Genomic DNA, 113,043 nt, shown 5'->3' on the forward strand with positions numbered 1-113,043 from the left:
GCGAGGAGTTCGGCGCTTCGCAGCCTCTTGCCGGCGCGCGCATCGCAGGCTCGCTCCACATGACCGTGCAGACCGCCGTGCTGATCGAGACGCTCGTCGCGCTCGGCGCCCAGGTGCGCTGGGCGAGCTGCAACATCTTCTCCACCCAGGACGACGCGGCGGCCGCCATCGCGGTCGGCCCGAACGGCACTGTGGATGCGCCGGCCGGCGTTCCCGTGTTCGCCTGGAAGGGCGAGACCCTCGAAGAGTACTGGTGGTGCACCCAGCAGATCTTCGACTGGACGGCGGAAGCGGAAGCCGCCGGGGCGGACTGGACCGGCCCGAACCTGATCCTCGACGACGGAGGCGACGCCACCCTCCTCGTGCACAAGGGCCGCGAGTTCGAGCTCGCCGGCGCCGTCCCGCACGACGCCCAGGGCGACAGCCACGAGTACCGCGTGATCCTGGCGGCGTTGCGCGCATCCCTCGCGGAGTCCTCCGACCGCTGGACCCGCGTCGCCGCGGACATCCTCGGCGTCACGGAGGAGACCACCACCGGCGTCCACCGCCTCTACGAGCTCGCCCGCGACGGCCAGCTGCTGTTCCCGGCCATCAACGTCAACGACTCGGTCACCAAGAGCAAGTTCGACAACAAGTACGGCATCCGCCACTCGCTGCCGGATGGCCTGAACCGTGCCACCGACGTGCTGATCGGCGGCAAGGTCGCGTTCGTCGCCGGCTACGGAGACGTCGGCAAGGGCGCAGCGGAGGCGCTGCGCGGCCAGGGGGCCCGCGTGATCGTCAGCGAGGTGGATCCGATCAACGCGCTGCAGGCGGCGATGGACGGCTACCAGGTGGCCCGCATCGAGTCGGTCGTCGACCAGGTCGACATCTTCATCTCCGGCACGGGCAACCTCAACGTCATCACCCTCGACCACATCCTGGCCATGAAGCACCAGGCCATCGTGGCGAACGTCGGTCACTTCGACAACGAGATCGACATGGCGGGCCTCGAAGCGCTGGAAGGCGCGGAGAAGATCGAGATCAAGCCGCAGGTGCACGAGTGGCGCCTGCCGAGCGGACGCAGCGTCCTGGTGCTCTCCGAGGGCCGCCTGATGAACCTCGGAAACGCCACGGGCCACCCGAGCTTCGTGATGAGCAACTCGTTCACCAACCAGGTGCTCGCGCAGCTCGAACTGTACGTGTCGACGGAGAACTACCCGATCGGCGTCTACGTGCTGCCCAAGCACCTCGACGAGAAGGTCGCCCGCCTCCACCTGGATGCGCTCGGCGTCGAGCTGACGACGCTCACCCCCGAGCAGGCCGCATACATCGGCGTCAGCGTCGACGGCCCGTACAAGGTCGACCACTACCGATACTGATGACACCCACCTTCACCGACCGCGAGCTGCCGGGCGGCCTCATCCTGCGCGTGCGCAGGCCGGAGGACGCCCCGGCGCTCGCGGCAGCATACGTCGCCAACCGCGGACACCTCGCGCCGTGGGAGCCCACGCGCACCGAGGAGTTCTTCACCGAGGCCGGCCAGCTCAAGCGCACCACCGAGCTGCTCGCCCTCTACGAGGCGGGCACGGCCATCCCGCTGCTCATCATGGACGGGGACGCCGTCGCCGGCGGGTTCGACCTGAGCAGCATCGTCCGTGGCGCCTTCGAGAGCGCGATGATCGGATACTGGCTCGATCGCGCGCACACCAAGCAGGGTCTCGCCTCTACGGCGCTCGCCGCGATCATCGCGGCGGCGCGCGACGAATACGGCCTGCACCGCATCCAGGCCGCGACGCTGCTGCACAACCAGGCGTCGCAGTCCGTGCTCACCCGCTCCGGCTTCGAGCGCATCGGGGTGGCCCCGAACTACCTCAAGATCGCGGGCCGCTGGCAGGACCACGTGCTGTTCCAGCGCATCCTGCACGACTGACGCGCCCGGGTCACTGACGGCCGCGGGCCGCTAAACCTCCGCGTACGCCCGCACGGGGAACGTCCCGAACCCCTCCACGGCGGGCGGCGCGGCGGTGAAGCGTGCGCCGCGGGCCGGGACGGAGCCCAGGTTGGTCAGGTGCTCGACCACGTGGATGCCCGCGGCGAGCAGCAGGGTGTGTGCCGGCCGCTCTCCTCCGCCCTCGGTGTCGTCGATGTTGAGCGAGTCGATGCCGACGAGGGCGACCCCCGCATCCACGAGGTGCTGCGCGCCCGCCTCCGTGAGGTATGGCGCGCCCGTCGCATACTCCGGACGGCCGAAGTGCGCATCCCACCCGGTGTGCAGCAGCACCGCCGAGCCCGCGAGCTCCCTGTCGTGGAAGACCGTGGCCGGGATGCCGCGCGTCCCGAGGTCGGTGAGGTGGAACACCTCTGCGCGCAGCCCGACGAGGGTGGACAGGTCGAGGGAGGCCAGGTCTCCGCCGTCCGCGTAGCGGTGGTACGGGCTGTCGAGATATGTGCCCGTGTTGCCGATCATCGTGATGATGTCCATCGCGAACTGCGTGCCCGGTGCGTACTTCGCCACGGAGTCCTCGCGGGTGAGGTGCGGGGTGATCGTGGGGGCGGGGAGCCCCGGATACGTGACGAGCCCGGCCCGGATGCGGTGGCTGAGGTCGACAACGCGGGGACGCCCGGCCTCCGGCACCCTGGCCTGCTCCGGGCTGATCCCTCTGCTGCCCCTGTGCTGCTCCTCGACGATCGAGAGCCCGTCCAGCCGGACGTCGCCGACCAGCGCGAGCCCGAGGTGCCGCACGAACAGTTCGGCGATCTGCTCCTCCGACAGGGATGCGTCCGGCAGGTCGAGCCGGAAGCCGTTCGTCTGCAGGCTGCCTCCGTTGACGAACGTCACGGTGGCGTCGAAGTGGGCGCGGTACTCGGTCACAGGTCTCCTAGCGATCGGGGAAGGCGTGGGGGAGGCCGTCGAGCACCGGCTCCAGGCGCTGCAGGCGCTCCTGCTCCAGCTCGAGGCCGGCGGCGTCGCGCTGGCGGCGCAGCAGGGCGACGGCCACCAGGAACGTCTCTGCATCGACGGGCGGGATCGGCGACACGTACGCGGACGCCTCAGCGGCGAGCTCACCGCTCAGCCCGGCCCGCGCCGCGGGGGTGAGCTGCGGCGCCTGACGCACGAACTGGGCGATGCGGCGGGAGAGCCTGTCCGGCAGCTTCGCCACGTCGGCCGTCGCCGCCCAGCCGGTCAGGTGCGGCGCGAGATAGAGGGGGAGGGGCGTCGCCTTCGGCGCGCGCTCGTACTGGCTGTACGTGCCGGCCAGGAGGTCGCCGAGGCGCTTCGAGCGGGCATTGAGGAGTCCGGTGAGTGCGGCGACGCCGCCGAAGGTCATGAAGATCTCCAGCACGCCGACGAGGGCCCGGATGAACGCGTGCCGGAAGCCGATCGCACCGCCGTCGTCGCGGACGATGCGCGCGCCGACCGCGAGCTTGCCGAGCGACTTGCCCTTCGTCGCGAGTTCGACCGTGGTCGGCAGCACCACCATCCCGAACACCAGGATGAGGACGACGAGCGCCCTGCCGGCCGCCGCATCCAGCCCGCTCCCGGTGGCGACGAGCAGCATCAGGCAGCCGAACATCACCAGCAGGTAGGTGAGCCAGTCGATCACCGTTCCCGCTGCGCGCAGGATGTAGCTGGCCGGTTTGACGTCGAGCGCGACGGCTTCGCCGGTGACGAGTTCGCGTTCGCCCGACGTCTGCAGTGCCTGGGCAGGTGCCGTCATGGCTATCATTCAAGCAGATGGATCTCGACGCATACACGGCAGCGCGCAGCGCCGACTGGGACAGGCTCGCCCAGCTGGCGAAACGACGCCGCCTCGACGGCAAGGAAGCCGACGAGCTCATCGACCTGTACCAGTCCGGGGCGTCCGATCTGTCGGCCATCAAGACCATCGCGGGGTCGACGGCGACGGGCGACAGGCTCTCCCTCGCGCTCGCTTCCGCACGGCTGAAGTTCACCGGGGCCGGCGCGAACCTGTTCTCGATGCTGCCCAGGTTCTTCGTCTATCAGCTGCCCGCTGCGCTGTACCGCATCCGGTGGGTGGTGCTGGCCGTCGCTCTCGCCACGGTGGTGGTCGCGACGCTGTACGCGGTCTGGATCACCGGCAACCCGGAGGTGCTCCGCAACTTCGGCACGGACGCCCAGTTGCGCCGCTACGTCGAGCACGACTTCATCGACTACTACTCCAACAACCCGGCCGCGTCATTCTCCGGCCAGGTCTGGACGAACAACGCGTGGATCGCGGCGCAGTGCATCGCGTTCGGCATCACCGGCGTCTACGTGCCGTTCGTGCTCCTGCAGAACGCCATCGGTGTCGGGACGGCCGCCGGGGTCATGTTCGCCTACGGGCGGGGAGACGTCATGTTCTCCTACATCCTCCCGCACGGGATGCTCGAGCTCACCAGCGTCTTCGTCGCTGCGGCCGCGGGGCTGCGCATCTTCTGGGCCTGGATCGCGCCTGGCGCCCGCACGCGTGCGCAGGCGCTCGCCGAGGACGGGCGCGCACTGTTCACCGTGGCGGTCGGCTGCGCCATCTCCCTGTTCGTGTCCGGCCTGATCGAGGGCTTCGTCACGCCGTCCGCGCTGCCGGTCTGGGCGAAGATCGCGATCGGGGCGCTCGCGCTCGCCGCGTTCCTCGCGTACATGCTCGTTCTCGGCCGGCGCGCTGTCCGTCTCGGCGAGACGGGCGACCTGACCGAGTACGAGTCCGGTTCCCGCCGCGTCGTCGCGGGCTGACGCTGCCCGCTGACCTCAGAGGCGCCCGGCGGCTTTCAGCGACAGGTAGACGTCGCTGAGCGCGGGCGGCAGCTCCTCGGGCGAGCCCGTCACCACGTCGGCGCCGAGCCGCTGGATGGCGGCGGTCACCCTGCTCACGTCGAGCAGCGAACGCTCCGCCGCGGCAGCGCGGTAGACCTCGTCCCTGTTCCTCCGCATCCCCGTCGCCTCGATGGTCTCGGGATCGGTGACGGAGGCGACGACGACGATGTGCTTGTTCGTGAGCTGCGGAAGCACCGACAGCAGTCCCCGGGATGCGCCGGGCGCCTCCACGGAGGTCAGCAGCACGACGAGCGACCGCTGGCTGGTGACCGCGGACACCTGAGCAGGCACCGCCGACCAGTCCATCTCGATCAGTGCAGGTTCGATGCCGGCCATCGCATCCACCATCCTGGACAGCAGCTCGGGCCCACTGGCGCCCTGCACCCGGCCGCGCACAGCCCTGTCGTATGCGATCAGGTCGACGCGGTCGCCCGCGCGGGTGGCGAGCGCTGCGAGCAGCAGCGACGCCTCGAACGCCGTGTCGATGCGCGGCTCGTCGCCGATCCTGGCGGCGGACGTGCGAGCCGTGTCGATCACGATGACCACGCGCCTGTCCCGTTCCGGACGCCAGGTGCGCACCATCACGCGGGCACCGCGTCCGCTGTTGGGATCGTGGCGGCGTGCCGTCGCCCTCCAGTCGATCGAGCGAACGTCGTCGCCGCGCACGTACTCGCGCAGGGAGTCGAACTCGGTGCCTTGCCCGCGCAGCATCACGCTGGTCACGCCGTCCAGCTCGCGCAAGCGTGCCAGCCGCGACGGCAGGTGCTTGCGCGCGGTGAACGGCGGCAGCACCCGGATGCGTCCAGGCGCGCTCAGCGTCGCCTGCCGCGCCCACAGGTGCAGCGGCCCCCACGACCGGATGCTCACCTGCGTCACGTGGCGCTCTCCCCTCCGCCACGGGGTCAGCGTCGCGGTGATGCGCCTGCGCTCCCCGGCGGGGACGGCCACCCTGGTGCGCGACCTGTCGATGCCGGCGGACGGCTCCCACGCATCCCGGACGGTGCCGCGGATGGCCCGGCGGCCGGTGTTGGTCACGAGCAGTTCGCTCGTCGCCTCGGTGCCCAGCCGCACGCGCGACGGCAGCACCCGTTCGAGCACCACGCGCCGCGGAGAACCGGCGAGCATCAGGTCGAGCACGCCGAGCACGACGCAGAGCAGCAGCCAGCAGCCGAGCGCGAGGTACGACGTCGCCTCCGTCCAGCCGAGCAGCACGACGGGGATCACCCCGAGCGCGAGCAGGGCGACGAAACGTCCGGATACGGTCACGTCACTGCCTAGATCGGAACCTGGACCTGCTGCACGATCGAGCGCAGGATCGCATCCACTCCGACACCCTCCAGCTCCGCCTCCGGGCGCAGCTGGACCCTGTGCCGCCAGACCGGCAGCAGCATCGCCTGCACGTGGTCCGGGGTGATCGAGTCGTAGCCGGAGAGCCACGCCCACGCCTTCGACGCGGCGAGCAGCGCCGTGGTGCCGCGCGGGCTCACTCCGAGCTTCACGGAGGGGCTGGTGCGGGTGGCGCGGGCCAGGTCGACGATGTACGCGAGCACGTCGCCGGTCGCGCCGACGGATGCTGCGGCAGCCCTGGCCGCGTGCAGCTCTGCGGCGCTGAGCGCAGGCGTGACGCCCGCGGCGGCGAGGTCGCGGGGGTTGAACCCGGCCGCGTGACGGCGCAGCACCTCGACCTCGGTGTCGCGCGGGGGCACATCCAGGGTCAGCTTGAGCAGGAAGCGGTCGAGCTGGGCCTCGGGAAGCGCGTACGTGCCCTCGTACTCGATCGGGTTCTGCGTCGCGGCGACGATGAACGGGTCCGGCAGCTGACGGCTGACGCCGTCGACGCTGACCTGGCGCTCCTCCATCGCCTCGAGCAGGGCGGACTGCGTCTTCGGGGGCGTCCTGTTGATCTCGTCGGCGAGCAGGATGTTCGTGAAGACCGGGCCCTCGCGGAACTCGAAGCCGCCGGTGCGACCGTCGTAGACGAGCGAGCCCGTCACGTCGCCCGGCATCAGGTCCGGCGTGAACTGGATGCGCTTGGTGTCGAGGCTGAGCGCCTCGCTGAGCGAGCGCACCAGCAGCGTCTTCGCCACGCCGGGCACACCCTCCAGCAGCACGTGGCCGCGGGCCAGCAGCGCGATGATGAGGCCGGTGACGGCCCCGTCCTGACCGACGACGGCCTTGCCGACCTCCGTGCGCACGCGGGCGAGCGCGTGGCGGAGAGCGGTGGAGTCGTGGTCCTGGCTGTGGATGGGCGCTGCGCTCGATCCGGTCGTGACGTCGGTCATGCATCCATTCTTCCGGTCGGCCCCGTCTCGGCGGGGGTGACTGCTGCCGCGGTCGCTCGTTCGAGCGTCGCGAGGTCGTCTGAGAGGGCGATCAGCTCGGCGTCCGTGCGCGGCACCGTGTCGATCAGGATCGCGTGGATGGCCGCCCTGTCGCGGCCGGTCACCGCGGCGACCGCGTCCGCGATCTCGGCGGCCGTCGCGGCGCGGGGCAGCCCGGTGAGCGTAGCCAGCCGCCCGATGGCGCCGATCCGCAGCGCGTCCGCCGCCCTCAGGCGGGCCGACGATCGCTGATAGAGCCTGGCGCGGCCCTCCCGGGTCTCGCCGGCGCGCACCACCACGGGCAGGTTCTCGACCACCAGTGGGCCGAAGCGGCGTCCCCGCCAGAACGCTGCGGCGATGAACACGAGCACGAGCAGGATCACCACCGGCGTCACCCAGCCGGGTGTGAGCGCCCCGATGTCCGGAGCGCCGGTGACCGGCCGGTCGAGCATCGTCGGCAGATACCAGACGAGCGTGCGGTGGCCGCCGAGCACGCCGAGGGCGAGTGCGGCGTTACCCGCGCGGTCGACCCCGTCGTTTATCAGGACGCCGGCCGAGCCGACCAGGTAGATCGTGCGGCCGTCGGACGTGGTCTTCACGAAGGCGTACTGCCCGCTGTTCGTGCGGAAGCAGCCGACCGCATCCCCGCCGTCCACGCGGAAGGTGCCCGCGACGCCCGCGTCCGCGGTGTTGTCGGTGGAGCGAGGGTCGATGCGCTCCGCCCGGACGGCGGCCGGCACGGCGCAGCCGGCGGCGACGGGGCCTTTCGCGGAGGGTGTGCCCGCTGCCGTCACGTGCGGCGCGAACCTGTTCAGCGCGGCGAAGTCCGGCTCGACCACGACGATGGTGCTGGCGATGGCGGTCAGACGGTCGTAGCCGTCCCCGTCGAGGTTCCCGCCCTGGTCGAAGACGAGCACGGTCGTGTCGTCGGTGGCCACATCCTGCACCTGGCTCAGCGTGCTCGCCGTGCGCACGTCGACACCCTGGCCGCGCAGCACCTGCGCGACCGCCTTCCCGCCGACGGGACCGGCGTTGGCCGCGTCCAGCGGGATACCGGCCGACGACTGACCGCCGGTGAGCAGTGCGCCGAGGAACGCGACGACGATCGCGATCACCGCGAGCACGATCCACGGGATGCTCTTCCTCCCGACCTGCCGGAGCCCGGGCGAGATCGCCGCAGCGTCCTGCGCGCCTGCCGGGGCCGCATCCGGTGCTGCGCCTGGCGCTGTCTCCGGGGTGCGTTCGCGGTCGAGCGTCTGCTCCGTCACCGGACGCCACCGCCCTGCGCGACGGGCTGCTGTCCGAACAGCTGCGGGCGTGCCTCCTGCAGGCGCTGGTCGAGCGCGACGAGCTGCTGGTAGCGCGCCTCGGTGCCGGGACGCCCGAGGTAGCGGACCTCGTCGAACGCGCGTGCGGCGTCGAGCAGTCGTTCGCGTTCGGCAGGGACGGCATTCGCCGCTCTGTGCGCGAACTCGGTCGCCGTCGTGCCGGGGCTCACGGTGACGATCGTGCGTTCGTCCAGGCTCTGCGCGATGGACCGGAACTGCTCCTCGATCGCCACCACCCAGTCGCCTGCGGCTGCGGCCGACGCCGCGGAGTGCCGCAACTGCGCTGCGGTGCGGATGTCGTCGTCGCCGAACAGCGAGCGGCGGCCGTCCGCCGTCCTCCTGTTCACGCGGGGGCGGCCGAAGATGAAGAACGCTGCGACGATCAGCCCGGCGATCACCAGCACGACGGCGAGCAGGAGCACGGGGCCGGCGTCGCCGCCCGGACCCTGGAAGAGCGAGGCGATCCAGTCCTGCACGGCTTTGGAGGCGAGGTCGAACCAGGTCGGCTTCGCGGTCTGATACTCGGGTTTCGCGAGTTCGTCGCCGATCCAGCGCCGAGCATCCGGTGAGCTCGGGTCGACAGGGATGTCGGCGCGCAGCAGAGAGAGGACGGCGCCCGTCATGCGGCGGGCGGGGGAGGCGGAGGCGGCGGGTATGAGCCGCCGGGCGGGTACGAGCCGCCGGGCGGGTACGAGCCCGGCGCAGGCGGGTACTGACCGGGGGCGGGCGGATACGGCGGCTGCTGCGTGAAGACCGGTGCGGACAGGTACGGGTCGGGGGCGTCCTGCCCGGTCTGGCGCGCCTCCACGAACCGCACCAGCTGCAGGTCCAGGCCCTCCTTGCGCATCCGGAGGTCGATGTAGATGAGTGCGACGACGGAGGTCTGCACCACGGCCATGATCGCCCCGACGATCGCTCCGACCACGCTGGCCAGCAGGTTGACGCCGAGCTGCCCGGCCAGCACCTGACTGAAACTGGACGCATCCGGCGAGGACAGCGACGTCGGCGCGAAGACGCCTCCGACGATGCCGCCGAGCAGGCCGAACGGGATCGAGATGATCTGAGCGACGGCGTAGACGATCACGGCGATGAGGGCGACCGTGCCGAAGGTCTTCCAGAAGTAGCCGGTGGTCAGCCCCCACGAACGCGCCATCGCACGGCGGATCGGGAGGCGTTCGAGCACGATGGCGCTCGGCACGAGCACGAGCTTGGTGTTCAGCCAGATGGCGAGGACGATCAGGCCGAGGAACCCGAAGATGAGCACGAGCACGCCGCCGACCACCCCGGCGGGCCCGAGGGCGAACAGCACGGCGGCGATGACGGCGACCAGCGCGGCGGAGAGGAACCAGGCGAGGCCGAACAGGAAGGTCCAGGCGATCAGGGCGCCCACGCGCCCGCGCACCAGCCGCCAGACCCCGCGGAAGGTCAGCTTCTCGCCGACCGTCCCCCTGGCGACCTCGCCGACGATCACGCCCTGGAGCAGCGCGTTGGAGATGCCGTCGATCACGGCGGACAGAAGGCCGAGCACGATCGTGCCCCCGACCGCCCCCGCCATCAGGGCGCTGCGGTCGTCGGCGGTCGCGTTGATCGCCCTGTCCATCAGCAGGTAGATGCCGGAGAAGATGAGCACGCTCGCGATGATCGAGGGGATGCCCCTCAGCAGCAGCGCCGCGCCGACGGTGATCTTCGGGTTGCGCCGCAGCGTCTGGAACGGAGCGCCGATGAGCGTGCCGAAACTCAGTGGCCGAAGCGGGATGAGGCCGGGCTTCGGCGGGGGAGTCCAGCCGGGCTGCTGCGGGAAGCCTGCGCCGGGCTGGCCGTACTGGGTGAAGCCGGGCTGCTGCGGAAAGCCTGCGCCGGGCTGCTGCTGGCCATAACCGGGCTGCTGCTGGCCGTATCCGGGCTGCTGCTGGCCGTATCCCGGGGCGTACTCCCCGTACTGCGGCGCGGGAGGGACGGGGGACTCGTTGCCCGCGCTCGCCCCTGCTCCATCGCCTGCCTGCGACCCCGGTGCCTGCCAGTTCTGCTCGTCGGTCACGCGGTGCCCCTCTTTCCCGTGCGTAGTCCGCTCCCATGCTGGCACATCCGGGGCGGGAGCACTGCCCCACCCACAGGGCACGTTCGGCAGGCTTTCACGGGTGGCGCAGGAGTGTCGACTACGCTGGCACGGAGACTTCAGCAGTCATCGGGACCTCAGTGGTCTCCGGCCGCCCGAGAATGGTTGTGGGAAACTTCGGAAATGAACAGTCGCATCCTGGTGGTCGACGACGACACCGCCCTCGCCGAGATGATCGGCATCGTGCTGCGCACCGAGGGATTCGACCCCGTCTTCTGTGAGGACGGCGCGCTCGCCGTCGACACGTTCCGCTCCTCGAAGCCCGACCTGGTGCTCCTCGACCTCATGCTGCCCGGACTGGACGGCATCGAGGTGTGCAGCCGCATCCGGGCGGAGTCCGGCACGCCCGTGATCATGCTGACCGCCAAGTCGGACACTGCGGATGTGGTCAAAGGCCTCGAGTCCGGCGCGGACGACTACATGGTCAAGCCGTTCAACCCGAAAGAGCTCGTCGCGCGCATCAAGACCCGGCTGCGTCCGGCATCCACGGTGCCCGCCGCCGAGCAGTTGCGGATCGGCGACCTCCTCGTCGACGTGGCAGGCCACGAGGTCAAGCGCGGCGACACCCGCATCAACCTGACTCCGCTCGAGTTCGACCTCCTGCTCGCCCTGGCCTCCAAGCCGCAGCAGGTGTTCACCCGCGAGATGCTCCTCGAACAGGTCTGGGGATACCACTACAAAGCGGACACCCGCCTCGTGAACGTGCACGTCCAGCGCCTGCGCGCCAAGGTGGAGCAGGACCCGGACAACCCCAAGATCGTCATGACCGTGCGCGGGGTCGGCTACCGCGCCGGCGCCGTCACGTAGCACGCCGGAAGCGGCGTCCCGGATGCGGTACAGGTGGATGGACGGGCGATGGTGGAGGCAGCTTCCCTCGCAGCTCGTCGGCGTGTGGCGGCGCTCGCTGCAGGTCCGCACGGTCGCCATCACGCTGCTGCTGACCGGCATCGCCATCCTGATCACGGGCATCTACATGGCGCTCAGCATCAGCAACGACCTCTACCAGTCGCGGCTCGACCAGGCGCTCCGTGACTCCAGCAGGGCGACCACGTCCGCCCAGACGACACTGAACGCCTCGGATGTCTCCGCGTCCGACACGGGGAAGAATCTGCTCAACTCCACGCTGCAGACCGTGCAGGGCGCCACGTCGAGCAGGCTCATCGCCGCCTACCGCGTGCCAGGGCAGGATGTGTCCGTGCCAGCGCCGCCCGACCGGTCCAGCCCCGGACTGAACGGCGTGATCTCCAGCGAGCTGCGCGCCCAGGTGCAGAACGGCGGGACCAAGCAGTTCTACCAGTCCGTCGCGCTGCCGGCGGGGAACGGGACCACCGATCCCGGCATCGTCGTCGGCACCCAGCTCACCCTGCCGAGCTACGGGCACTACGAGCTCTACATCGGATACAACCTGCGCGACTCGGAGAACACCCTGCTGTTCGTGCAGGGCACCCTCCTGCTCGCCGGGTTCGCGCTCATCCTGCTCATCGGTGCGATCACCTGGGTGATCGTCCGGTTCGCCGTCCAGCCGATCCGGGTGGCGGCGGAGACCAGCGAGCGCCTGGCCGCCGGAGACCTGGCCGTGCGCATCCCGGAGCACGGCGAGGACGTGTTCGCGTCGCTGGCGCGCTCGTTCAATGGGATGGCGGACAGCCTGCAGAGCCAGATCAACCAGCTGGCGACGCTCTCGCAGCTGCAGCAGCGGTTCGTCTCGGACGTGTCGCACGAACTGCGCACGCCGCTCACGACCATCCGGTTGGCCGGCGACGTGATCTACGACCAGCGCGAGTCGTTCCCTCCAGCGACGGAGCGCACCGCCGAGCTGCTGCACACCCAGATCGAGCGGTTCGACCGGCTGCTGTCCGACCTGCTCGAGATCAGCAGGTACGACGCGGGCTCCGTCGCCCTCGACCCGGAGCCCACCAACCTGGTGCGCCTCGCCGACGACGTGGTCGACGAGCTGCGCACCCTGGCCGAGCAGAACGGCTCCGAGCTGCGACTGGATGCGCCGGGCGGCTACTTCGACGTCGGCATGGACCCGAGGCGCATCCGCCGCGTCGTGCGCAACCTGATCGGCAACGCCATCGAGCACGGCGACGGCAAGCCGGTGGTCGTGACCGTCGACAGCAACGAGAGCGCCGTCGCGCTGACCGTCCGGGACTACGGGATCGGGATGAGCCAGCAGGAGGTCAACCACGTGTTCGACCGGTTCTGGCGGGCCGACCCGTCGCGCAAGCGCACCATCGGCGGCACCGGGCTGGGACTCGCGATCTCGCTGGAGGACGCGACGCTGCACTCCGGCTGGCTGCAGGTCTGGTCCGCTCCTGGGGCAGGCTCCTGCTTCCGGCTGACCCTGCCGCGCGTGCCAGGCAAGGAGATCGCGTCGTCTCCGCTGCCGCTTCCGCCGGTCGACGCCGGAGCCACCGGGGTGGCCGGTGCGCGGGCGGGGACGCAGGAGCTGACGGACAGAGGGGCGACAGCATGAGACTCCACAGCCCGTTGCGCCGCACCGTCGCCGGTGTGGTCGCCGCCGTCGTGCTCTGCGTGCTCGCCGCGTGCGCGAGCATCCCGAGTTCGGGGCCGGTACGCCAGGGCGGTCCGGTTGCGCAGGTCAACGACCCGCTCGACCTCGACTTCAACCCGTCTCCACCGGAGAAGGGCGCGACCCAGGAGCGGATCGTCCAGGGCTTCATCGACGCAGCGTCCAGCCCGAAGAACAACTTCGACATCGCCAGGAAGTACCTCACCAGATCGATGTCGGCCAAGTGGAACCCGGACGAGTCGGTGACGGTCGACGACGGCCGCAACCGGTCGTTCGACCACGACGGCAACCAGTGGAGCGTCCAGGTGAACCCGGTCGCCAACGTCGACAGCGTCGGTGCGTACCATCCGGTGTCGAGCACGGCGCCGGTCGGCCTCCGCTACGAGCTCGAGAAGCAGGACGGCGAGTGGCGCATCGCCGTGGCCCCGAACGGCGTGATCATCGACGACCCGACGTTCCGGTCCGTCTACTCCCAGCAGCCCGTCTACTTCTTCAGCCCCGACTACGCCTATCTGGTGCCGGATGCGCGCTGGTTCCCCGCCCGCGTCGCCACCGCGGCCACGCGGGTCGCGAGCGCCATCCTGGCCGGGCCGGCCAAGTGGCTGAACGGTGCCGTGACCAGCGCCTTCCCGCAGGGGACACAGCTGGCTCTCCCGTCTGTGACGACCTCGGGAGGGGTCGCCAGGGTCGACCTGAGCTCGGAGGCCGGGCAGGCGGACACGCTCGCCCTGCAACGGATGCAGCTCGAACTCGAGCAGAGCCTCGGCAGCCTCGCGCAGAGCGTCGAGATCTCGATCGAGGGCAACCTGCAGCAGATCCCGCCGATCAGCGACGCCAACGCGCCCACCCAGGACCCGCCCGTCGACTCCCACCCCATCGTCTACCGCCAGAACACCTTCGGCCTGCTGAGCGGGTCGAGCGTCACCGAGCTGAGCGGGATCAGCGACAAGATCGTCGCCCTGCAGCCCACCGCCGTCGCCCTGAACGCGGCACGGGATGAGGCGGCCGTGCTGTCCCACGGCGCGGCCTACGTCGTGCGCAAGAGCGCTGAGCCCGCCAAAGTGGATGCGCGCGCCGGCCTGATCGCACCCGCCATCGACACGAGCGGCTGGGTCTGGTCCGTGCCGCAGGGCAGCCCGGGCGCGCTGCAGGCGTACAGTCAGGACGGGCAGGCGCATCCGGTGAAGACCGCGTGGCCGTCTGCGTCCGCGATCGAGTCGCTCGCGGTGTCCCGCGACGGAACGCGCGTGGTCGCGCTGCTCACGAACGGCGCGCAGACGCTCCTGGTCGCTGCGGGCGTCGTCCGCGGCGAGGCCGGGGTGCCGACAGCCCTCACCGAGCCGATCGAGCTGGCCGTTGGCCAGGGGACCCCGCGTTCCGTGGCCTGGACCGGCGAGCTGACCGTCGCCGTGCTCAGCGACCTGAGCGGCGACGCGACGTCGATCTCCGAGCAGACCATCGGCGGCACCTCCACCACGGCCGCGGGCCCGGGAGCAGGCATGACGATCGTCGGAGCAGGCGGCCTCGCCCGCTACCTGGTGCTCACCTCCGACGGCTCGCTGCAAGCCCCGACGGGCACAGGCTGGCAGGCGCAGACCGACAAGGTCGGCGCCGTCGCGGTACAGCTCGGCCAGCCGTGACCCTGCTGCGCTGAGAGCGGCGCAGCTGTTCTCTCCACAGGCCAGGTAGTTTGGCGCGTTCTCCACCGATTCCCACCGCCCGGTCCGCCGCGACCTCCCGCACGGGATGCTCGAACCATGACACCAACGACCCTGATCCGAGACTCCCTCCTCGACGCGGCCGCCGTGCTGCTCCCCGTGCGCTGCAGCGGCTGCGGCCGCCCAGACCGCGCCGTCTGCGCGAACTGCACGCGCACCATGCGGCCAGGACCGATCGCGCCGGACGCCTTCGACCCTCCGCTGTTCGCAGCGCTCGACTACGACGGCGTGACCAGGCGCGTGCTGCTCGCCTTCAAAGACGGAGGGCGAACCGACGCGGCGCCCGTGCTCGCCGGAGCTTTGCGGGCGGCCATCATGGCAGCCCTTCCTCAGCTGCGACCGGATGCGCCTCCCGTGCGTCTCCGCCCTGATGCGCGGCGCGCCGTCCTCCCCGTCGTCATCCCGTCGACCCGCGCCGCCTTCCGCCGCAGGGGATACCATCCGACGGCGATGCTCCTGCGCCGGTCGCGCATCCTGTCGCCCCCGTTGTGGCGCGCGCTGCGGCTCACCAGGCAGACCCACGATCAGGTCGGCCTCACCGCCCGCCAGCGTGCAGGCAACCGGGAGGGCAGCCTCGCCGCGTCCCCGCGGCTGCGGGGGAGGGACTGCCTGATCGTCGACGACATCGTCACCACGGGTTCCACCGTGCGGGAGGCGGCACGCGCCGTCGCCGCTGCCGGAGGCAGGATCGTCGCCGCCGTAGCAGTCGCGCGGACGCCGCTGCGAGGGGGCACGCCGCGGTTGTCCTGACGCACGGGGACCGCTCGGGAAACCTTCGGCAGATAGAGCACTTCTACCTGTTCACTTCCGAGGCGGACGGCACTACGGTGGTCGAAAAGGTGTGGATGACCCGCCCTTCGTGATCCGGGCGGACGGCACGCCGGAACAGGGAGGTCTCCATGGACATCAACATCATCGGACGCAACCTGGGAATCACCGATCGTTTCCGTGAATACGCGACTGAGAAGGCGGAAAAGGTCTCGCACCTCGCCGAACGCGCGATCTCTTTCGAGATCAAGGTCAGTCGTCACAACGAGAAGGTCGGCACCCAGAACGGCGATGATCGCGTCGAACTGACACTCGTCGGCCCCAAGGCCGTCGTGAGGTCGGAAGCGACCGGGACCGACAAGTACGCGGCGTTCGACATCGCCCTCGGAAAGCTCCTGGAACGGGTGCGCAGGGCGAAGGACCGTCGCAAGGTGCATCGCGGCCAGCACAGGCCGACGTCGCTCCGAGAGGCGAGCACGGACGGCTTCAGCGCCGTCGGACTCGCAGCGGCCCCGGTGGCAGTACTCGATCAGGTGAGGACGGGCAGCGTTCCCGTCGTCTCCGATGATGCGGAAGGAGCGGAGGAGGCGGACGACGACTACAGCCCCGTCGTCATCCGCAAGAAGGTGTTCGCCTCCGTCCCCATGACCGTCGACGACGCTCTGTACTACATGGAGCTCGTCGGCCACGATTTCTACCTCTTCATCGACCAGGAGAACCAGCGCCCGAGCGTCGTCTACCGCCGCAAGGGCTGGGACTACGGCGTGATCGCCCTGGACGACGAGGCGGAGGAACTGCAGGAGGTCGCGACCGCGAGCCGCAAGCTCGGAGGCTGACCGGCATCCGGTCTCAGCGACACCGGCTTTGTGACACCGGAACAGCGCCGATGGTGGCGGCCCAGGCGGCCGTCACCATCGGCGCCCCGCTTTCCGGAGCGCCCTCACAGGAACTACCCGCCGAACCCAACGGCGAAACAAGTACGATATGTCTAGCGTCGGCCACGGCCGGCGGTTCGACGTGCGCCCGACTGGGCGACAGGCGACATCAGCCTGAACAAACAAAGTGGAGTGCATACGTGGCCTCAGTATTGGAAAGGGTCCTCCGAGTCGGCGAGGGCCGTACCCTCCGTCGCCTGGAGGCGTACGCCAAAGCGGTGAACGCGCTCGAGGACGACTTCAGCGAACTCACCGACGAAGAGCTCATGCACGAGACCGTCGAACTGCGGGAGCGATACAGCAACGGCGAGTCTCTCGACGACCTGCTGCCCGAGGCCTTCGCCGCGGTGCGCGAGGCCGCGAAGCGCACCCTCGGGATGCGTCACTTCGACGTGCAGATCATGGGCGGCGCCGCCCTGCACCTCGGCAACATCGCCGAGATGAAGACCGGTGAGGGCAAGACCCTCGTCGCCACGACGGCCGCGTACCTCAACGCGATCGCCAGCCGCGGCGTGCACGTCATCACGGTCAACGACTACCTCGCCAGCTACCAGTCCGAGCTGATGGGCCGCGTGTTCCGCGCGCTCGGCATGAGCACCGGCGTGATCCTAGCCGGCCAGACGCCGGAGGAGCGCCGCGAGCAGTACGCGGCAGACATCACGTACGGCACCAACAACGAGTTCGGCTTCGACTACCTGCGCGACAACATGGCGTGGCAGGCGAGCGACATGGTCCAGCGCGGCCACTTCTTCGCGATCGTCGACGAGGTCGACTCCATCCTCATCGACGAGGCCCGCACCCCGCTGATCATCTCCGGTCCGTCCTCCGGTGAGGCGAACCGCTGGTTCAACGAGTTCGCCAACCTCGCCAAGCGTCTCGAGCCGGAGGTCGACTTCGAGATCGACGAGAAGAAGCGCACCGTCGGCGTGCTCGAACCGGGCATCGAGAAGGTCGAGGACTACCTCGGCATCGACAACCTCTACGAGTCGGCCAACACGCCCCTCATCTCCTTCCTCAACAACGCGATCAAGGCGAACGCCCTGTTCAAGCGCGACAAGGACTACGTCGTGATGAACGGCGAGGTGCTGATCGTCGACGAGCACACCGGCCGCATCCTGATGGGTCGCCGATACAACGAGGGCATCCACCAGGCCATCGAGGCGAAGGAGGGTGTCGAGGTCAAGGCCGAGAACCAGACCCTCGCCACGGTCACCCTGCAGAACTACTTCCGCCTCTACAAGAAGCTGTCCGGCATGACCGGAACGGCCGAGACGGAGGCCGCCGAGTTCATGAGCACGTACAAGCTCGGCGTCGTCCCCATCCCGACGAACAAGCCGATGCAGCGCATCGACCAGTCCGACCTCGTCTACAAGAACGAGCAGGCGAAGTTCGCCCAGGTGGTCGAAGACATCGCGGAGCGTCACGAGAAGGGCCAGCCTGTCCTCGTCGGAACGACCAGCGTCGAGAAGAGCGAATACCTCTCCCGCCTGCTCGCCAAGAAGGGCGTGCGGCACGAGGTGCTCAACGCCAAGAACCACGCCCGTGAGGCCGCGATCGTCGCGCAGGCCGGACGCCTCGGCGCCGTCACCGTCGCCACCAACATGGCCGGTCGTGGAACCGACATCATGCTCGGCGGCAACGCCGAGTTCATCGCCGTCGCCGAGATGAACGCCCGCGGCCTGTCGCCCGTCGACACCCCGGAGGAGTACGAGGCTGCGTGGGATGAGGTCTTCAACTCCGTCAAGGAGAAGGTCCAGACCGAGGCGGACAAGGTCGTCGCGGCGGGCGGGCTCTACGTGCTCGGCACGGAGCGCCACGAGTCGCGCCGCATCGACAACCAGCTGCGCGGTCGTTCCGGCCGCCAGGGCGACCCGGGCGAGAGCCGCTTCTACCTGTCGCTGACCGACGACCTGATGCGCCTGTTCAACGCGGGAGCAGCCGAGTCGCTGATGGGCAGGGGAAACGTCCCCGACGACCTCGCCATCGAGTCGAAGGTGGTCAGCAGGGCCATCCGCAGCGCCCAGTCGCAGGTGGAGGCCCGCAACGCGGAGATCCGCAAGAACGTCCTCAAGTACGACGACGTCCTCAACCGCCAGCGCGAGGCGATCTACGGCGACCGCCGTCACATCCTCGAGGGCGACGACCTGCACGAGCGCACGCAGCAGTTCCTCACCGAGGTGATCGACGACATCCTCGACCAGCACACGGGCGAAGGCAACGGCGACGACTGGGACTTCGACGCCCTGTGGGCCGAGCTGAAGACGCTCTACCCGGTGGGCGTGACGATCGACGAGGTCATCACCGAGGCGGGCAACAAGGGCAAGATCAACCGCGACTTCATGCGCCGCGAGATCCTGTCGGATGCACGGATCGCCTACAAGAAGCGCGAGGAGTCGCTCGGTTCGCCCGCGATGCGCGAACTGGAGCGCCGCGTCGTCCTCTCGGTGATCGACCGCCGCTGGCGCGACCACCTCTACGAGATGGACTACCTGAAGGACGGCATCGGCCTGCGCGCGATGGCCCAGCGCGACCCTCTGGTCGAGTACCAGCGCGAGGGCTACGCGATGTTCCAGCAGATGATGGGCTCGATCCGCGAGGAGACGGTCGGCTTCCTGTTCAACCTGGAGGTGGAGGTCAACGAGGCTCCCGGCGAGGTCGAGGCGCCGAGCGTGGCCGCCAAGGGCCTCGGCCGCGGCGACGACGGCGCCCCGCTCAGCTACTCGGCTCCGAGCGACGCCGGCGGCGTCGAGGTCCGCAACCAGCGCGGCCAGATCGAGCAGAGCGCCACCGCCCGCGCCCAGCGCGCGCAGCAGCAGGCGAACGAGGCATCCGCGCCGCCCGCCCAGGGCGGCACCCAGCGCGGAGCCTTCGGCCAGCGCGTCTCCGACAGCGACGACGCCGCTCCCGCCAACCGCGCAGAGCGCCGCGCCCAGGGCAAGAAGCGCTGACCCGCTCCTGACCGACCACGAATGGCCGCCCCGCCCGGGGCGGCCATTCGCGTCTCCGGCTGGTGATTTCACAGCACGGTCATCGCGCTCGCCCTCCAGCGCGAGCCGACCACGTCGAGGCGCATGGCGACGGCGCGCGTGCGGTTGGGCTGGTGCACGAGCACGACCGCCTCGATCACTCCGTCGCGTGGGGTCGCGATGTACGGCTCGCCGACCCAGAGGCGCGGGCGCTGGACCGGGGTGCCCGCGATCTTCCTGGTGCGCTCCGAGATGGTGGTGCGTCGCAGCAGATGCACGAAGACCGAGTCGCTCACCCAGCGGCTGAGCTGGTCGATGTTCCTCGCTCCGGCCAGGACCTCGATGACGCGTAGAGCGAGGTTGGCCGCGAGGGGCGCCGGATCGGGCAGCCCGTCCGCGCGCGGGACGGCTGGAAGCTCCGCGACGGCCCGGAACGGCGGAGCCCCACCCTCGGGCCCCTGGCCCCGTCCACGCGCCTCCTGAGCCGCTTCAGGCGCATCCACCGCATCCGCCCCCTGCCGCGCCCGGAGGCGCATCCCGGCCCGTTCGCGGAGGGCGGTCGGGCTGGCGCGGTCGTCGTGGTGGTTGAGAACGGTGGTCACAGGAGTTTTCCCCTCGTCGTGGCCGCGGCTGTGCGGCGACTTGCTTCGGTGCTGGCAGCGGGAAGCCTCTCCTCGCTCCGGCCGCCGCGTGAGTGTCACTCAAGCAGGCGCGTCTACGGGGAGTCCAGGGCTCTAACACAGGCTGTGGATAACATCCGTGATCGTGTCGGGGGACTGCCTAGACTAGGTGCGTGTCGACGCTCAGTGATCTTGTGCATGCCCATACCCGTTCCTCGGAGGAGGACGTCGATTGGCTGCACGGCCTCGTCGGGGACTGGCAGCTCCTCGCCGATCTGGCCTTCGCCGACATCGTGCTGTGGGTGCCGACCACCGATGACGATTTCGTCGCCGTCGCGCACGCGCGCCCGTCGAGCGCCGCGACCCTGTTCTACCGTGACTTCGTCGGCCAGCGGATCAAGCCGGAGTGGCGGCAGCAGGTCACGGATGCGTTCCAGACCAAGCAGATCATCGACACCAACGCGCCGGACTGGTTCGAGGAGACGCCCACCAGGGTGCTCGCCGTCCCGGTCATCCGGCGGCTGAGCGTCAACTCTCCCGAGACCGCCGAGCAGCCTGTCGCCGTCATCACGCGGCACTCCAACCTCAGCGAGGCGCGCACCCCGGGCCGTCAGGAACTCACGTTCAACGCGTGCGCCAACGACCTCTTCAACATGATCGCCACCGGCGACTTCCCCGACCTGGGGGCGCCCAGCGGCCCGCGGCGTGGAGCGCCCCGCGCCTCCGACGGCCTCATCAGGCTCGACGTGGATGGGATCACCACCTTCGCCAGCCCGAACGCCCTCAGCGCCTTCAACAGGATGGGCTTCACCGAGGAGCTGGAGGGCGAGTCCCTCGCCACCGTCACCACCCGGCTGTTGTCCGGCCGGATGACCGTCGACGAGTCCCTCCCGCTCGTCGTCACCGGGCGGGCACCGTGGCGCACCGACATCGAGGCGCGCGGCGTCACCGTGTCGCTCAGGGCCATCCCGATCCGCAACAGGGGGGAGCGCGTCGGCGCGATCGTCCTCTGCCGCGACGTGTCCGAGCTGCGGCACCAGGAGCGCGAGCTCATCACCAAGGATGCGACCATCCGGGAGATCCACCACCGGGTGAAGAACAACCTGCAGACCGTCGCGTCGCTGCTGCGCATCCAGGCCCGCCGCACGCACTCGGAGGAGGCCAGGGAGGCCCTCAACCAGGCGATGCGCCGGGTGGCGGCCATCGCCGTCGTGCACGACACACTCTCCACCGGGCTCAACCAGATCGTCGACTTCGACGACGTGTTCGCACGGGTGCTGCTGCTGGTGGCCGAGGTCGCGTCGAGCCACAACACGACCGTGCACCCGAAGTCGTCCGGCAGCTTCGGTTCGCTGCCGAGCGAGTACGCGACGCCGCTCGCGCTCGCACTCACCGAGCTCGTCACCAACGCCGTCGAGCACGGGCTCGCGGGTCGCGAGGGCGAGGTGGAGATCATCGCCGACCGCTCGGAGGACTCGCTCACGGTCAAGGTGGTCGACAACGGCTCCGGCCTGCCGGAGGGCAAGGTGGGCAGCGGGCTCGGCACGCAGATCGTGCGCACGCTCATCCAGGGCGAGCTGGGCGGCACGATCGACTGGCACACGATGATGGGACAGGGCACCGAGGTGACCATCGAGGTGCCGCTGCGCTACCTCACGAAGTCATAACGTCCGGTCGTTCGCACCCGCCGCATCCATCTGTAGCGGCGAAAACGTGGTTCGGGACGAATCGTTCCGCGCAAACGGCGTTTCGCAACACAAATGCCGCGCAACAGGCTCCGGATGCGCGCCCGCTGGACGGATCGCATCCCGGTTTGACAACCCCCAGGGCAGCGGGGGCAGAATGGTCCGCCGTGACCGCCTCCGCCAAGAACACCCGCGCATCCGCTCCCCTCGACGGCAAGTACTTCGACATGATCTCGTCGACGTCGAGTGTGGTGGCCGAGGATGCTCCGACACGTTTCCTCTACCGTGAGGACTCCGGGGTGCTGTGGGGCGAGTACGTCGGCGACACCGTCGCGGTCGGCCGCTTCGTCGGGCGCAGGGAGGACGACGTGCTGCACATCTCGTTCGTGCACCACGGCATCGACGGCAGCACGGCGCAGGGGAGCGCCACATCGACGCTCTCGACCGACGACGACGGCCGGCTGATCCTCACCGAGGAGTTCGCGACCCCGGATGGCGCGCAGCACGTCTCCGTGTGCCGCGAGGTGGCGTAGCCTCAGCTCACCGCCGTCTGCGTGGATCGGCCGTCGCCCGCTCCGCCCGCTGGTCGCTGGTTCGGACGAACCGGGTCATGCCGTAGCGCTCGCCCGAGGTCTGCAGTGCGTCGGAGGCGACCCGGGGCATCCGGAGCGACACCCTCGTCGCCTGCTCGTCCATGAGGAACACCGTGACCGTCGCCTTGATCGACGGCCACTGCGCGAGCCGGGTGGCCACGAGGTTGTGGATGGCGGAGACGCCGCTGGCGCGGACGAGCAGCATCGCGTCGTGCTCGCCGGTCATCACGGTGAAGTATTCGAGTTCCGGCAGGGTCTCCAGCCTGCTGCGGAAGTCGGCCCACTGGCTCTGCCGGAGGGTGACGAAGACCAGCGCTGAGACGCTCAGGCCGACGGCGGCCGGGTCGATGTCGGCGTGCACCCCGCGGATCACGCCGTTCTTCACGAGCGCCTCATAGCGGGCGTACGCGTTGGAGCGCGAGATGCCGAGTTCTTCAGCCAGGGCGGCGATGGAGGTGCGGCCATCCTCTCGCAGAAGTTCCAGCATCCGGATATGCGTCTCGTCGAGTTCCATGCGCCCTCACATTCGTCCTCCGAGCGGGCGAAATGGCCCGCGTGATGGAGATAATATGCCGTCGAGGGCAGAAGCGCAGCACATTCGTCCGAGATTTCCGCGCAAAGTTGACACACATTCATGGATGACAGTAATTTCACACCTAACCTTCCAACCAAGTCAAAGGGGTCATCCGTGTCCCATTCCCTGCGTCGCGCCGGCCTCGTCGGCATCGCAGTCGCCAGCGCGCTCGTCCTGAGCGCCTGCGGCGGCACTTCCAACAACGCGTCATCGTCCGGCGGGAAGTCGATCGTGGTCGACGCCTCGTTCGACCTGAAGACCGCAGACCCGAACCGCGAGTACGAGACCACCGGCGGCATGGTCGCCCACGCTCTCTACCAGACCCTCCTCACCTTCGACGGCAGCGATGTCTCGAAGCCGGTCGACGGGCTCGCCAGCTACACCATGTCGGCCGACAACAAGGTGCTCACCCTCACCATGAAGGGCGACTCCACGTTCTCGGACGGCTCCAAGGTCACCGCCGACGACGCCGTGTTCTCGCTGCAGCGCGTGCTCGGCATCAAGGGCAACCCGTCCTTCCTGCTCGACGGCATCACCGTGGCGAAGACCTCGGACACCACGCTGACGCTCACGTCGGCAGAGCCGAACCCCGCTCTCCCGTACATCCTTCCCAACCCGGCGCTCGGCGTCGTGAACAAGAAGGTCGTCGAGAAGAACGGCGGGTCGGCCACCGCAGACGACAAGGCGGAGTCCTTCCTCAACAAGACCTCGGCAGGCTCCGGCCCGTACATGCTCGAGTCGTTCGACGCCGCATCCCAGGTGGTGCTGAAGAAGAACCCGAAGTACAGCGGAAAGGCTCCGGCATACGACCGCGTCGTGCTCCGCAACGTGCAGGGACCGACCCAGAAGCTGAACGTGGAGGCGGGCGACTCCCAGATCGCACTCGACCTGAACCCCGACCAGGTCGCGGCCATCGACGCCTCCAAGGTCAACGTCATCTCGGCGGCGTCGCGATACACGATCTTCCTCCTGCTCAACCAGGACAAGGCCGTCGACCCGTTCACCAGCAACCCGGACTTCCTGGACGCCGTCAAGAAGGGGATCGACTACGACAAGATCCTCGACCTGGCCGGCAAGGGGTCCGAGCGGCCGGGCGGCGTCATCCCGTCGATCTTCATCGGCGCGCTGAAGGCGTCGGACGGCAACCAGTTCGACCTCAGCGGCGCGAAGGCGGCGCTCGCGAAGTCCGGATACAGCGGCCAGACGGTCAAGCTGAACTTCCCGAACGACATCACCGTGCAGGGCCTGTCGCTGCAGTCGGTCGCCGAGTCCATCCAGGCTCAGCTCAAGACCGTCGGAATCACCGTCCAGCTCGCCCCCGCGCCCGTCGCCACCGAGCTGGATGCGTACCGCAACGGCAAGGAGCCGATGGGACTCTGGTACTGGGGCCCGGACTTCCCGGACCCCTCGAACTACCTGGCGTTCACCCCCGGTGAACTGGTCGGCCTCCGCGCCGGCTGGACGGCGGATGCCGACCCGACCGTGAGCGACCTGGCAGCGAAGGCCAAGGCCGCGACCGGCACGGAGGAGCGCACCGCCGCCTACCAGGCGCTGCAGAAGGCGCAGAACGCCTCAGGGCCGTTCATTCCGCTGCTGCAGCCTGCGCAGAACGTGGTGACCGCGAAGTCCATCACGTCCCTGTCGCTCAACCCGCTCTGGACGATCGACTTTGCGGGCATCAAGTAAGACGCCTCCGGGCGAACGCGAGAGGAACGCGCCGGCGGGGATCCCCCCGCTGGCGCGTTACCTCGCGATCCGGCTCGGCATCACCGTCCTGCTCCTCTTCGGAGTCACGCTCGTCACGTTCACGCTGACCAACCTCGTCCCGGCAGACCCCGTGCAGGCGGCCCTCGGTGAGCAGGCAGCGGCCGACCCGGCGATCGTGCAGCAGTTCCGCGAGGCGCAGGGACTCGACAAGCCGCTGCCGGTGCAGTACCTCACCTACCTCGGTCACGTGCTCCAGGGCAACCTCGGCACGTCCACTCAGACGCACAACGCCGTCGCCTCCGACCTGTCGCGGGCGTTCCCCGCCACGATCGAGCTGGCGGTGACCGCGATCGTCATCTCGATCGTCCTGGGCATCGGCCTCGGCCTGATCGCCGCCCTCAAGCGGCGCACGTTCTGGGATCAGCTCATCCGGGTCATCAGCCTCATCGGCGTCTCGATGCCCGCGTTCTGGCTGGCGCTGGTCGTCTACTTCGTCTTCTTCTACCAGCTGCACCTGTTTCCCGGGTCGGGCCGGCTGGCACCGACGGCCATCGCGCCTCCGCAGGTCACGGGCCTCTATACCGTGGATGCGCTGCTCGCCGGCGACCTGCCGACGTTCTGGGATGCGGTCTACCACCTCATCCTTCCCGCCTCCGTGCTCGCGCTGTACACGATCGGCCTGCTGACCAGGTTCGCGCGCTCCGCCGTGCTCGAAGTCCTGGACCTCGACTACGTGCGTGCCGCCAGGGCCAAGGGCCTCCCGGCGCACACCGTGGTGTTCCGCTACGTGCTGCGCGGCTCGCTCGTGCCGATCATCACCGTGGTCGGCCTGGCGTTCGGCTCCTTGCTCTCCGGCACCGTGCTCGTCGAGAAGATCTACTCCTGGCACGGGCTCGGCGAGTACGCGTTCTCCGCGGCGACCAAGCTCGACCTCCCGGCCATCATGGGCGTCGGCCTCGTGGTCGGCTTCGTCTACATCGGGCTCAACCTGGTGGTCGACATCGCATACGGTCTGATCGACCCGAGAGTGAGGACGGCATGACCCAGGACGTTCTCTCCCGCGGGCTGCGCCGCCCGTTCCGCGCCAGGCTCAACGTGCCGCGCGCGATGCGGACGCCGCTCGCCGTCACCGGCGGCGCGATCGTGGTGGTGTGGTTGCTGGTCGCGATCCTCGCACCGTGGATCGCGCCGTACGACCCTCTCGCCCAGAGCTTCACCAAGCTGCTCGCCCCGAACCCGGTCAACTGGTTCGGCACCGACGAGGTGGGGAGGGATGTGCTCTCCCGCGTCATCGCGGGCGCCCGCGTCTCCATCCTGCTCGCGCTCCTGCTGGTGGCGTCGTCGCTGGTGATCGGCTCGATCCTCGGAGCCGTCGCCGGATACATCGGCAAGGCGGCCGATGAGATCATCATGCGCATCGCCGACCTGGTGTTCGCGTTCCCGACGATCATCCTCGCGATGGTGATCGCCGCATCCCTCGGCCCGAGCCTGACCAACGCGGTGATCGCGATGCTGATCGTGTCGTGGCCCGCATACGCCCGCGTCACCCGTTCGCTGGTGCTGGGGGCGCGCACGAGCGAGTACGTGATCGCGGGACGTCTGCTGGGCAACAGCCCGGTGGTGTCGCTGTCGAAGGACATCCTGCCCAACATCATCGCGCCGGTGTTCGTGCTGGCGACCCTGGATGTGGGCACGGCGATCCTGCTGCTGTCCGGCCTGTCGTTCCTCGGCCTCGGCGCTGTGCCGCCGACACCGGACTGGGGCGCGATGGTCTCGTCCGGCGTCCTCAACTTCTCGTCCTGGTGGATCGCCGTGTTCCCTGGGCTCGCGATCCTCTCCGTGGTGCTCGCGTTCAACTTCCTCGGGGACGCCCTGCGCGACTCCCTGGATCCGCGCACGGCTGAGAGCGTTCAGGGGAGGGCACTGTGAGCGGGTTGAGCATCCGGAACCTGACGATGTCGATCGGGTCAGGCGAGCGTGCGAAGCACATCCTGCGCGGCATCGACCTCGAGGTGCCAGCCGGCCGGATCACCGGGCTGGCCGGCGAGTCGGGGTCGGGCAAGACCATGACGGGGCTCGCGGCCCTCGGGCTGCTGCCCGCAGGATCGCAGACCGGCGGCACGATCGAGTTCGAGGGACGCAACCTGCTCGAACTGCGGGGAAGGGCGCTGAACGAGCTGCGCGGCTCGCGGGTCGCGATGGTGTTCCAGGATCCGACGGCGAGCCTGCACCCGATGCTCACGATCGAAGGGCAGCTCACCGACCACCTCAGAGCGCACCGCAAGATCTCCAAGAAGGAGGCCATTGCGCGCGCCATCGACACGCTCGAACTGGTGAAGGTGCCCGACCCGGCCGGTGCGCTGAAGAAGTACCCGCACCAGTTCTCCGGAGGCCAGCTGCAGCGCATCGCCATCGCGATGGCGATCATCTGCGGCCCGTCCGTGCTGGTCGCCGACGAGCCGACGACGGCGCTCGACGTGACCGTGCAGGCGGGCATCCTGCGGCTGCTGCGCACCCTGTGCGACGAGCTCGACCTCGCCGTGCTGCTCGTCACGCACGACCTCGGCGTGATGTCGGCGCTGGCGGACACGATCGCGGTGATGCGCAACGGAGAGATCGTCGAGCACGGCGACCGGTTCCAGATCATCACGGACCCGCAGAACGAATACACGCGCGCGCTCATCGACGCGCTGCCCAGCACCGACAGGGATGCATCATGAGCCTGCTCGACATCGAGGACCTCGTCGTCACGTACAAGCAGCCGGGGCGCGGGCGGCTGACCGCTGTCGACGGCGTCAGCCTGCGCCTCGACAAACGCCAGGTGCTCGGCCTCGTCGGCGAATCCGGATGCGGGAAGTCGACGATCGCCCGGGCCGTCTGCGGCCTCGAGCCCGTGCAGCACGGGAGCATCCACTTCGAGGGCGAGCCGGTGCGCAGGCTCGGGCTGCGGAAGCGGGACAAGGCTCAGCTGCGCATCCAGATGGTGTTCCAGAATCCGTATGCGTCGCTCAACCCGCGGAGGACCATTGCGAGCCAGCTGACCGACGGCCTGCGCATCAACCCGGACCGGTCGGCCTGGACGGTCGCGTCGCTGCTTGAAGCCGTCGAACTGGATGCGTCGGCCGCGACCAAGCACCCGCACGCGTTCTCGGGCGGCCAGCGTCAGCGGATCGCCATCGCGCGTGCCATCGCCACCGGCCCGGACCTGCTGATCGGCGACGAGCCGATCGCGTCGCTCGACGCCTCGCTGCAGGCGCGCGTGGCCGGGATGATGCGCACCCTGGCGATCGAGACGGGCGCTGCCCTGCTGTTCATCAGCCACGACCTCGCCATCGTGCGCGAGATCGCCGACGACGTCGCGGTGATGAGCGCCGGCCGCATCGTCGAGCGCGGCCCGGTCGCGGAGGTCTGGAACAACCCGCAGGCGAGCTACACGCGCCGTCTGCTCGCCGCCATCCCGAAGGTCGACGGCCTCGGCCAGCTCCCCGGCTGACCCGCGCCTCTCGGTCCCGGCCTCTCCGCTCAAGCGGACATCCGGTCGTGGGTGCGCGGCTTCTCCGCTCAAGCGGACATCTCCACGGCGCGTCGGCCCGATCTTCCGCCGTTGCGCGTCGTCCGGCCGAACTCCGTTCGAGCGGAGTTCGCGCCCGCCACGCCGTCGCGGACTCCGTTCGTGCGGAGTTTCGGGGCAGGGATGTCCGGTTCTCCGTTCGTGCGGAGTCTGGGGAGGTGGCGCCCTGTTCTCCGTTCGTGCGGAGGGTCGGGGGTGCGAGACTGCGACTGCTCGCGCGCGTTAAACACGAAAGCCGAGGCCGCTCCCTCGAGTGCTAGGTGTGCGAGGGAGCGCCTCGGCGGGGCGCCTCGTGCTGTGGCGGGTCTAGGAGGCCCGGCGTGCGCGGGCGGCGCGGCGCTTGAGCGCGCGGCGCTCGTCTTCGGAGAGGCCACCCCAGACGCCGGAGTCCTGTCCGGTCTCGAGGGCGTACTGGAGGCAGATCTCGGTCACGGTGCAGCGGGCGCACACGGACTTCGCCTTGTCGATCTGGTCGACGGCGGGCCCGGTGTTGCCGACGGGGAAGAAAAGCTCGGGGTCCGCTGTGAGGCAGGCAGCTTTGTCGCGCCAGTCCATGAAGATGTGCTCCTTGTTTGCTGATTGTTCCCCGGCCGCTACGGCCTAGGATGCATGGTAAGCAGTCGAGCTACAGGGTGAATGATCCGTGGGGGATAGACCTGCCCACGACCCTGTGAGCGCTAACTCGACCTCGAATATGCTCCCATAGCGCATAATCCGAATCAATAGTTTTGTATGAGATAACGCTGTGAACACAAGCGAGAAATGAATGAGTGCTAGAGTTCCGCCCCCCGATGGGGACCAGTCCGACCGTTCCACCGACCCCCGTCTCGACCGTCAGGGCGACCCTGTGAGCGCGGCGTCCGACGTCCACCGGCGGCCCCCTCTGCTGGTCGCGCTCGCCGTCCTGCTCTTCCTGGAGGCGCTGCTCGTCGCCGGGGCGGCGGTGTGGCTGCTCGTCGAACTGCTCACGGTCACGCCGGAGTCGTTCACGACGGCCGTCGCCATCCTGGTGCTCGTGGTCATCGCGGCCATCTGGGTGGTCGCGACCGCGATCGGAGCGCTCAGGGCGCAGAACTGGACGCGTGCGTCGGCGGTGACCATCCAGATCCTGCAGATCGCGGTCGCCGTCGGTTCCTTCCAGGGCCTCTACGCGCGTCCCGACCTCGGCTGGGCGCTGCTCGTCCCCGCGCTCGTCGGCATCGTCCTCGCCGTCTCGCCGCAGGTGGTCAAGGCCACGACGCGCAACACTGTGCAACACGAATAGGGCCGATGCGGGAACAAGTCGCAGACTCTGATGGTTATGGCAGACATCGTGACTGAAACATCCATCGCCCCGCTCGCCTCCTCATCCACCATCGACGAAGCCCGCGCCGGCCACCAGGCGTGGCGCGAGTGGCGTCTCGCCTCCGTCGTCGCGGCGACAGGCAACCTCAGCCTCATCGAGACCCGCTGGCTTGCCGAAGGCGACACGACGACCACTCAGGATGCGCTGGCCGGGCAGCCGGACACCGTCACGGCCACCGAGCTCACCCGCACCAACCTGGAGACGGGGCAGCCGGAGCGCGGCATCCGCCTCTGGGATGCGAACTCGCCGGCGATCCAGGCGTTCGAGACCATCACGGCGTTCCCGTTCAACCCGGAGTGGGTCATCGAGGCCACCTTCACGCCGGTCGACGGCGCCCGCACGGTTCCGTTCGAGCACATCCGCGACAACGGAGGCACCCGCGACCTCGTCGTCCCGGGCGACATCACCTTCAGCAAAGACGGCGTCGAATACTCGCTGAGCGCGTTCGACGACGACGGAACACTGCTGCTCGTGTTCGGCGACCCGACCAACGGCGCGGAGGGCGACGACGGCACGTACGGTTCCGGCCGCTTCCTGTTCGTGCAACACGACGGCGACAAGGCCGTCCTCGACTTCAACCGTGCGTTCGTGCCCCCGTGCGGTTTCTCGGACCAGTACAACTGTCCGCTCCCGCCGCGCAACAACCGCTTCGCCGTCCCTGTCGACGCGGGCGAGAAGGTCGTCGTGTTCCGCGACGGCTTCGCGCACTAGCGGCGGCGTACGGCGCGCGCGGTTGCGCGCGGCACGCGCAGCGCCCACCACAGCTTCACAGCACAGCAGCACAGCATCCCAACCCCCACCAGGAGAACTCCGTTGAGAAAGAAATCCCTTCTCGTCGTGCTCGCCACGGCCGTCGCCACCACTCTGGCTCTGGCCGGATGCGCGGGCGGCTCGTCGTCGTCGAGCGGCGCAGACGCATCCATCGCCATCGGCTCGCTGTATGAGCCCGTCAATCTCGACAACACGGCCGGTGGCGGCCAGGGTGTCACCGAGGCGCTGAACGGCAACGTCTACGAGGGCCTGTTCAAGCTCACCGACGACGGCAAGGTCGAGCCCCTGCTCGCCACGAAGTACACGATGAGCGACGACGGCCTCACGTACACGTTCACGCTGCGCGACGGCGTGAAATTCCACTCCGGCAAGGCGCTCACCAGCGCAGACGTCAAGAGCAGCATCGAGCGGGTGACCGCCGCCGACTCGCAGTCCGCGCGCAAGTCCCAGCTCGCCGTGATCTCCGGCATCGCGACCCCGGACGACAAGACCGTCGTCATCTCGCTGAAGTCGCGCTCGATCTCGCTGCCGTACAACCTCAGCTACATCTGGATCTACGGTCCTGGCACCAAGAACTACAAGACCGCGGAAGACGGCACCGGGCCGTACACGCTCGGCACCTGGAAGCGCGGGAGCTCGCTGAGCCTCGAGCGCTCGGCCGGCTACTGGGGCGACAAGGCGAAGAACAAGGAGGTCGTCTTCGACTACTTCACCGACGCCACCGCCCTCTCCAACGCCCTGGTGACCAACCAGGTGGACGTGGTCACCAGCATCCAGAGCCCGGATGCGCTCACCCAGTTCGACGGCAACAAGGACTACACGATCTCCAACGGCAAGTCCACGACGAAGGAGCTGCTGGCCTTCAACGACAAGGTCGCCCCCTTCGACAAGGTCGAGGTGCGCAAGGCCGTCTACTCGGCGATCGACACGAAGAAGCTGCTGAGCTCCATCTGGGGCAAGTACGGCACGCTGATCGGCTCGATGGTCCCGCCGAGCGACCCCTGGTACGAGGACCTCACGAAGGTGAACCCGTACGACGTGACGCTGGCCAAGAAGGAGCTGGCTGCCGCCGGTCTCCCGAACGGCTTCACGTTCACGCTGGACACCCCGACGTACGACCCGCACCCCGCCGTCGCCGAGTTCCTGAAGAGCGAGCTCGCCAAGGTCGGCATCACGGTGAACATCAACTCCATCTCGGCCGACGAGTGGTACACGAAGGTGTTCAAGAACCACGACTTCGCCGCCACCCTGCAGGAGCACGTCAACGACCGCGACGTGGTCTGGTACGGCAACCCGGACTTCTACTGGGGCTACGACAACCCGCAGGTGACCAAGTGGGTCGACGAGGCCGAGCAGGCGACCACCACCGCTGACCAGACCGCGAAGCTGAAGCTCGTCAACGAGCAGATCGCGAAGGACGCCGCCAGCGCCTGGCTGTACCTCTACCCGCAGATCGTGGTCGCGTCGAGCGACCTCAGCGGGTACCCGGTCAACGGGCTGAACTCCCAGTTCTACGCATACGACATCGTCAAGAAGTAGACAGGGGCGAGTTATCCACCGGATGCTCGGGGGGCCGTTCGCCGGCTCCCCGAGCATTTACTCTTGAGAACGTCATGGCCGTCTATCTTCTGCGTCGCTTCGCCTTCCTGGTGGTGTCGCTGCTGCTTGCCATGGTGGTCCTCTTCCTGCTGCTGAGGGTGCTGCCGGGCGACCCGTCCAACGCACTGCTGTCCGTGAACGCCACTCCGGAGCAGATCAAGGCCGCGCAGGAGCAGGTGGGCAGCGACCAGCCGCTGCTGCAGCAGTTCTTCTCCTGGTTCGGCCAGATGCTCACGCTCGACCTGGGGGAGTCGTTCGTCTCCTCGCTGCCGGTCGGGCCGGAGATCGCGTCCCGGCTGGCGGTGACCATCCCGCTCACGCTCATCTCGTTCGTGATCGCGCTCGCGCTCGCTCTCGTGATCGGGTTCGTCGCTGCCTGGAAGTCGGACACCTGGTATGGCGTCGCCCTGTCCGCCATCTCGCAACTCGGGATCGCCGTGCCCGTCTTCTGGGTCGGCATCCTGCTGGTGAGCGCCTTCTCGATCAATCTGCGGTGGTTCCCGTCCGGCGGCTTCCCGCGCGACGACTGGGCCGATCCCGGCGCAGCCCTCACGTCGCTCGCCCTCCCGGTGATCACGATCGCGGTGGTGATGAGCGCATCCATCGCCCGGTATGTGCGCAGCGCCACCCTGGATGTGATCGGCAGCGACTACCTCCGCAACTCGCGCGCCCTCGGGTCGAGCTTCGGCCAGGCCATGAGGAGGCACGGGCTGCGCAACGGCGCTGTGCCCGTCATCTCCATCCTGGGCATCGAGCTGGCGACGACCTTCCTCGGCGCCGTGGTGGTGGAGAGCGTGTTCACGCTGCCCGGGCTCGGAAGCATGCTGCTGCGCGCGATCCAGCAGCACGACTACCCGAACATCCAGGGCATCCTGTTCGTGAGCACCCTGGCCGTGCTGCTGATCGGCTTCGCGGCCGACCTGGTGCAGCGTCTCGTCGACCCGCGTCTGCGGCAGAGCATCTCGGGCAACCGATGAGCGCCATCGTCGACCAGGCCGCTGGACACGCGGGAGAGACCGGGCAGCAGCCGCCGGCGCGGGTGCGCAGGCGCCGGTCCGCGTCGCTCAGCATCGGCGCCGTGCTGGTGGGGATCGTCGTGGTGGTCGCCGTGGTCTCGTTCTTCTGGCTGCCGTACGCGCCGAGCGACACGGCGGGCGGCCGGCTCGAGCATCCGGATGCTGCACACTGGCTCGGCACGGACAAGCTCGGCCGCGACCTGCTCTCCCAGCTGATGGTGGGCGCGCGCATCGCGCTCGCGGTGGGTGTCGGCTCCGTCGCCATCGGGGCGCTCATCGGCATCACGCTCGGGCTGCTCGCCGCGTTCGCCACCACCTGGCTCGACGACACGATCTCGGCAGCGCTCGACATCCTGATCGCGTTCCCGACGCTGCTGCTCGCGATGCTGATCGTCGCGGCGCAGGGCGCATCGCTCGGCACGGCCATCCTCGCGATCGGCCTGGCGATGTCCGCCGTGGTCGCCCGGCTCACCCGCGTGCTCGCCAAACGTGTGCTCTCGATGCAGTACGTCACGGCGGCCCGCACGTCCGGCACGAGCTGGCTGGGCATCGTCGGCAAGCACATCCTGCCCAACATCTGGCCGACGCTCAGCGTGAACCTCGCTCTGCAGTTCGGCGTCGCCGTGCTGGCGGAGGCGAGCCTGTCGTACCTCGGGCTCGGCGCCCCGCCGCCGAACGCCTCGTGGGGCCGGCTGCTGCAGGAGGCCCAGGGAACGGTGGCGACGGCACCCGTCGGCGCGATCGCGCCCGGTGTTGCCCTCGTGGTGCTGGTGATCGGCGTCAACCTCGTCGCCGACGGGCTCCGCGACGTCGCAGACCCCACGAGGAGGCGATCCCGATGAGCGATTCCACCGAACGGGATGCGGAGACGCTGCTCGACGTGCGCCGGCTCGGCGTCACCTCGGCGTCCGGCGCACCGCTCGTGCGCGACGTGACGTTCAGCGTCGCGGCGGGGGAGCGGCTGAGCCTGATCGGCGAGTCCGGCTCCGGCAAGTCGCTCACGTCGTTCGCCGTCACCGGGCTGCTGCCGGCCGGGCTCGTCGCATCCGGGAGCGCCCTGCTCGGCGGCGTGGAGGTGGTCGGTGCGAAGGAGCGCGATCTGGTCGCGCTGCGCGGACGCGTCGCGTCCGTGGTCTTCCAGGAGCCGCTCACCGCCCTCGACCCGCTGATGCGCCTCGGCAAGCAGGTCGCGGAACCCCTGCGTCGGCACCTCGGGCTCCGCGGAGACGCGCTGCACCGCGCCGTGCTCGACGCGCTCGCCGAGGTGCGGCTGCCGGAGCCGGAGCGGATCGCCCGCGCGTACCCGCACGAGATCTCCGGCGGTCAGCGGCAGCGCGTCGCCATCGCGGCCGCCCTCGCCTGCCGCCCGCAGCTGCTCATCGCCGACGAGCCGACCACCGCGCTCGACGTGACCGTGCAGGCGGAGATCCTGTCGCTCATCGACGCCATCGTGGCCGAGCGCGGCATGGCGCTGGTGTTCGTGAGCCACGATCTCGCCGTCGTCTCCCGGATGACGGAGCGCGCGCTCGTCCTCAGGGCCGGCCGGGTGGTCGAGGAGGGCAGCATCCAGCGGCTCCTCACGGCCCCCAGCGACCCGTACACGATCGAACTCGTCGCCAGCGCACGCGAACTCGACAGAGCCCTGGAGGTGTCGTGAGCGCCATCCTGGAGCTTCGTGAGGCCGGTTTCCGCTATCGGCGCGCATCCACTGCCGCGCTGGACGCCGTCTCGCTCGCCGTCGAGCCCGGCCGCAACGTCGGCCTGGTCGGAGAGTCCGGTGCAGGCAAGACCACCGCGCTGTCCCTGCTGCTCGGGCTGACCAGCCCGACGAGCGGCGAGCTCCTGTTCGACGGAACGCCCCTCGACCGCCGCGACAGGGCCAGGATGCGCGAGTTCCGCCGCAGCGTGCAGACGGTGTTCCAAGACCCGTACTCGTCGCTCGACCCCCGGCAGAGCGTCGGCCGTATCATCGCGGAGCCGCTGACCAGCCTGAAGGTCGCCTCCGGTCAGGATGCGCGCGACAGGGTGGCCGAGGCGCTCACGGCCGTCGGCCTGCCGGTGGATGCCGCTGCGCGCTTCCCGCACGAGTTCTCCGGCGGCCAGCGGCAGCGCATCGCCATCGCGCGCGCCGTGGTCTCCCGGCCGAGGGTGCTGCTCGCCGACGAGCCGGTGAGCGCGCTCGACGTGACGACGCGCATCCAGATCATCGACCTGCTCGGCGAACTGAGCAGGCGGGAGGGCATGACCGTCGTCATGGTCTCGCACGACCTCGGCGTCGTCGCGTCGCTGTGCGACCAGACGGTCGTGCTGCGCGGAGGCCGCGTGGTCGAGCAGGGCGCCACGACCGAGGTCCTCGGCCGTCCGCAGGACCCGTACACGCAGCGACTGCTCGCCTCGGTGCCGCGACTGCCCGCCTAGCCGAGGCAGCAGCTCAGTCGATGCCGAGCTTCTTGCGCAGCATCGCGACGTGGCCGGTGGCCTTCACATTGTAGAGCGGGAGGCGGACGGTGCCGTCCGGGTTCAGGACGAACGTCGAGCGGATGACGCCGGTGACGGTCTTGCCGTAGAGCTTCTTCTCCCCGTACGCGCCGTATGCCTGGTGCACGGCGAGGTCTTCGTCGCTCAGCAGCGGGAAGTTGAGGCCCTCCTGCTCCTGGAACTGCTTGTTCTTGGCCGGGGCGTCCTTGGAGATGCCGATGACCTGGTAGCCGGCGGACGCCAGCGAGTTGAGGTTGTCGCGGAAGTCGCAGGCCTCCGTGGTGCAGCCGGGGGTCATGGCCGCCGGGTAGAAGTACACGATCACGTTCTTGCCCGCGTAGTCGCCGAGCGAGAAGGGCGCGCCGTCCTGGTCTGTGAGCGTGAACGCCGGGGCGGCGTCTCCCGCTTCGAGTCGCACATCAGTCATGGCTTCATTCTCGCGCACCAGTAGGCCGCGCGGGCGAATCGGGCTCGGGTCGACGACAGCTCGCGCGGCGACCGCTCAGGCGAACGTCGCGAGCAGCCGCTGCAGCGAGTCCAGCCGCGCGCGCCCCGTCTCGCCGAGCGCTCCGGCTTCGACGGCCTCCACGATCGCGCAGTCCGGCGCATCCGGCAGGTGCGTGCATCCCCGCGGGCAGTCCTCGGCGAGTTCGGCGAGGTCGGTGAACGACTTCAGGATGCTGTCGGTGTTGATGTGCCCGAGCCCGAACGACCGCACGCCCGGGGTGTCGATGACCCAGCCGTGACCTTCGGCGTTCTCCACCCGCAGCGACACGGTCGACGACGACGTGTGCCTGCCGCGGCCGGTCACCACGTTCACATGGCCCGTCGCGCGCATCGCGCCCGGCACGATCTCGTTGACCAGCGTCGACTTGCCGACGCCGGAGTGCCCGACCACCACCGTGTCGTGCCCCACCAGGGCGGCCTTGATCGCCTCCACTGGGATGTGGTCCTCCCTGCTCGTGAACACGGGCAGGTCGAGCCCGGCGAAGTTCTCCAGGAACGGCACAGGGTCGGCGAGGTCGATCTTCGTGACGCAGAGCATCGGGGTGATGCCGGCGTCGTACGCGGCGACCAGATAGCGGTCGACCAGTCGGGTTCTCGGCTCAGGATTCGCGGCGGCCACGACGATGAGCATCTGGTCGGCGTTGGCGACGATCACCCGCTCGACCTCGTCCGTGTCGTCCGCGCTCCTCCGCAGCAGGGTGGTGCGCGGCTCGATGCGGACGATCCGGCCGAGCGTGCCGTCCTCGCCGGTCGTGTCCCCGACCACGGCGACGCGGTCGCCGGTCACGATGGCCTGCTTGCGCAGCTCGCTGGCGCGGGCCGCCGTCATCTGCCGTTCGTCCGGGGTGTCCTCGTCGAGGAGCACCGTGTACCTTCCGCGGTCGACGCCGAGCACCCGCGCGATCTGCGCATCCCCGTGCTCCGGCCTCGTCTTGGTGCGCGGCCGGTTGCCCTTCGGGTTGGGGCGGCTCCGGATGCTGGACTCGTCGAACTCGGAGTACGCCTCGTCGTCGTCATCGTCGTCGTCCCACCACGACCCGGTGTTCTCCGTCACGCTGCGTTCTCCGTCACGCTGGGGCGGTGCCTTCCTCGACCAGGCGAGCCCAGAGCTGCGTGAACTGGGGGAGGGTCTTCGCGGTCGTGGCGACGTTCTCGATCTCGACGCCGGGAACCACCAGGCCGATGATCGCGCCTGCCGTGGCCATCCGGTGGTCCTCGTAGCTGCGCCACACGCCGCCGGTCAGCGGACGCGGCTCGATGCGCAGGCCGTCCTCGAGCTCGGTGACCGCACCTCCGAGACCGTTGATCTCGGCGACCAGCGCCGCCAGCCTGTCCGTCTCGTGGTGCCGGATGTGCCCGATGCCGGTGATCTCGCTCGGTCCGTCCGCCAGTGCGGCGATGGCGACCAGTGCGGGAGCGAGCTCTCCGCCCGTCGTCAGGTCGAGGGCGACACCCGGGATGCGGTCTCCGCCGGTCACCGTGAGACGGTCGCCGTCGCGGGTGACCGTCGCGCCGAACAGCGGGAGGAGGTCGGCCAGGTCTGCGCCGACCTGCGTCGTGTGCTCCGGCCATCCGGTGAACGTCACGGAGCCTCCGGTGACGACCGCCGCCGCCAGGAACGGCGCCGCGTTGGAGAGGTCCGGCTCGATGTCGACGTCGCGGGCGCCGATCGTGCCAGGCGCGACGACCCAGCGGCCCACCTCGGGCGACTCGACCGTCACGCCGCGCGCCGCGAGCGTCTGGATGGTCATCTCGATGTGCGGAAGGCTCGGGAGGCGCTCGCCGGAGTGGGTGAGGTCGATGCCGTTCTCGAACCGGCTGGCGGAGAGTAGCAGCGCGCTGACGAACTGGCTGGACGACGATGCGTCGATCGTGATGGCGCCGCCGGCGACCGTGCCCGTGCCGTGCACGGTGAACGGCAGGGAGCCGCGGCCGTCGTCGTTGACGTCGACGCCGAGGTCGCGCAGCGAGGAGATGATCGACGACATCGGCCGGCCGCGGGCCGAGTCGTCCGCGTCGAACATCGTCGGCCCGAGCGCCAGGCCGGCGATCGGGGGAACGAACCGCATCACGGTGCCAGCCTGGCCGCACTCGATGGTCGTGCTGCCGAGCAGCTCGTCGGCGGGCGTCACCAGGAGGTCGTCGCCGAACTCGCTCGCGCCCTTCTTCGCCTCGATGCCGACGCCGAGGGCGCGCAGCGCCTCCACCATGTTCTCGCTGTCGCGCGAGTGCAGAGGGGCGCGCAGCAGCGACGGCCCGTCTGCGAGAGCGGAGAGCACCAGCTCCCTCGCCGTCAGCGATTTGGAGCCTGGCAGCGACACGGATGCGGTGAGCGGACCGGTCGCGACGGGCGCCGGCCACAGCGTGTTCGGCTCGTCGGCACGGTTGTCGCCGTACGGATCGAACTCTGGCGCGGAATATTTCGAGATCAGCATCGTTGTCAAGGGTATCCGCGTTTTCGACCGAAGGAAGGAAAGTCTGTGACCCTCACGAGCGCCGTCCTGGACTCTCCGCGCGTGGATACACGCGCGGAACTAGACTTGCCCGTGATGACCACCGCAACTGACGACCTCGGTCCGCTCTTCGAAGAGCAGGCGCTGCAGTACATGGACCAGCTGTACGCAGCGGCTCTCCGCATGACCAGAAACCCTGCCGACGCGCAAGATCTGGTGCAGGAGACCTTCGTCAAGGCATACGCGGCGTTCAACCAGTTCCAGCAGGGCACCAACCTGAAGGCCTGGCTGTACCGCATCCTCACGAACACCTTCATCAACACCTACCGCAAGAAGCAGCGCGAGCCGTACCAGGGCACGATCGACGAGCTCGAGGACTGGCAGCTCGGCGGCGCGGAGTCGACCACCGCATCCACCAGCCGTTCGGCTGAGGCTGAGGCGATCGACCACCTGCCAGACAGTGCCGTCAAAGACGCGCTGCAGGCCATTCCGGAAGACTTCAGGATGGCCGTGTACTTCGCTGATGTCGAAGGCTTCTCCTATCAGGAGATCGCCGACATCATGAAGACCCCGATCGGCACCGTGATGAGCCGCCTGCACCGCGGCCGCCGGATGCTGAGGGAGCTTCTCACCGACTACGCGCACGAGCGGGGACTTTCCGCCGTGCAAACACCCAGGAGCACGAAATGACCGACTGCGGCTGCGACAAGGCCAAACAGGACCTCGAGGAATACCTGCGCAACGAACTCTGCAGCGAAGATGCTGCCGACATCCGCGAGCACCTCGCCACCTGCAATGGATGCGCTGACGAAGCGCACCTGAGCGTCGTCCTCACCGAGGTGGTGCAGCGGGCGTGCAAGGAGACGGCGCCGGAGACGCTGCGCGAGGAAGTGCTGCTGCGCATCCGGGGCTTCCAGGCCACCCACTGAGCGAGCCGGCACGGACCGGGGCGACGGCAGCTCCCGCTACCGCAGCTCCCGCTACCGCACCTGGTGCAGGAGGAACAGCCCGCCCAGCGGGTCGGTGACCTGCGCGAACCGTCCGAACTCGCTGTCCCACGGGTCGCGGATGACGGTCCCGCCCAGCTCGACCACACGGGCGCACGACTCCTCGGCGTTCTGCACGCCGAAGTACACCACCCAGTGCGACGGCACGCCCTCCGGAAGCATCTTGTCCGCGTCGTAGACGCCACCCGCCGGCATCCCGTCCGGGCCGAACGTGCAGTAGCGGAAGTCGGCGGTGTCGCCGAGCACCTGCGTCTGCCAGTTGAACACCTTCGTGTAGAAGTCGACCTGCGTCGCGTAGCTGCGCGCGTACAGCTCGTGCCAGGCCGGCCCGCCGATCTCCGCGACCAGCTCGAACCCGCGGTGCGCTCCGGGCTCCCAGAGCCCGACCACAGCGCCGCCAGGGTCGGCGATGACGGCCATCCTGCCCTGGTCGCCGACGGTCATCGCGGGGGAGTAGACCTCCGCCCCGGCGTCGACGGCCGCTCGCTCGGACGCATCCACGTCCTCGACGAGCAGGTAGGTGAGCCAGGAGTTCGGCTGCGCGTCGCCCATCACGGCTCCGAGACCGGCGACGGCGTGCCCGTCGCGGCGGAACGTGACGTAGCCGCCGTACTCCCCGCCCGCCTCCTCGGCCGTCCAGCCGAACAGGGCGGTGTAGAACTCCGTGGCCCGGGGAACGTCTGAGCTCGCATAGTCGACCCAGCATGGCTCCCCGAGGCGGTGCTTCGTCACGACAGTCATGCCGTCACCATACGCGCGGCCGCCGCAAACGGCGAGGGGCGCCTCGCGCTGACGCGAGACGCCCCTGACAGGACCGGGATGCGGTTACAGTGTGAGCGCGCGCTGGATCAGCACGCTCTGCTCCTGCGCGTGACGCTTGGCCGAACCGGCGGCGGGCGACGCCGACGCCGCCCGCGAGATGACACCGAGCGGGCGCGGGCCCAGCTTGGAGGTCTCGAGGATCATGTACGGCCAGGCGCCCTGGTTCTCCGGCTCGTCCTGCACCCACACCAGTTCGGCGTTGGGGTACGAGTCGACGACGGCCTTCAGTTCGGCGGCGGGGAGCGGGTAGTACTGCTCGACGCGGACGAGGGCGATCTCCGGGTTCGGGTTCTTCTGCAGCTCGTTGGCGAGGTCGTAGTAGAGCTTGCCCGCCATCAGCAGCACGCGCTTGACGGCGCCCTTGTCGCTGATCCTGGCGTCGTCGATGACCGGCTCGAACTTGCCCTGCGTGAAGTCGCCGACCTCACTGGATGCTCCGCGCAGTCGCAGCATCGCCTTCGGGGTGAAGACGACGAGCGGGCGGCGCGGGCGGGCGTACGCCTGACGGCGCAGCAGGTGGAAGTACGACGCGGGCGTCGACGGACGCGCGACGGTCATGTTGTTCTCCGCACACAGCTGCAGGTAGCGCTCGATGCGCGCACTGGAGTGGTCCGGTCCCTGACCCTCGTAGCCGTGCGGGAGCAGCAGGACGAGCGACGAGCGCTGGCCCCACTTCTGCTCGGCGGACGACACGAACTCGTCGATGATGGTCTGGGCGCCGTTGGCGAAGTCGCCGAACTGCGCCTCCCACAGGACGAGGGCATCCGGTCGCTCGACCGAGTATCCATACTCGAAGCCCATCGCCGCGTACTCGCTCAGCAGCGAGTCGTAGATCCAGAACTTGGCCTGGTTGTCGCTGAGGTTCGCCAGCGGCAGCCACTCCTGGCCGTTCGAGCGGTCGTGGAACACGGCGTGACGCTGCACGAAGGTGCCGCGCCGGGTGTCCTGGCCCGCCATGCGGACCGGGGTGCCCTCGAGCAGGAGCGAACCGAGGGCGAGCAGCTCGCCGAAGCCCCAGTCGATGCCGCCGTTGCGGCTCATCTCTCCGCGCTTGGCGAGGAGCTGCTGCAGCTTCGGGTGCACGGTGAAGCCGGCAGGCGGGTTGTTGAACGCGTCGCCGATGAGGTGGATGACCTGCTCGCTGACGGCCGTGGTCTCCGGCTCCCCGACGTTGTCCTCCTGCTGGGCGGCAGGCAGTTCGAGGTCGGCGACCGCTCCTTCGCCGGTGACCACCGGCGTCGAGTTGGTCTGCGCGGCGTGCGTCTCCATGAAGGCGCGCTCCAGGCGCTCCTGGAAGTCGCGGTGCGCCTGCTCGTACTCTTCCTCTGTGATGTCGCCGCGGCCGACGAGGGCCTCGGTGTACAGGCGGCGCACCGAGCGCTTGGCCTCGATGAGGTTGTACATGAGCGGCTGCGTCATCGAGGGGTCGTCCCCCTCGTTGTGGCCGCGGCGGCGGTAGCAGATGAGGTCGATGACCACGTCGCGCTTGAACTCCTGGCGGTACTCGAACGCCAGCTGGGCGACGCGGACGACGGCCTCCGGGTCGTCGCCGTTCACGTGGAAGATCGGCGCCTGGATGGTCTTGGCCACGTCGGTCGAGTACACCGACGAGCGGGACTCGGTGGGCGGCGTGGTGAAGCCGACCTGGTTGTTGATGTTGACGTGGATGGTGCCGCCGGTGCGGTACGCCCGCAGCTGCGACATCTGCAGCGTCTCGACGACGATGCCCTGGCCGGCCATCGCGGCGTCACCGTGGATGAGCACGGGCAGCGTGAGGAAGGTGTTCGGCGGTCGGCGGTCCTGCTTGGCGCGGACGATGCCTTCCAGCACGCCGTCGACGGCTTCGAGGTGCGACGGGTTCGCGGCCAGGTAGACCGGGATCTCCTCGCCGTCCGCCCCGCGGAAGGTGCCCTCGGTGCCGAGGTGGTACTTGACGTCGCCGGAGCCCTGCACCGTGCGGGGGTCCTGCGTGCCCTCGAACTCGCGGAAGATCTGACCGTACGTCTTGCCGGCGATGTTGGTGAGGACGTTGAGGCGGCCGCGGTGGGCCATCGCGATCGCGACCTCGTCGAGCTTCTCGGTCGCCGCACCCTCGAGGATCGCATCCAGGAGGGCGATGGTGGACTCTCCGCCTTCGAGGCTGAACCGCTTCTGGCCGACGTACTTGGTCTGCAGGAAGGTCTCGAACGCCTCGGCCTCGTTCAGCTTGCCGAGGATGCGGAGCTGCTCGTCGTGCGACGGCTTCTCGTAGCCGCGCTCGACCTTGTCCTGGATCCACTTGCGCTGGGCGGGGTCCTGGATGTGCATGTACTCGATGCCGACCGTGCGGCAGTACGAGTCGCGCAGCACGCCGAGGATGTCGCGGAGCAGCATCTTGCGCTTGTCCCCGCCGAACTGGCCGGTGACGAACTCGCGGTCGAGGTCCCAGAAGGTGAGGCCGTGGCTCGCGATGTCGAGGTCGGGGTGCGAACGCTGGACGTACTCGAGCGGGTCGATGTCGGCCATCAGGTGGCCGCGCACGCGGAACGCGTTGATCAGCTCCTGCACGCGGGCGGTCTTGTCGACGGCGCTCGCGAGGTCGACGCTGATGTCCGGCGCCCAGCGGATCGGCTCGTACGGGATGCGCAGCGCGGCGAAGATGTCCTCGTAGAAGCTGCGCTTGCCGATCAGCATCTCGTGCACGATCTTCAGGAACTCGCCGGAGCCTGCACCCTGGATGACGCGGTGGTCGTAGGTGCTGGTGAGCGTGATGGTCTTGCCGATGGCGAGCCCGGCGAGCGTCTTCTCGCTCGACCCCTGGAACTCGGCAGGGTATTCGAGGGCGCCGGCGCCGATGATGGCGCCCTGGCCCTTCATCAGGCGGGGCACGGAGTGCACGGTGCCGATGCCGCCCGGGTTGGTGAGCGAGATGGTGGTTCCCGCGAAGTCGCCTGCGCCCAGCTTGTTGTTGCGGGCGCGGCTGACCAGGTCTTCGTATGCGGCGAGGTACTCGCCGAAGCCCATCGTGTCCGCACGCTTGATGCTCGGGACGAGGAGGGCGCGGGTGCCGTCCGGCTTGGGGAGGTCGATCGCGATGCCGAGGTTGACGTGGGCAGGCGCGACGAGCGACGGCTTGCCGTCGATCACGTCGTAGTACACGTTCTGGCTCGGGAACTCCTTGAGCGCCTGGATCAGCGCCCAGCCGATCAGGTGCGTGAACGAGACCTTGCCGCCGCGGGCGCGCTTCAGGTGGTTGTTGATGACGATGCGGTTGTCGATCATCAGCTTGGCCGGGATGGTGCGGACGCTGGTGGCGGTCGGCACGGTGAGCGACGCATCCATGTTGGTGGCGAGCGTCTTGGACATGCCGCGGAGCGGGGTGATCTTGTCCTGTGTCTCCGGCGCGCCGTCCTCACCGGAGACGACGGTCTGCGGGGCGGTGACGGGGGCGTCGGCCGGCACGGGCTGCGGCTTCGGCGCGATCGAGGTGGTGCGTGCGACGGGCTGGGCGCCGATGACCGGGATGGGCGCGGTGACGGGATGTGCGTCGCCTGCCGGCGTCGACGGCTCGGCAGGGGTGGGTGCTGTCGGCTCCGCCGGCGTGGGGGCCAGCGGCTCCGTCGGGGACGGTGCTGTCGGCTCCGCCGGGGTGGGGGCCGGGGTCTCGCTGGGGGAGGGGGTGGATGCCTGACCGTCGTCCTTCACGGTCGGCTGGTAGCTCTCGAGGATCGGCCACCAGGACTTGTCGACCGAATTCTTGTCGACGACGAACTGCTCGTACAGTTCGTCGACGAGCCATTCATTGGCTCCGAATTCGCCCGACGATCCGTCGTCGGTTCCCACTCCGGTCAGTTGGCTCGACACAGCCGCTCGCCCACTCTCTCCATTGATTCTTTGTTGCCAGGCAGCACGGTCACCACCCGTTTCCATCCAGTCATCAAGCCTAATCCCTTCCGGCGCCTGGTGCGGGCGCTCGCCCGTGAGGGATACCGTTATTCCCATGCAGTTCTATGGAACGACCCCGCGCCACGATCTCACATACTCCGACGTGTTCCTCGTGCCGTCGAGATCCAACGTGACGAGCCGCCTCGACGTGTCGCTCGCGCCCAACGACGGCACCGGTGCGACCATCCCGATCGTGTCCGCCAACATGAACTCGGTGACCGGCAAACGCCTTGCCGCGACCCTCGCCCGCCGCGGCGGTCTCGGGGTGCTGCCGCAGGACATGCACCTGCAGGACCTCGACGACGCGATCCGCTGGGTCAAGGCGCAGCCCGTCGCGTTCGACACCCCGTACTCCGCGTCTCCGGAGGAGACGGTCGCCGACGCGCTCCGCCGCGTGCCGGCCCTGGAGGGCCACGGCATCGTCATCCACGACACCGACGGGAAGTACCTCGGCTGCCTCGCCGCGACGCAGCTCGGTTCAGCCCTCCCGGATGCGCGCCTCGGCGACCTCCTGCACGGAGCCCTCACCGCCCTCGACGCCGAAGACCTGCCGGACGGCCGCGCCGCCTTCGACGTGATGAGCGCCGCCGGACTCGAGTTCGCCCCCGTGCTCGACCACGGCCGCGTCGTCGGTACCCTCAGCCAGAAGAGCGCGATGCGCTCCACGATCTATCAGCCGGCTCTCGATGTGCACGGCCGCCTCCGCGTCGCGGCCGCCGTCGGCATCAACGGCGACGTCGCGAGCAAGGCGAAGGCGCTCGCGGCCGCCGGAGTGGACGTGCTGGTCATCGACACGGCGCACGGCGACCAGGACGGGATGCGCCGCGCCATCCACACGGTCAAGGGCCTCGGGCTCGGCCTGCCGATCGTGGCGGGCAACGTGGTCACCGAGCAGGCCGTCCGCGACCTCGTCTCCGCCGGCGCCGACATCCTCAAGGTGGGCGTCGGACCCGGCGCGATGTGCACCACCCGCATGATGACCGCCGTCGGCCGCCCGCAGTTCTCCGCGGTGCTGGAGACCTCGGAGGCCGCCCGCGAGCTCGGCGCTCACGTCTGGGCGGACGGCGGAGTGCGCTACCCGCGCGACGTCGCCCTCGCGCTCGCCGCCGGTGGCGCGTCGGTGATGATCGGCTCCTGGTTCGCCGGGACCATCGAGGCGCCCGGCCTCCTCGACCGGGATGCGAACGGCCAGCTCTTCAAGGAGAGCTGGGGTATGGCGAGCACCAAGGCGGTCAAGGGCCGCTTCGAGCGACTCGACGCGTACGAGCTGGCCAGGAAGACCCTCTTCGCGGAGGGCATCTCCAGCTCGCGCATCTACCTCGACCCGCAGCGCCCGTCCGTCGAAGACCTGCTCGACATGATCACGACGGGCGTGCGCAGCTCGTTCACATACGCGGGAGCGCGCTCGGTGCCGGAGTTCCACGAGCGTGCGCTGGTGGGCATCCAGTCGGCCGCGGGCTACGAGGAGGGCAAGGCGCTGCCGGTCTCCTGGTAGGTCATCCGCCGTTCTGCGATGGGCCGCCGTTCTGTGATTGGCCGCCGTTCTGTGACGGTCCGCCGTTCTGGCCGAACCCGTTGCCGAACTGGCGCGGCTGGAACTCCTGCCGGTTCCCGATGCCCGGGCGACCGCCGTCCGTCGCGTGCGCGGTGAAGAACCCCGCGAAGAACACGACGACCAGCACGGCGACCGCTCCCACGATCACCGCGGTGTTCTGAGCCCAGCGCGGCCAGCGGTGCAGCACGTATCCACCGGATGCGGGTGTCGCCGCGACCGACGGATACGGCGGCTGCTGGGGCTGAGCCGGGGCGGCAGGCTGCCACGGCTGCCCGGTGGGTGGTGCGTACTCGGGGCTGGTGGTCATCGTCGCGTCCTTCCGCCATCGTGCTCGGCTGTCTGTGCGAGTGTGCCGCCGGACGTTCGCCGTTCGCTATGAACCGATTACGGATGCGCTGGGAGCGGCCACGAATCCGCTGCGGCACACACCCTTTTCCCGGAAACCGCGCCGGTATACTGAGCGGGAAATGGACGACCCTCCTTCTGATAGCCCATTCGCCCCGGCGAGTTCCACAATCTCGCCGCCCACCCGCGGCCTGAGGCCCGAGCGGGGTGACCGCCGTGCTCTATGAGTGGATCATGCTCGGCGTCGGTCTGCTGCTGACCGTCGGCACCGGTCTCTTCGTCGCGAGCGAGTTCGCGCTGGTCAACCTCGACCGCGGCGACCTCGAAGCGCGGCGTGAGCGCGGGGAGTCCCGGCTCACCATGACCATCGCCGCGTTGAAGATCACGTCGACGCACCTGTCGAGCGCGCAGCTCGGCATCACCCTGACGACGCTGCTCACCGGTTACACGATGGAACCGGCCATCAGCTCGCTGCTGAACGGGCCTCTGACGTCCGTGGGCATCCCGGAGGGGGCGGTCGGCCCGATCGCGACCACCGTCGCGATCGTCGTGGCGACCCTGCTGTCGATGATCCTCGGCGAGCTCGTCCCCAAGAACTTCGCCCTCGCGCTCCCGCTCGCGACGGCCAAGCTCGTCATCCCGTTCCAGACGGTGTTCACCGCGATCTTCCGGCCGTTCATCGTCGTCCTCAACGGCACGGCCAACGGCATACTCCGGATGCTCGGCATCGAGCCGAAGGAGGAGCTGTCCGGCGCGCGCACGGCGGAGGAGCTGTCGTCGCTCGTCCGCAGGTCGGCCAGCGCCGGTGTGCTCGAAGAGGACACCGCCACGCTGCTGAGCCGCACGCTGGCGTTCTCGAACCACACGGCGTCCGACGTGATGACCCCGCGGCCGCGCATCGCGACCGTGCAGCGCAGTGAGCCTGCGCAGGCCGTGCTCGACCTCGCGCGGTCGACCGGGTACTCGCGGTTCCCGGTGGTCGACGACGACATCGACGACGTGGTCGGGTTCGTGCACGTGAAGCAGGCCGTCGCCGTCCCGCGGCCGCGGCGAGCCCGCGTGCCGGTGTCTGCGCTGCAGACGGACGCGCTGCGCGTGCCGGAGACGATGAACCTCGACACGCTGCTCGGCGAGCTGCGCGGACGGGGATACCAGATGGCGGTCGTCGTGGACGAGTACGGGGGAACCTCCGGCATCGCGACGCTCGAAGACCTGGTGGAGGAGATCGTCGGCGAGGTGGCGGACGAGCACGACCGCACCAGGGCGGGCGTCGTCCGCGGCCGCGACTCCCTGACCTTCCCCGGCATCCTTCGGCCGGACGAGCTGCTCGAACGGGCAGGCGTCACCGTGCCGGAGGACGGTCCATACGAGACCGTCGCCGGATTCGTGATGAACGAGCTCGGCCGGCTGCCGAAGGTGGGCGACGAGGTGCAGATCGACGGAGGCACCCTGCGGGTCGAGCGACTCGAAGGGCGGAGGGTGGACCGCATCCGGTACACCCCGGATCCTGTGCTTCCCGGCGAGGAGGTGAACGGCCATGAGTGATTGGGCCGGAATCGCCTGGCTGGTGGTGCTGCTGGTGGTCAACGCCTTCTTCGTCGCCGCCGAGTTCGCCGTCATCTCCGCACGGCGGTCGCAGATCGAGCCGCTGGCCGAACGGGGCAAGCGGAGCGCGAAGACGGCGCTGTACGCGATGGAGCACGCGACGCTCATGCTCGCGACAACGCAGCTCGGTATCACCGTGTGCTCGCTGCTCATCCTGAACGTCTCGGAGCCGGCGATCCACCACCTGCTCGAGGTGCCGCTGCACGCGACAGGATGGTCGGACGACGTCATCGGCACCGTCGCGTTCATCGTGACGCTCGTGCTCGTGTCGTTCCTGCACGTGGTGTTCGGCGAGATGGTGCCGAAGAACATCTCGTTCTCGATGCCGGACAAGGCCGCGCTGCTGCTCGCACCGCCGCTGGTCGCCGTCGGACGCGTGGTGCGGCCGATCATCGTGGCGCTGAACGCCACGGCTAACAGCGTGCTGCGTTTGTTCGGGGTGGAGCCGAAGGACGAGGCGGCGAGCACGTTCACACTCGAAGAGGTGGCGAGCATCGTCAACCGCTCGACCAGGGAGGGCGTGCTCACCGACAGGACGGGGGCGCTCACCGCTGCGTTCGAGTTCACGGAGAAGAAGGTCAACGAGGTCGCGCTCGGCCTCGACAAGCTGGTCTCGCTCCCGGCGCAGCCGACCCCGGCCGACGTGGAGAAGGCCGTGTCGAAGAACGGCTTCTCTCGCTACGTCGTGCTCGACGAGTCCGGAGAGCCGACGGGCTACCTGCACCTCAAGGATGTGCTGGACCTGGAGGAGACCGGGTTCGAGCTCCCCGTGCCGGCCAAGCGCATCCGGAGACTGGTGACGGTGTTCGCGGAGAGCGACCTCGAGGACGCCCTGGCGACCATGCGCCGCTCCGGCAGCCACCTGGCGCGCGTGGTCGACGCGGACGGCAGGACGGTCGGCGTGCTGTTCCTGGAGGACATCATCGAGGAGCTGGTCGGCGAGGTGCAGGATGCGACCCGCCGGTCCTGACGCCTAGAACCGCTGTTCCAGTTCCTTCCCGGTGAGTCGGGCGAGTAGCGTGACGCTCGGGAGCGGAAGAGAGGAACACTCATGTTGGAGTCGTCGGTGACGTACTCCGTCCTTCCAGCTTCGAACCTGCAGCGAGCCGTGGACTGGTACCGCGACAAGCTCGAGCTCGAACCGGAACGGACGGGCGAAGGAAGTGCCGTCTACGGCACGGGGACGGATGCCAAGATCCAGGTCTACGAGACCGAGAACGCCGGAACAGCGCAGAACACCGCGATGGGCTGGATGGTCGATGACATCGACGCGGCGGTCGAGCACCTGCGCGGGCGCGGCGTGGTCTTCGAGGACTACGATTTCCCCGGATTGAAGACGGAGAACGGGATCGCGACGAACGCGGAAGAGCGGGCGGCGTGGTTCACGGACAGCGAAGGGAACATCCTCTGCATCTCGCAGCGCTCCTGAGCTACCCGGGTACGACGGCAGACCGCGCGCGTGCATTCCGCTGAGGTGCACGCGTCGGCGGAGGACGCCGTCCGGCAGCCGCACCGGGTGGATGCGGCACTCCCGCCTGCCCGGGAGGTGCTGCGCGCGTTCGGCGCGTCGGGCGTGCCCGTGCTGCTCCCCGGCGGCCGCGGCCTGACCTGGCGTGCCGGTGACGTCGTGCTGCGCCCTGCGGAGCCGGACGAGGAGACGACGTGGAAGTCGGAGGCGCTGTCGCGCCTCCCGGAGTCGTCGGCGTTCACCGTGCCCACTCCGCTCCGCGACGACGCAGGCGAGTGGATCCGCGACGGCTGGGAGGCGCTGCGGTGGGTGCCCGGCGCGGCGGATCCGACGAGGGTGGGGGACGTCGTGCGCGCCGGCCTGGCGTTCCAGGAGGCGCTGGCGGGGCATCCGGAGCCGGGTTTCATCGCGCGGGCGGAGCATGCTTGGGCGCGCGCAGACCGGCTGGCGTGGGGCGAGCCGGACCGCGACGCGGCGCTGCTGGCCGCCGACCCGCTGCTGGCGGCGCTCGCCGCCGAGTACCGCGGCGTGGATGCGCCGAGCCAGGTCATCCACGCCGACCTGCTTGGCAACGTGCTGTTCGCGCCGGGGCGCCCTCCCGCGGTGATCGACTGGGCGCCGTACTGGCGGCCGGCGGGGTTCTCCGCCGCGGTAGCCGTGGCCGACGCCGTGTGCTGGCACGCGCATCCGGTGGAGCGGCTGGCGGAGGACTTCGGCATCGGCCGGTGGCGGCAGCTGCTGCTGCGCGCGCTGGTGTTCCGGATGGCGACGCTGCACCTGCTCGGCCGATGGGACGACGCAGACGCCCGGCGCCACGCACCCGTCGTGCACGCGGTCATCGCGCTCGACGGCTAGCCACTGCTAGGGTGTGCGAGGACCGGACGACGGAGAGAGGAGGTGGTACCCGTGAACGAATCGACGTGGGTGCTCCTTCCTGGGGTCACGGTCGGGCGGTAGGTCGCCCGGGAGCGCCATCAGCTGAGCACTCCCGAAAGGCACGACCATGAACCTCCCCTTCACAACACATCACCGCACAACACACCACCGTCTTGACGACGGCACCGCGGACGAGATCCTCGAACGCGAATTCACCATCGGCGACATCCCCGGCATCCTCTGGACGCCGCCGTCCGCCGACGCATCCACACCGGCACCGCTGATCCTGCTCGGGCATCCCGGCGGGCTCGGGATGATGTACCAGCGGCTGCTCGGACGGGCCAGGAGCGCCGCCGCGAGCGGCATCGCAACGGCCACCATCGAGCTGCCGGGCAGCGGGGACCGCCCGCGCACGGCGGAGGCCGAGCAGGCCAGGGCCGACCTGCACGCGGCACTGGCGGCGGGGGAGCCTGTCGACGGGATCGTCGACAGGCTGGTCCTCCCGCTGGTGGAGGCTGCCGTCCCCGAATGGCAGATGACACTGGATGCACTGCTGGCGCTCCCGGAGATCGGCGGCCCCGTCGCGATCTCCGGCGGCGTGATCGCCATCGCCATGCGGCTGGCTCTCGTCGAACCGCGCATCGCGGCTGCCGGGCTCTTCGCCGGCAGCTACGTGCCGCTCTCGATGTTCGACGAGGCCCGTCGCATCACGATTCCACTGCACGTGCTGCTGCAGTGGGACGACGAAGGCAACGACCGGCAACTCGCCCTCGACCTGTTCGACGCCTTCGGCTCCACCGAGAAGACGCTGCAGGCCAACCTGGGCGGCCACCGGGGCGTCCCGGCCTACGCCGGCGAGGACGCCGCCCGGTTCTTCGTCCGGCACCTGAAGTGAGCTGACACGGCGGCGGCGCATACCGGGTGGGATGCGCCGCCGCCGTGCTCAGTCGCGCGCCGGAGCTACCGGCGCCAGCGAGCGCGCAGGTACTGCGGCGGCCAGAAGTCCACCTCGTAGCCCAGCTCGTGCGCGGCGCGGAGCGGGAAGTGCGGGTCGCGAAGCAGTTCGCGTGCCAGCATGACGGCGTCCGCCCTGCCGCTCTCCACGATCTCGGCCGCCTGCTCCGGTGTGGTGATGAGGCCGACGGCACTCACCTCCACCTCTGCGGACGACCGCACGTGCTCGGCGAACGGCACCTGGTAGCCGGGCTCCAGCGGGATGCGGATGCCGCTCTGGATGCCGCCGCTGGAGATGTCGAAGAAGTCGGCTCCCGCATCCTGGGCCCAGCCGGCGACCGTCGCGGTCTGCTGCTCGTCCCAGCCGCCTGGGGTCCAGTCGCTGCCGGAGAACCGGACGAACAGGGGAACGCCGTCGCCGACTTCGGCGCGCACGGCCTCGACGATGCGCAGGAGCAACCGCGCGCGGTTCTCCAGGCTTCCGCCGTATTCGTCGGTGCGCTTGTTGGCGATGGGGGAGAGGAACTGGTGCAGCAGGTAGCCGTGGGCGGCGTGCACTTCGAGCACTTCGAATCCGGCGTCGACGGCGCGGCGGGCCGCTGAGCGGAAGTCGTCGACGATCTTGTCGATGCCGGAGGGGAGGAGCTCGGCCGGGGTGTCCATGTCGCCGAACGCGACGGGGGACGGGGCGACCGTGCGCCAGCCGCCCTCGGAAGGCGGGACGCTGCCGGTGCGGTCTTCGTAGCCCCACGCGGGCCAGCTCGACGCCTTGCGGCCGGCGTGAGCGAGCTGCATGCCCGGCACGGCGCCCTGCGAGGCGATGAACGCGGCGATCGGCTTCCACGCGTCGCGCTGCTCGTCGGTCCAGATGCCGGTGTCGCGCGGCGAGATGCGTCCCTCGGCGTTCACCGCGGTGGCCTCGGTGAAGACGAGCCCGCTTCCTCCGGTGGCGAAGGAGCCGAGGTGCACGAGGTGCCAGGTCTGCGGGATGCCCGACTCGTCGAGCACAGAGTACTGACACATCGGCGAGGTCCAGATGCGGTTGCGGACCGTGACGTCGCGCAGGGTCAATGGGTCGAAAAGTGTTGCCATGCTGGTTCTAAGCCGCCAGCGCTTCGAGATATGCCCGCAGGTCGGAACCCGTCGTGAACACATGACCGGCGATGCCGAGGTCTTCCGCACCGCGCACGTTGACCTCTTTGTTGTCGATGAAGACCATCTCGGCCGGGGTGATGCCCAGTTCACGCATGACGTGCTCGAAGATCTCCGCACTCGGCTTGATGGTGCCGAGCTCACCGCTGACGAACACCTGCTCGAACAGGTCGCCGAGGGTGCCGTGCCGGAAGTACGAGCCGAAGTCCCTGCCCGCGTTCGACAGCAGCGCCATCCGCGTGCCGCCCTCGTGCAGATCGACCAGCACATCCAGGGTGTCGTGGTCGATGCTCAGCCAGCTGCGGAAATCGGCCAGCCACAGCCGGTGGATCTTCGCATCCCCCCACTGCTCGCCCAGCTCCCTCTCGATGCCGCGCCAGTATTGCTGGATGCTCAGCGTGCCCTGGTCGAGCGCGTCGCGATGCCGCCAGTACGCCGGCCAGAACACCTCGGAGTCCCCGCCGGCCAGACCGGCCAGCTGCTCCCTGTCCGCCTCGGACGGCGATGTCGAGATGACCTCGCCGTAGTCGAACACGATGACCTTGCCCGGGATGCTGATACCCATAGAACCGACCTCTTTCCTTCCTCTTGAACCTATCGTGGAGTGAGCGAACGGTCGGCGGCGAACGGAGGAACGGTGGACAACTGGCAGAACTGGGGAGCTGTGGAGAGCGAGCCCTGGATCGCGGTGCCCGGCGAGGCCAGCGACAAGTACACGCGCGGGGTGCTCGGCGTCGTCATCGGTTCCGACCTGTACCCCGGAGCAGCCGTCCTCGGCGTCGAGGCCGCAGCGCGCACCGGGCTCGGGATGATCCGCTACCTCGGCGCGAAGGGCGCTGCCGCCGAGGTGCTGCGCAGGCGGCCGGAGGCTGTCACGGCTCCCGGCAGGGTGCAGGCCTGGCTGATCGGGTCGGGGATGGATGCGTCCCAGCGCCCGGCCGACGACGCCCGCCGCCTCGAGGCGGCGCTCGCCGACGGTACTCCCGTCGTGATCGACGCCGGCGCGCTCGACCTCGTCCACCGCGCCACCGGCCCCGTCGTCATCACCCCGCACTACCGCGAACTCGCCGGGGTGCTCGCCGGCGCGGCCGACGACGACTCGGATGCCGTCACCGCGGACGACATCGCAGCCGACCCGGCCGGCTGGGCCGTGCGGGCCAGTGAGAGCCTTGGTGTCACCGTCTTGCTGAAAGGCCACACCACTTACGTCGCCGGACCGGACGGCGCGCGCTACGCGGTCACCGCCGGACCGGCGTGGCTCGCGACGGCCGGCAGCGGCGACGTGCTGGGCGGGGTGCTCGGCGCCCTCGTGGCGACGCACGCCGACGAGATCGCGCAGGCGCCCGCATCCACGGTGGCCGCCCTGGCGGCGACCGCCGCGTACCTGCACGGCAGGGCGGGCGCGTCTGCATCGCGGGGCGGCCCGATCGTCGCGCTCGACATCGCCGAGGCGCTCCCGGATGCGGTCAGGGAGCTGTTGGACGACGGAGGCGTCAGCCCTTCGTCACGGTGAGAAGGAACTCGACGGAACCGGTCTTCTCCACCGTCACGAAGCCGAGGCTCGGCGCATCCACCCCGTAGTCGGAGAACGTGACGGGGATGCTGCCTGTCAGCGTGCCGCCGTTGCCGTTCAGGGCCACCTGGAGGTCGGCCGTCACCGTCTTGGTCACGCCGTGCATGGTGAGGTCGCCCGTCGCCTTCAGCGTCTGGACGGCACCGGCTTTCGGTGCGCCGTCTGCGGTCACCGGCTGGGTGAGCGTGAAGGTGGCCGTCGGATACCTGTCGGTCTGCAGCGCCGTCGAGCGGAAGTAGCTGTCGCGGGCCGGCTCGTCGGTGGCGATGCTCGCCACATCCACGGTCACGGTCGCCGCGGTCAGCGTGAGGCCGTCGACCGTGAGGTCGCCCGTGACCTTCTCCGTGCGCCCGGTGACGGTCACGTCGACGCCGTTGAGCACCTCCTTCACGCGGTACCCGGCGAACGACCCGTCGCCCACCGTCCACGCGCCGCTCAGGTCGGAGGTGTCGATGGTGGTCTTCGCATCCGGGTCCGGCGTGAGCGAGATGGTCGGGACGGCGGCGGGAGGCGCGGAGATCAGGTCGCGGTAGACGTACGGGCCGGCGATGGCCGCTGCCACCCCGAGCACGAGCACTCCGGCTGCGACGCCGATCCAGACTTTCGACGAGGTCCGTAAAGGTGACATGTCATCGAGCGTATGGAACGGGCATGTCGACTTCCTGAGAGTGTTCGATGGAGTGCCTGGATCGTCCGCCGCGCATCCCGTCGAAGCGGCGGGAGGAGGGAGCGGGCCGCTACGATGACCGCATGGGGATCGAGGCGACACGGGTTCCTGCTGCGGCGTCCCCGAGCACGCTGCGGCGCGTCGCCGCCAGCCCGCTCAGCCTGTGGATCGCCTTCCTCTCCGTGCACCTGCTGCTCGGCGGGCTCGCACTGCACGGCAACGGGATGGGCCTCGGCGACGTCTACCTCGTCTACAAGCCGTGGGCGCAGCTGGCGGCGCAGGGCACCTCCATCGTGGGTGTGAGCTCGGACTGGGTCTATCCGTTCGCCGCCCTCGTGCCGATCATGCTGCCGCTGCTGGCTGGGGCGGACAACTACGTCGGCGGCTGGCTCACCCTGGTGCTGCTGGTGGATGCGGCTGCGTTCGCCGTGCTGATCGGCGGCAGGGAGCGCAGGCGCCTGGCCGCAGGCTGGTGGTGGCTCGCCTTCCTCCTGCTGCTCGGACCGATCGCCGTCGGACGGCTCGACGCCGTCTCCGTCGCGCTTGCCATCGTCGGGCTGCTCTGGCTGACGCTGCACGAGCGCGCCGCCGTCGTCACGCTCACCATCGCCACCTGGATCAAGGTCTGGCCCGCCGCGCTCATCGTCGCCGCCGTGATCGCACTGCGCAGCAGGTGGCGTATCGTCGTCACCGCGGCGGTGACCAGCCTGGTGATCGTGATCGTCCCGCTCATCTTCGGGGCCGGGATGCACGTGCTCAGCTTCATCACGGCGCAGACCGGCCGCGGGCTGCAGATCGAGGCGCCGGTCAGCACCATCTGGATGTGGCAGGCCGCCTTCCATGTGCCGGATGCTGTCGTGTACTACGACAGGGACATCCTCACCTTCCAGGTCACCGGCGCAGGCAGCGTCACGGCGGCATCGCTGATGAACCCGCTGCTCGCCGTCTGCTCGGTGGTCGTGGCGCTGATCGGTATCCGGGCGGTGCGGAGGGGCACGCCGGTCACGCGCATCCTGCCCGAGCTGACGCTGGCACTGGTGAGTGCCTTCATCGCGTTCAACAAGGTCGGCTCGCCGCAGTACGTCGCCTGGCTGGCGGTGCCGGTGGTGCTCGGGCTGGTGTACCAGGGGCGCGGGTTCCGCATCCCGGCCATCCTGGTGACCGTCACGGCGGCGCTCACGCAGCTCATCTACCCGTACCTCTACGACTGGCTGCTCAGCGTGCATCCCGCGATGGTCGCGGTGCTCACCGTGCGCAACCTGATGTATTTCGTGGTGCTCGGCTGGGCGATCACGGCGCTCTGGCGCGGGCCGCGCGGCACGGAGGCCGATGCGGACTCGCTGCCGCAGCACGCGTGGCCGTTCCGCGCTCCGAAGCAGGAGCCATCGGCCGACCCGGTGGCTAGGCTGTAGGCGCGGCCGGAGTGCAGCGGCTGCGCGAGGAGGAATCATGCTGGTCGCGTTCTCTGTCGCACCGAGTGGGGGAGAGGGGCCCGACGCCTCCGTGCACGATGCGGTCGCCGCAGCGGTGCGGATCGTGCGCGAGTCCGGGCTGCCGAACCACACCGACGCGATGTTCACCACCGTCGAGGGCGAGTGGGACGAGGTCTTCGACGTCGTGAAACGGGCGACGGAGGCCGTCGCCGCGTTCGGCACGCGGGTGTCGCTCGTGCTGAAGGCGGACATCCGACCGGGCTACACCGGGGAGCTCTCCGGCAAGGTCGAGCGGCTCGAAGCGGCGCTCGACCGCGAGGCGTGACGCCGTGACCGTGTCGGACTGGGTGCTTCCCATCGTCGTGGCGTTCTACCTGTATTGGCCGGTCGTCGCCGTCGTGGCGATCCTGGTGCTCGGCCCGCTGCTCGGGTTCGTGATCGTCGCCGTGGTCGGAGCGATCCGCGCGGGCGTCGCCGGCCGGGAGGAGGACGACCAGGAGGCGACCGACGAACTGTTCAGCGAGCTGGAGGGGTTGGGCGCGCATCCGGAGGAGAGTGTCACCGGTGTCACCGCTCGAAACGATTCGATATAGGATTTTCGGGTGACCCCGACGCTTTCCGGGCCGAGCGCGTGAGCGCCGCCCCGACCACCCAGACCTCCACACCCCGACTCACTCCTGCGCGCACCAGGCTCGCGCTGCTCGCGCTCGCCCTCGGCGGCTTCGGCATCGGCTCGACCGAGTTCGTCGCGATGGGGCTGCTGCCGAACATCGCCCACGACCTGCTTCCCGCCGTCTACGCGGCCTCCCCGTCCGACGCGAACGCGCAGGCGGGCTGGGCGATCTCGGCATACGCGCTCGGCGTCGTGGTCGGCGCCCCGACCATCGCGGCGTTCGCCGCCCGGCTGCCGCGCAAGCAGCTGCTGCTCTGGCTGCTCGTCGCGTTCACCCTCGGCACGGTCGCGTCCGCGCTCGCGCCGACCTTCCAGCTGGTGCTGGTGGCCCGGTTCATCAGCGCGCTGCCGCACGGTGCGTACTTCGGGATCGCCTCCCTCGTGGCCGCGTCGCTGATGGGGCCGGGCAAGCGCGGGCAGGGCGTCGCGTTCGTGCTGTCCGGGCTGACGATCGCGAACGTGATCGGCGTCCCTCTGATCACCTGGCTGGGGCAGACGCACGGCTGGCGTGCCGCATACCTCGTGGTCGCGGGGATCTTCGCTCTCACGTTCGTCGCTGTGGCCACGCTCGTGCCCTGGCAGGCGGGTAACCCGAAGGCGACGATGGCGAACGAGCTGAAGGCGTTCAGCCGTCTGCAGGTCTGGCTGGCGCTCCTCATCGGCGCCATCGGGTTCGGCGGCTTCTTCGCGGTGTACACGTATGTCGCGCCGATGGTGACGACCATCACCGGGCTGAAAGAGTCGGCGGTGCCGCTCGTGCTCATCCTGATCGGCCTCGGGATGACGGTCGGCAACCTGATCGGCGGACGCGTCGCCGACCGCGCCCTCAAACCCGGGATGCTCGCGTTCTTCGTCATCCTGCTGCTCGGCCTCGGCGCGCTCTACTTCACCGCCTCCACGGTGGTGGGGCTGCTCGTCTCGCTGTTCGTGATCTCGGCCGCCTGCTGCGCGATGTCCCCGACCATCCAGACCAGGCTGATGGATGTGGCGCACGAGAGCCAGTCGATCGCGGCAGCCCTCAACCACTCCGCCCTCAACATCGCGAACGCGGCGGGAGCGTACCTCGGCGGCCTGACGATCGCGGCGGGCTTCGGCTATCTGTCGCCGGTGGTGGTCGGCGCGATCCTCTGCGTCGCCGGGATCGCGCTCGCGGTCGTGTCGTTCTCGATCGACCGCTCGCGCGAGCGTCGCGGCGTCGACACCGGCGTGGTGCACGCGCAGCGTCCGGACCCGCTGCCGGTGGACTGAGCCGCGCAGCTCCGTTCGAGCGGAACGATCGACCGTTCCCGCCCGGATCTCCGTTCGAACGGTGATCCGAGCGGCGTGTCTACCGAACGCTCCGCAGTTGTGACCGGCGCGCGCAAGGCCGGAGAACATGCGCGAAACGCCGCGCGCGGCTCCGTTCGAACGGAGAAGCAGCGTCGCGCGGGCCGGATCTCCGTTCGAACGGAGACCCGGCCCGCGCGGACGTCAGTCGTTCTGCAGCAGGATGCCGTCTTGGATGGCGCGCTTGCGGAGGGCCACCTTCGTGCCGACGTCGTAGCCGGCTACGCGGTACTTCTCGCGGATGCGCTTGAGGTAGCTCTTGGCGGTCTCGTCGGAGATGCCGAGCTGGAAGGCGACGGCCTTCACCGGCTCTCCCGCGCCGTACAAGGCCATGACGCGGCGCTCCTGCGCGCTCAGCTTGGGCGCGCCGCCGACCTCGCCCGAGTTCAGCGCGAGGTCGAGCTCGGCCGAGATGAACGACTCGCCCTTGCGGGCGGCGCGGATCGCCTCGACGATCATCTCCGCGTCCTCGCTTTTCACCAGGTAGCCGAGCGCGCCGGCCGCGATGGCCTCGCGCACCACGGCGGGCTCGGAGTACGTGCTCATCAGGACGGTGCGGACGCCGGTGGTCTTCAGGGTCGACAGCTTCAGCGAGACGGGGATGTTGTCTTTGAGGTCGAGGTCGAGCAGGACGACATCGACGGGGAACTCGGGGTGCGTGAGGAGTTCGGGCCAGCTGGCTACGGCTGCGACCATCCGGATGTCGTCCGCGGCGTTGCGGATCCACTCGGTCAGTGCCCCGAGCAGCATCTTGTGATCGTCGACGATCGCGATTCTGATGGGAGGTGCCTCGGTCACGGGCTGCCTTTCTTGACGGTAGAGGGAGCCGACGGTGCTGCTGTCAGGCGAGATCGGCCGAGCTGTCGCTCACACTGGTGATCTCGATGCGCAGCGTCGAACCCGCGAAGGTCTCGACGTACCGGCCCACCTTACGGATAGCTTGCCATGCGGCGGGGTCCACCCCGTTTCGCGGCACACCGGTGGTCGAAATCACGATCGATATTCTGGCACCCGGATTGGGGTCGCCGTGCTCTGGCGCGCTGGGACGGCTGATGTCGAGCGTCAGACTGCGCGGCTGGGACGCTCCCTGCCGCACCGGATCGCTGATCAGCAGCCACACCGCGGTCAGCAGCCCGTCGCGCTGATCGCGGGTGAGCGCAGCGGCGAGGCCCTCACTGTCGGTCAGCGCCACCGCCGGTCCGAGCAGCGCTGACTCCGTCACGGCGTGGTACAGCCAGGTCTCCTTGCGGCCCTGGATGAGGTGCAGGCGCAGCTCGGTGGCGATGCTCGACGCCGCAGACGCCGTCTCCTCGTTCAGCGGCAGGGTGGTGCGTCCGCTCGCGACGCCGTCGAGCAGGCGCTCCGCGGCGAGGTCGAGCCTGGCCAGCTCCTCGGAGGCGAGCATCCCGACCGCGTACCCGGGGGAGGACACCGTGCTCTGCACCTGCACGAGGTCGAGCTCCAACTGGATGAGCGTGCGCAGCGACCGCACGATCTGCACGCCGAGCAGCGGGGGAGCGACGCTCAGCGCGATGGTGACGAACGCCGGCCCGAGCGCGGAGAGGTCGTGCTGGCCGCGGAGGGCGAACTCGCCGGCGAGCACGACGCCCAGGCCGATGGATGCGATGACGATGTCCGACGGAGGACGCGCGGCCACGCAGAGCAGCAGTGCGGACCCGACGGCGACGGCGGCGGTCGGCTGCGCACCCGTGTCGCCGGGGGCCCAGGTCCCCACCACGTCGAGGGCGACGACCGCCGCCCAGATCGCGATGGCCGTGTAGAACATCCCGTTGGGCAGTTCGTCCGGCAGCCGCGGCCGGACGATCACGGCGGCGACGAGGGTGACGAGCAGCCCCGCCCACGCCGCCAGGGAGAGCGGCAGGGCGGTGTAGCTGCCGAGGTTCATCAGCATCACGGCGAGCTGGAACGCGATGAGGGCGAAGGCGGCCACGTTGAAGCCGATGTCGAGCCTGGCGCGCCCGAGCGCATCCCGTTCGCTGTCGCTGCCGACGCGCCTGGACAGGCCCTCCTCCGTCGTGCGGGTCATTTCGGCACCTCGAGGACGACCGTCGTGCCGCTGCCCGGCGAGGAGAACAGGCGGGCGTTGCCGCCCACCTCCCTCAGCCGGGCGACGATCGACTCCGTGAAGCCGAGCCTGCCCTGTTCGATCGTGCTCACGTCGAAGCCTTTGCCGGAGTCGGTGACCATCGCGCGCACCGTCGTCTCGTCGTCGGTGATCGTGACGTGCGCCTCGTTGACGCCGGAGTGCCTGCGCACGTTCTCCAGGCACTCGCCGAGCGCCAGCAGGAACGCATCCAGGATGTCGCTCGGCAGCAGCACCTGACCCGTGCCGTGCCAGTTCACTTCGAGGCCCATCCTGCGGAAGCGCTGCTTGACGGACTCGAGCGTGTTGCCGAGCGTCGACTCCTCGACCGGCTTGAGCTTGTAGTCGCCGGAGCGGGTGGGGTCCGGGGTGAAGCCGAGCCGCAGCTGGCGGAGCAGTGCGGCATCCTCGCCCGCCTGTTCGCGGAGCGCCCCGGCGCTGACGCCGACGCCGGAGTGCGCGAGCAGCGTCAGGGTCGCCAGCACCGTGTCGTGCAGCAGCCGCGCGCCCTGGCGACGACGCGCCTCCGTCTCGCTCGCCTGGCGCTCGACCCGGTATGCGCGGCTCATCGTCGAGATGCGCGTCAGCGTGCGGGGAACGGTGCGCGACAGCCACACGCCCGTGGCGGTGAGGGCGACCCATCCTGCGACCGTGAAGATCAGCGGCTCGCCCCGCTGCGAGTCGGTGAGCACGAGCGTTGCGGACTCGGCCGCGAGGGTGACGACGGAGGCGCCGACGAGCAGCCCGACCCTCCCGCGCGAGGTCACGGTCGGGATGGCGACGCTCGCGACGGCCGCTCCCGCGATCATCCCGACAGCGCTGAGCGCCGCGGGGCCGAGGGGCACATCCGGCAGCAGGTTGAGCAGGACGATCGCCGCGCCAGCGACGACGATGACCACCACCCAGACCTCGGTGTGCGCCAGCGACGCCAGCTGGAACTGCGCGTACGCGAGGCAGGCGAGCAGCACGACGGCCGCCAGATACAGCGGAAGCGGGAGGGTGCCCGGGATGCTCAGACAGAGCAGGGAGGTCGCAGTCGCAGTGAGGCCGATGTTCCTCGCCGTCATCGCGAGGAGACGATCACGCTCCTTCTGGATGCGCGACATGCTCCTCCGTTCCGCTCAGGCGGCGAACAGCCTGCGCAGCTGATCGCTCACGGCATCGTCCTCGATGAGGAATCCGTCATGCCCGAAGTCCGACTCTATTACGACCGGCTCCGTTCCGTCGATGGTGGCGGGGAGGTGCGCGGCGATCTGCTGCTGCCCTTCGACGGGGAACAGCCGGTCGCTGTCGATGCCGACCACCAGGGTGCGCGCGGTGACGCGTGCCAGCGCGGCGGCGAGCCCGCCCCTGTCGCGGCCGATGTCGTGCGAGTTCATCGCCTGCACCAGGGTGATGTAGCTGTTCGCGTCGAACCGCCTGGTGAACTTGTTCCCGTGGAAGTCGAGGTACGACTCCACGGCAAAGCGCCCGTTGTCGCCGAGCGGGCTGATCTCGCTCTGCCATGCGCGCTCGAACCGCCCGTTCAGCTCGGACGAGCTGCGGTAGCTGATCAGCGCCATGCGGCGGGCGAGCGCGAGACCCTGGTGCGGTCCGTTGCCGTCTCCGGCGTCGTAGTAGAGGCCGCCGCGGAACAGCGGGTCGGTGCGCACCGCCTCGATCTGCACGGAGTTGAGTGCGATCTGGTCGGCCGTGGAGAACGGCGGAGCGGCGATCACGGCGAGCCGCTCGACGCGCTCCGGGTAGCTGACCGCCCACTCGAGCGCCTGCATCCCGCCCATCGAACCGCCGACCACGGCCGCCCAGCGGTCGATGCCGATCGCGTCGGCGAACGCGGCCTGCGCGTTCACCTGGTCTCGGATGCTCGTGAACGGGAACCGCGGACCCCACTCCGTGCCGTCCGGGGCGATGGAGGCGGGCCCCGTCGTCCCCTGGCAGCCGCCGAGCATGTTCGGCACGACCACGAAGAACCGGTCGGTGTCGATCGCCTTGCCGGGCCCGATGATGCCCTGCCACCACCCGGCGGTCGGGTGTCCAGGGCCGGCGCTGCCGACCGCGTGGCTGTCGCCGGTGAGGGCGTGCAGCACGAGCACGGCGTTGTCGCGTTCAGCGGACAGCGTGCCCCAGGTCTCGTACGCGACGCGCACATACGGGATGCGCTGCCCGCTCTCGAAGGCGAACTCGCCGATGCCGACGAACGAGCGGGAGCCCTCGGGGTCCGACTCCTTCCAGGCGCCACTCGCCGGAGGCTTGCCGAGGAGCGACCTCGCTTGGGCGTCCGTGATGAAACTCGACGGGGCCGTATCGGCGGATGTCTGCCACTCCATGTCTCCATACTGGCTCAGTGCGGGAGGGAGGGCGTGCGTGTTACGCGGGCTCGTCCGGCTGGTGCTCCGGCTCGTGCTCGTCGTGCTGCTCGTGGTCCTTCGGCGGGCGCAGGCGCTGCGACTGCTCGTTGATGTACGACACGATCGTCGCGCTCGCCGTGCCGACGATGGCGATGCCGCCGATCATCAGCACGACGGCCAGGATGCGCCCGGCGATGGTCACCGGCACGAAGTCGCCGTAGCCGACCGTCGCCATCGTGACGCACGCCCACCACACCGCGTCGCCGAAGCTCACGATCGTGGCGTGCGGCGCATACCGCTCCGCCTGATAGACCGCCAGCGCGATGACGTAGACGAACATCACCACCGTCGTCGCGGCCACGATCAGCACCCGCCTGCGCACGTGCGACGGCGACCGGCCGCGCAGCAACGGGATGCGGTGCAGTTCGCGCAGCAGCCGGAACGGCCGGGCGACGGGGAACAGCACGGAGGCCAGGTCGATGGGGTTCTTCCTGACGAACAGCCACTTCTGCCGGCTCAGCACCAGCCGCACGACGTAGTCGACGAGGAACGCAACCCACACGACGAACAGCACGCCGTTGAGCAGCGCGCCCAGCCACACCGGGCGGGACGGCTGCAGGATCGACCACGAGTACGCGACCAGGAACAGCACGCTGGCGACGAGCAGCGGCCACGCCGTCCGGTCCTCCCAGACGGTCCTCCTGCTCTCGTCGCCCGCCATCTCAGTCGCCGTCGACCCGCAGCTCGCCCTTGTGGAACCGGTACGGCGCGGCCTGTGCGACCGGTTTGATCACGATCAGGTCGAGGTCGACGTGCCGTGGCCGCTCCAGCGCATCCACGATGGTCGCCGCCACGTCGTCGGCCGACAGCGGCTCCGGCACGTCCTCGTAGACCGCATCCCGTTTCTGCTTGTCTCCGCCGAACCGGACCAGAGAGAACTCCTCGGTCGCCACCATGCCCGGCGCGACCTCGATCACCCGGATGGGCTCGCCGTTCAGTTCCAGCCGCAGCACCTCGGTGAGCGCGTGCTCGGCGAACTTCGCCGCGTTGTACCCTCCGCCTCCCACGTACGCCGTGTGCCCGGCGATCGAGGTGAGGTTCAGGATGTCGGCGTGGCCGGTCTGCCGCGCGCCCTCCCTCAGCAGGGGGAGCAGCGCGGTGATGACGCGCTTGGTCGCGATGACGTTGATCTCGTACATCCACACCCAGTCGTCCACGTCCGACTTCTCGACGGAGTCGAGGCCGCGCGCGCCTCCCGCGTTGTTGACGAGCGCGTGGACGGGGCCGGTCGCCTCGAGGTGGGAGCGCAGCGCATCCACGTCCTCCTGCCTGGTGAGGTCGGCGGCGAAGACGTCGGCGCCGGTCTCCTCGGCCAGCGCGGAGAGCCGGTCGGCCCTGCGGGCCACCCCGACCACATCCCACCCGTGCGACCGGAACAGCCGGACGGCCGCCTCCCCGATCCCGGAACTGGCACCCGTCACAACGACCCGTCTCACGCTCATGCGCCTATTCTTCACGGATTACGGCATGTTGCGCGCGCATTGCCCGCACCTGCCCGCGCGTCTAGCCTGCTGTTGAGGCGGTGGCAGACCGCTCGACACGCATCCCACCCGAAGGAGTGAGCCATGACCGACGCCGCCGACTGGCAATTCGAGACCAAGCAGATCCACACCGGTGCAGCACCCGACCCGGTGACGAACGCTCGCGCCACGCCGATCTACCAGACCACCTCGTACGTGTTCAACAACGCGGAGCACGCCAAGAACCTGTTCGCGCTCGCCGAGTTCGGCAACATCTACACGCGCATCCAGAACCCGACGCAGGCCGTCGTCGAGGAGCGCGTCGCCGCGCTCGAAGGGGGCACAGGCGCCCTCCTCGTCGCCTCCGGCCAGGCCGCGGAGACCTTCGCCGTGCTGAACATCGCGCAGGCCGGCGACCACATCGTGTCGTCCAGCTCGATCTACGGCGGGACGTACAACCTCTTCAAGTACACCCTCGCCAAGCTCGGCATCGAGACCACGTTCGTGGAGAACCAGGACGACGCGGACGAGTGGCGCCGCGCCGTCCGCCCGAACACCAAGCTGTTCTTCGCGGAGACCATCGGCAACCCGAAGATCAACATCCTCGACATCGCGCTGGTCGCGGACGTCGCCCACGAGTCCGGCGTCCCGCTGATCGTGGACAACACCATCGCGACCCCGTACCTGATCCGCCCGTTCGAGCACGGCGCGGACATCGTCGTGCACTCCGCCACCAAGTTCCTCGGCGGACACGGGACGGTCATCGGCGGCGTGATCGTCGACGGAGGAAAGTTCGCCTGGACCGAGAACGCGGAGAAGTTCCCCGGCCTCACCCAGCCGGACCCGTCGTACCACGGCGCGGTGTACACGGCAGCGGTCGGCGACGGCCTCGCATACATCATCAAGGCCCGCGTCCAGCTGCTCCGCGACCTCGGTGCGGCCATCGCCCCGGCCAGCGCGTGGCAGCTCATCCAGGGCATCGAGACCCTGTCGCTGCGCGTCGAGCGCCACGTGCAGAACGCCCAGGAGATCGCCGAATTCCTCGAGAACCACCCGGATGTGGCGAGCGTCAACTACTCGGGTCTGCCCACCAGCCCCTGGTATGCGGCGGCCAACAAGTACGCCCCCAAGGGCGTCGGCGCCGTGCTCTCGTTCGAGCTCAAGGGCGGGGTGGATGCGGGCCGCGCGCTCGTCGACAACCTCAGCCTGTTCAGCCACCTCGCCAACATCGGCGACGTGCGCAGCCTGGTCATCCACCCGGCGTCGACCACGCACTCGCAGCTGACTCCCGAGCAGCAGCTCACCGCCGGCGTCACGCCCGGCCTGGTGCGCCTCTCGGTCGGCCTCGAGAACATCGACGACCTGAAGACCGACCTGCAGGCCGGCCTGACGGCCGCCCGCTCCGTCGTGGAGGCAGCGCGAGCCTAGCCGCACCGCATCGACGAGATGCCAGTAACTGTGCCGAATCCCGGGCGATTCGCGACAGTTGCTGGCATCTCGCGTTTGCGGCGCGGTCAGCTGTGGGCGGCGGCGACGCAGGCGCGGAGCAGCGCGACGGCCTGCAGGGCATCGGCGACCACGAAACGCTGACGGTCGCCGGAGCGGTCGAGCACGGCCCTGCGGAGCAGATCGGCGTGCTCCGGCCAGCGTTCGGCCGCGAACTCGGCGGCGGCCGACTTCGAGATGATCTCGCCGGTCTGCACGGTGGCGAGCAGGCGAGCGGGACCGAGCGCCACCCAGCGCACCGTCTCCGAGCGCACGGGGGAGTCCGGCGCCCGGCCGTCCAGTTCGGCGACGAGACTCTCGCCGAGCGGCTCCCAGTACTCGACGAGGTTGGCGCGCGAGAACGCCACGGAGCCGGCCACCGCATCCGGATGTCTGTCGGCGACGGGCGACCAGATCACGTCGCCGCCGTCCGGGACGCCCTGCACGCCGTGTTCGAGCTCGCGCCAGGTCACCCAGCTCAGCTGGGCGCCGCGCTGCGCGGACACCAGCACGCCCTCGATCACCTGCGGCGCCGTCTGGAGGGCGTCCGGACCTCGCGCGATCTCGCTCTCGGTGAGGTAGATGCCGTCGATGTGGGGGCGGGATGCGGCGTGCAGCCCGGCGAGCAGCTCTAGCTCGGCGGCCGGGTCGCGCGTGACGACGAAGACGACGTCGATGTCGCTCACCCCGTCGTGCCAGTCGTCGGCCACCGCCGATCCGGTGACGACGGCGCGGCTCACCAGCCCGGGCGCCAGCCGCGCCTGTTCGAGCAGGAAGCCGGTGAGGGCGTCCGAGACGGCGTCGGGCAGGCGGGCGGCCATGTCAGATCACCGGCGACTCCGCCGCGACGGCGTCCGGCTCGGGCTCCGCGCCCGCATCCGCGTCGGCGAAGGCGAGCTTCGGGACGAAGAAGAGCAGCACGGCGGCGACGATGGCGCCGAGTCCGCAGATGGTCCACACGAGCATGTAGCCGAACAGGCTCGCCGCCGTCGCCGTGACGGTCGCGGCCCCGGTCAGGAGGACGACGCCGAAGACGGCGGAGGCGAACGAGCCGCCGATGGTCTTGGTCGTGTTGGTGAGGGCCGTGGCGATCCCGGTCTGGCCGCGCGGCGCAGCCGCGGCGGCCGCCGCCGGGAGCGCGCCGACCAGCGCCCCGGAGCCGATGCCCGCGATCGCCATGTTGGTGAACACCTGCCACGTCTCCGCGTGGAACGGCAGGAACAGCAGATAGCCGATTCCCACCAGGAACGCGGCGACGATCAGGGTCACCCGGGGACTCAGCCACGACGACACCACGGGGAACAGCACGGCGCCGACGATCATCGAGATCAGGTATGCGCCGATCAGGATGCTGCGCTGACCGGCCGACAGGCCGAGCCCGTAGCCGTTCACCGGATCGGTGCCCGCGAAGGTGCTGAGCGGCGCCTGGGCGCCCAGCAGGCTGATGCCGATGAGACCGGCCGTGAGCTGCACGGGCCACATGTTCGGGCGGCGAAGCACCCGCAGATCGATCGCCGGGTCGTCCTGCTTCAGCTCCCAGCGGCCGAACGGGATGAACGTGAGCACGCCGACCGCGATCAGCACCCACACCCACCAGGTGCCGACGCCGTTGATGCGCAGGAAGGTGAGGCCCGAGGTGATCAGCAGGAGGCCGAGCGTCAGGATGGTGAAGCCCACCGCATCCAGTCGTCTGCCCGGCACAGGCTCGGACTCCGGAACGCCGAACAGGATGGCGAAGAAGACGAGCGTGACGGCGACGGCGGGCACGATGAGCGTGAGGGTCACGTTCTTGCCCAGCGCCTCGAACAGCAGTCCGGCGCCGACGGCGCCGACGATCGCGCCGCCCTCCAGCGCGACCACCAGGAGCCCGGCCGCCTTGCGCGTCTGCGACGCCGCGGTGCCGGTGCGGCGGCCACGGTCGAAGATCAGCGCGACCTCGAGCGGCAGCCACACCACGTAGAAGCCCTGCAGGGCGAACGCGATGAGGAACGTCGTGAAGTTGCTGGAGAACGCCAGCGCCCACGTCGCCAGGGCGGTGAGCACGGTGGCGACCAGCAGGATGCGCTTGTGCCCGAACATGTCGCCGAGCTTGGCGAGCACGGGGACCACCAGGGCGGACAGCAGCAGCTGAGCGGCCTCGAACCAGTTGTAGTCGGCGTCGTGGATGCCCAGATGCTGCACGATGTCGGAGATCAGCGGGACGTAGTATCCCTGCAGAATCCCGCTCGTGACCTCGACGAAGGCGAGCCACCCGATCAGTCCGGCGGTCACGCCGAGCGCGACCCTGGACCCTGTCCTCCCTGACACCATTTCTGGATGCTAACAGCAGCGCGACCGCGACCGGTATCCGTGTCTCGCGGGGAGGTGTGCTGGCCGGTACGGTAGGAGGATGGCAGGCGAACTCGACGACTCAGGATCAGCCGTTCTCCAGGAGACCGAGCGAGAGGTCCTGGGCTGGCTCGAGTTCGGTGAGGCCGCCAGGCACCTGGCAGGCGAGGTCGTCGAATCCGGCTTCGAACCGGATCTGGTCGTCGCCATCGCACGCGGCGGTCTGCTGCTGGCCGGAGCGATGTCGTACGCGCTCGGCATCAAATCGTGCGGCGCCCTCAACGTCGAGTTCTACACGGGCGTCGACGAGCGCCTGCCCGAGCCGGTGGTGCTGCCGCCGATGCTCGACCAGAGCGCCCTCCAGTCCAAGCGCGTCCTCCTCGTCGACGACGTGTCCGACTCGGGCAGGACGCTGGCGATGGTCGTCGACCTGATCGCCGCATCCGGTGCGGACGTGCGCACGGTCTGCCTGTACTCGAAGCCGCGCACGGTGCTCGACCCTGACTTCGTCTGGCGCCGCACCGACCGCTGGATCACGTTCCCCTGGTCCGCGCTCCCTCCGGTCACCGCCGGAGCCTGAGCAGGGCATCCTGGATCGTGGTCCCGAAGTCTCTCGACGACCTGGCCGCCGACGGGTCGATGGACCCCGGCTGGGCGTCCGCGCTCGCTCCCGTCGCCGACCGCATCGCGGGGATGGGCGACTTCCTCCGCGCGGAGGTCGCGGCCGGCCGTCCGTATCTCCCGGCGGGGGAGAACGTGCTGCGCGCCTTCCGCGCTCCGCTGGCCGACGTGCGCGTGCTCATCGTCGGCCAGGACCCGTACCCGACGCCCGGGCATCCGATCGGCCTGTCTTTCGCGGTCGAGCGGCACGTGCGCCCCGTGCCGCGCAGCCTGCAGAACATCTACCGCGAACTGCGCGACGACCTCGGCGTCACCCCTCCGCCGCACGGCGACCTGAGCGCGTGGTCGCGGCACGGCGTCATGCTCCTGAACCGCGTGCTCACCGTGCGCCCCGGCGAGCCGGCCTCGCACCGGGGCAAGGGCTGGGAGCCGGTGACCGAGCACGCGATCCGCTGCCTGGTCGAGCGGGGCACGCCGTTCGTCTCCATCCTGTGGGGCAGGGACGCTGCGACGCTGAAGCCGATGCTCGGCGGCAACCCGTCGATCGAGTCACCGCATCCCAGCCCGCTGTCCGCCTCGCGCGGGTTCTTCGGGTCCCGGCCGTTCTCCCGCGCCAACGAGGCGTTGCGGCTGCGCGGCGTCGAGCCGGTCGACTGGTCGCTCGAACCGTGAGTCGTGGGCCTGCCCGACTCGTAACCTCCCCGAAACCGCCGCGCGCGTAGGCTTGTGCCGTGCTTGAAGAGGAATACCAGCCGCGCAGGGAGCTGCCGCGTCACCTGAGGAAGTCGGAACCGGCCGAGGCGCCGTTCGACTACACGATCCGGGATGCGGTCCCTGCCGACCTGCCGTGGGTCCGCGAGATCTACAACCACTACGTCGCCAACAGCACGGTCACCTTCGACGAGGACGCGATGACGCTGCGCGAGTGGAAGAGCAAGTACGCCTACCTGCACAAACTGAACATGCCGTTCATCGTCGCCGTCTCGCCGAGCGGCCAGATCCTCGGCTACGCGCTCGTCTCGCCGTGGAAGCAGAAGCGCGCATACCGGTTCACGGTGGAGAACTCGATCTACCTAGGCGCGGCATCCACCGGCAAGGGCCTCGGCCCCGTGCTGATGCAGGAACTCATCGACCGCTCCAAGGCGGCGGGCCTCAAAGAGATGATCGCCGTGATCGCCGACAAGGGCGCAGAGGCGTCGATCAAGATGCACGAGAACTTCGGCTTCACCGAGATCGGCCGGATGGGCAGGGTCGGCTACAAGTTCGACCGCTGGCTCGGCACCGTGCTGATGCAGCGCTCCCTCAAATAACGGTTCGGCATCGCGACGACCAGGATGCGGCCGGTCGCAGTACGCTGACGGCGGGCGCTGAAATGCGCACATACTCTGGGGGGAATATATGAAGCGTTCAGCCGTATCCGTTCTCGGCGCCGTCGCCGTCGCGGTGGTCCTCACACTCTCGGGATGCGCGCAGGGAGCGCCGGCCGCACCGGTCGCCACCACCGCGAAACCGACGCCCACGCCCAGCGCGACCCAGGCAGCGGCACCGACCGTCCGTGTCGCGACCACCTGCGACGCCCTCGCGACGCAGGCACTCGTCGACCAGGCGGGCGGCGCGCACCTCGTGACGTCGACACCCGAGCGCACCGCGACCCCGACCGGGTACGCGGACGAGCGGATGGGGGTGCTCACCTGCCAATGGTCGACCACCGACCCGGCCAGCCCGACGGCATCCGCCGTGTGGATCGCCGTCGTCCCCGGCGCATCCAGGGCCGGATTCGAGGCGTACCGGACGGGAGAGGCGGTCGCGTCGCAGGACACGCCGTCGCCCGTCGGACCGGACGCGTACACGTACTGCTTCGGCACCCCGGTGACCCAGTGCGGCTTCCACGCCTTGCTGCCCGGCTACGGGATCGTCGGCACGGTGTTCGGCAGCGATGCGTCGCCGGATGCGGCCACCTCGGCGGTCGCCGCACTGCTCGCGCAGAGCTACGGAGTGGTGTCGGCTCTCGATGCCCCTGCTCCGGTCTGGCAGCCCGCTGCGCCCGCGCTCAGAGGGGCGACCACCTGCGACGGCCTCGCCACGACAGCCCAGCTCACGCAGACCATCGGCTTCGGCCCGTCCCGCGAGGTGAAGTCGGACGACGGCGAGTACTCGAACTCGAAACTCGATGTCGGCCACCAGGTCGGCGCGTACTGGTGCGTCTGGGTGGAAGACGACGGCACGGCCAGCGTCTCCGTCGGCGTGCTTCCGGGAGGGGCCACGTACCTGGAGCACCTGCGCGGCAGCGACGCCGTCGAGCAGCCGGGCGTCGGCCAGGCCGCATACTGGGCGCCGAACGGCTACCTCAACATCGTGATGGACTCCGGCTGGCTGCAGGTGCACGCGGTGCCGGACGGGAAGGACATCTCGCACGAGCAGCTCGTGGCCCTCGCGAAGCAGGTCATCGCCAACCTCGGCACGACGTGACACGCGGGCGGCCGCCCAGCGCACGGGCGGCCGCTCCCGTGACTAAGGTGTCGAAGGTGACCACCGTGACTCCGGACAACGGCCGCGTCGCCTCCGCCGCTCCCGCGACGCCCGCGAACCTGCCGCTGCGCAAACGCCCCGTCGACATCTTCTTCATCGTGATGTTCTCGCTGTTCATCGTGACCTGCATCATCAGCGACGCCATCCCGACGCTCGGCATCCCGCAGACCTCGACCACCACGAACCTGTTCGCGCAGTGGAACTACACGTACTCCTCGCAGTACGACCCGCTCTACCAGAACCCGCCGATCTGGCTGCGCTTCATCACCGGCACCTCGGCGTTCATCTACCTGCCGTTCTACGTGCTGCTCGTCATCTGCCTGTCCAAGGGATACAACTGGATCCAGCTGTACGCGGTGATCTACGCGACCATGATCATCAGCCTCACGGGCATCCCGATCTTCGGCGTCGAGTTCTTCGGCGACGCGGCGCAGCGCACCCCGCAGCCGTTCATCTTCCTGCTCTACAACGGGCCGTACGTTCTCGTGCCGTTGCTGCTGCTGATCCGGATGCGGAAACCGCTGCCGTTCACGCGGAAGTTCTAGCCCCGCCCAGCTCCAGCAGGCCCACCCCGCCGATCACGAGCACGATGCCCGCGAGCTGCACCCAGGTGAGGCTCTCTTTGAAGAAGATCCACGAGATGAGCACGATGGCGACCACGCCGATCGCCGACCAGATCGCATAGGCGATGCCGAGCGGCACGCCGCGGCCGAGCGACAGGGAGAGGGCGAAGAACGACGCCACGTATCCGACCACCACGATGACGTACGCCCACCACCGGGGGTTGTCTCCCGAGGTGAACTTCAGGAAAGTGGTGGCTATGACCTCGGTCGCGATGGCGATGCCGAGGTAGAGGTAACCGAGCACAGCTGGTCGCTCCCGTCAGCCGGCGGGGCGCCGGGCAGTACACACGCTAGCGGGAGGACGACACGATGGACCAGGGCGAGAAGCGCGCGAGGGTGAGGCAGTTGAGGATCGTGGTCGAGGCGGAGGACTACGACGAGGCGCTGGCGTTCTTCCGGGATGCGCTCGGGCTCGAGGAGCAGGAGTCGTACGCGGGCGACGGGGGAGCGCTGGTGTCGATCCTGGATGCCGGGCGAGCGACCTTGGAGATCGCGAACCCGGCGCAGAAGGCCATGATCGACCAGGTGGAGGTCGGCAGGCCCGTCGCCCCGCACATCCGGCTGGCGTTCGAGGTGGAGGACAGCGAGGCCGTCACCTCCGACCTGGTGGATGCGGGGGCCGAGCTGATCGCGCCGCCCACCCGCACCCCGTGGAACTCCCTGAACGCACGGCTCGCGGCCCCCGCCGGGCTGCAGCTCACCGTGTTCCAGGAACTCGGCGAGCAACCCTGACAGGGGCCGCGCATGCGACGGGAGCCGCGAATGGATGCCCGGCTCAGCTCTTCGGCGTCGCCCTGCTGATCACGAAGTAGCCGGCGACCGCCGCCACCGCCGTGGGGAGGAGCAGCCAGGCCGCGACACCGGTCGGGCCCATCGTGGCGAACCAGTCGCCGACCGCCGGCCAGCTCGACGTGAAGGTGATCAGCGCGATCGCGCCCACGATGATCAGGGCGAGGATCGCTCCGGCCACGAGCACGCCGTTCATCCGCCAGCGCATGTAGAGGGTTCCGCTGATCGAGCCGGTGAAGAAGAAGAACGACATCAGCGCGAACACGATGAACAGGCGCGACAAGAACCCGCCGTCGCCGAAGTATATCGACGTGTACAAGTGGCCTCCGAGGCCCCAGCCCCCTGTCGCCTCCTCGATCGCGGACAGCACGGTGAAGCCGATCGAGTATCCGGCGGCGAGCAGGAGGAACGTGAGCGCCGCTCCCAGGTAGAAGTCGCGCCGCGTGACGCTGTATCCGAGCGCGAACGGGAAGGTCATCGAGATCACCTGGATGCCGATAACCAGCATGTAGACGAAGATGTACGACGCCCCGCCGCTCCACTGCGTCCCCTCGAACGCGTGCGCCCGGTCCGCCGGGGCGGTGGCCACCCAGATGATCCACCAGATCAGATAGTTGATCAGCCAGATGAACGCCATGATCATCATGGGCACCCAGATGGTCGACCACTTGTTGACCAGGTTGAGCCTCACCACCCTCCAGATGCGGTGGGCGGACGCGGGCGTTGTGCGGAGGTTCACCGACTCCGGTGTGACGGCGGTCATGCGCTCTGCTCGAATTCTGTCGCTCGGACGTTGGTCTTGCGGACGATGAGTTGCTGGAGGGAGACGGGGCTGAGTTCCAGCCCTGCGGTGGCCGCCTGGGCGCGGTCGGCCGGCGAGAGGTCGGCGACGGTGACGGACGCGAGCCCGCCGATGCCGTCGCGGTGGATCACGTCGCGCCCGGCGACGAACTGATCGACGGCGCTGCGCTGGCCGACCACAGTAGTGGCCGATCCGCGCATCTCCTCCGCATCCTGATCGATCAGGATGCGCCCCTGGTCGATCACGATGACGTGCTCGAGCAGGTTGGCGACCTCGTCGATGAGGTGCGTCGACAGGATGATCGTGCGGGGATGCTCCGCGTAGTCCTCGAGGAGGCGGTCGTAGAAGATCTGCCTGGCCACCGCATCCAGTCCGAGGTACGGCTCGTCGAAGAACGTGAGCGGGGCACGGGATGCGAGCCCGACGATCACGCCGACGGCGGAGAGCTGACCGCGGGACAGCTTCTTGATGCGGCGGTTCACCGGAAGACGGAAGTCGGCGATCAGCTGTTCGGCGAGCTCCGCATCCCAGTTCTCGAAGAACCAGGGGGCGCTGCGGAAGACGTGCTTCGGCTGGAAGTCGTCCGGATACCGCTGGCTCTCCTTGATGAAGCAGAGGTTCTGCAGCACGCGGGCGTTCTCGACAGGGCTCTCGCCGAACACCCTGACCTCGCCCGCCGAGGCGAAGACCTGGCCGGTGAGCAGCTGCATGATGGTGGTCTTGCCCGCGCCGTTGCGGCCGAGGAGCCCGTAGATCTTGTTGGGCTTGACGGTGAAGCTGACGTCGTCGATGGCGGTGAACGATCCGAACCGCTTGGTGAGGCCGTCGACGTGCACGGCCGGCGCGATCGAGGTGGGTGTCGCTGTGGCACTCATGCGCTGATTCCTTCCGTGGTGATCATCTCGGTGAGTTGCTGGGGTCCGATCCCGAGCTTCGCCGCTTCGGCGAGCAGGGGGCGGAGGTATTCGTCGCGGAACGCGTCGCGCCGCTTGGCGATGAGGCGCTCGCGGGCGCCTTCGGCAACGAACATGCCGATTCCTCTCTTCTTGTAGAGAATCCCGTCGTCCACCAGGATGTTGACGCCTTTGCCTGCTGTTGCGGGATTGATGCGGTAGAAGGCCGCGAACTCGTTGGTCGACGGCACCTGGGTCTCCGGGGGGTATACGCCGTCGATGATGTCGTTCTCGATCTGTTCGGCGATCTGAACGAAGATCGGCTTTCCCTCTTCGATCATCGGTACCTCCGGCTCTGCACCCTCATGGGTTAGTTACTGATGTAACTAACCAACCAGGCTCGGCCTGCATTGTCAAGAGATTTCTTCGTGCGGATCGGGGATAGCCTCGGAGCATGGCCGAACTCCACGAGCTCACCGCCCTCGCACTCTGGCAGGAACTGCAGACCGGCCGGGTCTCCCCCCGAGAACTCGCCGCCCACTACCTCGAGCGCATCGAGAGGCTCAACCCGCAGCTCGGCGCGTTCGTCACCGTCACCCGCGACCTCGCCCTGCAGCGCGCAGATCACGTCGCCGACGCGGTGCCGAAGACCGCCCCGCTCTGGGGTCTCCCCTCCGGAGACAAAGACCTGTGGATGCGCGCGGGCGTCCGCACCGGCTTCGGCTCCCGACTGATGGCCGACTTCGTGCCGGACGCCTCCGACGAGATCGTCGAGACCCTGGATGCGGCGGGCGCCGTCAGCCTCGGAAAGACCAACGCCCCGGAGTTCGGGCTCCCCGCATACACCGAGTCGCTCGCGGCGCCTCCCGCCCGCAACCCGTGGGACCCGTCACTCGGCTCCGGCGGGTCGAGCGGGGGAGCGGCGGTGGCCGTGGCCAGCGGGATGCTCCCCTTCGCGCCCGGCTCGGACGGGGGAGGCTCCGTGCGCATCCCCGCTGCGGCGTGCGGCCTGGTCGGGCTGAAGCCGAGCAGGGGCCTCGTGCCGGCAGGAAGCGGGATCGACTCGCTCGCCGGCCTCGTGGTGGACGGACCCCTCGCGCGCACCACGGCGGACGCCGCCCTCCTGCTCGACGGGATGATCGCACGCCGCGACGGCCGCATCGACCACCACTACACGCTCCGCGCACCGTACGACGACGACGGCCCCTTCCTCGGCACCGCCGTCCGCGGAGAGGGCCGCTTCCAGCTCGGCGTGATGACGACCTCCGCCTGGGACGACGCGTACGACATCGTGATCGCCCCGGAGGCGCTGGCGGCGCTGGACGCGGCCGTGCAGGCGTTCAGCGACATGGGGCACGGCATGGAGGAGACGGCGCTGGTCTCCGACCCGACGTACGCGCCGGCGTTCCGCACGATCTGGCAGGCGGGTGCTGCGCGCATCCCGGCGGAGGGCGACGCGGAGAACCTGCTCGAACCGCTCACCGCCTGGCTGCTGCGCCGCGGGAGGGCGCTCAGCGCCAGGGAGCTGAGCGAGGCCCTGTCGGCGCTCACGGCATACGAGCGCTCCCTCATCCGGCAGCTGTCGAGCTTCGACGCCGTGCTCACCCCCGCGATGGCGATGACCCCGCGCCCGGTCGGCTGGTACGACCAGGAGGACGGCGAACGCAACTTCGAGCAGCAGGTGCAGTACACGCCGTTCACCTCGATGCTCAACGTGTCCGGCCTCCCGGCCATCGTGCTGCCGATCGCCCAGACCGACGACGGCCTGCCGATGGGCGTGCAGCTGATCGGGAAGCCGGGAGGAGAGCGCACGCTGCTGTCCCTGGCCGCCCAGCTCGAACGGAAGGTGCGCTGGCAGCTGCGCTACCCGCCGCTCTGGTGACCGGCGTACGATAACCGGCGTGAGCGCGGACCACCCGTTCGATGCAGCGCTCGGCGAAGCGTCGCAGCTCGCCGGGCGATGGCTCGACGGCGTCCGCGAGGGCAGTATCCCGGCGACCGCGAGCATCGAGCAGGTCAAGGATGCGCTCGGCAGGAGCCTCCCCGACCGCGGCGAGCCGGCCACCGCTGTGCTGCGCCGGATGGGCGACGCCATCGAGCCCGGGCTGCTCAGGATGCACTCCCCGCGGTTCCACGGCTGGGTGATCGGGGGAGCGGAGCCGGTGGCGCTCGCCGCGGACTGGCTGGTCTCCGCGTGGGACCAGAACGCCACCCTGCGCACGGTGACGCCCGGCGTCGTCGCTGCGGAGGAGCTGGCCGGCGAGTGGATCGTCGACCTGCTCGGGCTGCCGTCGACCGCGGAGGCCGGGTTCGTCACGGGCGCGACGATGGCGAACTTCGTCGGTCTCGTCACCGGCAGGGACCAGGTGCTGCGCGACGCCGGCTGGGACGTCGCCTCCGACGGTCTGTCCGGCGGTCCCCGCGTGCGCTTCATCGCGGGCGCGGAATGCCACGGCTCCCTCGAGGAGGCCGGCCGGTTCGCCGGGCTGGGGAGGCCGCAGCTCGTCGACGCCGACGACGAGGGGCGGATGCGCGTGGACGCACTGCGCGAGACGCTCGCGAGCAGCACCGACTCCGGCCCCGCCATCGTCTGCCTGCAGGCGGGCAACGTGCACTCCGGAGCGTTCGACCCCATCGCCGACGCCATCGAGGTCGCGCACGCGGCGGGAGCCTGGGTGCACATCGACGGCGCGTTCGGGCTGTGGGCGGCTGCATCGCCGCGCCTGAGGCACTTGACCGCCGGGATGGATGCGGCCGACTCCTGGGCGACGGATGCGCACAAGACCCTCAACGTGCCGTACGACTGCGGCATCGCCATCGTGGCGAGACCGGAGGCGCTGCACGCGTCGTTCGCGCAGCAGGCCGCCTACCTGCCGGCGTCGGTGGACGGCTCCGACCCGAACGACAGGGTGCCGGAGCTCTCCAGGAGGGCGCGCGGCGTTCCCGCGTACGCGGTGCTGGCGCAACTGGGCCGCGACGGCGTCGCCGACCTCGTGGAGCGGCTGGCGGATGCGGCGGCCGAACTGCGGGAGCGGCTGTCCGCGCTGCCGGGGGTGCGCATCTTGAACGACGTGGTGTTCACCCAGGTCTGTGCGACCTTCGGCAGCGACGAGCGCACGCGGGCGGTGACCGCCGCGCTGAACGGTGCGGGGGTCGCCTTCGGCTCTCCGTCGCGCTGGCGCGGGCAGGCCGTGCTGCGCTTCTCGGTGAGCAACTTCCAGACCGACCGCGCCGAGGCGGCGCGGACGGCCGCTGCCGTCGCGGACGCGCTCGCGCGCGTGCCGGCCGACGCGAGCTAGACGCGAGCTAGTTGACGGGGCCGGTGTACTTCTCGCCCGGCCCCTTGCCCAGTTCGTCCGGGATGGGGGAGGCCTCGCGGAACGCGAGCTGCAGGGAGCGCAGGCCGTCGCGGAGGCTGCGGGCGTGCTGGTCGCCGAGGTGCGCCGCGCTCGCGGTGACCAGGCCGGCGAGGGCGTCGATGAGCTTGCGGGCCTCGTCGAGGTCGGTCTGCGCATCCGGGTCGTCTGCCAGTCCGCACTTGACCGCCGCGGCGCTCATCAGGTGCACGGCGGTGGTCGTGATGACCTCGACGGCGGGCACTTCGGAGATGTCGCGGGTGGCCGCGCTGACGTCGTCGGTGTCGTCGAAGACGTGGGGTGTGTCGCTCACTGCTTTCCTCTGTTAGAATCGTTCGGGCTCCGGGACATCTGTCTCGGTACGAAAGTGGAGATTCCTCCCACCCGCGCTTGACCGCTTTATTAGGTTACCGGGTTGTTGCACTCCGCCAACGCGCGCAAGCGCGGGGGTAGTCAGGGTGCTGTACCAGGCCTGCGAGAAATCGCGGGAATGCGTTGGTGCGTGGAAAATCCTCTTTCGCCGGTGTCGTCACCCGACGAGATCGCGGCCGCGAAGTATCGCTTGATCAGAGGAGAAAAGCATCAGCGATCCCCGTACCAATGACCGTATCCGCGTCCCCGAAGTTCGACTTGTCGGCCCCAGCGGTGAGCAGGTCGGCGTCGTCAAAATCGAGGTCGCCCTCCGACTCGCGCAGGAAGCAGACCTGGATCTGGTTGAGGTTGCTCCCAACTCCAAGCCGCCTGTCGCGAAGATCATGGACTACGGCAAGTTCAAGTACGAGGCTGCGCAGAAGGCCAAGGAGGCCCGGCGCAACCAGGCGAACACCATCCTCAAAGAGGTGCGTTTCCGCCTCAAGATCGACAAGCACGACTACGAGACGAAGCGCAAGCGCGCCGAAGGCTTCCTGAAGGCCGGCGACAAGGTGAAGGCGATGATCCTGTTCCGGGGTCGCGAGCAGTCGCGCCCCGACCAGGGTGTGCGTCTTCTCCAGCGTTTCGCAGAAGATGTGGCCGAGTTCGGCTCGGTCGAATCCAACCCGACCATCGACGGTCGAAACATGGTCATGGTCATCGGCCCTCTGAAGAACAAGTCAGAGGCCAAGGCCGAGGCCAACGCACAACGTGCCGCCACGAAAGCGCGGGCCCAGGGCCGCGACACCGAGGCGGTTGCTGACGCAGACGACTCTGCTCAGTCCGAAGAGAGTTCGCCCGCCGAGGCGACGAACGAGGAGAAATAATGCCCAAGCAGAAGACCCACTCCGGGGCCAAGAAGCGTTTCAAGATCACCGGAAGCGGCAAGGTCATGAAGCAGCAGGCCGGGATGCGCCACAACCTGGAGGTCAAGTCCAGCGACCGCAAGCGTCGCCTCAACCAGGAGCAGGTCGTTCCCGAGGTGGATGCCAAGGTCATCCGCCGCATGCTCGGCAAGTAACCCCACCCGACTTTTTAAGGAAGTAAAGAAGACATGGCAAGAGTAAAAAGGGCGGTCAACGCTCACAAGAAGCGTCGGGTCATCCTCGAGCGTGCCGAGGGCTACCGCGGACAGCGTTCGCGCCTCTACCGCAAGGCCAAGGAGCAGGTCACTCACTCGCTGGTCTACAGCTACCGTGACCGCCGTGCGCGCAAGGGCGACTTCCGCCGCCTGTGGATCCAGCGCATCAACGCCGCGAGCCGCGCGAACGGCCTCACGTACAACCGTCTGATCCAGGGCCTGGGTCTCGCGGGTGTCGAGGTCGACCGTCGCATCCTCGCCGAGCTGGCCGTCAACGAGCCCGCCACCTTCGCGGCTCTCGTGCAGACCGCCAAGAAGGCCCTCCCCGCCGACACCTCGGCGCCGAAGGCTGCTGCGTAACTCGCACCCACCACGTCAGAACCCGGTCGACCATCGTGTCGGCCGGGTTCTCTCGTTGTGCGGGCGCATCCCTCTAAGCTGGGGACATGCTTGACAACCCGCGCTCACCGCGCGTTCGGGCCGTCGCCAAACTCGCGAAGCGCGCCGCCAGGGCCGAGACCGGCCTGTTCCTCCTCGAAGGGCCGCAGGCCGTCGCCGAGGCGCTGTCGTTCCGTCCGGAGCTCGTGGTCGAGCTGTACGCGACGCCGACGGCGCTCGAACGGTACAGCGACATCGGCCAGACCGCCGTGGATGCGGGTGTCGACGTCGAGTTCGTCACCGAGCAGGTGCTGGATGCGATGGCCGACACGGTCACCCCGCAGGGCTTCGTGGCCGTGTGCCGCCAGTTCCCCACCTCGGTGAAGGACATCTTCCGGGACGAGCCGCGCCTGGTCGCGGTCCTCGAGGAAGTGCGCGACCCCGGCAACGCCGGCACGATCATCCGAGCCGCGGACTCCGCCGGCGCAGACGCCGTCGTGCTCACCGGCCGCACCGTCGACCTCTACAACCCGAAGGTGGTCCGCTCGACCACCGGCTCGCTCTTCCACGTCCCCGTCGCCGTCGGCGCCACTCTGGACGACGTGGTTCAGCGCGCCCACAGCGCCGGACTGCAGGTGCTCGCCGCCGACATCAAGGGCGAAGACCTTCTCGCCGCGCGCACGGACGGGCAGCTCGCCCGCCCCACCGCGTGGGTGTTCGGCAACGAGGCGCACGGCCTCGCCGACGAGCTGCTTCCCCTGGTCGACCGCGTCGTCACCGTGCCGATCTACGGCAAGGCGGAGTCGATGAACCTGGCGACCGCCGCGAGCGTGTGCCTCTACGAGTCCGCGTTCGCGCAGCGCTCGGCCGCTGCCACGGACTGAGCGTCGTCCCGGCCAGCGACACACGAACGCCCTGCGTGGAGATCCACGCAGGGCGTTCGTCAGTGCGTGAGTGAGTCAGAACCTCAGTGCGCGATGACCGGCTCGGTCGGCTCCGGTGCGTCCGCTGCCGCCCCCGCCGTGCCGCCCGGGTTGCCGAGCGATGCCCCGTCTCCGCGGCGGCGGTAGAGCAGCGCAGACAGGATCGCGCCGAACACGAAGAACGCTGCGCCCCACCAGTACGCGGTCGCGTAGCTGTGCACGGCGGCCTCCGCCGCCACCGAGGGGGTGGGGGGCAGGTGCGAGGCGATGTAGTCGGTCGCCGCGGTCGCCGCGAGCGTGTTGAGCAGTGCAGTGCCGATGGATCCACCGACCTGCTGGCTGGTGTTCACCATCGCGGAGGCGACCCCGGCGAAGTGCCGGTCGACGCCGAGGGTCGCGGTCTGGATCGCCGCGGGCATGATCGAGCCCATGCCGGTTCCGAGGATCATCAGCGCGGGCAGCACGTCGGTCGCGTAGTTGGCCGTGACGCCGAGGTGGGTCAGGTAGACCATGCCGATCGCGGCGATGGTCATGCCGATCGGCACCATCACCTTCGGCCCGAACCTGGGCACGAAGATGTTGGTCGACAGCTGGGCGGCGATCACCAGCATCACGATCATCGGCAGGAAGCCGAGGCCGGTCTGGATGGGGCTGAACTTCAGCGTGGTCTGCAGGTAGTAGGTGACGAAGAGGAAGATGCCGAACATCCCCGCTCCGGCGATCAGGATGGACGAGTACGAGGCTCCGCGGTTGCGGTCGAGCACGATCGACAGCGGCAGCAGCGGATGCGCCGCCCTGCGCTGCCAGAGCACGAACGCGATCAGCAGCACACCGGATGCGGCGAGCAGCCCCCAGCTCTGCGGGGAGTCCCAGCCGTCCGTCTCCGCGTTCGAGAATCCGTAGACGAGGCTGAACAGCGCGCCGGAGACGAGGATCGTGCCCGGCACGTCGAGCTTCGGCCGCGGGCCGGAGCGGGCGACGCTGTTGACGAAGATGGTCGCGCCGATGATCGCCACGATGGCGATGACGACGTTGATGTAGAGGTTCCAGCGCCAGTCGAACTGCTCGGTGAGGAAGCCGCCGAGCAGCAGGCCGACCGCGCCGCCTGCTCCGGCGATGGCTCCGAAGATGCCGAACGCGCGGGCACGCTCCTTGGGGATGGTGAACGTGGTGGTGAGCACGGCGAGGGCGGTGGGGGCGAGCAGTGCGCCGAACGCGCCCTGCAGTGCCCTGGCTCCCACGAGCATCCCGAAGCTGCCGGCGGCCCCGCCGAGGGCGGATGCCCCCGCGAAGCCGATGAGGCCGATGATGAAGGCGCGTTTGCGGCCGATGAGGTCGGAGAGCCTTCCGCCGAACAGCAGCAGGCTGCCGAAGGCGAGGGAGTATGCGGTGACGATCCACTGGCGGTCGGCGTTGCTGAAACCGAGGTCGGCCTGTGCCGACGGGAGGGCGATGTTCACGACCGTGGAGTCGAGGACGACCATGAGCTGCGCGAGGGCGACGGTGACGAGCGTCCACCAGCGGCGGGTCGAAACGGGAGGGGGATTCTGCGACATGGAGGTCACTATATACGAAACTAAGCAGTTCCGGATCTCCCAAGTTCTAAAATTAACCTTACAATGGTCTGGATGGACAGCCACAACACGAAGGAAGCCGCAATGACGCAGCTCGACACCGTTGACGAAACGCGGACGGCGCCCGCGAAGCTGGGCCGCAAACGCGACCACACGCGCGACCCCGAAATCCTCGCCGCCGCCCTCGACGTCCTGGCCGAGACCGGGTACGAACGCATGACGATGGACATGGTCGCTTCCCGCGCCAAGGCGGGGAAGGCCACGGTCTACCGCCGCTGGAGCTCGAAGGCCGAACTGGTGATCGAGGCCGTCGCGTGCATGAAGAAGATCGACGTCGACCAGGATGCCCTGCCGGACACCGGGACGCTCCGCGGCGACATGATCGCGATGATCAAGCCGCACAGCCTCGAAGACGCGGAGAGGAAGCTGCGCGTGATGGCCGGGCTCATCTCGATGCTCGCGCAGGACCCCGACCTGGCGGAGGCCGTCAACGCGGCGATCGTCGAGCCCCGCGCGTCCGTCAACCGGTTCTTCATGCGCAGGGCGATCGAGCGCGGGGAGATCTCCGCGGACTGCGACATCGAGACGCTCGCGCTCGTGACGCCGTCGATGGCCTCGTACCGCACCCTCATCCTGCACAAGCCGGTGGACAGGGAGTTCCTCATCTCGCTGATCGACGGCGTGCTGCTGCCGGCGGTCGGGCTCGGTGCGCACCAGGGGAGTGCCGGCTAGCGCTGCCCACTAAACTTGGGTCTCGTGTCTGAATCCTCCGAAATCTCCGAAGCCGCCGTCGAGGCGGCGGTCGCGTCGGCCATCGCGGCGATCGACGCCGCGGCCGACTCGGCTGCACTCAAGGTCGTGCGCGCAGAGCACACGGCCGAGGGCTCGCCGCTCGCGCGCCTGAACGCCGCCATCCGCTCCGTGCCCAACGACCAGAAGGCCTCCGCCGGCAAACTGGTCGGCCAGGCGAGGGGAACCGTCAACCAGGCGTTCGCGGCCAAGGAGGCCCAGATCGAGCGCGAGGAGAACGAGGCTCGTCTCGCAGCGGAGGCGCTCGACGTCACCGCCCTCCCTTCGCGCTGGACCCCGGGCGCCCGTCACCCGCTCTCGCTGCTGCAGGAGCGCATCGCCGACGTCTTCGTCGGCATGGGCTGGGAGGTCGCGGAAGGCCCGGAGCTGGAGAGCGAGTGGTACAACTTCGACGCCCTCAACTTCGATGAGGACCACCCGGCGCGTGCGATGCAGGACACCTTCTTCGTCGAGCCGACGAACGCGCACCTCGTGATGCGCACCCACACGTCTCCGGTGCAGCTGCGCGCCCTCCTCGGCAACGAGCTGCCGGTGTACCGCATCGCGCCCGGCCGGGTGTTCCGCACGGACGAGTTCGACGCGACCCACCTTCCGGTGTTCCACCAGACGGAGGGCATCGCGGTCGACAAGGGCCTCACGATGGCGCACCTGCGCGGCACCCTCGACCACTTCGTCAAGACGCTGTTCGGCGACGAGGCGAAGGTGCGACTGCGCCCCAACTACTTCCCGTTCACCGAGCCGAGCGCCGAGCTCGACCTCTGGCACCCCACCTTCAAGGGCGGGGCGCGCTGGATCGAGTGGGGTGGCTGCGGCATGGTCAACCCCAACGTGCTCCGCTCGGCGGGGATCGACCCGGAGGTGTACTCGGGCTTCGCGTTCGGGATGGGTGTCGAGCGGGCGCTGATGTTCCGCAACGACGTCAAAGACATGCGTGACATGGCCGAGGGCGATGTCCGGTTCTCTCAGCAGTTCGGAATGGTGGTCTGATGCGCGTCCCCCTGAGTTGGCTCGGCGAGTACGTCGACCTCGAGCCGGGTACGACCCCCGAGGAGGTCCACGCGGCCCTCGTCTCCGTCGGTCTCGAAGAGGAGGAGATCCACTCGTTCGAGATCTCCGGACCCGTCGTGGTCGGCGAGGTGCTCGACTTCGTCGAGGAGCCGCAGAGCAACGGCAAGACCATCCGATGGTGCCAGGTGCGCGTCGCGCCGGAGGGTGAGAAGGCCGCGGACGGCGGAGACGTCGTGCACGGCATCGTCTGCGGCGCCGGCAACTTCTTCCCCGGCGACAAGGTCGTGGTGACCCTGCCGGGCTCCGTCCTGCCCGGGCCGTTCCCGATCGCCGCCCGCAAGACATACGGCCATGTCTCCGACGGCATGATCGCCTCCGCCCGCGAGCTGGGCCTCGGCGACGAGCACGACGGCATCCTGCGCCTCTCCACCCTCGGGCTCGACCCCGAGGTGGGAGCGGACGCGATCGCTCTGCTCGGCCTGGACGACACCGCCGTCGAGGTCAACGTGACCCCCGACCGCGGATACGCGTTCTCGATCCGTGGCATCGCCCGCGAGTACTCGCACGCCACCGGTGCGGCGTTCCGCGACCCCGCCGACGCGGCGGGCATCCTGCCGGCCGGTGCGCACGCGCACGGCTTCAGCGTCGCGATCGACGACAGGGCCCCGATCCGCGGCCGCTCGGGAGCGACCGTGTTCGTCACCCGCGTCGTCCGCGACGTCGACGGCTCCCGCCCGACGCCCGCGTGGATGATCGCCAGGCTCAAGCTCGCCGGCATCCGCTCCATCTCGCTCGTGGTCGACATCACCAACTACGTGATGCTCGAGCTCGGCCAGCCCATCCACGGCTACGACCTGGACAAGCTGCACGGAGGCATCGTCGTGCGCAGGGCGCACCAGGGGGAGACCCTGGTGACCCTGGACGACCAGACCAGGACGCTGGATGCGGAAGACCTCGTCATCACGGACGACTCCGGTCCCATCGGCCTCGCCGGCGTGATGGGCGGCGCATCCACCGAGATCGGCGCAGAGACCTCGAACGTGCTGATCGAGGCCGCGAACTTCGACCCGGTGTCGATCGCGCGCACCGCCCGCAGGCACAAGCTGCCGAGCGAGGCATCCAAGCGCTTCGAGCGCGGCGTCGATCCGCGCGTCGCCGTCGCTGCCGCCGGACGCGTCGTTCAGCTGCTCGAACAGCTCGCCGGCGGCCACGCCAACGCGCTCGGCTCCGTGCTGGATGCCGCGGAGGCTCCGGAGGCGATCCGCCTTCCCCGCACGTACATCGCCTCCCTCATCGGGGTCGAGTTCACCGACGACGAGGTGCGCGGCGCGCTCGCCGAGATCGGCGGAGCCGTCTCCGAGTCCGATGGCGACCTCGTGGTCGTCCCTCCGACCTGGCGTCCGGACCTGCGCGACAAGTCCGACCTCGCGGAGGAGGTGGCGCGCATCGTCGGCTACGACCGCATCCCGTCGGAGCTGCCCGTCGCGCCTCCCGGCCGCGGCCTGACCCGCGAGCAGAAGCTGCGCCGCGCGGTCGCGCAGACCCTCGCGGACAACGGCGCCACCGAGATCCTGGCGTTCCCGTTCGTGAGCGAGAAGGCGAACGACCTCTTCGGTTCGCCGGAGGCGGGCGGCGTCCCTGCCGTCAAGCTGGCGAACGCCCTGGATGCGACGGCGCCGTACCTGCGGACGGCCCTGCTCCCCGGCCTGGTCGATGCGGCCAAGCGCAACCTCGCCCGCGGCCTGGTCGACCTGAGCATCTACGAGCTGGGCACCGTCTTCCGTCCGTCCGGCGACGGGCTCGGAAGTGAGACGCTCCCGCTCGGCGCCGCTCTGCCGTCCGACGATGTGCTCGCCGGGCTGAACGCCGGCATCCCGGCGCAGCCGAGGCACCTCGCCGGGCTGGTGCTCGGACATCCCGTGCAGAAGCAGCCAGGTCAGGAGGCGATCGCCGCCGGTGTCGCCGACGCGCTCACGATGGTGGCGCAGACCGCTGCGGCGCTCGGCATCGAGGTCGACCCCGTACAGAGCACGCACCAGGCGATGCACCCCGGCCGCTCGGCGCAGCTGATCGCCCGGGGAGCAGACGGCGTCGAGGTGCCCGTCGGCTACGCGGGCGAACTGCTGCCGGCGCTGGCGGAGGAGCTCGACCTACCGCGCGTCGTCGCGGTGTTCGAGCTCGACCTGGATGCGCTGATCGCGGTCGCGCCCGCCGACATCGTCGCCGGGACGATCTCCGGTTTCCCCGCCGCCACCCAGGATCTCTCGCTCGTCGTGCGTCAGGAGGTTCCGGCCGGCGACGTCAAGCGTGCGGTGCAGGAGGGCGCAGGGGCGCTGCTGGAGCACATCCGGTTGGTGGACGACTACCGCGGCCACGGCCTGCCCGCCGGGCACAAGAGCCTGACGTTCGCGCTGCGGTTCCGCGCGGACGACCGCACGCTCACCGCGGCCGAGGCCAGCGAGGCCAAGCTCGCGGGAGCGGCGCGCGCCGAGGAGCTGTTCGGAGCGCACATCCGCGACTGATCGACCGTCCACAGTGCGAGAGCGCGGCCCCGTCTGCCGGGGCCGCGCTCTCGCACGTTCGGCGCCCGATTTGGTGCGGGGGTGGGGAGTGACGATAGGGTTGGCGCATGCTTTTCGTTCGGTGCATTGAGGACACGCGCTCGGCTTCCGCCGCCCGCGCCATGCGCCGACGCCTGCGCGACCGCCGAATCTAGGCGGCGCTGGCGCGACCCTTTCCGAGGGACTCGTGGGTGCCGCCTTCGTCGAGGCCCCCTGTCGTCCACTCAATAAGGTAGAAGCATGACTTTCTCGGTAGCCGTCGCCGGAGCATCCGGTTACGCGGGCGGAGAGCTCCTGCGGATCCTCGCCGGTCATCCAGACTTCGAGGTCCGCACCGTCACGGCGCATCAGAACGCCGGGCAGCCGCTCGTCTCGCACCAGCCCCACCTCCGTTCCCTCAGCCACCTGACCCTGGTCGAGTCGACCGTGGAGAACCTCTCCGGTCACGACGTGGTCTTCCTGGCCCTTCCGCACGGCAAGTCCGGCGAGATCGCCGCGCTGCTGCCGGAGGAGACGCTCGTCGTCGACTGCGGCGCCGACCACCGGCTGGAGAGCCCGGAGTCGTGGGCCGCGTTCTACGGCGGCGAGTACTTCGGCTCCTGGGCGTACGGCGTGCCCGAGCTGCCCGTCGGCGACGGCAAGCAGCGGGATGCGCTGGCCGGAGCGAAGCGCATCGCAGCACCTGGATGCAACGCCAGCGCCGTCTCCCTCGCGCTCGCCCCCGGCATCGCCGCCGGGCTGATCGAGGAGGAGGACATCGTCGCCGTCCTCGCCGTCGGCCCGTCCGGCGCAGGCAAGAGCCTCAAGACGATGTACCTGGCCAGCGAGATCCTGGGCTCGGCCAACCCGTACGCGGTCGGCGGGACCCACCGCCACATCCCGGAGATCCAGCAGAACCTCCGCAAGGCGGGGGCCGCCAACCCCACGGTCTCGTTCACCCCGGTGCTCGTTCCGATGTCGCGGGGCATCCTGGCCACCTCCACCGCGAGGCTGAAGCCCGGCGTGACGGCCGATCAGGTGCAGAGCGCGTGGGAGTCCGCGTATGCGGGCGAGACGTTCGTGCAGGTGCTCCCGGCCGGCACGGTGCCGCGCACCGCCGACGTGCTCGGCGCGAACACCGCTCTGATCGCCGTTGCCGTCGACGAGGCCGCGGGCCGCGTCGTCACGGTCCTCGCGCTCGACAATCTCTACAAGGGGACGGCCGGCGCCGCCATCCAGTCCGCCAATATCGCCCTCGGTCTCGACGAGACCGCCGGCCTGACCGTGAACGGAGTGGCACCGTGAGCGTCACAGCAGCATCCGGATTCGCAGCGGCGGGGGTCGCAGCCGGCCTCAAGGCCAGCGGCAAACGCGACCTCGCGATCGTGCAGAACCTCGGCCCGCTCAGCGCAGCGGCCACGGTGTTCACGACCAACAGGTGTCAGGCCAACCCGGTCATCTGGAGCAGGCAGGTCATCGCGGACGGCGTGGCCTCCGCCATCGTCCTCAACTCGGGCGGAGCCAACTGCTACACCGGTGCCCAGGGCTTCCAGACCACCCATGCCACCGCTGAGGCGGTCGGCGAACGGCTCGGCGTCTCCGCCGGAGACGTGCTCGTCTGCTCGACCGGCCTGATCGGCGACCAGCTCGACCTCGGCAAGCTCACCACGGGTGTCACGGACGCCGCGGCGGCGCTCACCGCTGGAGTAGGCCTCGGCGCGGACGCCGGACTCGCCGCCGCCGAGGCGATCATGACGACGGACACCAAGCCCAAACAGGCGGAGCACCGCTCCCCGGCGGGCTGGACGGTTGGCGGCATGGCCAAGGGAGCGGGGATGCTCGCGCCCGGCCTCGCGACCATGCTCGTCGTCATCACCACCGACGCCGTCCTCGACTCCGCGCAGCTGGATGCGGCGCTCCGGGCGGCGACCAGGGTCACCTTCGACAGGCTCGACTCCGACGGCTGCATGTCCACCAACGACACCGTCGCCCTGCTCGGCTCCGGCGCGAGCGGCGTCGCAGCGGACGAGGCGGAGTTCGCCGCGGCGCTCACCGCGGTGTGCCGCGATCTGGCCGAGCAGCTGCAGGCCGACGCGGAGGGCGCATCCCACGACATCGCCATCGAGGTCGTCAACGCGGCGAGCGAGGACGACGCCGTGACCGTCGGCCGCGCCGTCTCCCGCAGCAACCTGTTCAAGGCGGCCATCTTCGGCAACGATCCCAACTGGGGCAGGGTGCTCGCAGCGGTCGGCACGACCGATGCGGTGTTCGACCCGTACGGCATCGACGTCGCGATCAACGGCATCCAGATCTGCACGGCGGGGGAGCCTGACCAGCCGCGCGAGCTGGTCGACCTCACCCCGCGCGCCGTGCACATCCTGATCGACCTGCACGCCGGAAGCGAGACGGCGACCATCCTGACCAACGATCTCACGCACGACTACGTGCACGAGAACAGCGCGTACGCGAGCTGAGATGACAGACGACAGCACGCTCGACACGAGAGCAGAGACCGACGCGGCAGAGGCGGAGGAGCGCAGGAGCGCCTCGGCCAAGGCCGAGACGCTGATCGAGTCGCTACCCTGGCTGAAGCGGTTCCACGACCAGATCATCGTGGTCAAGTTCGGTGGGAACGCGATGGTCAGCGAGGAGCTGCAGCAGGCGTTCGCCGAAGACATGGTCTACCTGCGCTACGCGGGCATCCGGCCGGTCGTGGTGCACGGAGGCGGCCCGCAGATCTCCGCGATGCTCGACAGGCTCGGCATCGAGTCCGAGTTCCGCGGCGGATACCGGGTGACCACGCCGGAGGCGATGGATGTGGTTCGCATGGTCCTCACCGGCCAGATCAACCGCGACCTCGTCAGCAACATCAACAAGCACGGTCCGCTCGCCGCCGGCATCTCCGGTGAGGACGCCGGGCTGTTCCAGGGGCGCAAGCGCGGAACCGTCGTCGACGGCGTCGAGGTGGACCTCGGGCTGGTCGGCGACGTGATCGGCGTGAACCCGGAGGCCGTGCACGCACAGCTGGACGCCGGGCGCATCCCGGTGGTGTCCTCGATCGCGCCGGACATCGACGACCCAGGGCACTCGCTCAACGTCAACGCCGACGCGGCGGCCGCGGCCCTCGCCGTCGCCCTCGGGGCGGCGAAGCTCGTCATCCTGACCGACGTCGCCGGGCTGTACAGCGACTGGCCGAACCGCGACTCGCTGCTGTCCAAGATCGACGCCGGCGAGCTGCGCGAACTGCTGCCGACGCTCGAGTCCGGAATGATCCCGAAGATGTCCGCCTGCCTCGACGCCGTCGACGGCGGCGTCGCGAAGGCCGCGATCATCGACGGGCGCATCCCGCACTCGATCCTGCTCGAAGTCTTCACCCAATCGGGGATCGGAACGGAGGTGGTGCCATCGTGAGCACCAGCACGACGACCGGCTGGACCGACCGTTTCGGCCACACCATGATGCGTACGCTCGCCACGCCCAAGCTGATGCTGGCGCGCGGGGAGGGCTGCCGCGTCTGGGACGTGGACGGCAACGAGTACCTCGACTTCCTCGCGGGGATCGCGGTCAACTCGCTCGGCCACGCGCATCCCGTGCTGGTGGATGCGGTCTCCCGCCAGATCGCGACGCTCGCGCACGTCTCCAACTACTTCGCCACCCCGCCGCAGCTGGAACTGGCCGAGCGGCTCACCAGGATCACCGGGGCCGGCGACGCCGGGCGCGTGTACTTCTGCAACTCGGGAGCTGAGGCGAACGAGGCGGCCTTCAAGCTGGCCAGGCTCAACAGGTCAGGCGGTCACCGCACCCGCGTGCTCGCGCTGAACAACGCGTTCCACGGCCGCACGATGGGGTCGCTGGCGCTCACCGGCAAGCCGCCGATGCGTGAGGCGTTCGAGCCGCTGCCCGCCGGGGTCGAGCACATCGACACCACGATCGAGGCGCTCGAAGCAGCCATCGACGACCGCGTCGCCGCGCTGTTCGTCGAGCCCATCAAGGGCGAGGCCGGCGTGCTCGACCTGCCGGACGGGTTCCTGAAGCGGGCGCGCGAGCTGACAGAGCAGCACGGGGTGCTGCTCATCATCGACGAGATCCAGACCGGCGTCGGACGCACGGGACGCTGGTTCGCCTACGAGCACGCCGGCATCCTTCCGGACGCTGTGACGGTCGCCAAAGGCATCGCGGGCGGCGTCCCGATCGGCGCGCTGGTCACCTTCGGCTGGGCGTCCGAGCTGTTCTCGCAGGGCCAGCACGGCTCGACCTTCGGCGGCAACCCGCTCGCGACCGCGGCGGGCAACGCCGTGCTCGGCGAGATCGAGCGCGCCGACCTGGTCGGCAACGCCGAGCGTCGAGGGGAGGAGCTGCGGGCGATCATCCGCGGCTACGACTCCCCGCTGATCGGCGACGTGCGCGGCCAGGGCCTCCTCGTCGGCATCGGCCTGACAGAGGGGGAGGCGCACCGGCTCTCCGATGCCGCGCTCGCCAACGGGCTCATCATCAACGCCCCCAACGAGTCGAGCATCCGGCTGGCCCCGCCGCTGATCGTCGGCGACGACGAGCTGGCGGAGTTCCGCGAGCGATTCGGCCGAGCCCTCGCCTCCATCCCCACCACCGGAAAGAAATCATGACCAGGCATTTTCTGCGCGACGACGACATCAGCCCCTCCGAGCAGGCCGAGATCCTGGATCTCGCCGTGCAGCTGAAGCAGGACCGCTTCGGCACCAAGCCGCTCGCCGGTCCGCAGACGGTCGCCGTGATCTTCGACAAGTCGTCGACCCGCACGCGCGTCTCGTTCGCCGTCGGCATCGCCGACCTCGGCGGCAGCCCGCTGATCATCTCGACGGCCAACAGCCAGCTCGGCGGCAAGGAGACGCCGTCCGACACGGCTCGCGTGCTGGAGCGCATGGTGTCCGCGATCGTCTGGCGCACATACGCGCAGTCCGGCCTGGAGGAGATGGCGAAGGGAACGACGGTTCCCGTCGTCAACGCCCTCTCCGACGATTTCCACCCGTGCCAGATCCTCGCCGACCTCCTGACGATCAGGGAGAAGCGCGGATCGCTCGCGGGGCTCACCCTCACCTTCTTCGGCGACGGCGCGAGCAACATGGGCCAGTCCTACCTGCTCGGCGGCGTCACGGCCGGGATGCACGTGCGCGTCGCATCCCCGGCCGAATACGCCCCGAGCGCAGCGGTCGTCGCCGACGCGGAGGCCATCGCGGAGCAGACCGGAGGGTCCGTCACCCTGTTCGCCGACCCGCGCGAGGCGGCCGCCGGTTCGGACGTGATGATCACGGACACCTGGGTGTCGATGGGCAAGGAGGACGAGAAAGCGGAGCGCATCGCCGTCTTCGGCGGCTACCGCGTCGACTCCGACCTGATGGCGCTCGCCCAGCCGGATGCGCTGTTCATGCACTGTCTTCCCGCCGACCGTGGCTACGAGGTCACGGCCGACGTCATCGACGGCCCCCAGTCGGTCATCTGGGACGAGGCGGAGAACCGCCTGCACGCCCAGAAGGCCCTGCTGGTCTGGCTGCTCGCGAAGAACGCCGCATAGCGGCACTCCCTAGAATCTTTACGAAACAAAACTGAAGGAGAATCATGGCGGAACGTGTTGTTCTCGCGTACTCGGGCGGTCTCGACACCTCGGTCGGCATCGGCTGGCTGAAGGACGCGACCGGTAAAGAGGTCGTGGCCCTGGCGGTCGACGTCGGACAGGGCGGAGAGGACATGGAGGCCATCCGTCAGCGCGCGCTCGACTGCGGCGCGGTCGAGTCCGTGGTCGTGGATGCGAAGGACGAGTTCGCCGACGACTACATCATGCCGGCGCTCAAGGCCAACGCCCTGTACCAGAAGCGCTACCCGCTGGTCTCCGCGCTCAGCCGCCCGGTGATCGCCAAGCACCTCGCGCAGACCGCGAAGGCACTCGGTGCGGACAGCGTGGCCCACGGATGCACGGGCAAGGGCAACGACCAGGTCCGGTTCGAGGCCGCCGTCGCAGCGCTCGCCCCCGAGCTGACCTCGCTGGCCCCCGTCCGCGACTTCGCGCTCACCCGCGACAAGGCCATCGTCTACGCGGCCGAGCACAACCTCCCGATCGAGCAGTCGAAGAAGTCGCCGTACTCCATCGACCAGAACGTGTGGGGCCGCGCCGTCGAGACCGGCTTCCTCGAAGACCCGTGGAACGCCCCGATCGAAGACCTGTACACCTACACGCAGGACCCGGCCGTGACCCGCGACCCCGTCGAGGTCGTCATCTCGTTCCGCGAGGGCATCCCCGTGGCCATCGACGGCAAGCCGGTCACCCCGCTGGAGGCCGTCCAGCTGATGAACACCGTCGCCGGTGGTCAGGGCGTCGGCCGCATCGACATCGTCGAGGACCGCCTCGTCGGCATCAAGAGCCGCGAGGTCTACGAGTCGCCGGCCGGCATCGCGCTGATCGCCGCCCACGAGGAGCTCGAGAACATGACCGTCGAGCGCGACGTCGCCCGCTACAAGCGGACCGTCGAGGCCAAGTGGTCGGAGCTCGTCTACGACGGCCTCTGGTTCTCCGGTCTGAAGCGCGCCCTGGACGTGTTCATCGACGAGACGCAGAAGTACGTCAACGGCGACATCCGCCTGAAGCTGCACGCGGGCTCCGCGGTCGTCACCGGCCGCCGCAGCGACACCAGCCTGTACGACTTCAACCTCGCCACGTACGACACCGGCGACACGTTCGACCAGTCGCTCGCCAAGGGCTTCATCGAGCTGTGGTCGCTGCCGAGCAAGATCTCGGCTCGTCGCGACCAGGCCCAGTAAGGAGCACGGTGTCTGATCAGAACGATCAGCCGGCCGCAGGCAATCGCGCAGGCGAGGCGGGCGCCCTCTGGGGCGGCCGCTTCGCCGGCGGGCCGTCTCCGGAGCTGGCAGCGCTCAGCAAGTCCACCCAGTTCGACTGGCAGCTCGCCGCGTACGACATCGCGGGATCCCGGGCGCACGCCCGCGCCCTCGCGGCAGCCGGCTACCTCGCGCCCGAGGAACTGGACGGGATGCTCGCAGCACTCGACCGCCTCGACGCCGACGTCGCCTCCGGCGCGTTCGCGGCGCTCGAGACGGACGAGGACGTGCACTCCGCGCTCGAACGCGGCCTGATCGTGCGTGCGGGAACGGAGCTCGGCGGCAAGCTGCGCGCCGGGCGCAGCCGCAACGACCAGATCGCGACGCTAGTGCGGCTCTACCTGCGCGACCACGCCGGTGTCATCGCCGAGCGGCTGATCGCCCTGATCGATGCCATCGCCGCTCAGGCGGACGCGCATCCATCGGCCATCCTGCCCGGGCGCACGCACCTGCAGCACGCGCAGCCGGTGCTGCTCGCGCACCACCTGCTCGCGCACTGCTGGCCGCTCGTCCGCGACCTGGAGCGCCTGGCCGACTGGGACAAGCGCGCCAACGTCTCGCCGTACGGCTCCGGAGCCCTCGCGGGCTCCACGCTCGGGCTCGACCCGCTGCTCGTCGCGCGCGACCTCGGTTTCGCCGCCAGCTCGGAGAACTCGATCGACGGCACCGCCGCCCGGGATGTCGTGGCGGAGTTCGCGTTCGTCTGCGCGCAGATCGGCGTGGATCTTTCGCGGTTCGCCGAGGAGATCATCCTCTGGAACACGCGCGAGTTCGGCTTCGTCACCCTCGACGACTCGTACTCGACCGGGTCGTCGATCATGCCGCAGAAGAAGAACCCGGATATCGCGGAGCTCACCCGCGGCAAGGCCGGGCGCCTGATCGGCAACCTGACGGGCCTGCTCACCACGCTCAAGGGCCTCCCGCTCGCGTACAACCGCGACCTGCAGGAGGACAAGGAGCCGGTGTTCGACTCTGTGACCACCCTGGAGGTCGTGCTCCCCGCATTCACCGGCATGGTCGCGACGCTCCGCTTCCACACCGACAGGATGGCCGAGCTTGCGCCGCAGGGCTTCTCGCTCGCGACCGACGTCGCGGAGTGGCTGGTCAAGCGGCGCGTCCCGTTCCGGGATGCGCACGAGATCACCGGCAACCTGGTGAAGTTCGCGGAGGAGCGCGGCCTGGAGCTGAGCGACGTCGACGACGCCGGTCTCGCCTCCGTGTCGCCGCTGCTGACCCCGGATGTCCGCGAGGTGCTGACCATCGACGGCTCGGTCGCCAGCCGCGACAACGTGGGAGGAACAGCACCCGTGCGCGTGGCGGAGCAGCTCGCCGCCCTCACCGAGCGGGTGCGCGTGCTGACCTCGGCATTCGTCGCCGCACGACGGGATCTCGGCTGATGAGCGGTTATCGTCCCGACAAGAAGTCTCCGCGCTACCCGTGGATCATCCCGGCGATCGTCGTGGTCGCCGTGCTGGTGATCGTCGTCGGCCTGATCGTCACGCTCGTGGCCGGCGGCCGGATCTTCTGAGCGGCGACCGGACATGACCTCGGGCGGACAGGGGGAGCTCGCGGACGGGCTCTTCCTGCCCGCCCGCGAGTTCTTCCTGGCGTCGTCGCTCGACGTCGCCCCTCGGCTCCTCGGCGGCGTGCTGCGGCACGAGACGCCGGAGGGCGCGGTCTCCCTGCGCATCACCGAGGTCGAGGCGTACATCGGCGACGGCCTCGACCCTGGATCGCACGCCTTCCGCGGCCGCACCAAACGCAACGCCGTCATGTACGGCGAGCCAGGGCACCTCTACGCGTACTTCACCTACGGGATGCACGTCTGCGCCAACGTCGTCTGCTCGCCGCCTGGAGAGGCCTCGGCTGTGCTGCTGCGCGGCGCAGAGGTGGTGGATGGCGAGGAACTGGCGACCCTGCGCCGCTCCGGCCCGACGGCGCGCGCGGTGCCGCGACGCGATCTGGGACGCGGGCCCGCGCGGCTCGTCGTCGCCGCCGGGATCACCCTCGCCGACGACGGCGCGGACCTGTACGCTCCGCCGTTCTCGCTGCTGCTGCCACGCATCCCGTTGCCGCACGAGACGGGGCCGCGCACCGGGGTGTCAGGGGCAGGCGGGGGAGCGGCGTTCCCGTGGCGGTACTGGCTGCCGGGGGAACCGTCGGTGTCCACGTACAAGCGGCACCCGAAGTCGCACGACTAGGAGTTGCGGCGGGAGAGCCTGCGGTGCATGAGCAGGGCGGAGAGTCCCGCTGCGGCGAGGGTGGTCGCGGCGATGGCGGCGGTACTGGTGGATGCCCCGGTGGCAGCGAGTTCGTCCGTCGCTGAGCCCGTGGTTGCCGGTCTGTCGTCGGCGTGCACGATCGGTGCCGTAGGCGTCGGCGATGGGTCGGGAGTCGGCGTCTCCGGGGTCAGCACGGTGAAGCGAATATCCTCGGCGGTTCCGCCGAAGACCATGTCGTCGAGGGCGCAGAGCATTCCCAGGTCGTACGGTCCCGGCGGCACATCGTCGGGGATGCGCACGTCTGCGTCGAACCTGCCATCCGAGCCAGGCGGGGGCACGCGGATCGCAATCTCGCCCAGGTCTCTGTCGAGCGGAGCAAGGAAGAACATGACCTCTGTCGCCGGGCTGCCCGCGAGGGTACATGTGCCCGTGGCGCGAACAAGCCCACCGGGAAGCGCGTGCTGCGGGGAAACGGTGAATGTGGCGACCCTTCCGTAGTCCTCCCGCGGCAAAAGTGGGGTTTCGGCTGTCTGCGTGGGAGTGGGTTCGTCCAGGGCGAGCGCGGGCGCGGTGATCGTCAGAATGCCGATGGCGGCTGTACTGAGGCCGACGTACGCAGAACAGACCACTCGTTCTAGAAGCCTTCGTGGCCTGCGCGACGTGTTATTTTCATAACCTATATGTTTTATACTGGCGTTGTGCATGTGGCAAGCTTACCCACGGTAACGGTCCCAGACACGGAGTCCCATGAAAGTCATCACCACACCCAGGGCGGCGCTTTCGGTCGCCGCGATCCTCTTCGCCGGGTTCATCACAGTCCCGGCGACCGTCGCGTCCGCCGCGCCACGGGATGACGCTGGCGAGTGGTTCGCCGCGGACGCCCGGCTTGGTCGGAATGTTGCCGAAGAGGCGCCATCGGGCACGACGCGGAGCCGGGCTGTTGCGCTGGATGCGGACACCGCTGTGCGGGCCGTGGCGTCGCCTCAGTCCCTCGCGCTCGCCCAGCCGGGGGAACGCCTGATCGTTCCCAAGAACGGAGACCTCTCGCTGACTCTCTTCGGTGGGGAGCAGCTAATGATCGACGTGTCCGAGGTTGCGGTTTCTCTGGATGCCGACGGCGTCGATCCGATGCCAACCGTCGAAGTGATCGGCAGTAGACAAGAGGGCGAGGGCTACGATGCAACCGCGGCGTTCACGTTCATTCCCGACAACTCGGGGCGCTATGCGCTCTCTGGCGGGATCGACCGCGGCGCCGAATCGCGGGTGGAGATTGACCAGCCCTCCCGCGGAATCGCTGTCCTCCATGAAATTGGGGAGGCCTTGGAAGGTACTGCCGAAGTCGACGACGCCCTCATTGCGGCGGGCGCGGTCACAGCACCCGATCCCGCTGAGATGGCTCCTCCCGGCCGGGCGGCGGCCACCCTCACGACGATTGATCTGCTCGTTGGATATTCGAGCTCGCTCGGTGCCGCCGTGACGGCAAGGATCACTCAGCGCATCACGGAAACGAATGCAGCGCTCGCTACCTCGGGTGTGAACATGCGTGTGAATCTCATGTCTATCGCGCCCGTCGCCTACGCGCAGTCGGCAGAAGGGTTGCTGGCCGATGTTCGGCGTCTGAAGCAGGGCTCCCACGGACTCGGTCAGCTACACAACCAGCGAGATGCGATTGGGGCGGACCTTGTTGCTCTCATCGTCCCGCAGGTGATGAACAACGAATGTGGGCGAGGCAGCCTCCCGTATGCCTGGGGTGACCCGGACGACGCGTTCAGCGTCACGGCGGAGACCTGTTTGAACGGCAATACCCTTGCGCACGAGCTCGGCCACAACTTCGGCAGCCACCACGACATCGCACACACCAACAAAGAAGACATACCGTTCGCGTTCAGCTATGGCCACCAGGTCGCTGGCAAGGCGCGAGACATCATGGCTTATGACTGCCCGAAGAGCGACTGTCCCCAGAAGCTGCAATATTCGAACCCGAACGTGAAGTTCATCGGCCACCCCACCATCCCGTCCGGCACCCCCACCGCAGACGCCGCGCGCAGCTTCAACCTGATGGCCCCTGTCATTGCCAAGTACCGCACCCGCACCCCGATCACCCGCCTGTCCGGTGGTGACCGGTACGAGACCGCCGCCACGATCTCCCGGCACGGATTCGCCGATCCGGCGAAGGTGTCCACCCTGGTCGTCGCGACCGGCACCGACTTCCCCGACGCGCTCGCCGCAGCGCCGCTCGCGGCGAAGCTCGGCGGCCCACTCCTGCTCGCCCACCCCAGCGGCCTGCCCGCCGCGACGACGACGGAGATCAAACGGCTGAAGCCATCGAAGATCGTCATTGTCGGCGGCGCTACGGTCATCCCGAGCGCTGTCGAGGCCGCGCTGAAGGTACTCGTGACGGCCGGTGGCACCGTGCAGCGCATCTCCGGCGCTGACCGGTTCGATACGTCTGTCGCGATCGGGAAGTACGGCTGGACGTCGTCGACTACCGCATTCGTCGCGACCGGCCTCGACTATCCCGACGCGCTCTCTGCGGGCGCAGCGGCGGGGAAGCTCGGCGCTCCGGTCGTGCTCGTCCCTGGTACCTATGGTGCTGTTCCTGCGACCACGACCGCGTTCCTCAGCGGCATCGGCGTGAAGACCGTCTACATCGCCGGAGGCGCAACGGTCGTTTCAGCGGGCATCGAGACCGGCCTGAAGGCCAAATACTCGGTCGTCCGTTACGCCGGCACCGACCGGTTCAACACATCCACGCTGATCGCTAAAGCCCACCACACCACGGGCGGCAGCATGTACCTCGCGTCCGGCATGAACTTCCCTGATGCCCTAGCGGGTGCGGTGGTCGCAGGGCGACAGAAGGCGCCACTCGTCCTCTCCGCCCAGGGCTGCGTCCTGAAGAATGTCAACGACGTGCAACGGGTCATCACACCCAGCAACCTGGTGCTCCTCGGCGGCGTCACCCTGCTCACTGAGGCGGTGCAGCAAGGTGCCATCTGCTGACGGTGGTCACCCATCCGGGCAGGTGTGCGCATCCGGCGGGAGCAACGTGCGCACGACTAGCCGGCGGCGATCCGGAACAGCGCGGCGCACACGCATGCCCAGACCAGGCTGGTCAGCGTGCCGATGATGAACCGCTCGCGCGCCTCGGCCGCGTCCAGTTCGGTGAAGCGGCCGACGCCTTTGATGGCGACGAGCACGGCGATTGCCTCCGGAAAGCCGGCCATGATCGCGCCGGTCGTCGCGAAGCGTTCGAGGAAGCCGATCGTCGTTCCGCCGCGCAGTACCTCTCGGGTGCCGTCCTGGCCGTCGATGCGGTCGGGGACGACGATGCCGCCGTGCACGCCGTCGACGGTGGACCGGGATGCGAGGGCCAGCACGACCTGCGAGGCCGGTCCGCCTCCCGCCACGCTGAGCGCGATGGCCACGATGCCGATGAGCACCTGGAAGAGCAGGGGAGCGTGCTGGCCGGGCAGGATCACGAGCACCACCGCCAGGGCGAGCAGGCCGGAGGCGACGTAGACCAGCGGACGCCGCGGCGACCGCAGCGTGGCGATCATGCAGCAGAGTGCTGCGATGGCGAGCACCAGCGCGAACGACCAGGCGGCGATCGGGCCGGCAGCGGCGAGGATCGCGGGGTATGGGATGGTCGTCACGCTCTCTCCGTTCTGCGCCCGGCGCCGCGCCCGGCTTCGTCGGCACGCGCCACCAGCCTAGTCAGAGCGGGGACGGCGGACTGCTCGACGCGGAGGTTCGCCACCCGCGCCCTGTCGTTGGCCGACTGCGGCGTGATGCCGAGGCGGGCGCCGGCCTCCGCCTGGGTGAGGCCGGTCTCCAGCAGGTCGTAGAGCTCCCAGCCGGCGTCGGAACGTTCCGCCCGGATGGTGAGCAGCAGGTTCATCAGGGCCTCGACGTCCGCTGCGTCCTGCTCGGGGTCGCCGGAGCCTCCGGATGCGACGGACGCGGCTGCGAAGCGGGTGCTGGCGCGCTTCGCCCTGGTGACGGCGTCTCTGGCGGCGACGAACGCATCCCCTGCCGCTTTGCGGGTCGCGTCGGGGAGCGGGGTGCGCACGGCTCCGATGCCCAGGCCGACGCTCCAGGCGCCCCGCCGGGTGAGGTCGAGCACGAGGTCGACGGCCGCGTCCGCCGACGCGGTGAGCGCCTGGAGCTCGTCTCCCGCGTTGCGGTCGACGGGGAGTTCGAGCCGGTCGGCGTAGCGCCCGTTGAGGTCGTCCAGGGCGGAGGCGACGATGTCCGGCCTGTTCCTGCTGTCGACCTGGTCTGCGGTGATGACGTACACGGTGCACTCCTTCCATCAGGGCTGTGAACCTGATGCTGACAATATCAGGCCCACAGGCCTGATTCAACTCCGATCAGGCCCACAGCCCTGATCGCTCGCGGCAATCCCGCGGCGGCCCCGCTGATAATCTGAGTGCGTGTCCGACTCCGAAACGCTCAACGCACAGACCAACGATCCGTCCTTCGACGACGTCTGGGATGAGCTGGTGTGGCGCGGGCTCATCCAGGTGTCCACGGATGAAGCAGCGCTCAAACAGCTCCTCGCCGGCGAGCCGGTCACCTATTACTGCGGCTTCGACCCGACAGCGGCCAGCCTGCACCTCGGCAACCTGGTGCAGCTCCTCACCATGCGCAGGCTGCAGCTGGCCGGCCACAAGCCGCTCGGCCTGGTCGGCGGCTCCACCGGCCTGATCGGCGACCCCCGCCCGAGCGCGGAGCGCACGCTGAACACCAAGGAGACGGTCTCCGAGTGGGTCGGCTACCTGCAGGGGCAGGTCTCGCGCTTCCTCAGCGCGGAGGGCGACAACGCTGTGCGGCTGGTCAACAACCTCGACTGGACAGAGCCGCTGTCCGCCATCGACTTCCTTCGCGACATCGGTAAGCACTTCCGCGTCGGCACCATGCTCAAGAAGGACGCCGTCGCCGCGCGCCTCAACTCCGACGAGGGCATCAGCTACACCGAGTTCAGCTACCAGATCCTGCAGGGCCTCGACTACCTGGAGCTGTACCGCGAATACGGCTGCGTGCTGCAGACGGGCGGGAGCGACCAGTGGGGCAACCTCACCAGCGGCACCGATCTGGTCCGCCGCGTCGAGCACGTCTCCGTCCACGCCATCGGCACCCCGCTCATCCTGAACAGCGACGGCACCAAGTTCGGCAAGAGCGAGGGCAACGCCATCTGGCTGGATGCGACGCTCACCAGCCCGTACGCCATGTACCAGTTCTGGCTGAACACGGACGACGCGGATGTTGTCGACCGCCTCAAGGTGTTCACCTTCCTCAGCCGCGCCGAGATCGAGCGCCTCGCCCAGGCCGTCGCCGACGAGCCGTTCAAGCGGGAGGCGCAGCGCACGCTCGCCTTCGAGGTGACCAGCCTGGTGCACGGCACGGAGGCGACGGAGGCTGCGATCGCCGCCGCCCAGGCGCTCTTCGGCCAGGGCGAGCTGACGGCACTGGATGCGTCGACGCTGGAAGCAGCGCTGCGCGAGCTGCCGAACACCACCACGGCACCGACGGCGACCGTCACCCAGTCCCTGGTCGACACCGGGCTCACGTCGAGCCTCGGCGAGGCCAGGCGCGCCATCGCGCAGGGCGGCGTCTACGTGAACAACACGAAGGTGGACGACGGAGAGGTGCCGGTCGGCGACCTGGTGCTCCCCGGCAACCTCGTCGTGCTCCGCCGCGGCAAGAAGACGCTCGCCGGCCTGTTCGTCGAGTAGCCGCCCGCCCTGTCGCGTATCGTTGAACCCATGGATGCGACAGACAGGGGTGAAGACGGGCTCGTCTCCCGCCTCGCCGTGATCGAAGAGCAGGCGCTGGCAGCGCGGGCGGAGGCGTACGCGCAGGTGCACGACGAACTGCGCGACCAGCTCGAGGGCGGCGACGTGCAGCGCAATGGCTGACTCCCGTCTCGACGTCGCGCTCGCCGCGAGAGGACTCGCACGGTCGCGCTCGCATGCCGCCACCGTGATCGCCGACGGACTGGTCACGGTGGACGGCGTGCCCGTCACCCGCGCGTCGCACAAGGTGCGGGACGACCAGGTGGTCGAGGTGGCCGGCGCCGACCACTACGTCAGCCGCGGCGCCCACAAGCTGATCGGTGCACTGGATGCGTTCGGCATCGACGTCGCGGGCCGCGTCGCCCTCGACGCCGGAGCATCCACGGGCGGGTTCAGCCAGGTGCTGCTGGAGCGCGGAGCCGCCAGGGTGATCGCCGTGGACGTCGGCCACGGGCAGCTCTCCCCGCTGATCGCGGGCGACGAGCGGCTGGCGTCGTTCGAGGGCGTCAACGTGCGGACGCTCACCGCGAGGGCGCTCGCCGGGCTGGTCGGCGATGAGGTGCGTCCGGATCTCGTGGTCGGGGATCTGTCGTTCATCTCGCTGACCCAGGTGCTGCCTGCGCTCGCGGAGACGGCGGCGGACGGAGCCGACTTCGTGCTGCTGGTGAAGCCGCAGTTCGAGGTGGGCCGCACGGGCATCAAGGAGGGGATCGTGCGCGACGCTGCGCTCCGCTCCGACGCGGTGACGAGCGTGCTGTGGGCCGCGCACGACCTCGGCCTCGGCACGAAGGGCTTCATCGCGTCGCCGATCGCCGGCAGCCAGGGCAACCGCGAATACCTGGTCTGGCTGAGCGCATCCGGGGTCAACCCCACCGAGTGGCTGGCCGAGGTGCAGGCGGTCACCGCGCGCTGACGCTCAGGCACCGCGCGAACACGTTGTCCACACCCTGAGAGCTTTCCCCAACCTGCCGCGCGCTCACACAGACGTGCCGAAAACCGACAGAATGGGAAGACCGGATTCCACCACCAGAACGGAGCGTGACGCCAATGGATGCACCCACCAGGTACATCCTCGTCGTCGCGCACACCGGTCGCCAAGATTCTCTCGAAGCAGGGGTGCAGGTCTGCTCCCAGCTGATCGAGGCGGGCGTCGTGCCCGTGCTCAGCGAAGACGAGCGGCGTGACGTCCTCGCCGCCAGGCCGAGCTTCGACGACGTGGCCGTGCTCGGCGTCGACGTGCAGCCGAACGAGCTGGAGCTCGTCATCGTGCTGGGCGGAGACGGCACCATCCTGCGTGCCGCCGAGCTGATCCGTGGATGCTCGGCCCCGCTGCTCGGCATCAACCTCGGCCACGTCGGGTTCCTCGCCGAGAGCGAGAGGGACGACCTCGCGCTGGCCGTCGCGCGCGGTCTCGCCAAGGACTACGAGGTCGAAGAGCGCATGACGCTGTCTGCGCGCGTCAAGCTCGGCAAGGAGGTCGTCTACGAGAGCTGGGCTCTCAACGAGGCCACCGTCGAGAAGGCGAGCCGCGAGCGCATGCTCGAAGTGGTCATCGAGGTCGACGGACGACCGATGTCGAGCTTCGGCTGCGACGGCGTCGTCATGTCGACGCCGACCGGGTCCACCGCATACTCGTTCTCCGCCGGCGGCCCTGTGGTGTGGCCGGGCGTCGCCGCCCTGCTGCTCGTGCCGCTGAGCGCGCACGCTCTCTTCGCACGGCCGCTGGTGGTCGATGCGGACTCCTCGCTCGCCGTCGAGCTGCTCGACAGGACGGGCGGGGCCGGAATCCTCTGGTGCGACGGCCGCCGTGCATACGATCTGCCGCCCGGAGCGCGCGTCGTCGTGCGCAGGTCGCCCATCCCTGTGCGTCTCGCCCGACTGCATCCCGGTCCGTTCACCGACCGCCTGGTGCACAAGTTCAACCTTCCCGTCACGGGATGGAGGGGGCCGGCCGACCGTGACTGAGAACCGCGGAGGCATCGAGGAGATCTCGATCAAAGACCTGGGTGTCATCGCCGACGCCTCTCTTCCCCTCGGACCGGGCTTCACGGCGATCACCGGTGAGACGGGCGCAGGCAAGACGATGGTGGTCTCAGCCCTCGGGCTGCTGCTCGGAGAGCGGGCGGACACGGGCGCCGTGCGGCTCGGCAGCGCGCAGGCATGGGTCGAAGGGCGCTGGCGCATCGCGGAGTCGAGCGATGTCGTCGAGCGCGTGCGGGATGCAGGCGGAGACGTCGACCCCGTCGGTGGAGGGGGAGCGGAGCTGGTGCTCACGCGCTCCGTCTCGTCGGAGGGGCGCTCGCGCGCGATCGTCGGGGGCCGCAGCGCCCCGGTGAGCGTGCTCACCGAGCTGGGCGGCCAGCTGGTCGTCGTGCACGGCCAGTCCGACCAGATCCGGCTGCGGTCCGCCGTCGCGCAGCGCGAGGCCCTCGATCGGTTCGCCGGTCCCGACTTCGCCGCAGCCGTCGACGCGTACGCCCAGGTCTTCCACCGCTGGCGCGACAACCGCGCCGAGCTGGACGAGCTGGTGGCCGATCAGGACCGGCGCGCCCGCGAGGCAGAAGACCTGCGGATCGCGATGGCCGAGATCGAGGCCGTCGCTCCGCAACCGGGGGAGGACGACGAACTGGCCGAGCGCGCAGAGCGGCTGTCCAACCTCGAAGAACTGCGCCTGGCAGCGGCCAGCGCTCGCGAACTGCTCTCTGCGGAGGAGTCGGAGGGTGCGGATGCCCTCGGTCTCCTCGACAGCGCCAGGAGGCACCTCGAACGCGTCTCCGAGCACGACAGCGCGCTCGTCGCCGTCGCCGAGTCCGTCGCGAACGCCAACTACCTGATCTCCGATGTCGCCGCCCAGTTGTCGACCTACCTGGCGACCCTGGACACCGACGGTGCGCGCGAGCTCGAGATCGTGCAGGACAGGCGGGCGGAGCTGGCGACCCTCGTGCGCAAGTACGGCCCGACGCTCGCCGACGTGATCGGGGCGCTCGACACAGGAAGCGGCCGCCTGCTCGAACTCGACGGCGACTCCGACAGGATCGAGGAGCTGCGCGCAGAGGTCGAGGCGGACGCCGCCCTCGCCGAGCAGCTCGCGGACGCCCTCAGTGCCCAGCGGCGGTCGGCCGCTGAGCGACTGAGCACGGCCGTCTCCGACGAGCTGACGGCCCTCGCGATGGCCGACGCGCGCGTGGTGGTGGAGGTGATCCAGCGCGACGAGTTCACCGCCGCAGGCCGCGACCAGGTCTCGATCCTGCTGCAGCCGCACTCCGGCGCGGAGCCGCGGCCGCTCGGCAAGGGCGCATCCGGGGGCGAGCTCTCCCGCGTCATGCTCGCCATCGAGGTCGTCATCGCCGGCACGGACCCTGTGCCCACCTTCATCTTCGACGAGATCGACGCGGGCGTCGGCGGGGCGGCGGCCATCGAGATCGGCCGCAGGCTCGCGAAGCTGGCGGAGACCTCGCAGGTGATCGTCGTCACGCACCTCGCGCAGGTGGCCGCGTTCGCGGGCAACCACCTCACCGTGGTGAAGGGCAGCGACGGCTCGGTCACCGCATCCAGTGTCCGGCAGCTGGGCGGGGACGAGCGTATCGCCGAGATGGCCCGCCTGCTCTCCGGTCTGCCCGACTCCGAGAGCGGACTCGCCCACGCGCGCGAGCTGGTGGAGATGGCGGGAGCGTCGCGGTGATGTCGCGCGCACGGAACGTCCCGAACAGGGTGATAGGATAAAAGCCCGTGGTGGATAAATCAGACGCGGGCATTTCGAACGGCATTACCAAGCACATTTTCGTGACGGGTGGTGTCGTTTCTTCGTTGGGCAAGGGTCTTACGGCCGCTAGCCTCGGCAACCTTCTCACTGCTCGCGGCCTTCGCGTCGTGATGCAGAAACTCGATCCGTACCTCAACGTCGACCCTGGAACGATGAACCCGTTCCAGCACGGCGAGGTGTTCGTCACCGACGACGGTGCGGAGACCGACCTCGACATCGGGCACTACGAGCGGTTCCTCGACATCAACCTCGGCCAGTCGGCCAACGTGACGACGGGCCAGATCTACTCCAACGTGATCGCCAAGGAGCGCCGAGGCGAATACCTCGGCGACACGGTGCAGGTCATCCCGCACATCACCGACGAGATCAAGCGCAGGATGCGTCTCCAGGCCCAGCCTGGGCCGGACGGCGAGCCTGCTCCGGACGTCATCATCACCGAGATCGGCGGAACGGTCGGCGACATCGAGTCCCAGCCGTTCATCGAGTCGGCCAGGCAGGTGCGTCACGAGCTCGGCCGCAAGAACTGCTTCTTCGTGCACGTCTCCCTCGTGCCGTTCATGAACGCCTCTGGCGAGCAGAAGACCAAGCCGACCCAGCACTCCGTCGCCGCCCTCCGCTCCATCGGCATCCAGCCGGACGCGCTGGTCCTCCGCAGCGACCGCCCGGTCTCCGACTCGAACAAGCGCAAGATCGCGCTGATGTGCGACGTCGACGAGAGCGCAGTGGTCAACGCGGTCGACGTGCCGAGCATCTACGACATCCCGACGATGCTGCACGATCAGGGCCTCGACGCGTACATCATCGACCAGCTCGGCCTCGACAAGGCCGACGAGGTCAACTGGGACGGCTGGAGCGAGCTGCTCGACGCCGTCCACGACCCCAAGCACGAGGTCACCATCGGCCTGGTCGGCAAGTACATCGACCTCCCGGATGCGTACCTCTCGGTCACCGAGGCGTTGCGCGCCGGCGGTTTCGCGCACAACACCAAGGTGCACCTCAAGTGGATCGCCTCCGACGAGTGCCAGACCCCCGAGGGCGCGGCGGCTCAGCTGAGCGACGTGGATGCGATCTGCGTCCCCGGCGGGTTCGGCGTTCGCGGCATCGAGGGCAAGCTCGGCGCGCTGCGGTTCGCCCGCGAGAACGCCATCCCGGCCCTCGGCCTGTGCCTCGGCCTGCAGTGCATGGTCATCGAGTACGCCCGCAACGAGGCCGGTCTCGGCGGAGCGTCGTCGTCGGAATTCGACCCGGACACCGAGTTCCCCGTCATCGCGACGATGGCGGAGCAGGTGGAGATCATCGCGGGCGGCGACCTGGGCGGCACCATGCGCCTCGGCCTCTACCCGGCGCTCCTCGCCGACGGCTCCATCGTCTCCGAGCTCTACGGGGCGCCGGAGGCGTCCGAGCGTCACCGCCACCGCTACGAGGTGAACAACAACTACCGCGAGCAGATCGCGGACGCCGGCCTGTGGTTCTCCGGAACGTCGCCCGACGGCCACCTGGTCGAGTACGTCGAGCTTCCGCGCGACGTGCACCCGTTCTACGTCGGCACCCAGGCGCATCCCGAGCTGCGGTCGCGCCCGAACCGTGCGCACCCGCTGTTCCGCGGGCTCGTCGGCGCCGCCCTCGAACGGCAGAAGGCCAGCATGCTGTTCGAAGTCGCCGCGGACGCCTGATGACGGCGGAGCTGACGGACGACCCGTTCTCGCCGGAGGTCGTCTCCTCGGAGACGGTCTTCTCCGGCCGGGTGTGGGACGTGCGGCACGAGACGTTCCGCTACAACGGCGACGAGATCGGCCGCGACTTCGTCGACCACACGGGTGCCGTCGCCGTCCTCGCCCTGGACGACGACGGCCGGGTGCTGCTCATCAAGCAGTACCGGCACCCCGTGCGGCACCGCGACTGGGAGATCCCGGCCGGTCTGCTCGACGTGCGCGGCGAGCATCCACTGGATGCCGCCAAGCGCGAGCTGGCGGAGGAAGCCGACTTCCAGGCCGACCAGTGGAACGTGCTCTCCGAGTTCTACACGAGCCCGGGCGGGAGCGACGAGGCGATCAGGATCTACCTCGCCCGCGGGCTGCGGCCGACCGCTGAGGCGTTCGACCGGTTCGACGAGGAGGCGGACATCGAGGTGCGCTGGGTGCCGCTCGACGAGGCGGTGGATGCTGTACTCGCCCGCCGCATCCAGAACCCGTCGCTGACCATCGGCGTGCTGGCCGCGCACATCGGACGGCAGAACGGCTGGTCGCAGCTGGGCGCGGCCGACCTGCCGTGGCTGCGGCACCCGAAGCTCGAGGCATGACCGTCGAGGCGGCCGCCGACTCGTATCTGCGGCACGTCTCGATCGAGCGCGGGCTGTCGGCGAACACCGTCGCCGCGTACCGGCGCGACCTCGGCCTGTACACGCAGTGGCTGGCCGAGCAGCAGGTGACAGCCCCGGCGGAGATCACGACGCCGATGATCTCCGAGTTCACGCTCCACCTCGGTTCGCGCGCCGAGTCCCCGCTGACCTCGTCGTCGCTCGCCAGGGTGCTGTCCACGGTCCGCGGCTTCCACCGCTTCCTGCTCGACGAGGGCATCGTCGAGCGGGACGTGGCGCACGAGGTGAAGCCGCCGAAGCTGGCCAGCCGCCTTCCGAAGGCGATCAGCGTCGACCAGGTCTCCGCGCTGCTCGCCGCGACGGACGGCGACAGCATCGCCTCGCTCAGGGACAAGGCGCTGCTCGAACTGCTCTACGCGACGGGCGCGCGCGTCAGCGAGGCGGTGAACCTCAACGTGGACGACGTGATCGACGACGACATCGTTCGTCTCACCGGCAAGGGCAGCAAGCAGCGCATCGTGCCGCTCGGCAGCTACGCCAGGGCGGCGATCGACACCTACCTGGTGCGCGCGCGCCCCACCCTGTCGCTGAAGGGCAGGGCGACGCCCGCCCTCTTCCTCGGGATGCGCGGGGCCAGGCTGTCCCGCCAGAACGCCTGGCTGATCATCCGGGCGGCCGCAGAGCGTGCGCAGCTCGGCGTCGAGGTCTCCCCGCACACGCTGCGCCACTCGTTCGCCACCCACCTGCTCGCGGGGGGAGCGGACGTGCGCGTCGTGCAGGAGCTTCTCGGCCACTCCTCGGTGGCGACGACGCAGATCTACACGCTCGTCACCGCCGACACCCTCCGCGACGTCTACACGTCGGCCCACCCCCGCGCCCGCTGACCCGCGCCCGCTGACCCTGGCCCAGCCGCCGCGCGGCGGTGCGCCCCGCGAGATGGGGGTTGCGTCGGTAGGATGGGCAACTGACGTAAGTCAGCGACAAAGGGACGAGGAACACGCAGGTGACGCGCAACGACGAGGTCAGAACCCAGCTTCCGGGCATGGATGACGCATCGCTCGCCGTGCCGCTCGGACCCACCGGCCGCCCGTTGCGGCCGTTCCCTGTCCCTCCCGCGCTGAAGGGTCACGGACCCGCGCGCATCATCGCCCTGTGCAACCAGAAGGGCGGCGTCGGCAAGACGACGACGAGCATCAACCTGGGGGCGACCCTGGCCGAGTACGGCCGCAGGGTGCTCGCGATCGACTTCGACCCTCAGGGTGCACTGTCCGCCGGTCTCGGCGCGCAGACCCACGACGTCACCACCATCTACGACCTCCTGCTCTCACGCTCGAAGGACCCGGCGGAGGCGATCCAGAAGACCGGCGTCCCCGGGCTCGACATCATCCCGGCCAACATCGACCTGTCCGCTGCGGAGGTGCACCTCGTCAACGAGGTCGCGCGCGAGCAGATCCTCGCCAGCGTGCTGCGCAAGGTGAGCGGCGACTACGACGTCATCCTGATCGACTGCCAGCCGTCGCTCGGCATCCTCACGGTGAACGCGCTGACCGCTGCACACGGTGTGCTCATCCCGCTGGAGTGCGAGTATTTCGCGCTGCGCGGTGTCGCCCTGCTGATCGAGACGATCGACAAGGTGCGCGAGCGCCTCAACCCGGCCATCGAGCTGGACGGCATCCTGGCCACCATGTACGACTCCCGCACCCTGCACTCCCGCGAGGTCCTGGAGCGCGTGGTCGACGCGTTCGGCGACCGGGTGCTCGAGACGGTCATCTCGCGCACGGTCAAGTTCCCGGATGCGTCCGTGGCCGCCACCCCGATCACCCAGTTCGCTCCGGAGCACTCCGCGGCCGAGGCGTACCGCCAGCTCGCGAGGGAACTGATCGCGCGTGGTGCCGTCGCCTAGCCCTGCCGGCGAGGAGACCCAGCAGCCGGCGACGTTCCGTGTCGCGCTCGGCGACTTCGAGGGCCCGTTCGATCTGCTGCTCTCGCTCATCACCAAGCACGAGCTCGACATCACCGAGATCTCGCTGAGCCGCGTGACGGACGAGTTCATCGCCTACCTGCGCGCGCTCGACTCGGCGGACAGCCTCGACGAGGCGAGCGAGTTCCTGCTCGTCGCCGCGACGCTGCTCGACCTCAAGGTGGCCGGCCTCCTCCCGCAGGGCGAGCTGGTGGATGCGGAGGACGTCGCCCTGCTGGAGGCCCGCGACCTGCTGTTCGCGCGGCTGCTGCAGTACCGCGCGTTCAAGGAGGCGTCCGCGTGGTTCCAGAGCGGCATGGAGGCGGAGGCGACCAGGCACACGCGCAGCGTCCGCCTGGAGGACAAGTACCGGCAGCGCACACCCGAGCTGGTGTGGACGCTGACCGCGGTGGACTTCGCGGCCATCGCGACGCTCGCGCTCACGCCCAGGGAGATCCCGGTGGTCGGGCTCGACCACCTGCACGCCCCGCTGGTGAGCATCCGGGAGCAGGCGGCGCTCGTGGTCGGGATGCTGCGGTCCGGCGAGACCGTGACGTTCCGGCAGCTGGTGGCCGGCGCCGACCTCAAGGGGGTCGTGATCGCGCGATTCCTCGCGGTGCTGGAACTGTATCGTCACGCGGCGATCGCGTTCGAGCAGCTCGAACCACTCGGTGAGCTGACGCTCCGCTGGACGGCGGAGCACTGGTCGGAGGAGAATCTGTCGAATTTGGGAGCGGACTATGACGGTTGACGACGTGGACACGGCGACCCAGGACGAGGCACGGCCGGCTCTGCCGGAGGGCGTCGCCATCGAGCGTGCCCTCGAAGCAATCCTGATGGTGGCCGACGAGCCGATGAGCGTCGTCACCCTCGCCACCGCCGTCGGCGCACCCGTCAAGCGCGTCCGGGCAGCAGTGGATGCGTTGGTCGCCGACTTCGACGGAGCGGACGGAGGAACGCGCCGCGGCTTCGAGCTGCGCGAGGTCGGGGGAGGATGGCGCATCTACGTGCGGCCGGAGTTCGACCCCGTCGTCGCCGACTACGTGCTCGCCCAGAACCCCACCAAGCTGTCCCAGGCCGCTCTGGAGACGCTCGCCGTGATCGCGTACAAGCAGCCGATCAGCCGCGGTGCCATCGCGTCCATCCGGGCGGTTAACGTCGACTCCGTCGTGCGCACGCTGCTCGGCCGCGGGCTGATCACGGAGATGTTCACCGACAGCGAGACCGGCGCCATCAACTACGGCACCACGGAGCTCCTGCTCACCCAGCTCGGCATCAACTCGATCGACGAGCTTCCCAAGATCTCCCCGCTGCTTGCGGACGGAACGGATGGATTCGACGGCGATGTCCGCTAAAGACGCTAGAGACTACAGAGACGACAAGAAGACGCATCCGCAGCAGGCGGACGGCAGCCCCGAGGGGGAGCGGCTACAGAAGGTCATGGCCGCGGCGGGGGTCGCATCCCGCCGGGTCTCCGAAGACCTGATCGCGGCTGGCAGGGTCACCGTGAACGGCGACGTCGTCACCGAGCTCGGCCGCAGGATCGACCCGCTCACCGACCTGGTCGCCGTCGACGGCTCCGCCGTGCAGCTGGACACCTCGCGCCGCTACGTGATGCTGAACAAGCCCGTCGGCGTCGTCAGCTCCATGCGCGACGAGCAGGGACGCCCCGACCTGTCCCGGTTCACCGCCGACTATCCGGAGCGTCTGTTCAACGTGGGGCGGCTGGACGCGGAGACCTCGGGCCTGCTCATCCTCACGAACGACGGGGAGCTCGCGCACGTGCTCGCCCACCCCAGCTTCGGCGTGACCAAGACGTACATCGCGCGCGTGCGCGGCGTCGTCACCCCGCAGACCATCGCGACGCTCACCCGCGGGGTGGAGCTGGAGGACGGCCCCATCGCCGCCGACAAGGCGCGGCTGCTCGAACGCAGCTCGTCCGCGAAGGACAGCCTCGTCGAGCTGACCCTGCACTCCGGCCGCAACCGGATCGTGCGGCGCATGATGGCCGAGGTCGGTCACCCGGTGATCGAGCTGGTCAGGCGCCAGTTCGGGCCTCTGCACCTCGGCACGCTCCGGGTGGGCCAGATGCGCGACCTGACTAAGGTGGAACTCGGCCAGCTGCTGACGATCTCCCGCCAGAAAGACACCAAGTGAACGACACCGCCTCCCGGCTCACCGGACCCGTCCGTGTGGTCGGCGCCGGACTCCTCGGCGCCTCGGTCGGGCTGGGACTGCGCGCCCGCGGCGTCGACGTGCTGCTTGCAGACGCGTCGCCGGCGCACCTCCGGCTCGCCGCCGACTACGGAGCAGGGCGTCCGGACGACGGCGCGGCGGAGCCGGCGCTGATCGTCGTGGCCGTTCCGCCGGACCTGGTGGCGTCGGTGGTGCTGGCGGAGCTCGCCGCGCATCCGGATGCCGTGGTCACCGATGTGGCGAGCGTGAAGGTCGCTCCGCTGTCCGAGCTGGAGGCGTCCGGGGCCGACCTGTCCCGTTACGTCGGCTCGCATCCACTGGCCGGACGGGAGCGCGGAGGGCCGTCGTCTGCACGTGCCGACCTGTTCGTCGGCCGTCCGTGGGTGGTCTGCGCCCGCCCGGAGAACGACAGGGCCGCCGTCTCCCTCGTGGAGGCGCTGCTGCTCGACCTCGGTGCGACGCCGGTCGAGATGGGAACGACGGAGCACGACGCGGCCGTCGCGCTGGTCTCGCACACCCCGCAGATCGTCGCGAGCCTGATGGCGAAGCGCCTCTCCGGGTCGACGGACGCCGCCCTCGCCCTCGCCGGTCAGGGACTGCGCGACGTGACGCGCATCGCGGGCAGCGAGCCCGAACTCTGGGTGCAGATCCTCGGAGCGAACGCGCCGGCCATCGTGGAGATCCTGCACGCGTACCGCGACGACCTGGACAGGATGCTCGTGGCGCTCGGCGACGTCGACGCCTCCGGAGCCAGGCGCACCATCGCGGAGGAGATCGCGGGAGGCAACGTCGGCGTCTCGCGCCTGCCGGGCAAGCACGGACAGGACAAGCGGTACACCTCGATCGTCGTCATGGTCGACGACCGCCCCGGCGAGCTCGGCCGGCTGTTCACCGAGCTGGGCGAGGTCGGCGTGAACCTGGAAGACCTGCGCCTCGAGCACTCGCCCGGCGCGCAGGTGGGGCTCGCGGAGATCGCCGTGCTGCCCGAGGTGCTGCAGCGCACCATCGACGACCTGACAGCCAGAGGATGGAGGATCGCCGGATGAGCGCGACCGAACAGCAGCAGAGGCAGCAGACCCCGACGGTCGTCGCCGTCGACGGCCCTGCGGGGAGCGGCAAGTCGAGCGTCAGCAAGGCGGCAGCGCGCGAGCTCGGATACGCCTACCTCGACACCGGGGCCGCATACCGGGCGCTCAGCTGGTTCGTGGTCGCGAGGAAGCTCGATCCCACAGACTCGGCAGCCGTCGTGGATGCGCTGCCCGACTTCGACTACCGCATCGGCACCGACCCGGACACCTACCACGTGTTCGTCGGCGACCACGACGTGACGGACGCCATCCGGGAGCCGGAGGTGTCCGCCGTCGTCAGCGCCATCGCGCGCGTTCCGGAGGTGCGCACGTTCCTCACCGAGCTGTTCCGGCGCATCATGCGCGGCACGGAGAAGCCGGGCATCGTGGTCGAGGGGAGGGACATCACGACGGTGGTGGCCCCGGATGCTCCCGTGCGCATCCTGCTGACTGCCAGCGAAGCCGCTAGAATAGCCAGGCGTTCCGCGGAACTCGTCGGCCACTCCGCCGCCCATGTCGGTGAGCAGCTGCACCGCCGCGACCGGGCTGACTCCCGGGTCGTCGACTTCATGAACGCCGCCGACGGTGTGACCACCGTCGATTCAACCGATCTCGACTTCGAGCAGACCGTGGCCGCGGTCATCGACGTCGTACAGACCGAAATCCGGAAAGGCGCCTGACGCGCATGTCTGACAAAGAACTTGAGGAGCCCCAGGGAGCCGACGACCTCGTCGAGCGTCTCTCCGGGCTCGACGAGGAGCTGGCGACGCAGCGCGCCGCCGCCCTCCGCAGCGGGCTGGACGACTACGAGCTGGACGAGGGCGACCTCGACATCCTCGAGACCGCCAGCGAAGATCCCGATGCGATCACCTACCTGCCTGCTCTGCCCGTGCTCGCCATCGTCGGCCGCCCCAACGTGGGCAAGTCGGCGCTGGTCAACCGCATCCTGGG

General features: G+C 69.4%; 113 protein-coding genes (2 of these 113 running past the window's edge). 77 read left to right on the forward strand and 36 right to left on the reverse strand.

The features are described 5' to 3' along the window. Together ahcY and ACN6M5_RS18350 are read left to right on the forward strand one after the other, a co-directional pair. Positions 1-1,361 carry the 3' portion of an adenosylhomocysteinase gene (gene ahcY, locus ACN6M5_RS18345; protein ID WP_434952085.1) on the forward strand. It extends 130 nt beyond the left edge of the window, so the window shows 1,361 of its 1,491 coding nt (coding positions 131-1,491); its start codon lies off the left edge, out of view; the stop codon is at positions 1,359-1,361. Beyond that, entirely contained in the window at positions 1,361-1,912 is a 552-nt protein-coding gene (locus ACN6M5_RS18350) for a GNAT family N-acetyltransferase (protein WP_085371332.1), read from the forward strand. Before ahcY ends, ACN6M5_RS18350 begins: the two co-directional genes overlap by 1 nt. 30 nt (positions 1,913-1,942) lie before the next feature. Here ACN6M5_RS18350 and ACN6M5_RS18355 read toward each other — a convergent pair whose 3' ends face one another. Next, complete coding sequence (locus ACN6M5_RS18355) at positions 1,943-2,854, reverse strand: cyclase family protein (RefSeq protein ID WP_434952087.1); 912 nt, start codon at positions 2,852-2,854, stop codon at positions 1,943-1,945. 7 nt (positions 2,855-2,861) lie between these two features. Then, complete coding sequence (locus tag ACN6M5_RS18360) at positions 2,862-3,701, reverse strand: RDD family protein (RefSeq protein WP_085371330.1); 840 nt, start codon at positions 3,699-3,701, stop codon at positions 2,862-2,864. Positions 3,702-3,718: 17 nt separating this feature from the next. Between ACN6M5_RS18360 and ACN6M5_RS18365 the strand changes: the two genes are divergently transcribed. Further along, positions 3,719-4,714, forward strand: a complete 996-nt coding sequence (locus ACN6M5_RS18365) for a stage II sporulation protein M (RefSeq protein WP_085371329.1) — start codon at positions 3,719-3,721, stop codon at positions 4,712-4,714. A 15-nt stretch (positions 4,715-4,729) separates the two neighbouring features. On the opposite strand, the gene ACN6M5_RS18370 is transcribed toward ACN6M5_RS18365, so the two are convergent. The 5 genes from ACN6M5_RS18370 to ACN6M5_RS18390 are packed head-to-tail and all read right to left on the reverse strand — an operon-like array spanning position 4,730 to position 10,482. After that, positions 4,730-6,061 (reverse strand): DUF58 domain-containing protein, encoded by a 1,332-nt coding sequence (locus tag ACN6M5_RS18370; protein ID WP_434952090.1) that lies wholly within the window; start codon positions 6,059-6,061, stop codon positions 4,730-4,732. Positions 6,062-6,069: 8 nt separating this feature from the next. Continuing rightward, positions 6,070-7,077: an AAA family ATPase gene (locus ACN6M5_RS18375; protein ID WP_168688895.1), complete on the reverse strand. Its 1,008-nt coding sequence runs from the start codon at positions 7,075-7,077 to the stop codon at positions 6,070-6,072. Then, complete coding sequence (locus tag ACN6M5_RS18380) at positions 7,074-8,384, reverse strand: DUF4350 domain-containing protein (RefSeq protein WP_434952092.1); 1,311 nt, start codon at positions 8,382-8,384, stop codon at positions 7,074-7,076. Before ACN6M5_RS18380 ends, ACN6M5_RS18375 begins: the two co-directional genes overlap by 4 nt. Beyond that, entirely contained in the window at positions 8,381-9,067 is a 687-nt protein-coding gene (locus ACN6M5_RS18385) for a DUF4129 domain-containing protein (protein ID WP_434952094.1), read from the reverse strand. The genes ACN6M5_RS18380 and ACN6M5_RS18385 overlap by 4 nt, the downstream gene beginning before the upstream one ends. Further along, positions 9,064-10,482, reverse strand: a complete 1,419-nt coding sequence (locus ACN6M5_RS18390) for a hypothetical protein (RefSeq protein WP_434952096.1) — start codon at positions 10,480-10,482, stop codon at positions 9,064-9,066. Before ACN6M5_RS18390 ends, ACN6M5_RS18385 begins: the two co-directional genes overlap by 4 nt. A gap of 201 nt (positions 10,483-10,683) precedes the next feature. Here ACN6M5_RS18390 and mtrA point away from each other — a divergent pair, with 201 nt between their 5' ends. The 6 genes from mtrA to secA all read left to right on the forward strand — a co-directional run bounded on the left by mtrA (position 10,684) and on the right by secA (position 19,465). Beyond that, positions 10,684-11,367 carry an MtrAB system response regulator MtrA gene (gene mtrA / locus ACN6M5_RS18395; RefSeq protein ID WP_085371325.1) on the forward strand — a complete coding sequence of 228 codons (684 nt, stop codon included), beginning with the start codon at positions 10,684-10,686 and terminating at the stop codon, positions 11,365-11,367. A gap of 37 nt (positions 11,368-11,404) precedes the next feature. Continuing rightward, a complete protein-coding gene (gene mtrB / locus ACN6M5_RS18400; RefSeq protein WP_434952098.1) occupies positions 11,405-13,039 on the forward strand; it encodes an MtrAB system histidine kinase MtrB in 1,635 nt (544 codons plus the stop codon). Beyond that, positions 13,036-14,736, forward strand: coding sequence for an LpqB family beta-propeller domain-containing protein (locus ACN6M5_RS18405; RefSeq protein WP_434952100.1), 1,701 nt, complete (start codon positions 13,036-13,038; stop codon positions 14,734-14,736). The genes mtrB and ACN6M5_RS18405 overlap by 4 nt, the downstream gene beginning before the upstream one ends. Positions 14,737-14,853: 117 nt before the next feature. Next, a complete protein-coding gene (locus tag ACN6M5_RS18410; protein WP_434952102.1) occupies positions 14,854-15,564 on the forward strand; it encodes a ComF family protein in 711 nt (236 codons plus the stop codon). A 149-nt stretch (positions 15,565-15,713) separates the two neighbouring features. Beyond that, positions 15,714-16,418 (forward strand): ribosome hibernation-promoting factor, HPF/YfiA family, encoded by a 705-nt coding sequence (gene hpf / locus ACN6M5_RS18415; protein ID WP_434952104.1) that lies wholly within the window; start codon positions 15,714-15,716, stop codon positions 16,416-16,418. Positions 16,419-16,657: 239 nt separating this feature from the next. Continuing rightward, positions 16,658-19,465 carry a preprotein translocase subunit SecA gene (gene secA / locus ACN6M5_RS18420; RefSeq protein WP_434952106.1) on the forward strand — a complete coding sequence of 936 codons (2,808 nt, stop codon included), beginning with the start codon at positions 16,658-16,660 and terminating at the stop codon, positions 19,463-19,465. Between the two features lie 68 nt (positions 19,466-19,533). On the opposite strand, the gene ACN6M5_RS18425 is transcribed toward secA, so the two are convergent. Continuing rightward, the gene (locus ACN6M5_RS18425) at positions 19,534-20,085 is read right to left on the reverse strand and encodes an Rv3235 family protein (protein ID WP_434952108.1); all 552 of its coding nucleotides are present in this window, start codon (positions 20,083-20,085) and stop codon (positions 19,534-19,536) included. Between the two features lie 191 nt (positions 20,086-20,276). Here ACN6M5_RS18425 and ACN6M5_RS18430 point away from each other — a divergent pair, with 191 nt between their 5' ends. Both ACN6M5_RS18430 and ACN6M5_RS18435 read left to right on the forward strand, forming a co-directional pair. Then, positions 20,277-21,770 (forward strand): sensor histidine kinase, encoded by a 1,494-nt coding sequence (locus ACN6M5_RS18430; RefSeq protein WP_085369947.1) that lies wholly within the window; start codon positions 20,277-20,279, stop codon positions 21,768-21,770. Between the two features lie 146 nt (positions 21,771-21,916). After that, positions 21,917-22,321, forward strand: coding sequence for an avidin-fold protein (locus ACN6M5_RS18435; RefSeq protein WP_434952110.1), 405 nt, complete (start codon positions 21,917-21,919; stop codon positions 22,319-22,321). Positions 22,322-22,328: 7 nt separating this feature from the next. Here ACN6M5_RS18435 and ACN6M5_RS18440 read toward each other — a convergent pair whose 3' ends face one another. Beyond that, positions 22,329-22,895, reverse strand: coding sequence for an Lrp/AsnC family transcriptional regulator (locus tag ACN6M5_RS18440; protein ID WP_085369948.1), 567 nt, complete (start codon positions 22,893-22,895; stop codon positions 22,329-22,331). Positions 22,896-23,069: 174 nt separating this feature from the next. Here ACN6M5_RS18440 and ACN6M5_RS18445 point away from each other — a divergent pair, with 174 nt between their 5' ends. Genes ACN6M5_RS18445 through ACN6M5_RS18465 form a run of 5 tightly spaced genes read left to right on the forward strand, consistent with a single transcriptional unit; the run spans position 23,070 to position 28,155 of the window. Further along, on the forward strand, positions 23,070-24,641 hold the full coding sequence (locus ACN6M5_RS18445; protein ID WP_434952113.1) for an ABC transporter substrate-binding protein: 1,572 nt from the start codon (positions 23,070-23,072) through the stop codon (positions 24,639-24,641). Further along, positions 24,625-25,704, forward strand: coding sequence for an ABC transporter permease (locus tag ACN6M5_RS18450; RefSeq protein ID WP_247597315.1), 1,080 nt, complete (start codon positions 24,625-24,627; stop codon positions 25,702-25,704). Before ACN6M5_RS18445 ends, ACN6M5_RS18450 begins: the two co-directional genes overlap by 17 nt. Further along, a complete protein-coding gene (locus ACN6M5_RS18455; protein WP_085369950.1) occupies positions 25,701-26,591 on the forward strand; it encodes an ABC transporter permease in 891 nt (296 codons plus the stop codon). The genes ACN6M5_RS18450 and ACN6M5_RS18455 overlap by 4 nt, the downstream gene beginning before the upstream one ends. Beyond that, positions 26,588-27,382 carry an ABC transporter ATP-binding protein gene (locus ACN6M5_RS18460; protein ID WP_247597316.1) on the forward strand — a complete coding sequence of 265 codons (795 nt, stop codon included), beginning with the start codon at positions 26,588-26,590 and terminating at the stop codon, positions 27,380-27,382. The genes ACN6M5_RS18455 and ACN6M5_RS18460 overlap by 4 nt, the downstream gene beginning before the upstream one ends. Beyond that, positions 27,379-28,155 carry an ABC transporter ATP-binding protein gene (locus ACN6M5_RS18465; RefSeq protein ID WP_085369951.1) on the forward strand — a complete coding sequence of 259 codons (777 nt, stop codon included), beginning with the start codon at positions 27,379-27,381 and terminating at the stop codon, positions 28,153-28,155. The genes ACN6M5_RS18460 and ACN6M5_RS18465 overlap by 4 nt, the downstream gene beginning before the upstream one ends. A gap of 384 nt (positions 28,156-28,539) precedes the next feature. On the opposite strand, the gene ACN6M5_RS18470 is transcribed toward ACN6M5_RS18465, so the two are convergent. Beyond that, positions 28,540-28,788 (reverse strand): WhiB family transcriptional regulator, encoded by a 249-nt coding sequence (locus ACN6M5_RS18470; protein ID WP_055890939.1) that lies wholly within the window; start codon positions 28,786-28,788, stop codon positions 28,540-28,542. Between the two features lie 292 nt (positions 28,789-29,080). Here ACN6M5_RS18470 and ACN6M5_RS18475 point away from each other — a divergent pair, with 292 nt between their 5' ends. The 7 genes from ACN6M5_RS18475 (at position 29,081) to ACN6M5_RS18505 (ending at position 35,382) form a co-directional block, all read left to right on the forward strand. Then, the gene (locus tag ACN6M5_RS18475) at positions 29,081-29,497 is read left to right on the forward strand and encodes a hypothetical protein (RefSeq protein ID WP_168688905.1); all 417 of its coding nucleotides are present in this window, start codon (positions 29,081-29,083) and stop codon (positions 29,495-29,497) included. A gap of 36 nt (positions 29,498-29,533) precedes the next feature. After that, positions 29,534-30,289, forward strand: coding sequence for a DUF1684 domain-containing protein (locus tag ACN6M5_RS18480; RefSeq protein WP_434952117.1), 756 nt, complete (start codon positions 29,534-29,536; stop codon positions 30,287-30,289). A 102-nt stretch (positions 30,290-30,391) separates the two neighbouring features. Beyond that, a complete protein-coding gene (locus ACN6M5_RS18485; protein WP_434952119.1) occupies positions 30,392-31,888 on the forward strand; it encodes an ABC transporter substrate-binding protein in 1,497 nt (498 codons plus the stop codon). A 74-nt stretch (positions 31,889-31,962) separates the two neighbouring features. Then, positions 31,963-32,925 (forward strand): ABC transporter permease, encoded by a 963-nt coding sequence (locus tag ACN6M5_RS18490; protein ID WP_085369955.1) that lies wholly within the window; start codon positions 31,963-31,965, stop codon positions 32,923-32,925. Continuing rightward, positions 32,922-33,806 (forward strand): ABC transporter permease, encoded by an 885-nt coding sequence (locus ACN6M5_RS18495; protein WP_168688908.1) that lies wholly within the window; start codon positions 32,922-32,924, stop codon positions 33,804-33,806. The genes ACN6M5_RS18490 and ACN6M5_RS18495 overlap by 4 nt, the downstream gene beginning before the upstream one ends. After that, positions 33,803-34,621, forward strand: a complete 819-nt coding sequence (locus ACN6M5_RS18500) for an ATP-binding cassette domain-containing protein (RefSeq protein ID WP_434952122.1) — start codon at positions 33,803-33,805, stop codon at positions 34,619-34,621. The genes ACN6M5_RS18495 and ACN6M5_RS18500 overlap by 4 nt, the downstream gene beginning before the upstream one ends. Next, entirely contained in the window at positions 34,618-35,382 is a 765-nt protein-coding gene (locus ACN6M5_RS18505) for an ABC transporter ATP-binding protein (protein WP_434952124.1), read from the forward strand. The genes ACN6M5_RS18500 and ACN6M5_RS18505 overlap by 4 nt, the downstream gene beginning before the upstream one ends. A 13-nt stretch (positions 35,383-35,395) precedes the next feature. Here ACN6M5_RS18505 and bcp read toward each other — a convergent pair whose 3' ends face one another. The 3 genes from bcp to aroA all read right to left on the reverse strand — a co-directional run bounded on the left by bcp (position 35,396) and on the right by aroA (position 38,384). Continuing rightward, complete coding sequence (gene bcp / locus ACN6M5_RS18510) at positions 35,396-35,869, reverse strand: thioredoxin-dependent thiol peroxidase (RefSeq protein WP_434952126.1); 474 nt, start codon at positions 35,867-35,869, stop codon at positions 35,396-35,398. A gap of 75 nt (positions 35,870-35,944) precedes the next feature. Continuing rightward, positions 35,945-37,003, reverse strand: a complete 1,059-nt coding sequence (rsgA, locus tag ACN6M5_RS18515; RefSeq protein ID WP_434952128.1) for a ribosome small subunit-dependent GTPase A — start codon at positions 37,001-37,003, stop codon at positions 35,945-35,947. A gap of 13 nt (positions 37,004-37,016) precedes the next feature. Then, a complete protein-coding gene (aroA, locus tag ACN6M5_RS18520; protein WP_434952130.1) occupies positions 37,017-38,384 on the reverse strand; it encodes a 3-phosphoshikimate 1-carboxyvinyltransferase in 1,368 nt (455 codons plus the stop codon). A gap of 114 nt (positions 38,385-38,498) precedes the next feature. On the opposite strand from aroA, the gene ACN6M5_RS18525 reads away from it, so the two are divergent. Both ACN6M5_RS18525 and ACN6M5_RS18530 read left to right on the forward strand, forming a co-directional pair. Beyond that, positions 38,499-39,092, forward strand: coding sequence for a sigma-70 family RNA polymerase sigma factor (locus tag ACN6M5_RS18525; RefSeq protein WP_247597317.1), 594 nt, complete (start codon positions 38,499-38,501; stop codon positions 39,090-39,092). Further along, a complete protein-coding gene (locus tag ACN6M5_RS18530; RefSeq protein WP_085369963.1) occupies positions 39,089-39,331 on the forward strand; it encodes a zf-HC2 domain-containing protein in 243 nt (80 codons plus the stop codon). Before ACN6M5_RS18525 ends, ACN6M5_RS18530 begins: the two co-directional genes overlap by 4 nt. Before the next feature lie 51 nt (positions 39,332-39,382). Here the strand turns inward: ACN6M5_RS18530 and ACN6M5_RS18535 are convergent, their stop codons facing one another. Both ACN6M5_RS18535 and ACN6M5_RS18540 read right to left on the reverse strand, forming a co-directional pair. After that, on the reverse strand, positions 39,383-40,150 hold the full coding sequence (locus ACN6M5_RS18535) for a VOC family protein (RefSeq protein WP_434952133.1): 768 nt from the start codon (positions 40,148-40,150) through the stop codon (positions 39,383-39,385). An 84-nt stretch (positions 40,151-40,234) separates the two neighbouring features. Further along, complete coding sequence (locus ACN6M5_RS18540; RefSeq protein WP_434952135.1) at positions 40,235-44,074, reverse strand: multifunctional oxoglutarate decarboxylase/oxoglutarate dehydrogenase thiamine pyrophosphate-binding subunit/dihydrolipoyllysine-residue succinyltransferase subunit; 3,840 nt, start codon at positions 44,072-44,074, stop codon at positions 40,235-40,237. A gap of 136 nt (positions 44,075-44,210) precedes the next feature. Between ACN6M5_RS18540 and guaB1 the strand changes: the two genes are divergently transcribed. Beyond that, complete coding sequence (guaB1, locus tag ACN6M5_RS18545; RefSeq protein ID WP_434952137.1) at positions 44,211-45,650, forward strand: GMP reductase; 1,440 nt, start codon at positions 44,211-44,213, stop codon at positions 45,648-45,650. A 1-nt stretch (position 45,651) separates the two neighbouring features. Here guaB1 and ACN6M5_RS18550 read toward each other — a convergent pair whose 3' ends face one another. Further along, on the reverse strand, positions 45,652-46,017 hold the full coding sequence (locus tag ACN6M5_RS18550) for a hypothetical protein (RefSeq protein WP_434952139.1): 366 nt from the start codon (positions 46,015-46,017) through the stop codon (positions 45,652-45,654). A gap of 272 nt (positions 46,018-46,289) precedes the next feature. Here ACN6M5_RS18550 and ACN6M5_RS18555 point away from each other — a divergent pair, with 272 nt between their 5' ends. The 5 genes from ACN6M5_RS18555 to ACN6M5_RS18575 all read left to right on the forward strand — a co-directional run bounded on the left by ACN6M5_RS18555 (position 46,290) and on the right by ACN6M5_RS18575 (position 50,899). Next, a complete protein-coding gene (locus ACN6M5_RS18555; protein WP_168690782.1) occupies positions 46,290-47,600 on the forward strand; it encodes a hemolysin family protein in 1,311 nt (436 codons plus the stop codon). Next, positions 47,593-48,630, forward strand: coding sequence for a hemolysin family protein (locus ACN6M5_RS18560; RefSeq protein WP_434952141.1), 1,038 nt, complete (start codon positions 47,593-47,595; stop codon positions 48,628-48,630). The genes ACN6M5_RS18555 and ACN6M5_RS18560 overlap by 8 nt, the downstream gene beginning before the upstream one ends. Positions 48,631-48,711: 81 nt before the next feature. Further along, complete coding sequence (locus tag ACN6M5_RS18565) at positions 48,712-49,089, forward strand: VOC family protein (RefSeq protein WP_085369969.1); 378 nt, start codon at positions 48,712-48,714, stop codon at positions 49,087-49,089. Between the two features lie 30 nt (positions 49,090-49,119). After that, complete coding sequence (locus ACN6M5_RS18570) at positions 49,120-49,983, forward strand: hypothetical protein (RefSeq protein WP_434952143.1); 864 nt, start codon at positions 49,120-49,122, stop codon at positions 49,981-49,983. 148 nt (positions 49,984-50,131) lie between these two features. Continuing rightward, a complete protein-coding gene (locus tag ACN6M5_RS18575; protein ID WP_434952145.1) occupies positions 50,132-50,899 on the forward strand; it encodes a dienelactone hydrolase family protein in 768 nt (255 codons plus the stop codon). A gap of 65 nt (positions 50,900-50,964) precedes the next feature. Here the strand turns inward: ACN6M5_RS18575 and ACN6M5_RS18580 are convergent, their stop codons facing one another. Next, on the reverse strand, positions 50,965-52,050 hold the full coding sequence (locus tag ACN6M5_RS18580; RefSeq protein WP_434952147.1) for an NADH:flavin oxidoreductase/NADH oxidase: 1,086 nt from the start codon (positions 52,048-52,050) through the stop codon (positions 50,965-50,967). 7 nt (positions 52,051-52,057) lie between these two features. Then, positions 52,058-52,675: an HAD family hydrolase gene (locus ACN6M5_RS18585; RefSeq protein ID WP_085369973.1), complete on the reverse strand. Its 618-nt coding sequence runs from the start codon at positions 52,673-52,675 to the stop codon at positions 52,058-52,060. A gap of 72 nt (positions 52,676-52,747) precedes the next feature. On the opposite strand from ACN6M5_RS18585, the gene ACN6M5_RS18590 reads away from it, so the two are divergent. Then, positions 52,748-53,623 (forward strand): ADP-dependent NAD(P)H-hydrate dehydratase, encoded by an 876-nt coding sequence (locus ACN6M5_RS18590; protein WP_434952443.1) that lies wholly within the window; start codon positions 52,748-52,750, stop codon positions 53,621-53,623. Here the strand turns inward: ACN6M5_RS18590 and ACN6M5_RS18595 are convergent. Continuing rightward, entirely contained in the window at positions 53,604-54,311 is a 708-nt protein-coding gene (locus ACN6M5_RS18595) for a YceI family protein (protein ID WP_434952149.1), read from the reverse strand. The two genes, ACN6M5_RS18590 and ACN6M5_RS18595, sit on opposite strands and share 20 nt — an antisense overlap. Before the next feature lie 122 nt (positions 54,312-54,433). On the opposite strand from ACN6M5_RS18595, the gene ACN6M5_RS18600 reads away from it, so the two are divergent. From ACN6M5_RS18600 to ACN6M5_RS18615, 4 genes are read left to right on the forward strand one after another with little or no spacing between them, the layout of a single operon-like run. After that, positions 54,434-55,762 (forward strand): glycosyltransferase family protein, encoded by a 1,329-nt coding sequence (locus ACN6M5_RS18600; protein ID WP_434952151.1) that lies wholly within the window; start codon positions 54,434-54,436, stop codon positions 55,760-55,762. Between the two features lie 37 nt (positions 55,763-55,799). After that, on the forward strand, positions 55,800-56,108 hold the full coding sequence (locus ACN6M5_RS18605; RefSeq protein WP_085369975.1) for a thiamine-binding protein: 309 nt from the start codon (positions 55,800-55,802) through the stop codon (positions 56,106-56,108). A 4-nt stretch (positions 56,109-56,112) separates the two neighbouring features. Next, positions 56,113-56,376 (forward strand): hypothetical protein, encoded by a 264-nt coding sequence (locus ACN6M5_RS18610; RefSeq protein WP_434952153.1) that lies wholly within the window; start codon positions 56,113-56,115, stop codon positions 56,374-56,376. A gap of 38 nt (positions 56,377-56,414) precedes the next feature. Further along, positions 56,415-57,704, forward strand: coding sequence for an MFS transporter (locus ACN6M5_RS18615; RefSeq protein ID WP_085369977.1), 1,290 nt, complete (start codon positions 56,415-56,417; stop codon positions 57,702-57,704). 222 nt (positions 57,705-57,926) lie between these two features. Here the strand turns inward: ACN6M5_RS18615 and ACN6M5_RS18620 are convergent, their stop codons facing one another. From ACN6M5_RS18620 to ACN6M5_RS18645, 6 genes are read right to left on the reverse strand one after another with little or no spacing between them, the layout of a single operon-like run. After that, positions 57,927-58,580 carry a response regulator gene (locus ACN6M5_RS18620; RefSeq protein WP_085369978.1) on the reverse strand — a complete coding sequence of 218 codons (654 nt, stop codon included), beginning with the start codon at positions 58,578-58,580 and terminating at the stop codon, positions 57,927-57,929. Positions 58,581-58,623: 43 nt separating this feature from the next. Beyond that, on the reverse strand, positions 58,624-59,829 hold the full coding sequence (locus ACN6M5_RS18625; RefSeq protein ID WP_434952156.1) for a hypothetical protein: 1,206 nt from the start codon (positions 59,827-59,829) through the stop codon (positions 58,624-58,626). Continuing rightward, on the reverse strand, positions 59,826-60,992 hold the full coding sequence (locus ACN6M5_RS18630; RefSeq protein WP_085369980.1) for a sensor histidine kinase: 1,167 nt from the start codon (positions 60,990-60,992) through the stop codon (positions 59,826-59,828). The genes ACN6M5_RS18625 and ACN6M5_RS18630 overlap by 4 nt, the downstream gene beginning before the upstream one ends. Before the next feature lie 15 nt (positions 60,993-61,007). Further along, positions 61,008-62,213 (reverse strand): homoserine O-acetyltransferase MetX, encoded by a 1,206-nt coding sequence (gene metX, locus ACN6M5_RS18635; protein WP_434952158.1) that lies wholly within the window; start codon positions 62,211-62,213, stop codon positions 61,008-61,010. A 40-nt stretch (positions 62,214-62,253) separates the two neighbouring features. Then, positions 62,254-62,955 (reverse strand): potassium channel family protein, encoded by a 702-nt coding sequence (locus ACN6M5_RS18640; protein ID WP_434952160.1) that lies wholly within the window; start codon positions 62,953-62,955, stop codon positions 62,254-62,256. Position 62,956: 1 nt separating this feature from the next. Next, positions 62,957-63,736: an SDR family oxidoreductase gene (locus tag ACN6M5_RS18645; RefSeq protein WP_434952162.1), complete on the reverse strand. Its 780-nt coding sequence runs from the start codon at positions 63,734-63,736 to the stop codon at positions 62,957-62,959. Between the two features lie 123 nt (positions 63,737-63,859). On the opposite strand from ACN6M5_RS18645, the gene ACN6M5_RS18650 reads away from it, so the two are divergent. Beyond that, positions 63,860-65,182: a bifunctional o-acetylhomoserine/o-acetylserine sulfhydrylase gene (locus ACN6M5_RS18650; RefSeq protein ID WP_168688921.1), complete on the forward strand. Its 1,323-nt coding sequence runs from the start codon at positions 63,860-63,862 to the stop codon at positions 65,180-65,182. An 86-nt stretch (positions 65,183-65,268) separates the two neighbouring features. On the opposite strand, the gene ACN6M5_RS18655 is transcribed toward ACN6M5_RS18650, so the two are convergent. Beyond that, positions 65,269-66,060, reverse strand: coding sequence for an aminoglycoside adenylyltransferase domain-containing protein (locus ACN6M5_RS18655; RefSeq protein ID WP_434952165.1), 792 nt, complete (start codon positions 66,058-66,060; stop codon positions 65,269-65,271). 1 nt (position 66,061) lies between these two features. Then, positions 66,062-67,549, reverse strand: coding sequence for an MFS transporter (locus ACN6M5_RS18660; protein ID WP_085369985.1), 1,488 nt, complete (start codon positions 67,547-67,549; stop codon positions 66,062-66,064). Between the two features lie 79 nt (positions 67,550-67,628). Between ACN6M5_RS18660 and ACN6M5_RS18665 the strand changes: the two genes are divergently transcribed. From ACN6M5_RS18665 to ACN6M5_RS18685, 5 genes are all read left to right on the forward strand, one after another. Continuing rightward, positions 67,629-68,147: a phosphoribosyltransferase gene (locus tag ACN6M5_RS18665; protein ID WP_085369986.1), complete on the forward strand. Its 519-nt coding sequence runs from the start codon at positions 67,629-67,631 to the stop codon at positions 68,145-68,147. A 59-nt stretch (positions 68,148-68,206) separates the two neighbouring features. Next, positions 68,207-68,860 (forward strand): uracil-DNA glycosylase, encoded by a 654-nt coding sequence (locus ACN6M5_RS18670; protein WP_434952445.1) that lies wholly within the window; start codon positions 68,207-68,209, stop codon positions 68,858-68,860. 59 nt (positions 68,861-68,919) lie between these two features. Next, positions 68,920-69,498: a GNAT family N-acetyltransferase gene (locus ACN6M5_RS18675; protein ID WP_085369987.1), complete on the forward strand. Its 579-nt coding sequence runs from the start codon at positions 68,920-68,922 to the stop codon at positions 69,496-69,498. An 88-nt stretch (positions 69,499-69,586) separates the two neighbouring features. Continuing rightward, a complete protein-coding gene (locus tag ACN6M5_RS18680) occupies positions 69,587-70,657 on the forward strand; it encodes a hypothetical protein (RefSeq protein ID WP_434952168.1) in 1,071 nt (356 codons plus the stop codon). A gap of 56 nt (positions 70,658-70,713) precedes the next feature. Further along, positions 70,714-71,262: a DUF2781 domain-containing protein gene (locus tag ACN6M5_RS18685; protein WP_085369989.1), complete on the forward strand. Its 549-nt coding sequence runs from the start codon at positions 70,714-70,716 to the stop codon at positions 71,260-71,262. On the opposite strand, the gene ACN6M5_RS18690 is transcribed toward ACN6M5_RS18685, so the two are convergent. Further along, positions 71,246-71,584 carry a DMT family transporter gene (locus ACN6M5_RS18690; RefSeq protein ID WP_085369990.1) on the reverse strand — a complete coding sequence of 113 codons (339 nt, stop codon included), beginning with the start codon at positions 71,582-71,584 and terminating at the stop codon, positions 71,246-71,248. The genes ACN6M5_RS18685 and ACN6M5_RS18690 overlap by 17 nt on opposite strands. 92 nt (positions 71,585-71,676) lie before the next feature. Here ACN6M5_RS18690 and ACN6M5_RS18695 point away from each other — a divergent pair, with 92 nt between their 5' ends. Further along, positions 71,677-72,072 (forward strand): VOC family protein, encoded by a 396-nt coding sequence (locus ACN6M5_RS18695; RefSeq protein WP_434952171.1) that lies wholly within the window; start codon positions 71,677-71,679, stop codon positions 72,070-72,072. A 43-nt stretch (positions 72,073-72,115) separates the two neighbouring features. On the opposite strand, the gene ACN6M5_RS18700 is transcribed toward ACN6M5_RS18695, so the two are convergent. The 3 genes from ACN6M5_RS18700 to ACN6M5_RS18710 are packed head-to-tail and all read right to left on the reverse strand — an operon-like array spanning position 72,116 to position 74,165. Beyond that, positions 72,116-72,892, reverse strand: coding sequence for a hypothetical protein (locus ACN6M5_RS18700; protein WP_434952173.1), 777 nt, complete (start codon positions 72,890-72,892; stop codon positions 72,116-72,118). Further along, a complete protein-coding gene (locus tag ACN6M5_RS18705; protein ID WP_434952175.1) occupies positions 72,889-73,806 on the reverse strand; it encodes an ABC transporter ATP-binding protein in 918 nt (305 codons plus the stop codon). Before ACN6M5_RS18705 ends, ACN6M5_RS18700 begins: the two co-directional genes overlap by 4 nt. Beyond that, the gene (locus tag ACN6M5_RS18710; RefSeq protein ID WP_085369994.1) at positions 73,803-74,165 is read right to left on the reverse strand and encodes a GntR family transcriptional regulator; all 363 of its coding nucleotides are present in this window, start codon (positions 74,163-74,165) and stop codon (positions 73,803-73,805) included. Before ACN6M5_RS18710 ends, ACN6M5_RS18705 begins: the two co-directional genes overlap by 4 nt. A 113-nt stretch (positions 74,166-74,278) precedes the next feature. On the opposite strand from ACN6M5_RS18710, the gene ACN6M5_RS18715 reads away from it, so the two are divergent. Together ACN6M5_RS18715 and ACN6M5_RS18720 are read left to right on the forward strand one after the other, a co-directional pair. Beyond that, positions 74,279-75,706 carry an amidase gene (locus ACN6M5_RS18715; protein WP_434952177.1) on the forward strand — a complete coding sequence of 476 codons (1,428 nt, stop codon included), beginning with the start codon at positions 74,279-74,281 and terminating at the stop codon, positions 75,704-75,706. A 19-nt stretch (positions 75,707-75,725) separates the two neighbouring features. Continuing rightward, positions 75,726-77,123: a pyridoxal phosphate-dependent decarboxylase family protein gene (locus ACN6M5_RS18720; RefSeq protein WP_434952179.1), complete on the forward strand. Its 1,398-nt coding sequence runs from the start codon at positions 75,726-75,728 to the stop codon at positions 77,121-77,123. Positions 77,124-77,130: 7 nt separating this feature from the next. Here ACN6M5_RS18720 and ACN6M5_RS18725 read toward each other — a convergent pair whose 3' ends face one another. Then, a complete protein-coding gene (locus tag ACN6M5_RS18725) occupies positions 77,131-77,493 on the reverse strand; it encodes a DUF1844 domain-containing protein (protein ID WP_085369998.1) in 363 nt (120 codons plus the stop codon). A gap of 268 nt (positions 77,494-77,761) precedes the next feature. On the opposite strand from ACN6M5_RS18725, the gene infC reads away from it, so the two are divergent. The 4 genes from infC (at position 77,762) to ACN6M5_RS18745 (ending at position 79,934) form a co-directional block, all read left to right on the forward strand. Next, a complete protein-coding gene (gene infC / locus ACN6M5_RS18730; RefSeq protein ID WP_085369999.1) occupies positions 77,762-78,418 on the forward strand; it encodes a translation initiation factor IF-3 in 657 nt (218 codons plus the stop codon). After that, positions 78,418-78,612 carry a 50S ribosomal protein L35 gene (gene rpmI / locus ACN6M5_RS18735; protein WP_055891076.1) on the forward strand — a complete coding sequence of 65 codons (195 nt, stop codon included), beginning with the start codon at positions 78,418-78,420 and terminating at the stop codon, positions 78,610-78,612. The genes infC and rpmI overlap by 1 nt, the downstream gene beginning before the upstream one ends. Positions 78,613-78,645: 33 nt before the next feature. Beyond that, positions 78,646-79,032: a 50S ribosomal protein L20 gene (gene rplT / locus ACN6M5_RS18740; protein WP_055891081.1), complete on the forward strand. Its 387-nt coding sequence runs from the start codon at positions 78,646-78,648 to the stop codon at positions 79,030-79,032. A gap of 86 nt (positions 79,033-79,118) precedes the next feature. Further along, positions 79,119-79,934: a TrmH family RNA methyltransferase gene (locus ACN6M5_RS18745; RefSeq protein WP_434952182.1), complete on the forward strand. Its 816-nt coding sequence runs from the start codon at positions 79,119-79,121 to the stop codon at positions 79,932-79,934. Positions 79,935-80,017: 83 nt separating this feature from the next. Here the strand turns inward: ACN6M5_RS18745 and ACN6M5_RS18750 are convergent, their stop codons facing one another. After that, positions 80,018-81,529 carry an MFS transporter gene (locus ACN6M5_RS18750; protein WP_434952184.1) on the reverse strand — a complete coding sequence of 504 codons (1,512 nt, stop codon included), beginning with the start codon at positions 81,527-81,529 and terminating at the stop codon, positions 80,018-80,020. Between the two features lie 72 nt (positions 81,530-81,601). Here ACN6M5_RS18750 and ACN6M5_RS18755 point away from each other — a divergent pair, with 72 nt between their 5' ends. The 12 genes from ACN6M5_RS18755 to ACN6M5_RS18810 all read left to right on the forward strand — a co-directional run bounded on the left by ACN6M5_RS18755 (position 81,602) and on the right by ACN6M5_RS18810 (position 94,973). Further along, a complete protein-coding gene (locus ACN6M5_RS18755; protein ID WP_434952186.1) occupies positions 81,602-82,279 on the forward strand; it encodes a TetR/AcrR family transcriptional regulator in 678 nt (225 codons plus the stop codon). Between the two features lie 24 nt (positions 82,280-82,303). Further along, positions 82,304-83,344 (forward strand): phenylalanine--tRNA ligase subunit alpha, encoded by a 1,041-nt coding sequence (pheS, locus tag ACN6M5_RS18760; RefSeq protein WP_085370002.1) that lies wholly within the window; start codon positions 82,304-82,306, stop codon positions 83,342-83,344. Beyond that, on the forward strand, positions 83,344-85,887 hold the full coding sequence (gene pheT / locus ACN6M5_RS18765; protein ID WP_434952188.1) for a phenylalanine--tRNA ligase subunit beta: 2,544 nt from the start codon (positions 83,344-83,346) through the stop codon (positions 85,885-85,887). Before pheS ends, pheT begins: the two co-directional genes overlap by 1 nt. A gap of 279 nt (positions 85,888-86,166) precedes the next feature. Next, a complete protein-coding gene (gene argC / locus ACN6M5_RS18770; RefSeq protein ID WP_434952190.1) occupies positions 86,167-87,210 on the forward strand; it encodes an N-acetyl-gamma-glutamyl-phosphate reductase in 1,044 nt (347 codons plus the stop codon). Beyond that, complete coding sequence (gene argJ / locus ACN6M5_RS18775; RefSeq protein WP_434952192.1) at positions 87,207-88,379, forward strand: bifunctional glutamate N-acetyltransferase/amino-acid acetyltransferase ArgJ; 1,173 nt, start codon at positions 87,207-87,209, stop codon at positions 88,377-88,379. Before argC ends, argJ begins: the two co-directional genes overlap by 4 nt. Before the next feature lies 1 nt (position 88,380). Further along, on the forward strand, positions 88,381-89,316 hold the full coding sequence (argB, locus tag ACN6M5_RS18780; protein WP_168688937.1) for an acetylglutamate kinase: 936 nt from the start codon (positions 88,381-88,383) through the stop codon (positions 89,314-89,316). Further along, a complete protein-coding gene (locus tag ACN6M5_RS18785; RefSeq protein ID WP_434952195.1) occupies positions 89,313-90,527 on the forward strand; it encodes an acetylornithine transaminase in 1,215 nt (404 codons plus the stop codon). The genes argB and ACN6M5_RS18785 overlap by 4 nt, the downstream gene beginning before the upstream one ends. Beyond that, entirely contained in the window at positions 90,524-91,453 is a 930-nt protein-coding gene (gene argF, locus ACN6M5_RS18790) for an ornithine carbamoyltransferase (protein ID WP_434952197.1), read from the forward strand. The genes ACN6M5_RS18785 and argF overlap by 4 nt, the downstream gene beginning before the upstream one ends. Positions 91,454-91,497: 44 nt before the next feature. Beyond that, positions 91,498-92,694 carry an argininosuccinate synthase gene (locus ACN6M5_RS18795; protein WP_085370009.1) on the forward strand — a complete coding sequence of 399 codons (1,197 nt, stop codon included), beginning with the start codon at positions 91,498-91,500 and terminating at the stop codon, positions 92,692-92,694. 8 nt (positions 92,695-92,702) lie between these two features. Next, positions 92,703-94,169: an argininosuccinate lyase gene (gene argH, locus ACN6M5_RS18800; protein WP_434952199.1), complete on the forward strand. Its 1,467-nt coding sequence runs from the start codon at positions 92,703-92,705 to the stop codon at positions 94,167-94,169. Next, positions 94,169-94,300 (forward strand): hypothetical protein, encoded by a 132-nt coding sequence (locus tag ACN6M5_RS18805; RefSeq protein ID WP_256922021.1) that lies wholly within the window; start codon positions 94,169-94,171, stop codon positions 94,298-94,300. The genes argH and ACN6M5_RS18805 overlap by 1 nt, the downstream gene beginning before the upstream one ends. 13 nt (positions 94,301-94,313) lie before the next feature. Beyond that, entirely contained in the window at positions 94,314-94,973 is a 660-nt protein-coding gene (locus tag ACN6M5_RS18810) for a DNA-3-methyladenine glycosylase (RefSeq protein WP_434952202.1), read from the forward strand. On the opposite strand, the gene ACN6M5_RS18815 is transcribed toward ACN6M5_RS18810, so the two are convergent. Beyond that, the gene (locus ACN6M5_RS18815; protein WP_434952204.1) at positions 94,970-95,383 is read right to left on the reverse strand and encodes a hypothetical protein; all 414 of its coding nucleotides are present in this window, start codon (positions 95,381-95,383) and stop codon (positions 94,970-94,972) included. The two genes, ACN6M5_RS18810 and ACN6M5_RS18815, sit on opposite strands and share 4 nt — an antisense overlap. Positions 95,384-95,741: 358 nt before the next feature. Between ACN6M5_RS18815 and ACN6M5_RS18820 the strand changes: the two genes are divergently transcribed. Next, positions 95,742-97,994, forward strand: coding sequence for a cell wall-binding repeat-containing protein (locus ACN6M5_RS18820; RefSeq protein ID WP_434952206.1), 2,253 nt, complete (start codon positions 95,742-95,744; stop codon positions 97,992-97,994). Between the two features lie 56 nt (positions 97,995-98,050). Here the strand turns inward: ACN6M5_RS18820 and ACN6M5_RS18825 are convergent, their stop codons facing one another. Both ACN6M5_RS18825 and ACN6M5_RS18830 read right to left on the reverse strand, forming a co-directional pair. After that, complete coding sequence (locus tag ACN6M5_RS18825; RefSeq protein WP_434952208.1) at positions 98,051-98,647, reverse strand: hypothetical protein; 597 nt, start codon at positions 98,645-98,647, stop codon at positions 98,051-98,053. Beyond that, entirely contained in the window at positions 98,644-99,291 is a 648-nt protein-coding gene (locus ACN6M5_RS18830) for a DNA-binding protein (RefSeq protein WP_434952210.1), read from the reverse strand. Before ACN6M5_RS18830 ends, ACN6M5_RS18825 begins: the two co-directional genes overlap by 4 nt. 136 nt (positions 99,292-99,427) lie before the next feature. Between ACN6M5_RS18830 and tyrS the strand changes: the two genes are divergently transcribed. The 15 genes from tyrS to der all read left to right on the forward strand — a co-directional run. Further along, complete coding sequence (gene tyrS, locus ACN6M5_RS18835; protein WP_085370015.1) at positions 99,428-100,729, forward strand: tyrosine--tRNA ligase; 1,302 nt, start codon at positions 99,428-99,430, stop codon at positions 100,727-100,729. A gap of 30 nt (positions 100,730-100,759) precedes the next feature. Next, positions 100,760-100,912 (forward strand): hypothetical protein, encoded by a 153-nt coding sequence (locus ACN6M5_RS18840; RefSeq protein ID WP_168688943.1) that lies wholly within the window; start codon positions 100,760-100,762, stop codon positions 100,910-100,912. Continuing rightward, positions 100,905-101,702: a TlyA family RNA methyltransferase gene (locus ACN6M5_RS18845; protein WP_168688944.1), complete on the forward strand. Its 798-nt coding sequence runs from the start codon at positions 100,905-100,907 to the stop codon at positions 101,700-101,702. Before ACN6M5_RS18840 ends, ACN6M5_RS18845 begins: the two co-directional genes overlap by 8 nt. 134 nt (positions 101,703-101,836) lie before the next feature. Then, the gene (locus ACN6M5_RS18850; protein ID WP_085370017.1) at positions 101,837-102,754 is read left to right on the forward strand and encodes an NAD kinase; all 918 of its coding nucleotides are present in this window, start codon (positions 101,837-101,839) and stop codon (positions 102,752-102,754) included. Further along, complete coding sequence (gene recN, locus ACN6M5_RS18855) at positions 102,747-104,471, forward strand: DNA repair protein RecN (RefSeq protein WP_434952213.1); 1,725 nt, start codon at positions 102,747-102,749, stop codon at positions 104,469-104,471. Before ACN6M5_RS18850 ends, recN begins: the two co-directional genes overlap by 8 nt. Before the next feature lie 47 nt (positions 104,472-104,518). Then, positions 104,519-106,225, forward strand: a complete 1,707-nt coding sequence (pyrG, locus tag ACN6M5_RS18860) for a CTP synthase (protein ID WP_434952215.1) — start codon at positions 104,519-104,521, stop codon at positions 106,223-106,225. Then, the gene (locus ACN6M5_RS18865) at positions 106,225-106,851 is read left to right on the forward strand and encodes an NUDIX domain-containing protein (RefSeq protein WP_085370020.1); all 627 of its coding nucleotides are present in this window, start codon (positions 106,225-106,227) and stop codon (positions 106,849-106,851) included. The genes pyrG and ACN6M5_RS18865 overlap by 1 nt, the downstream gene beginning before the upstream one ends. Continuing rightward, a complete protein-coding gene (gene xerD, locus ACN6M5_RS18870) occupies positions 106,848-107,753 on the forward strand; it encodes a site-specific tyrosine recombinase XerD (protein WP_434952217.1) in 906 nt (301 codons plus the stop codon). The genes ACN6M5_RS18865 and xerD overlap by 4 nt, the downstream gene beginning before the upstream one ends. 158 nt (positions 107,754-107,911) lie before the next feature. After that, positions 107,912-108,772, forward strand: a complete 861-nt coding sequence (locus ACN6M5_RS18875; protein WP_168690790.1) for a ParA family protein — start codon at positions 107,912-107,914, stop codon at positions 108,770-108,772. Further along, a complete protein-coding gene (locus tag ACN6M5_RS18880) occupies positions 108,756-109,580 on the forward strand; it encodes a segregation and condensation protein A (RefSeq protein WP_434952219.1) in 825 nt (274 codons plus the stop codon). Before ACN6M5_RS18875 ends, ACN6M5_RS18880 begins: the two co-directional genes overlap by 17 nt. Further along, entirely contained in the window at positions 109,570-110,184 is a 615-nt protein-coding gene (scpB, locus tag ACN6M5_RS18885; RefSeq protein WP_085370024.1) for an SMC-Scp complex subunit ScpB, read from the forward strand. Before ACN6M5_RS18880 ends, scpB begins: the two co-directional genes overlap by 11 nt. Further along, positions 110,174-110,986: a pseudouridine synthase gene (locus tag ACN6M5_RS18890; protein WP_168688949.1), complete on the forward strand. Its 813-nt coding sequence runs from the start codon at positions 110,174-110,176 to the stop codon at positions 110,984-110,986. Before scpB ends, ACN6M5_RS18890 begins: the two co-directional genes overlap by 11 nt. Continuing rightward, positions 110,983-112,071: a prephenate dehydrogenase gene (locus tag ACN6M5_RS18895; RefSeq protein ID WP_434952222.1), complete on the forward strand. Its 1,089-nt coding sequence runs from the start codon at positions 110,983-110,985 to the stop codon at positions 112,069-112,071. The genes ACN6M5_RS18890 and ACN6M5_RS18895 overlap by 4 nt, the downstream gene beginning before the upstream one ends. After that, positions 112,068-112,772, forward strand: a complete 705-nt coding sequence (gene cmk, locus ACN6M5_RS18900) for a (d)CMP kinase (protein WP_434952224.1) — start codon at positions 112,068-112,070, stop codon at positions 112,770-112,772. Before ACN6M5_RS18895 ends, cmk begins: the two co-directional genes overlap by 4 nt. Positions 112,773-112,777: 5 nt before the next feature. Continuing rightward, positions 112,778-113,043: the 5' portion of a ribosome biogenesis GTPase Der gene (gene der / locus ACN6M5_RS18905; protein WP_085370028.1), read on the forward strand. Its footprint extends 1,243 nt past the window's final position; the window shows 266 of its 1,509 coding nt (coding positions 1-266); the start codon lies at positions 112,778-112,780; its stop codon lies off the right edge, out of view.

The organism is Leifsonia araucanica, assembly GCF_051161895.1.
In the GTDB taxonomy this organism is placed as follows: domain Bacteria; phylum Actinomycetota; class Actinomycetes; order Actinomycetales; family Microbacteriaceae; genus Leifsonia.

Bases quoted from the DNA above. Each gene is read 5' to 3' on its own strand.
- ACN6M5_RS18350 (WP_085371332.1), top strand. From the start codon at position 1,361: ATGACACCCACCTTCACCGACCGCGAGCTGCCGGGCGGCCTCATCCTG.
- ACN6M5_RS18360 (WP_085371330.1), bottom strand. From the start codon at position 3,701: ATGACGGCACCTGCCCAGGCACTGCAGACGTCGGGCGAACGCGAACTC.
- ACN6M5_RS18365 (WP_085371329.1), top strand. From the start codon at position 3,719: ATGGATCTCGACGCATACACGGCAGCGCGCAGCGCCGACTGGGACAGG.
- ACN6M5_RS18375 (WP_168688895.1), bottom strand. From the start codon at position 7,077: ATGACCGACGTCACGACCGGATCGAGCGCAGCGCCCATCCACAGCCAG.
- ACN6M5_RS18385 (WP_434952094.1), bottom strand. From the start codon at position 9,067: ATGACGGGCGCCGTCCTCTCTCTGCTGCGCGCCGACATCCCTGTCGAC.
- mtrA (WP_085371325.1), top strand. From the start codon at position 10,684: ATGAACAGTCGCATCCTGGTGGTCGACGACGACACCGCCCTCGCCGAG.
- mtrB (WP_434952098.1), top strand. From the start codon at position 11,405: ATGGACGGGCGATGGTGGAGGCAGCTTCCCTCGCAGCTCGTCGGCGTG.
- ACN6M5_RS18405 (WP_434952100.1), top strand. From the start codon at position 13,036: ATGAGACTCCACAGCCCGTTGCGCCGCACCGTCGCCGGTGTGGTCGCC.
- ACN6M5_RS18410 (WP_434952102.1), top strand. From the start codon at position 14,854: ATGACACCAACGACCCTGATCCGAGACTCCCTCCTCGACGCGGCCGCC.
- hpf (WP_434952104.1), top strand. From the start codon at position 15,714: ATGGACATCAACATCATCGGACGCAACCTGGGAATCACCGATCGTTTC.
- ACN6M5_RS18440 (WP_085369948.1), bottom strand. From the start codon at position 22,895: ATGGAACTCGACGAGACGCATATCCGGATGCTGGAACTTCTGCGAGAG.
- ACN6M5_RS18455 (WP_085369950.1), top strand. From the start codon at position 25,701: ATGACCCAGGACGTTCTCTCCCGCGGGCTGCGCCGCCCGTTCCGCGCC.
- ACN6M5_RS18465 (WP_085369951.1), top strand. From the start codon at position 27,379: ATGAGCCTGCTCGACATCGAGGACCTCGTCGTCACGTACAAGCAGCCG.
- ACN6M5_RS18470 (WP_055890939.1), bottom strand. From the start codon at position 28,788: ATGGACTGGCGCGACAAAGCTGCCTGCCTCACAGCGGACCCCGAGCTT.
- ACN6M5_RS18480 (WP_434952117.1), top strand. From the start codon at position 29,534: ATGGCAGACATCGTGACTGAAACATCCATCGCCCCGCTCGCCTCCTCA.
- ACN6M5_RS18490 (WP_085369955.1), top strand. From the start codon at position 31,963: ATGGCCGTCTATCTTCTGCGTCGCTTCGCCTTCCTGGTGGTGTCGCTG.
- ACN6M5_RS18495 (WP_168688908.1), top strand. From the start codon at position 32,922: ATGAGCGCCATCGTCGACCAGGCCGCTGGACACGCGGGAGAGACCGGG.
- ACN6M5_RS18500 (WP_434952122.1), top strand. From the start codon at position 33,803: ATGAGCGATTCCACCGAACGGGATGCGGAGACGCTGCTCGACGTGCGC.
- bcp (WP_434952126.1), bottom strand. From the start codon at position 35,869: ATGACTGATGTGCGACTCGAAGCGGGAGACGCCGCCCCGGCGTTCACG.
- aroA (WP_434952130.1), bottom strand. From the start codon at position 38,384: ATGCTGATCTCGAAATATTCCGCGCCAGAGTTCGATCCGTACGGCGAC.
- ACN6M5_RS18525 (WP_247597317.1), top strand. From the start codon at position 38,499: ATGACCACCGCAACTGACGACCTCGGTCCGCTCTTCGAAGAGCAGGCG.
- ACN6M5_RS18530 (WP_085369963.1), top strand. From the start codon at position 39,089: ATGACCGACTGCGGCTGCGACAAGGCCAAACAGGACCTCGAGGAATAC.
- ACN6M5_RS18535 (WP_434952133.1), bottom strand. From the start codon at position 40,150: ATGACTGTCGTGACGAAGCACCGCCTCGGGGAGCCATGCTGGGTCGAC.
- guaB1 (WP_434952137.1), top strand. From the start codon at position 44,211: ATGCAGTTCTATGGAACGACCCCGCGCCACGATCTCACATACTCCGAC.
- ACN6M5_RS18550 (WP_434952139.1), bottom strand. From the start codon at position 46,017: ATGACCACCAGCCCCGAGTACGCACCACCCACCGGGCAGCCGTGGCAG.
- ACN6M5_RS18555 (WP_168690782.1), top strand. From the start codon at position 46,290: ATGCTCGGCGTCGGTCTGCTGCTGACCGTCGGCACCGGTCTCTTCGTC.
- ACN6M5_RS18560 (WP_434952141.1), top strand. From the start codon at position 47,593: ATGAGTGATTGGGCCGGAATCGCCTGGCTGGTGGTGCTGCTGGTGGTC.
- ACN6M5_RS18565 (WP_085369969.1), top strand. From the start codon at position 48,712: ATGTTGGAGTCGTCGGTGACGTACTCCGTCCTTCCAGCTTCGAACCTG.
- ACN6M5_RS18575 (WP_434952145.1), top strand. From the start codon at position 50,132: ATGAACCTCCCCTTCACAACACATCACCGCACAACACACCACCGTCTT.
- ACN6M5_RS18580 (WP_434952147.1), bottom strand. From the start codon at position 52,050: ATGGCAACACTTTTCGACCCATTGACCCTGCGCGACGTCACGGTCCGC.
- ACN6M5_RS18585 (WP_085369973.1), bottom strand. From the start codon at position 52,675: ATGGGTATCAGCATCCCGGGCAAGGTCATCGTGTTCGACTACGGCGAG.
- ACN6M5_RS18595 (WP_434952149.1), bottom strand. From the start codon at position 54,311: ATGTCACCTTTACGGACCTCGTCGAAAGTCTGGATCGGCGTCGCAGCC.
- ACN6M5_RS18600 (WP_434952151.1), top strand. From the start codon at position 54,434: ATGGGGATCGAGGCGACACGGGTTCCTGCTGCGGCGTCCCCGAGCACG.
- ACN6M5_RS18605 (WP_085369975.1), top strand. From the start codon at position 55,800: ATGCTGGTCGCGTTCTCTGTCGCACCGAGTGGGGGAGAGGGGCCCGAC.
- ACN6M5_RS18625 (WP_434952156.1), bottom strand. From the start codon at position 59,829: ATGACCCGCACGACGGAGGAGGGCCTGTCCAGGCGCGTCGGCAGCGAC.
- ACN6M5_RS18630 (WP_085369980.1), bottom strand. From the start codon at position 60,992: ATGTCGCGCATCCAGAAGGAGCGTGATCGTCTCCTCGCGATGACGGCG.
- metX (WP_434952158.1), bottom strand. From the start codon at position 62,213: ATGGAGTGGCAGACATCCGCCGATACGGCCCCGTCGAGTTTCATCACG.
- ACN6M5_RS18640 (WP_434952160.1), bottom strand. From the start codon at position 62,955: ATGGCGGGCGACGAGAGCAGGAGGACCGTCTGGGAGGACCGGACGGCG.
- ACN6M5_RS18645 (WP_434952162.1), bottom strand. From the start codon at position 63,736: ATGAGCGTGAGACGGGTCGTTGTGACGGGTGCCAGTTCCGGGATCGGG.
- ACN6M5_RS18650 (WP_168688921.1), top strand. From the start codon at position 63,860: ATGACCGACGCCGCCGACTGGCAATTCGAGACCAAGCAGATCCACACC.
- ACN6M5_RS18655 (WP_434952165.1), bottom strand. From the start codon at position 66,060: ATGGCCGCCCGCCTGCCCGACGCCGTCTCGGACGCCCTCACCGGCTTC.
- ACN6M5_RS18660 (WP_085369985.1), bottom strand. From the start codon at position 67,549: ATGGTGTCAGGGAGGACAGGGTCCAGGGTCGCGCTCGGCGTGACCGCC.
- ACN6M5_RS18665 (WP_085369986.1), top strand. From the start codon at position 67,629: ATGGCAGGCGAACTCGACGACTCAGGATCAGCCGTTCTCCAGGAGACC.
- ACN6M5_RS18670 (WP_434952445.1), top strand. From the start codon at position 68,207: ATGGACCCCGGCTGGGCGTCCGCGCTCGCTCCCGTCGCCGACCGCATC.
- ACN6M5_RS18680 (WP_434952168.1), top strand. From the start codon at position 69,587: ATGAAGCGTTCAGCCGTATCCGTTCTCGGCGCCGTCGCCGTCGCGGTG.
- ACN6M5_RS18700 (WP_434952173.1), bottom strand. From the start codon at position 72,892: ATGACCGCCGTCACACCGGAGTCGGTGAACCTCCGCACAACGCCCGCG.
- ACN6M5_RS18705 (WP_434952175.1), bottom strand. From the start codon at position 73,806: ATGAGTGCCACAGCGACACCCACCTCGATCGCGCCGGCCGTGCACGTC.
- ACN6M5_RS18710 (WP_085369994.1), bottom strand. From the start codon at position 74,165: ATGATCGAAGAGGGAAAGCCGATCTTCGTTCAGATCGCCGAACAGATC.
- ACN6M5_RS18715 (WP_434952177.1), top strand. From the start codon at position 74,279: ATGGCCGAACTCCACGAGCTCACCGCCCTCGCACTCTGGCAGGAACTG.
- rpmI (WP_055891076.1), top strand. From the start codon at position 78,418: ATGCCCAAGCAGAAGACCCACTCCGGGGCCAAGAAGCGTTTCAAGATC.
- rplT (WP_055891081.1), top strand. From the start codon at position 78,646: ATGGCAAGAGTAAAAAGGGCGGTCAACGCTCACAAGAAGCGTCGGGTC.
- ACN6M5_RS18745 (WP_434952182.1), top strand. From the start codon at position 79,119: ATGCTTGACAACCCGCGCTCACCGCGCGTTCGGGCCGTCGCCAAACTC.
- ACN6M5_RS18750 (WP_434952184.1), bottom strand. From the start codon at position 81,529: ATGTCGCAGAATCCCCCTCCCGTTTCGACCCGCCGCTGGTGGACGCTC.
- ACN6M5_RS18755 (WP_434952186.1), top strand. From the start codon at position 81,602: ATGGACAGCCACAACACGAAGGAAGCCGCAATGACGCAGCTCGACACC.
- pheT (WP_434952188.1), top strand. From the start codon at position 83,344: ATGCGCGTCCCCCTGAGTTGGCTCGGCGAGTACGTCGACCTCGAGCCG.
- argC (WP_434952190.1), top strand. From the start codon at position 86,167: ATGACTTTCTCGGTAGCCGTCGCCGGAGCATCCGGTTACGCGGGCGGA.
- argB (WP_168688937.1), top strand. From the start codon at position 88,381: ATGACAGACGACAGCACGCTCGACACGAGAGCAGAGACCGACGCGGCA.
- argF (WP_434952197.1), top strand. From the start codon at position 90,524: ATGACCAGGCATTTTCTGCGCGACGACGACATCAGCCCCTCCGAGCAG.
- ACN6M5_RS18795 (WP_085370009.1), top strand. From the start codon at position 91,498: ATGGCGGAACGTGTTGTTCTCGCGTACTCGGGCGGTCTCGACACCTCG.
- ACN6M5_RS18805 (WP_256922021.1), top strand. From the start codon at position 94,169: ATGAGCGGTTATCGTCCCGACAAGAAGTCTCCGCGCTACCCGTGGATC.
- ACN6M5_RS18810 (WP_434952202.1), top strand. From the start codon at position 94,314: ATGACCTCGGGCGGACAGGGGGAGCTCGCGGACGGGCTCTTCCTGCCC.
- ACN6M5_RS18815 (WP_434952204.1), bottom strand. From the start codon at position 95,383: ATGTTCTTCCTTGCTCCGCTCGACAGAGACCTGGGCGAGATTGCGATC.
- ACN6M5_RS18820 (WP_434952206.1), top strand. From the start codon at position 95,742: ATGAAAGTCATCACCACACCCAGGGCGGCGCTTTCGGTCGCCGCGATC.
- ACN6M5_RS18840 (WP_168688943.1), top strand. From the start codon at position 100,760: ATGGATGCGACAGACAGGGGTGAAGACGGGCTCGTCTCCCGCCTCGCC.
- ACN6M5_RS18845 (WP_168688944.1), top strand. From the start codon at position 100,905: ATGGCTGACTCCCGTCTCGACGTCGCGCTCGCCGCGAGAGGACTCGCA.
- ACN6M5_RS18850 (WP_085370017.1), top strand. From the start codon at position 101,837: ATGGATGCACCCACCAGGTACATCCTCGTCGTCGCGCACACCGGTCGC.
- ACN6M5_RS18865 (WP_085370020.1), top strand. From the start codon at position 106,225: ATGACGGCGGAGCTGACGGACGACCCGTTCTCGCCGGAGGTCGTCTCC.
- xerD (WP_434952217.1), top strand. From the start codon at position 106,848: ATGACCGTCGAGGCGGCCGCCGACTCGTATCTGCGGCACGTCTCGATC.
- ACN6M5_RS18875 (WP_168690790.1), top strand. From the start codon at position 107,912: ATGGATGACGCATCGCTCGCCGTGCCGCTCGGACCCACCGGCCGCCCG.
- scpB (WP_085370024.1), top strand. From the start codon at position 109,570: ATGACGGTTGACGACGTGGACACGGCGACCCAGGACGAGGCACGGCCG.
- ACN6M5_RS18890 (WP_168688949.1), top strand. From the start codon at position 110,174: ATGTCCGCTAAAGACGCTAGAGACTACAGAGACGACAAGAAGACGCAT.
- cmk (WP_434952224.1), top strand. From the start codon at position 112,068: ATGAGCGCGACCGAACAGCAGCAGAGGCAGCAGACCCCGACGGTCGTC.